This is a genomic window from Aliishimia ponticola, assembly GCF_004803475.1.
GTDB lineage: Bacteria > Pseudomonadota > Alphaproteobacteria > Rhodobacterales > Rhodobacteraceae > Aliishimia > Aliishimia ponticola.
This window is the reverse complement of record NZ_SRKY01000004.1, coordinates 228,013-341,327: the sequence shown is the minus strand read 5'-3', so window position 1 is coordinate 341,327 and position 113,315 is coordinate 228,013. Positions and strand designations below refer to the sequence as shown.

Annotated in this window: 103 protein-coding genes, 1 tRNA gene and 1 riboswitch (2 of these 105 only partly in view); of the genes, 59 read left to right on the top strand and 45 right to left on the bottom strand. The window is 61.3% G+C overall.

Annotated features, from left to right (window positions below):
• The 10 genes from E4Z66_RS15960 to E4Z66_RS15915 form a co-directional block, all read left to right on the top strand.
• Nucleotides 1-464: the 3' portion of a flagellar hook-basal body complex protein gene (locus E4Z66_RS15960; RefSeq protein WP_136464045.1), read on the top strand. Its footprint begins 250 nt before the window's first position; 464 of the gene's 714 nt are visible here — the last part of the coding sequence; its start codon lies off the left edge, out of view; its stop codon occupies nt 462-464.
• Between the two features lie 21 nt (nt 465-485).
• On the top strand, nt 486-1,271 hold the full coding sequence (flgG, locus tag E4Z66_RS15955; protein WP_136464044.1) for a flagellar basal-body rod protein FlgG: 786 nt from the start codon (nt 486-488) through the stop codon (nt 1,269-1,271).
• The gene (gene flgA / locus E4Z66_RS15950; protein ID WP_136464043.1) at nt 1,271-1,693 is read left to right on the top strand and encodes a flagellar basal body P-ring formation chaperone FlgA; all 423 of its coding nucleotides are present in this window, start codon (nt 1,271-1,273) and stop codon (nt 1,691-1,693) included. The genes flgG and flgA overlap by 1 nt, the downstream gene beginning before the upstream one ends.
• A gap of 24 nt (nt 1,694-1,717) precedes the next feature.
• On the top strand, nt 1,718-2,446 hold the full coding sequence (gene flgH, locus E4Z66_RS15945; RefSeq protein WP_136464042.1) for a flagellar basal body L-ring protein FlgH: 729 nt from the start codon (nt 1,718-1,720) through the stop codon (nt 2,444-2,446).
• A 9-nt stretch (nt 2,447-2,455) separates the two neighbouring features.
• Nucleotides 2,456-2,977, top strand: coding sequence for a flagellar basal body-associated protein FliL (locus E4Z66_RS15940; RefSeq protein ID WP_211097173.1), 522 nt, complete (start codon nt 2,456-2,458; stop codon nt 2,975-2,977).
• A gap of 141 nt (nt 2,978-3,118) precedes the next feature.
• Nucleotides 3,119-4,534, top strand: a complete 1,416-nt coding sequence (locus tag E4Z66_RS15935; protein ID WP_136464041.1) for a circularly permuted type 2 ATP-grasp protein — start codon at nt 3,119-3,121, stop codon at nt 4,532-4,534.
• 3 nt (nt 4,535-4,537) lie between these two features.
• Complete coding sequence (locus E4Z66_RS15930) at nt 4,538-5,479, top strand: alpha-E domain-containing protein (protein WP_136464040.1); 942 nt, start codon at nt 4,538-4,540, stop codon at nt 5,477-5,479.
• A 2-nt stretch (nt 5,480-5,481) separates the two neighbouring features.
• On the top strand, nt 5,482-6,285 hold the full coding sequence (locus E4Z66_RS15925; protein WP_136464039.1) for a transglutaminase family protein: 804 nt from the start codon (nt 5,482-5,484) through the stop codon (nt 6,283-6,285).
• A gap of 24 nt (nt 6,286-6,309) precedes the next feature.
• Nucleotides 6,310-7,056: a proteasome-type protease gene (locus E4Z66_RS15920; RefSeq protein ID WP_136464038.1), complete on the top strand. Its 747-nt coding sequence runs from the start codon at nt 6,310-6,312 to the stop codon at nt 7,054-7,056.
• Nucleotides 7,053-8,789 carry a sugar phosphorylase gene (locus E4Z66_RS15915; RefSeq protein ID WP_136464037.1) on the top strand — a complete coding sequence of 579 codons (1,737 nt, stop codon included), beginning with the start codon at nt 7,053-7,055 and terminating at the stop codon, nt 8,787-8,789. Before E4Z66_RS15920 ends, E4Z66_RS15915 begins: the two co-directional genes overlap by 4 nt.
• Before the next feature lie 4 nt (nt 8,790-8,793).
• Here E4Z66_RS15915 and E4Z66_RS15910 read toward each other — a convergent pair whose 3' ends face one another.
• Both E4Z66_RS15910 and E4Z66_RS15905 read right to left on the bottom strand, forming a co-directional pair.
• The gene (locus E4Z66_RS15910; RefSeq protein WP_136464036.1) at nt 8,794-10,026 is read right to left on the bottom strand and encodes a glycosyltransferase family protein; all 1,233 of its coding nucleotides are present in this window, start codon (nt 10,024-10,026) and stop codon (nt 8,794-8,796) included.
• Nucleotides 10,023-10,805: an HAD-IIB family hydrolase gene (locus E4Z66_RS15905; RefSeq protein WP_136464035.1), complete on the bottom strand. Its 783-nt coding sequence runs from the start codon at nt 10,803-10,805 to the stop codon at nt 10,023-10,025. Before E4Z66_RS15905 ends, E4Z66_RS15910 begins: the two co-directional genes overlap by 4 nt.
• Before the next feature lie 436 nt (nt 10,806-11,241).
• On the opposite strand from E4Z66_RS15905, the gene E4Z66_RS15900 reads away from it, so the two are divergent.
• Nucleotides 11,242-13,071, top strand: a complete 1,830-nt coding sequence (locus tag E4Z66_RS15900) for a calcium-binding protein (protein ID WP_168797822.1) — start codon at nt 11,242-11,244, stop codon at nt 13,069-13,071.
• Here the strand turns inward: E4Z66_RS15900 and E4Z66_RS15895 are convergent.
• The 3 genes from E4Z66_RS15895 to E4Z66_RS15885 form a co-directional block, all read right to left on the bottom strand.
• Nucleotides 13,061-14,491: a hypothetical protein gene (locus tag E4Z66_RS15895; RefSeq protein ID WP_136464033.1), complete on the bottom strand. Its 1,431-nt coding sequence runs from the start codon at nt 14,489-14,491 to the stop codon at nt 13,061-13,063. The genes E4Z66_RS15900 and E4Z66_RS15895 overlap by 11 nt on opposite strands.
• 344 nt (nt 14,492-14,835) lie before the next feature.
• Nucleotides 14,836-15,102, bottom strand: coding sequence for a hypothetical protein (locus E4Z66_RS15890; protein WP_136464032.1), 267 nt, complete (start codon nt 15,100-15,102; stop codon nt 14,836-14,838).
• A 147-nt stretch (nt 15,103-15,249) separates the two neighbouring features.
• Nucleotides 15,250-16,056, bottom strand: coding sequence for an HTD2 family dehydratase (locus E4Z66_RS15885; protein WP_136464031.1), 807 nt, complete (start codon nt 16,054-16,056; stop codon nt 15,250-15,252).
• Nucleotides 16,057-16,080: 24 nt separating this feature from the next.
• On the opposite strand from E4Z66_RS15885, the gene E4Z66_RS15880 reads away from it, so the two are divergent.
• Nucleotides 16,081-16,509: a VOC family protein gene (locus E4Z66_RS15880; RefSeq protein WP_246036047.1), complete on the top strand. Its 429-nt coding sequence runs from the start codon at nt 16,081-16,083 to the stop codon at nt 16,507-16,509.
• Between the two features lie 22 nt (nt 16,510-16,531).
• Here the strand turns inward: E4Z66_RS15880 and E4Z66_RS15875 are convergent, their stop codons facing one another.
• The 6 genes from E4Z66_RS15875 to E4Z66_RS15850 form a co-directional block, all read right to left on the bottom strand.
• Nucleotides 16,532-17,074, bottom strand: a complete 543-nt coding sequence (locus E4Z66_RS15875; protein WP_136464030.1) for an NADPH-dependent FMN reductase — start codon at nt 17,072-17,074, stop codon at nt 16,532-16,534.
• Between the two features lie 104 nt (nt 17,075-17,178).
• The gene (locus E4Z66_RS15870; RefSeq protein ID WP_136464029.1) at nt 17,179-17,844 is read right to left on the bottom strand and encodes a YiaD family glycine zipper/OmpA-like lipoprotein; all 666 of its coding nucleotides are present in this window, start codon (nt 17,842-17,844) and stop codon (nt 17,179-17,181) included.
• A 126-nt stretch (nt 17,845-17,970) separates the two neighbouring features.
• Nucleotides 17,971-18,843 (bottom strand): dimethyl sulfoxide reductase anchor subunit family protein, encoded by an 873-nt coding sequence (locus E4Z66_RS15865; RefSeq protein WP_136464028.1) that lies wholly within the window; start codon nt 18,841-18,843, stop codon nt 17,971-17,973.
• Entirely contained in the window at nt 18,843-19,589 is a 747-nt protein-coding gene (locus tag E4Z66_RS15860) for a 4Fe-4S dicluster domain-containing protein (RefSeq protein WP_136464027.1), read from the bottom strand. Before E4Z66_RS15860 ends, E4Z66_RS15865 begins: the two co-directional genes overlap by 1 nt.
• 82 nt (nt 19,590-19,671) lie before the next feature.
• A complete protein-coding gene (locus E4Z66_RS15855; RefSeq protein ID WP_136464026.1) occupies nt 19,672-22,491 on the bottom strand; it encodes a molybdopterin oxidoreductase family protein in 2,820 nt (939 codons plus the stop codon).
• An 87-nt stretch (nt 22,492-22,578) separates the two neighbouring features.
• The gene (locus tag E4Z66_RS15850) at nt 22,579-23,712 is read right to left on the bottom strand and encodes a citrate/2-methylcitrate synthase (protein WP_136464025.1); all 1,134 of its coding nucleotides are present in this window, start codon (nt 23,710-23,712) and stop codon (nt 22,579-22,581) included.
• Between the two features lie 33 nt (nt 23,713-23,745).
• Between E4Z66_RS15850 and E4Z66_RS15845 the strand changes: the two genes are divergently transcribed.
• Nucleotides 23,746-24,597, top strand: coding sequence for a phosphate acyltransferase (locus E4Z66_RS15845; protein WP_136464024.1), 852 nt, complete (start codon nt 23,746-23,748; stop codon nt 24,595-24,597).
• Between the two features lie 18 nt (nt 24,598-24,615).
• Here the strand turns inward: E4Z66_RS15845 and E4Z66_RS15840 are convergent, their stop codons facing one another.
• The 4 genes from E4Z66_RS15840 to E4Z66_RS15825 form a co-directional block, all read right to left on the bottom strand.
• Entirely contained in the window at nt 24,616-25,419 is an 804-nt protein-coding gene (locus E4Z66_RS15840; RefSeq protein WP_136464023.1) for a transglutaminase-like domain-containing protein, read from the bottom strand.
• A 16-nt stretch (nt 25,420-25,435) separates the two neighbouring features.
• Entirely contained in the window at nt 25,436-27,208 is a 1,773-nt protein-coding gene (gene xsc, locus E4Z66_RS15835) for a sulfoacetaldehyde acetyltransferase (protein WP_136464022.1), read from the bottom strand.
• A 123-nt stretch (nt 27,209-27,331) separates the two neighbouring features.
• Nucleotides 27,332-28,792, bottom strand: coding sequence for a MocR-like pyridoxine biosynthesis transcription factor PdxR (gene pdxR / locus E4Z66_RS15830; RefSeq protein WP_136464021.1), 1,461 nt, complete (start codon nt 28,790-28,792; stop codon nt 27,332-27,334).
• Nucleotides 28,793-28,852: 60 nt separating this feature from the next.
• Nucleotides 28,853-29,830 carry an oxidoreductase gene (locus E4Z66_RS15825; protein ID WP_136464020.1) on the bottom strand — a complete coding sequence of 326 codons (978 nt, stop codon included), beginning with the start codon at nt 29,828-29,830 and terminating at the stop codon, nt 28,853-28,855.
• Between the two features lie 399 nt (nt 29,831-30,229).
• Here E4Z66_RS15825 and E4Z66_RS15820 point away from each other — a divergent pair, with 399 nt between their 5' ends.
• The gene (locus E4Z66_RS15820) at nt 30,230-31,549 is read left to right on the top strand and encodes a hypothetical protein (RefSeq protein WP_136464019.1); all 1,320 of its coding nucleotides are present in this window, start codon (nt 30,230-30,232) and stop codon (nt 31,547-31,549) included.
• 66 nt (nt 31,550-31,615) lie between these two features.
• Here E4Z66_RS15820 and E4Z66_RS15815 read toward each other — a convergent pair whose 3' ends face one another.
• Nucleotides 31,616-33,007: an aminotransferase family protein gene (locus tag E4Z66_RS15815; RefSeq protein ID WP_136464018.1), complete on the bottom strand. Its 1,392-nt coding sequence runs from the start codon at nt 33,005-33,007 to the stop codon at nt 31,616-31,618.
• Nucleotides 33,008-33,377: 370 nt separating this feature from the next.
• On the opposite strand from E4Z66_RS15815, the gene E4Z66_RS15810 reads away from it, so the two are divergent.
• From E4Z66_RS15810 to E4Z66_RS15800, 3 genes are all read left to right on the top strand, one after another.
• The gene (locus E4Z66_RS15810; protein WP_136464017.1) at nt 33,378-34,373 is read left to right on the top strand and encodes a taurine ABC transporter substrate-binding protein; all 996 of its coding nucleotides are present in this window, start codon (nt 33,378-33,380) and stop codon (nt 34,371-34,373) included.
• A 63-nt stretch (nt 34,374-34,436) separates the two neighbouring features.
• Nucleotides 34,437-35,243 (top strand): ATP-binding cassette domain-containing protein, encoded by an 807-nt coding sequence (locus E4Z66_RS15805; protein WP_136464016.1) that lies wholly within the window; start codon nt 34,437-34,439, stop codon nt 35,241-35,243.
• A complete protein-coding gene (locus E4Z66_RS15800; protein WP_425456152.1) occupies nt 35,240-36,514 on the top strand; it encodes an ABC transporter permease in 1,275 nt (424 codons plus the stop codon). Before E4Z66_RS15805 ends, E4Z66_RS15800 begins: the two co-directional genes overlap by 4 nt.
• A gap of 68 nt (nt 36,515-36,582) precedes the next feature.
• Here E4Z66_RS15800 and E4Z66_RS15795 read toward each other — a convergent pair whose 3' ends face one another.
• The 4 genes from E4Z66_RS15795 to E4Z66_RS15780 form a co-directional block, all read right to left on the bottom strand.
• On the bottom strand, nt 36,583-36,927 hold the full coding sequence (locus E4Z66_RS15795) for a hypothetical protein (protein WP_246036046.1): 345 nt from the start codon (nt 36,925-36,927) through the stop codon (nt 36,583-36,585).
• Nucleotides 36,928-37,077: 150 nt separating this feature from the next.
• Nucleotides 37,078-38,010, bottom strand: a complete 933-nt coding sequence (locus tag E4Z66_RS15790; protein ID WP_136464015.1) for a formylglycine-generating enzyme family protein — start codon at nt 38,008-38,010, stop codon at nt 37,078-37,080.
• A 7-nt stretch (nt 38,011-38,017) separates the two neighbouring features.
• Entirely contained in the window at nt 38,018-38,722 is a 705-nt protein-coding gene (locus E4Z66_RS15785) for a response regulator transcription factor (RefSeq protein ID WP_136464014.1), read from the bottom strand.
• The gene (locus tag E4Z66_RS15780) at nt 38,719-40,620 is read right to left on the bottom strand and encodes a PAS-domain containing protein (protein ID WP_136464013.1); all 1,902 of its coding nucleotides are present in this window, start codon (nt 40,618-40,620) and stop codon (nt 38,719-38,721) included. Before E4Z66_RS15780 ends, E4Z66_RS15785 begins: the two co-directional genes overlap by 4 nt.
• Before the next feature lie 175 nt (nt 40,621-40,795).
• Here E4Z66_RS15780 and E4Z66_RS15775 point away from each other — a divergent pair, with 175 nt between their 5' ends.
• Nucleotides 40,796-42,766: an AMP-binding protein gene (locus tag E4Z66_RS15775; protein ID WP_136464012.1), complete on the top strand. Its 1,971-nt coding sequence runs from the start codon at nt 40,796-40,798 to the stop codon at nt 42,764-42,766.
• Between the two features lie 41 nt (nt 42,767-42,807).
• Here E4Z66_RS15775 and E4Z66_RS15770 read toward each other — a convergent pair whose 3' ends face one another.
• Nucleotides 42,808-42,993 (bottom strand): hypothetical protein, encoded by a 186-nt coding sequence (locus E4Z66_RS15770; RefSeq protein ID WP_136464011.1) that lies wholly within the window; start codon nt 42,991-42,993, stop codon nt 42,808-42,810.
• Nucleotides 42,994-43,081: 88 nt separating this feature from the next.
• Here E4Z66_RS15770 and E4Z66_RS15765 point away from each other — a divergent pair, with 88 nt between their 5' ends.
• From E4Z66_RS15765 to E4Z66_RS15760, 3 genes are read left to right on the top strand one after another with little or no spacing between them, the layout of a single operon-like run.
• Complete coding sequence (locus tag E4Z66_RS15765; RefSeq protein ID WP_136464010.1) at nt 43,082-43,900, top strand: ABC transporter ATP-binding protein; 819 nt, start codon at nt 43,082-43,084, stop codon at nt 43,898-43,900.
• Nucleotides 43,893-44,033, top strand: a complete 141-nt coding sequence (locus E4Z66_RS19695) for a hypothetical protein (RefSeq protein ID WP_168797821.1) — start codon at nt 43,893-43,895, stop codon at nt 44,031-44,033. The genes E4Z66_RS15765 and E4Z66_RS19695 overlap by 8 nt, the downstream gene beginning before the upstream one ends.
• On the top strand, nt 44,026-45,030 hold the full coding sequence (locus tag E4Z66_RS15760; RefSeq protein ID WP_136464009.1) for a branched-chain amino acid ABC transporter permease: 1,005 nt from the start codon (nt 44,026-44,028) through the stop codon (nt 45,028-45,030). Before E4Z66_RS19695 ends, E4Z66_RS15760 begins: the two co-directional genes overlap by 8 nt.
• A 33-nt stretch (nt 45,031-45,063) precedes the next feature.
• Here the strand turns inward: E4Z66_RS15760 and E4Z66_RS15755 are convergent, their stop codons facing one another.
• Entirely contained in the window at nt 45,064-45,423 is a 360-nt protein-coding gene (locus E4Z66_RS15755; RefSeq protein ID WP_136464008.1) for an SHOCT domain-containing protein, read from the bottom strand.
• Between the two features lie 102 nt (nt 45,424-45,525).
• On the opposite strand from E4Z66_RS15755, the gene E4Z66_RS15750 reads away from it, so the two are divergent.
• The 5 genes from E4Z66_RS15750 to E4Z66_RS15730 all read left to right on the top strand — a co-directional run bounded on the left by E4Z66_RS15750 (nt 45,526) and on the right by E4Z66_RS15730 (nt 50,351).
• Nucleotides 45,526-45,768, top strand: a complete 243-nt coding sequence (locus E4Z66_RS15750; RefSeq protein ID WP_136464007.1) for a hypothetical protein — start codon at nt 45,526-45,528, stop codon at nt 45,766-45,768.
• A complete protein-coding gene (locus E4Z66_RS15745; protein WP_136464006.1) occupies nt 45,769-46,845 on the top strand; it encodes a branched-chain amino acid ABC transporter permease in 1,077 nt (358 codons plus the stop codon). It begins immediately after the preceding gene.
• Between the two features lie 62 nt (nt 46,846-46,907).
• Nucleotides 46,908-48,185, top strand: a complete 1,278-nt coding sequence (locus E4Z66_RS15740; RefSeq protein WP_136464005.1) for an ABC transporter substrate-binding protein — start codon at nt 46,908-46,910, stop codon at nt 48,183-48,185.
• A 75-nt stretch (nt 48,186-48,260) separates the two neighbouring features.
• Nucleotides 48,261-49,085: an ABC transporter ATP-binding protein gene (locus E4Z66_RS15735; RefSeq protein ID WP_136464004.1), complete on the top strand. Its 825-nt coding sequence runs from the start codon at nt 48,261-48,263 to the stop codon at nt 49,083-49,085.
• Nucleotides 49,086-49,124: 39 nt separating this feature from the next.
• The gene (locus E4Z66_RS15730; protein WP_136464003.1) at nt 49,125-50,351 is read left to right on the top strand and encodes a phenylacetate--CoA ligase family protein; all 1,227 of its coding nucleotides are present in this window, start codon (nt 49,125-49,127) and stop codon (nt 50,349-50,351) included.
• 83 nt (nt 50,352-50,434) lie between these two features.
• Here the strand turns inward: E4Z66_RS15730 and E4Z66_RS15725 are convergent, their stop codons facing one another.
• Both E4Z66_RS15725 and E4Z66_RS15720 read right to left on the bottom strand, forming a co-directional pair.
• Nucleotides 50,435-51,073 (bottom strand): NADH-quinone oxidoreductase subunit E, encoded by a 639-nt coding sequence (locus tag E4Z66_RS15725; protein WP_168797820.1) that lies wholly within the window; start codon nt 51,071-51,073, stop codon nt 50,435-50,437.
• A gap of 1 nt (nt 51,074) precedes the next feature.
• Complete coding sequence (locus tag E4Z66_RS15720; RefSeq protein WP_136464002.1) at nt 51,075-53,285, bottom strand: OmpA family protein; 2,211 nt, start codon at nt 53,283-53,285, stop codon at nt 51,075-51,077.
• A 396-nt stretch (nt 53,286-53,681) separates the two neighbouring features.
• Here E4Z66_RS15720 and E4Z66_RS15715 point away from each other — a divergent pair, with 396 nt between their 5' ends.
• A complete protein-coding gene (locus E4Z66_RS15715; protein ID WP_246036057.1) occupies nt 53,682-55,268 on the top strand; it encodes an ABC transporter permease in 1,587 nt (528 codons plus the stop codon).
• An 84-nt stretch (nt 55,269-55,352) separates the two neighbouring features.
• On the opposite strand, the gene E4Z66_RS15710 is transcribed toward E4Z66_RS15715, so the two are convergent.
• The 3 genes from E4Z66_RS15710 to E4Z66_RS15700 all read right to left on the bottom strand — a co-directional run bounded on the left by E4Z66_RS15710 (nt 55,353) and on the right by E4Z66_RS15700 (nt 56,858).
• Nucleotides 55,353-56,369: an extracellular solute-binding protein gene (locus tag E4Z66_RS15710; protein ID WP_136464000.1), complete on the bottom strand. Its 1,017-nt coding sequence runs from the start codon at nt 56,367-56,369 to the stop codon at nt 55,353-55,355.
• A 193-nt stretch (nt 56,370-56,562) separates the two neighbouring features.
• On the bottom strand, nt 56,563-56,688 hold the full coding sequence (gene ykgO / locus E4Z66_RS15705) for a type B 50S ribosomal protein L36 (protein WP_068338904.1): 126 nt from the start codon (nt 56,686-56,688) through the stop codon (nt 56,563-56,565).
• A 95-nt stretch (nt 56,689-56,783) separates the two neighbouring features.
• A tRNA-Val gene (locus E4Z66_RS15700) sits at nt 56,784-56,858 on the bottom strand.
• Between the two features lie 144 nt (nt 56,859-57,002).
• On the opposite strand from E4Z66_RS15700, the gene E4Z66_RS15695 reads away from it, so the two are divergent.
• The 5 genes from E4Z66_RS15695 to E4Z66_RS15675 all read left to right on the top strand — a co-directional run bounded on the left by E4Z66_RS15695 (nt 57,003) and on the right by E4Z66_RS15675 (nt 62,390).
• The gene (locus E4Z66_RS15695) at nt 57,003-57,863 is read left to right on the top strand and encodes an N-formylglutamate amidohydrolase (RefSeq protein WP_136463999.1); all 861 of its coding nucleotides are present in this window, start codon (nt 57,003-57,005) and stop codon (nt 57,861-57,863) included.
• A 75-nt stretch (nt 57,864-57,938) separates the two neighbouring features.
• On the top strand, nt 57,939-59,450 hold the full coding sequence (gene gpmI / locus E4Z66_RS15690; protein WP_136463998.1) for a 2,3-bisphosphoglycerate-independent phosphoglycerate mutase: 1,512 nt from the start codon (nt 57,939-57,941) through the stop codon (nt 59,448-59,450).
• On the top strand, nt 59,447-60,580 hold the full coding sequence (locus E4Z66_RS15685) for a murein hydrolase activator EnvC family protein (RefSeq protein ID WP_136463997.1): 1,134 nt from the start codon (nt 59,447-59,449) through the stop codon (nt 60,578-60,580). Before gpmI ends, E4Z66_RS15685 begins: the two co-directional genes overlap by 4 nt.
• An 8-nt stretch (nt 60,581-60,588) precedes the next feature.
• A complete protein-coding gene (locus E4Z66_RS15680) occupies nt 60,589-61,932 on the top strand; it encodes a S41 family peptidase (RefSeq protein WP_136463996.1) in 1,344 nt (447 codons plus the stop codon).
• Between the two features lie 158 nt (nt 61,933-62,090).
• Nucleotides 62,091-62,390, top strand: a complete 300-nt coding sequence (locus E4Z66_RS15675) for a hypothetical protein (protein WP_136463995.1) — start codon at nt 62,091-62,093, stop codon at nt 62,388-62,390.
• Between the two features lie 18 nt (nt 62,391-62,408).
• Here the strand turns inward: E4Z66_RS15675 and E4Z66_RS15670 are convergent, their stop codons facing one another.
• Nucleotides 62,409-64,106, bottom strand: a complete 1,698-nt coding sequence (locus E4Z66_RS15670; protein WP_136463994.1) for a Y-family DNA polymerase — start codon at nt 64,104-64,106, stop codon at nt 62,409-62,411.
• 92 nt (nt 64,107-64,198) lie between these two features.
• Nucleotides 64,199-64,777: a hypothetical protein gene (locus E4Z66_RS15665; protein ID WP_136463993.1), complete on the bottom strand. Its 579-nt coding sequence runs from the start codon at nt 64,775-64,777 to the stop codon at nt 64,199-64,201.
• Nucleotides 64,778-64,943: 166 nt separating this feature from the next.
• Between E4Z66_RS15665 and E4Z66_RS15660 the strand changes: the two genes are divergently transcribed.
• The 4 genes from E4Z66_RS15660 (at nt 64,944) to E4Z66_RS15645 (ending at nt 68,768) form a co-directional block, all read left to right on the top strand.
• Nucleotides 64,944-66,056, top strand: a complete 1,113-nt coding sequence (locus E4Z66_RS15660; protein WP_136463992.1) for an S-(hydroxymethyl)glutathione dehydrogenase/class III alcohol dehydrogenase — start codon at nt 64,944-64,946, stop codon at nt 66,054-66,056.
• Nucleotides 66,056-66,541 carry a GNAT family N-acetyltransferase gene (locus E4Z66_RS15655; RefSeq protein WP_136463991.1) on the top strand — a complete coding sequence of 162 codons (486 nt, stop codon included), beginning with the start codon at nt 66,056-66,058 and terminating at the stop codon, nt 66,539-66,541. The genes E4Z66_RS15660 and E4Z66_RS15655 overlap by 1 nt, the downstream gene beginning before the upstream one ends.
• 575 nt (nt 66,542-67,116) lie before the next feature.
• Complete coding sequence (locus E4Z66_RS15650) at nt 67,117-67,767, top strand: Crp/Fnr family transcriptional regulator (RefSeq protein ID WP_136463990.1); 651 nt, start codon at nt 67,117-67,119, stop codon at nt 67,765-67,767.
• Nucleotides 67,768-67,841: 74 nt separating this feature from the next.
• Nucleotides 67,842-68,768 (top strand): AEC family transporter, encoded by a 927-nt coding sequence (locus tag E4Z66_RS15645; protein WP_136463989.1) that lies wholly within the window; start codon nt 67,842-67,844, stop codon nt 68,766-68,768.
• Here the strand turns inward: E4Z66_RS15645 and E4Z66_RS19770 are convergent.
• A complete protein-coding gene (locus E4Z66_RS19770) occupies nt 68,765-69,112 on the bottom strand; it encodes a hypothetical protein (protein ID WP_211097172.1) in 348 nt (115 codons plus the stop codon). The two genes, E4Z66_RS15645 and E4Z66_RS19770, sit on opposite strands and share 4 nt — an antisense overlap.
• Nucleotides 69,113-69,226: 114 nt before the next feature.
• Here E4Z66_RS19770 and fghA point away from each other — a divergent pair, with 114 nt between their 5' ends.
• From fghA to E4Z66_RS15625, 4 genes are read left to right on the top strand one after another with little or no spacing between them, the layout of a single operon-like run.
• The gene (fghA, locus tag E4Z66_RS15640; RefSeq protein ID WP_136464180.1) at nt 69,227-70,057 is read left to right on the top strand and encodes an S-formylglutathione hydrolase; all 831 of its coding nucleotides are present in this window, start codon (nt 69,227-69,229) and stop codon (nt 70,055-70,057) included.
• On the top strand, nt 70,054-70,497 hold the full coding sequence (locus E4Z66_RS15635; protein ID WP_136463988.1) for a YaiI/YqxD family protein: 444 nt from the start codon (nt 70,054-70,056) through the stop codon (nt 70,495-70,497). Before fghA ends, E4Z66_RS15635 begins: the two co-directional genes overlap by 4 nt.
• Complete coding sequence (locus E4Z66_RS15630) at nt 70,494-71,114, top strand: HAD family hydrolase (RefSeq protein WP_136463987.1); 621 nt, start codon at nt 70,494-70,496, stop codon at nt 71,112-71,114. The genes E4Z66_RS15635 and E4Z66_RS15630 overlap by 4 nt, the downstream gene beginning before the upstream one ends.
• On the top strand, nt 71,111-72,019 hold the full coding sequence (locus E4Z66_RS15625; RefSeq protein WP_136463986.1) for an ornithine cyclodeaminase family protein: 909 nt from the start codon (nt 71,111-71,113) through the stop codon (nt 72,017-72,019). The genes E4Z66_RS15630 and E4Z66_RS15625 overlap by 4 nt, the downstream gene beginning before the upstream one ends.
• Before the next feature lie 15 nt (nt 72,020-72,034).
• On the opposite strand, the gene E4Z66_RS15620 is transcribed toward E4Z66_RS15625, so the two are convergent.
• Nucleotides 72,035-73,273, bottom strand: coding sequence for an MFS transporter (locus tag E4Z66_RS15620; protein WP_136463985.1), 1,239 nt, complete (start codon nt 73,271-73,273; stop codon nt 72,035-72,037).
• Between the two features lie 105 nt (nt 73,274-73,378).
• Between E4Z66_RS15620 and zapE the strand changes: the two genes are divergently transcribed.
• Together zapE and E4Z66_RS15610 are read left to right on the top strand one after the other, a co-directional pair.
• Nucleotides 73,379-74,443, top strand: coding sequence for a cell division protein ZapE (gene zapE, locus E4Z66_RS15615; RefSeq protein WP_136464179.1), 1,065 nt, complete (start codon nt 73,379-73,381; stop codon nt 74,441-74,443).
• Nucleotides 74,444-74,520: 77 nt separating this feature from the next.
• Nucleotides 74,521-75,522: a formylglycine-generating enzyme family protein gene (locus E4Z66_RS15610; RefSeq protein ID WP_136463984.1), complete on the top strand. Its 1,002-nt coding sequence runs from the start codon at nt 74,521-74,523 to the stop codon at nt 75,520-75,522.
• Between the two features lie 20 nt (nt 75,523-75,542).
• Here E4Z66_RS15610 and E4Z66_RS15605 read toward each other — a convergent pair whose 3' ends face one another.
• On the bottom strand, nt 75,543-78,362 hold the full coding sequence (locus E4Z66_RS15605; protein ID WP_136463983.1) for a [protein-PII] uridylyltransferase: 2,820 nt from the start codon (nt 78,360-78,362) through the stop codon (nt 75,543-75,545).
• Entirely contained in the window at nt 78,331-79,521 is a 1,191-nt protein-coding gene (locus E4Z66_RS15600) for a penicillin-binding protein activator (RefSeq protein ID WP_211097171.1), read from the bottom strand. Before E4Z66_RS15600 ends, E4Z66_RS15605 begins: the two co-directional genes overlap by 32 nt.
• A gap of 85 nt (nt 79,522-79,606) precedes the next feature.
• Between E4Z66_RS15600 and rsmI the strand changes: the two genes are divergently transcribed.
• The 4 genes from rsmI to E4Z66_RS15580 are packed head-to-tail and all read left to right on the top strand — an operon-like array spanning nt 79,607 to nt 82,751.
• Nucleotides 79,607-80,485, top strand: a complete 879-nt coding sequence (gene rsmI, locus E4Z66_RS15595) for a 16S rRNA (cytidine(1402)-2'-O)-methyltransferase (protein WP_136463981.1) — start codon at nt 79,607-79,609, stop codon at nt 80,483-80,485.
• Nucleotides 80,482-80,862 carry a YraN family protein gene (locus E4Z66_RS15590; protein ID WP_136463980.1) on the top strand — a complete coding sequence of 127 codons (381 nt, stop codon included), beginning with the start codon at nt 80,482-80,484 and terminating at the stop codon, nt 80,860-80,862. Before rsmI ends, E4Z66_RS15590 begins: the two co-directional genes overlap by 4 nt.
• A 60-nt stretch (nt 80,863-80,922) precedes the next feature.
• Entirely contained in the window at nt 80,923-81,858 is a 936-nt protein-coding gene (gene gshB / locus E4Z66_RS15585) for a glutathione synthase (RefSeq protein WP_136463979.1), read from the top strand.
• Nucleotides 81,855-82,751: an alpha/beta hydrolase gene (locus E4Z66_RS15580; RefSeq protein ID WP_136463978.1), complete on the top strand. Its 897-nt coding sequence runs from the start codon at nt 81,855-81,857 to the stop codon at nt 82,749-82,751. Before gshB ends, E4Z66_RS15580 begins: the two co-directional genes overlap by 4 nt.
• Here the strand turns inward: E4Z66_RS15580 and E4Z66_RS15575 are convergent.
• The gene (locus E4Z66_RS15575) at nt 82,735-84,249 is read right to left on the bottom strand and encodes a YifB family Mg chelatase-like AAA ATPase (RefSeq protein ID WP_136463977.1); all 1,515 of its coding nucleotides are present in this window, start codon (nt 84,247-84,249) and stop codon (nt 82,735-82,737) included. The genes E4Z66_RS15580 and E4Z66_RS15575 overlap by 17 nt on opposite strands.
• Nucleotides 84,250-84,506: 257 nt before the next feature.
• On the opposite strand from E4Z66_RS15575, the gene E4Z66_RS15570 reads away from it, so the two are divergent.
• The 6 genes from E4Z66_RS15570 to E4Z66_RS15545 all read left to right on the top strand — a co-directional run bounded on the left by E4Z66_RS15570 (nt 84,507) and on the right by E4Z66_RS15545 (nt 90,980).
• Entirely contained in the window at nt 84,507-85,385 is an 879-nt protein-coding gene (locus E4Z66_RS15570) for an RNA polymerase factor sigma-32 (protein WP_136463976.1), read from the top strand.
• Nucleotides 85,386-85,486: 101 nt separating this feature from the next.
• Nucleotides 85,487-86,176, top strand: a complete 690-nt coding sequence (locus tag E4Z66_RS15565; RefSeq protein WP_168797818.1) for a ChaN family lipoprotein — start codon at nt 85,487-85,489, stop codon at nt 86,174-86,176.
• Between the two features lie 36 nt (nt 86,177-86,212).
• A complete protein-coding gene (gene coaBC, locus E4Z66_RS15560; protein ID WP_136463974.1) occupies nt 86,213-87,409 on the top strand; it encodes a bifunctional phosphopantothenoylcysteine decarboxylase/phosphopantothenate--cysteine ligase CoaBC in 1,197 nt (398 codons plus the stop codon).
• Nucleotides 87,406-87,864, top strand: a complete 459-nt coding sequence (dut, locus tag E4Z66_RS15555) for a dUTP diphosphatase (protein ID WP_136463973.1) — start codon at nt 87,406-87,408, stop codon at nt 87,862-87,864. Before coaBC ends, dut begins: the two co-directional genes overlap by 4 nt.
• Nucleotides 87,864-88,904 carry a HesA/MoeB/ThiF family protein gene (locus E4Z66_RS15550; protein ID WP_136463972.1) on the top strand — a complete coding sequence of 347 codons (1,041 nt, stop codon included), beginning with the start codon at nt 87,864-87,866 and terminating at the stop codon, nt 88,902-88,904. The genes dut and E4Z66_RS15550 overlap by 1 nt, the downstream gene beginning before the upstream one ends.
• Nucleotides 88,905-88,967: 63 nt before the next feature.
• Nucleotides 88,968-90,980 (top strand): M3 family metallopeptidase, encoded by a 2,013-nt coding sequence (locus E4Z66_RS15545; RefSeq protein WP_136463971.1) that lies wholly within the window; start codon nt 88,968-88,970, stop codon nt 90,978-90,980.
• Nucleotides 90,981-91,157: 177 nt separating this feature from the next.
• On the opposite strand, the gene E4Z66_RS15540 is transcribed toward E4Z66_RS15545, so the two are convergent.
• The 7 genes from E4Z66_RS15540 to E4Z66_RS15510 all read right to left on the bottom strand — a co-directional run bounded on the left by E4Z66_RS15540 (nt 91,158) and on the right by E4Z66_RS15510 (nt 99,502).
• Nucleotides 91,158-92,078 carry a 2-hydroxyacid dehydrogenase gene (locus tag E4Z66_RS15540; RefSeq protein ID WP_136463970.1) on the bottom strand — a complete coding sequence of 307 codons (921 nt, stop codon included), beginning with the start codon at nt 92,076-92,078 and terminating at the stop codon, nt 91,158-91,160.
• Nucleotides 92,078-93,217, bottom strand: a complete 1,140-nt coding sequence (gene rodA, locus E4Z66_RS15535) for a rod shape-determining protein RodA (RefSeq protein WP_136463969.1) — start codon at nt 93,215-93,217, stop codon at nt 92,078-92,080. The genes E4Z66_RS15540 and rodA overlap by 1 nt, the downstream gene beginning before the upstream one ends.
• Nucleotides 93,214-95,163: a penicillin-binding protein 2 gene (mrdA, locus tag E4Z66_RS15530; protein ID WP_136463968.1), complete on the bottom strand. Its 1,950-nt coding sequence runs from the start codon at nt 95,161-95,163 to the stop codon at nt 93,214-93,216. Before mrdA ends, rodA begins: the two co-directional genes overlap by 4 nt.
• The gene (locus tag E4Z66_RS15525) at nt 95,160-95,699 is read right to left on the bottom strand and encodes a rod shape-determining protein MreD (protein ID WP_211097170.1); all 540 of its coding nucleotides are present in this window, start codon (nt 95,697-95,699) and stop codon (nt 95,160-95,162) included. Before E4Z66_RS15525 ends, mrdA begins: the two co-directional genes overlap by 4 nt.
• Entirely contained in the window at nt 95,692-96,591 is a 900-nt protein-coding gene (gene mreC / locus E4Z66_RS15520; RefSeq protein WP_136463967.1) for a rod shape-determining protein MreC, read from the bottom strand. The genes E4Z66_RS15525 and mreC overlap by 8 nt, the downstream gene beginning before the upstream one ends.
• Nucleotides 96,592-96,658: 67 nt before the next feature.
• Nucleotides 96,659-97,705: a rod shape-determining protein gene (locus E4Z66_RS15515; RefSeq protein ID WP_136463966.1), complete on the bottom strand. Its 1,047-nt coding sequence runs from the start codon at nt 97,703-97,705 to the stop codon at nt 96,659-96,661.
• Between the two features lie 225 nt (nt 97,706-97,930).
• The gene (locus E4Z66_RS15510) at nt 97,931-99,502 is read right to left on the bottom strand and encodes a 2-isopropylmalate synthase (RefSeq protein ID WP_136463965.1); all 1,572 of its coding nucleotides are present in this window, start codon (nt 99,500-99,502) and stop codon (nt 97,931-97,933) included.
• A gap of 288 nt (nt 99,503-99,790) precedes the next feature.
• Here E4Z66_RS15510 and E4Z66_RS15505 point away from each other — a divergent pair, with 288 nt between their 5' ends.
• Nucleotides 99,791-100,453, top strand: coding sequence for an SDR family NAD(P)-dependent oxidoreductase (locus E4Z66_RS15505; RefSeq protein WP_136463964.1), 663 nt, complete (start codon nt 99,791-99,793; stop codon nt 100,451-100,453).
• The gene (locus E4Z66_RS15500; protein WP_211097169.1) at nt 100,450-101,976 is read left to right on the top strand and encodes a cryptochrome/photolyase family protein; all 1,527 of its coding nucleotides are present in this window, start codon (nt 100,450-100,452) and stop codon (nt 101,974-101,976) included. Before E4Z66_RS15505 ends, E4Z66_RS15500 begins: the two co-directional genes overlap by 4 nt.
• Nucleotides 101,977-101,989: 13 nt before the next feature.
• Here the strand turns inward: E4Z66_RS15500 and E4Z66_RS15495 are convergent, their stop codons facing one another.
• Nucleotides 101,990-103,378 carry an MORN repeat-containing protein gene (locus tag E4Z66_RS15495; protein WP_136463962.1) on the bottom strand — a complete coding sequence of 463 codons (1,389 nt, stop codon included), beginning with the start codon at nt 103,376-103,378 and terminating at the stop codon, nt 101,990-101,992.
• Between the two features lie 155 nt (nt 103,379-103,533).
• Here E4Z66_RS15495 and E4Z66_RS15490 point away from each other — a divergent pair, with 155 nt between their 5' ends.
• Nucleotides 103,534-105,192, top strand: a complete 1,659-nt coding sequence (locus E4Z66_RS15490; protein ID WP_136463961.1) for an NAD+ synthase — start codon at nt 103,534-103,536, stop codon at nt 105,190-105,192.
• A gap of 71 nt (nt 105,193-105,263) precedes the next feature.
• Here the strand turns inward: E4Z66_RS15490 and E4Z66_RS15485 are convergent, their stop codons facing one another.
• The gene (locus E4Z66_RS15485) at nt 105,264-106,199 is read right to left on the bottom strand and encodes an MBL fold metallo-hydrolase (protein ID WP_136463960.1); all 936 of its coding nucleotides are present in this window, start codon (nt 106,197-106,199) and stop codon (nt 105,264-105,266) included.
• Between the two features lie 227 nt (nt 106,200-106,426).
• Between E4Z66_RS15485 and gltX the strand changes: the two genes are divergently transcribed.
• Nucleotides 106,427-107,752, top strand: a complete 1,326-nt coding sequence (gene gltX, locus E4Z66_RS15480; protein WP_136463959.1) for a glutamate--tRNA ligase — start codon at nt 106,427-106,429, stop codon at nt 107,750-107,752.
• A 3-nt stretch (nt 107,753-107,755) separates the two neighbouring features.
• Here gltX and E4Z66_RS15475 read toward each other — a convergent pair whose 3' ends face one another.
• A complete protein-coding gene (locus E4Z66_RS15475) occupies nt 107,756-108,322 on the bottom strand; it encodes a gamma-glutamylcyclotransferase (protein WP_136463958.1) in 567 nt (188 codons plus the stop codon).
• Between the two features lie 85 nt (nt 108,323-108,407).
• A riboswitch (glycine riboswitch) is annotated at nt 108,408-108,494 on the top strand.
• 159 nt (nt 108,495-108,653) lie between these two features.
• Here E4Z66_RS15475 and gcvT point away from each other — a divergent pair.
• The 3 genes from gcvT to gcvP are packed head-to-tail and all read left to right on the top strand — an operon-like array spanning nt 108,654 to nt 113,060.
• Nucleotides 108,654-109,778, top strand: coding sequence for a glycine cleavage system aminomethyltransferase GcvT (gcvT, locus tag E4Z66_RS15470; RefSeq protein WP_136463957.1), 1,125 nt, complete (start codon nt 108,654-108,656; stop codon nt 109,776-109,778).
• Between the two features lie 25 nt (nt 109,779-109,803).
• The gene (gene gcvH / locus E4Z66_RS15465; RefSeq protein WP_136463956.1) at nt 109,804-110,163 is read left to right on the top strand and encodes a glycine cleavage system protein GcvH; all 360 of its coding nucleotides are present in this window, start codon (nt 109,804-109,806) and stop codon (nt 110,161-110,163) included.
• A gap of 47 nt (nt 110,164-110,210) precedes the next feature.
• Nucleotides 110,211-113,060 carry an aminomethyl-transferring glycine dehydrogenase gene (gene gcvP / locus E4Z66_RS15460; protein ID WP_136463955.1) on the top strand — a complete coding sequence of 950 codons (2,850 nt, stop codon included), beginning with the start codon at nt 110,211-110,213 and terminating at the stop codon, nt 113,058-113,060.
• A gap of 15 nt (nt 113,061-113,075) precedes the next feature.
• Here gcvP and E4Z66_RS15455 read toward each other — a convergent pair whose 3' ends face one another.
• A protein-coding gene (locus E4Z66_RS15455; RefSeq protein ID WP_136463954.1) for an inositol monophosphatase family protein crosses the window boundary here: on the bottom strand, nt 113,076-113,315 show its 3' portion. The gene runs 633 nt beyond the window's last position; only the last 240 of its 873 coding nucleotides appear in the window; the start codon falls outside the window, past its right edge — the gene reads right to left on this strand; its stop codon occupies nt 113,076-113,078.

The following is a 113,315-nucleotide window of genomic DNA, read 5'->3' as shown; positions in this document are numbered from 1 at the left end:
GCGAAGGCTTCTTCCTGGTGGAAACGCCGATGGGTGAGCGTTTGACCCGCGCGGGCAGCTTTTCCCCCAATGCGGAAGGCGATCTGGTGACGCATGACGGGCTGCGCGTGCTTGATATCGGCGGCGCGCCTGTCTTTGTGCCGCCGGACGCGGGCAATATTGCGGTCGCCGCTGATGGGACGATCAGCGCGGATGGTCGACTTCTGGGTCAGTTGGGCGTTGTCCGGCCGCTCGATCCCGGCGGGATGACCCGTGAGGACGGTGTCATGTTTGTCGCGGAGGCAGGGTTTGAACCGGACGATACGTCGCGCGTTCTGCAAGGCTTTGTCGAGAATTCGAACGTCGATGCCGTCACCGCTCTGGCGCGGATGATCGAGGTGCAGCGCGCCTATGAACTCGGCCAGTCATTTCTGGATAGTGAAGACCAGCGCGTTCGCAGCGCGCTGAGTTCCCTTAGCAAGTAACCCAAACGAGGAGCGAGCAGAATGCGTGCATTGAAAATCGCAGCCACCGGCATGAGCGCACAACAGATGCGGGTCGAGACGATCTCGAACAACCTCGCGAACATGTCGACGACGGGCTATAACGCCCGGCGCGCGGAATTTGCGGACCTGCATTATCAGCAACTGATCCGCCCCGGCACGGTCAACGCCTCCGATGGGACGGTACTGCCGACCGGGGTACAGCTTGGTTTGGGCGTACGGCCAGCCGCCGTGTCGATCCACCTTGAGCAGGGCTCGCTCGCCGTGACGGGCAATGACCTTGATCTGGCGATCAACGGCACCGGGTTCTTTCAGGTCACGCTGCCTTCAGGGCAGATCGCCTATACCCGCGATGGGGCGCTCAAGCGGACGGCCGAAGGGCTGATTGTCACCTCGGACGGATACCCGGTCTCTCCGGAAATCACGATCCCCGACGATGCGCGCAGCATTTCCATCAACGCCGAGGGCGAGGTCTATGCGTATTTCACGGACACGGAAGAAGCGCAGCTTCTGGGGCAGTTCGACCTTGCCTCCTTCACCAATGCCAAGGGGCTGGAGGCTATCGGGTCGAACCTGTTCGTAGAGACAGAGGCGTCAGGCGCCGCGCTTGTGTCTACGGCGGGTCTGGATGGGCTCGGCCTGCTGCGCCAAGGCTATCTTGAAAGCAGTTCGGTTGACGCGGTGCGCGAAATCACCGAGCTGATCGAAGCCCAGCGTGGTTATGAAATGAATGCCAAGGTCATCTCTGCCGCCGATCAGATGATGGGCGCAACGACGCAGGTGCGCTGATGAAATGGGCTTTGGCAGCACTGTTGGTACTGGTTGCAAGCCTGTCGCAGGCAGAAGCGATCGTGGCGATCAAGACGATCCGGCCGAATACCGTGCTGACCGAAGCCGATCTGGCGGTGAATCCCAACCTGCGCAATGTCGGGCTTTCCGATTTCGCGCAGGTGGTCGGAATGGAAACCAAGGTCGTGCTGTATCCGGGCCGGGCAATCCGCCCCGCCGATATTCGCCCCCCGGCCTTGGTGAACCGCAATCAAATTGTCCCGCTCGTTTTCAATCAGGCGGGGCTGTCGATCTCGACCGCTGGCCGCGCCCTGGATCGCGGCGCCGTGGGCGAGATGATCCGGGTCATGAACCTCTCCTCGCGGAGCACCTTGTTTGGAACGGTACTGCCCGATGGCAGCATTGATGTTTCGGGCCCCTAAGCGGGACCGATTGAAAGGAAGAAGATGAAATACGCAGTAAAGATTGGCTTTGTCGTTCTGGCAATGAGCGGGTGCGCGCGGCTTGAAAACGTCGGGAAAGCGCCGGAATTCACCCCGCCGCAGCAAGGGCAGGAATATTCCGCGATGCTGTCGCAAGATTTCCCGCAAACGCTGGAGACACGTCCGCGCGTCACGCAGGCCAGCCTTTGGAGCGGCTCGCAAAGCTCGCTTCTGGGGGATCGCCGCGCAATGCAGCGCGGGGATATCATGACGGTTGTTATTGAAATCGACGAGAGTGCGGAAATCTCCAACGCGACGGATCGGTCGCGCAGCGGCAGCGAAAGCATGAGCGTGCCGAGCCTGTTTGGCATTCCGCAGCGCCTTGACGAAGAATTGCCCGAAGGGGCGACGATGGCGGACGCCGTTTCCACCAATTCCAGCAGTTCGTCCGGTGGCGACGGGTCGGTCAGTCGCAATGAAAAGCTGACACTGCGTATCGCGGCCACTGTGACAGAGGTTCTGCCGAACGGGGTGCTGGCCATCGCCGGCACGCAAGAGGTTCGCGTGAATTTCGAACTGCGCGAATTGCTGGTGACGGGCTATGTCCGCCCGCAGGATATCTCGCGCCAGAACGAGATTACCTATGACAAAATCGCCTCTGCGCGGGTGTCCTATGGCGGCCGAGGCCAGATCACGGATGTGCAGCAACCGCGTCTTGGCCAGCAGGTTCTGGACGTCATCCTTCCATTCTGAGGCACGGCTATGATCAAGAAAATCCTTCCAATTTTGCTGCTGCTGATCGGCACCGGGGCGGGCGTTGGCGCGGGCGTCTTCCTGCGCCCGGCGCCGGAACCGGTGGAAGCGGCCGAGGGCGGTGAGGCCGCTGAGGACGGCGAACACGGCGCGCAAGAGGCCAAAGCCGACGATGGCGACAGCGCCGAGGACGGCGAGGCTGGCGAAGAGCGTGAATATGTGAAGATGAGCAACCAGTTCGTCATTCCGCTTGTCGAGGAAGGAGAAGTGACGTCCCTGGTGATGATGGCGCTGAGTGTCGAGGTCGATGCAGGCTTTCGCGACAGCATTTTCCTCAAGGAGCCGAAACTGCGGGATTCTTTCCTTCAGGTCATGTTCGATCACGCCAATATCGGCGGTTTTCGCGGCGCGTTCACCGATAACGACAACCTCGATGTTTTGCGGTCCGCCCTGAGGGAAGTTGCGGTGCGCGATGCGGGCGATCACGTCACCGACATTCTGATCCTCGAGATCGCGCGACAGGACTATTGAGTGGCGGACGCGCCAAGCGGAAGTTGCCTTAAAATTGAGCAATGAGAGCGCGGCACCGGCTTAACGGGAGCCGCGCTATTGTATTTCCCGTGATGGTGATAAGGTTTAATTTCAATGACCTCTCACCAATACAGAGCACAGATGCAATTTTTTGATGAAATGCAGGGCAACGCGGACGGCGCACGCGAGCCCTATCAAGCTTTTTCCAACTGGTTCGAGGAACAAAACGGCAAGGATCTAAGGCGCAAGGCGCGCGATGCGGAGCACTTTTTTCGCAAGATCGGAATCACTTTCAACGTTTATGGCGAGGAAGAAGCCGACGAACGGCTGATCCCCTTCGACATCGTGCCGCGAATCCTTTCTGGAAATGAGTGGTCGAAGCTGACACGCGGAATCGAACAGCGTGTCCGGGCGATGAACGCGTTTTTGCACGACATCTACCACCGGCAGGAAATCCTGAAGGCTGGCCGCATCCCTGCGCATCTTGTCGAGCGGAACGAAGCCTTCTTGCCGCAGATGATCGGTGTCACCCCGCCCGGCGGAATCTATACGCATATCGTGGGCGTAGATCTTGTCCGGACGGGCGAGGATGAGTTCTTCGTGCTGGAGGACAATGCCCGCACGCCGTCCGGCGTTTCCTACATGCTGGAGAACCGCGAAACGATGCTCCAGATGTTCCCCGAGTTGTTCAACAAGGTGAATGTCCGGCCCGTTTCGGATTACCCGCTGAAACTGCGCCGTTCGCTCGCGGCCTGTGCGCCCGAAGCGTGCCACGGCACGCCCACTGTCGGGGTGCTGACACCCGGCATCCATAACTCGGCCTATTTCGAACATTCCTTCCTTGCCGATCACATGGGCGTCGAACTGATCGAAGGGACCGATCTGCGGGTGGTCGATGGCCGCGTCGCCATGCGCACCACGCGCGGTTACAAGCCGGTCGATGTGGTCTATCGCCGTGTCGATGACGACTTTCTCGACCCGATGAACTTCAATCCCGACAGTCTTTTGGGCGTTCCGGGGATTTTCGATATCTACCGCGCGGGCGGTGTCACCATCGCCAATGCGCCCGGTGGCGGAATCGTCGATGACAAGGCGATCTACAGCTACATGCCTGAAATCGTCGAATTCTACACCGGGGAGAAGCCGCTTTTGAACAACGTGCCGACATGGCGCTGTTCCGAGCCGGATTCGCTGGCCTATGTGCTGGATCACCTCGCCGAAGTGGTCGTGAAAGAGGTTCATGGCTCTGGTGGGTACGGGATGCTGGTGGGCCCTGCGGCGTCCAAGAAGGAAATCGCGGCGTTCCGGGCAAAACTGATTGCCCGGCCCGACAATTACATCGCCCAGCCGACTCTTGCCTTGTCGACCGTTCCGATTATGACCAAGTCTGGCCTTGCGCCGCGTCACGTCGATTTGCGGCCATTCGTGCTGCTGAGTCCAAACGGGATCGAGATTGTCCCAGGCGGCCTGACGCGCGTCGCGATGAAGCAAGGCTCCTTGGTGGTGAATTCCAGCCAAGGCGGCGGGACCAAGGACACTTGGGTGTTGGAGGATTAAGCCATGCTCGGAAAAACGGCGAGTGGGCTGTATTGGATGTTCCGGTATCTGGAACGCGCGGAAAACACGGCACGGCTGATCGAGACCGGGTTTCGCATCGCATTGACCCGCGGCAAGGGCGCCGACCACGAATGGTCCAGCGTGTTGCAGACCGCGTCCGCCAATGATGCATATGAACGTCTGTATGGGGAGCCGGAGCAGGCGCGGATTGTCGATTTCCTGCTGCGCGACCCGGCCAACCCATCCTCGGTCCTGTCCTGCATCATGGCCGCGCGGCAGAACGCCCGCATGGTGCGCACGGCGCTGACCAAGGAAGTCTGGGAGGCGGTGAACGAGACCTATATCATGCTGCGCAAGCGTTTGGCGCGTCCGGTGCCGGACAAGGATATCCCAGAGGTTCTGGACCTTATTCGCAACCGCTGCGCGTTGGTGCAGGGGGCAATGCATGGCACGATGCTGCGCAACGATATGTTCGATTTCGCGCGTATCGGAACCTTCCTGGAAAGGGCGGATAGCACGGCGCGTATCCTGGACGTGAAGTATTTCGTACTGCTGCCTTCGGTCAATTTCATCGGCTCGTCGCTCGACAATGTGCAATGGGAAACGGTCCTGCGCTCTGTCGCGGGGGATCGCGCCTATTCCTGGCTGAACGAGGGCGAGCCAAGCCCGATGGGCATCGCCAGTTTCCTGATCTTTGATCGCCGGATGCCAAGATCGCTTCGTTTCTCCGTGTCGAAGGTTCGGACCAATATGGGATACCTGATGCAGCAATATGACGTGCGCCATCAAAGCCACGATTTGGCAGAGGGACTGTTCGCGCAGCTCGATAACGGGTCCATTGAACTGGTGTTCGAATATGGGTTGCACGACTTCTTGTCCGGGCTGGTCAACGATTTCGCGGCACTCAGCAAGCAGATCGAAACAGACTTCCGGTTTGAGGCGTGACCATGATCCTGAACATCAAACATGTCACCGAGTATGCCTTTGAGGATGCACACCCTTATGGGTTGCAGCAGTTGCGGCTGACGCCGAAGAACCGGCCCGGCCAGACCGTGCTGGACTGGGATCTTGAAGTGACGGGTGCCAATATCGAGACCGTGTTCACCGATCATCACGCTAACACCGTGACCCTTCTGTCATTCGAGGCAGGCACCGAAAAGATCGGGATCAACGCCCATGGCCGGGTGGAGACCGAAGACCTTGCAGGTGTGACTGGCAAGCATTCTGGCTTCGTCCCGGAATGGCTGTTCAAGCGGTCCACCAGCCTGACCCGTGCGGGGGCCAATGTGCGGTCGCTGGCCAAGGGGCTGAAGGACGAATACGAGTCCGAAGTGCCCCTGCTGCATGCCCTGTCCGAACGTATTCTGGAGGCCGTTCCCTACAAGATCGGCGCGACCGAGTCGCGCACAACGGCCGATGAGGCGATCGAGAAGGGCGAAGGCGTCTGTCAGGACCACGCGCATATCTTCGTGGCGGCTGCGCGCTCTCTCGGGTTTCCGGCGCGCTACGTGTCGGGCTATTTGCTGCTGGACGAACAGGAAAACCAGGATGCAACCCATGCGTGGGCCGAAGCGCTGGTAAGTGGCATCGGATGGATCGGTTTCGACGTTTCGAACGGAATTTGTCCGGATGCACGTTACGTCCGTGTTGCGACAGGGCTTGATTATCAGGACGCCGCGCCTGTAACCGGGTTAAGGTTTGGCACGGGGAGCGAGGCGATCAAGGTCGAGATCCAGGTGCAGCAGCAGTAACGCGTAACGGGGCGGGATCGACCAATGACATATTGCGTAGGGTTGAAGCTGGATCGCGGGTTGGTCTTCATGTCCGACACGCGCACCAATGCGGGCGTCGACAATATCAGCGTATTTCAGAAGATGTTCTTCTGGGAACGTGAGGGCGAACGCTCCATCACGTTGATGACTGCTGGTAACCTCGCGACGACACAGGCTGTGGTCAGTCTGTTGAACGAACGCGCCCTGCCTGCCGAAGAACGCGGCGAGCCGTCCATTCTGGAAGCGGCATCGATGTTTCAGGTGGCCAAGCTGGTCGGGGAAACACTGCGCGAAGTCATCAAGGAACAAGCCCGCAACGAAGGCCCGCAAGCCGAAGGGCCGTTTTCCGCGACCATCCTCGTCGGCGGACAGGTGCATGGCGGCGATCCGCGTCTGTTCCTTGTATACCCCGAAGGCAATTTCGTCGAAGCGAGCGATGACACCCCCTTCTTCCAGATCGGCGAGACAAAATACGGCAAGCCGATCCTTGTGCGGGCCTATGATCCGGCGATGAGCTTTGAAGATGCGGTCAAACTGCTGGTCGTCAGCTTCGACAGCACGATAAAGGCAAACCTTTCCGTTGGAATGCCGCTGGACCTGCATGTCTATGAAACCGGAACGCATCGCAACGGCGTGCGCCAGCGGATAGAGCCGGGCAATCCGTTCTATGAAACCATTTCCTCGGGCTGGGGGGCGGCACTGAAAGAGGCGTTCAACAGCTTGCCGACCTTCAAGTTCAAGGACAAATGACCGAGGATCTGAATACCCAACTGGTTCAGGTTCTGGGCCGGATTTATCCGGGAGAAGATCTCGACGATCTGGCCCGCCGTGTGATCGACGTGGTCTGGCCAGAAGGGCACGCACCGCGCATCACCCAACGCGCGCCCAGTAACGATCTGTGGTCGCAGGACGATTCCGTTCTGATCACCTATGGCAACTCGGTTCTGGACGGCGTTCATAAGCCGCTCGATCTGCTGTATGACTTCCTGTCGGAACGGCTGGACGGTGTCGTGAACTCTGTCCACATCCTGCCGTTCTTTCCCTACACGTCGGATGATGGCTTTGCCGTCACCGATTTCGAAAAGGTCGAACCGACCTTGGGCGATTGGCCGGACATCCAACGGATTGGTGCGCGGTTTCACCTGATGTCGGACCTGGTGCTGAACCACGTGTCCAGTCAGGGCAAATGGTTCAACGCCTATCGGCAGGGCCAACCCCCCTATGACGGTTTCTTCTTCGAGGCAGACCCGAAGGACGATCTGACCATGGTCGTGCGTCCGCGGACCACGCCACTGCTGCAAGAGGTCGAAACGGCAAACGGGCCGCGCAATGTCTGGTGTACGTTCAGTCACGATCAGGTCGATCTGAACTATGCCAACCCGGAAGTTCTGCTGGAAGTGCTGCGGATCATCCGGCTCCATGTGGATATGGGTGTGCGGATCTTGCGGCTGGATGCGGTCGCGTTTCTTTGGAAAGAGATCGGCACACCGTCGATCCACATGCCTCAGACCCATGCGGTCGTGCAGTTGCTGCGGGTTTTGACCGACTTCCTTGAAGAAACGGTCGTGCTGCTGACCGAAACGAATGTGCCCAAGGCCGAAAACCTCAGCTATTTTGGCCAGTCGAACGAAGCGCACGCGATCTACAATTTTCCGCTGCCACCGCTGATCCTGCACGCGATGCTGTCCGGCTCTGCGAAATACCTGCGCCGGTGGCAGGCGACCATGCCGCCCGCGCCCTTGGGCTGTGTGTATCTGAACTTCACCGCCAGCCATGACGGGATCGGGATGCGCCCGGCCGAGGGCTTGCTGCCCGGGACAGAAATCGCGCAGATGATCCAGACCCTGACCAATGATGGCGCGCTGGTGTCGATGCGGACGCTGCCGGATGGAACCGCCTCTGTCTATGAGCTGAACTGCGGCTATTACCCTGCGGTGGCCCGCACGTTCAAAGGGGCCGAAGAATGGCATATGGAACGGTTTCTGACGTCGCAAACCATCGTCATGTCGCTGGAAGGGGTGCCGGCCTTTTATATCCATTCGATGCTGGCAACGCCGAACGATCTGGAAGGCGTGGAACGGCGCGGCATGAACCGTGCGATCAACCGCCATCGCTGGGATTACGAGACGTTGCTGGAACGGCTCAACGACCCCGAATCCGATCAGGCCAAGGTGCTGCACGCACTGTCAGAGCGGCTCAAGCTGCGGTCCCGCCAACCCGCGTTCCATCCCAACGCCACGCAGTTCACCCTTGCGCTGGATGAACGTGTCTTTGGCATCTGGCGCCAGTCCCTTGACCGGCGGCAATCGGTTTTTGCCTTGCACAATGTCAGCGACGAAACCGTGGATGTGCCGCTGGATGCGCTGAACCTGATTGCAGATGCCCATTGGCATGACCTGCTGTCGGGCGAAGAAATCCACCCGGAGATCGAAACGGTCGCCTTGGCCCCCTATCAGTGCCGGTGGATCACCAACACACCCTGATCGATCAGAACGGGATCGCCTCGTATTCTTCCGCATCGGCGGCCACAGCCGCGCGCAACTCGCTTAGCAGGGCCGGGTCGGCAGAGTTGACGCGGCTCCAATTGGCGATGAACGGGCTTTCATGCGGATTTTCGAGGAACATCTGCCCGGCGCGCATGATGTTCTCGGAGAAGAGTTCAATCGCCTTTTCTTCGGCATGGCGGTCCAGGCTCAATCCGTTCATCACCGCGTCGTTGTGATAGACTTCCAGCAGGTCCAGAGCGCGCCGGTAATAGGTCGCCTTGAGGGTGCGGAACGTATTCTGCGTGAACACGGTGCCCTCGGTCGCCATCTTGCGGAAGATCGCCTTGCAGATATCCGTGGACATACGGTTCAGCCCGGCTTCGGCGTCCTCGGGGCTGACAGGCTGGTGCTTGTGGTCATAGGCGTCTGAAATCTCCACCTGACAGACTGCCTGACGGCCCAGATTGCGCCACGCCTCTGACAAGACGCCGATTTCCAGCCCCCAATCTGACGGAATGCGTAGATCGGGCAGCATACTGGTGCGCAGCGCAAATTCCCCCGACAGCGGATAGCGGAAAGCACGCAGATAATCGATGTAGTCGTGATCCCCTTGCACCTTCTTCAGCGCGATCAGGAGCGGGCTGACAAGCAGCCGCGACACGCGTCCGTTCATCTTCCCCTCGCCGACGCGGGCGTAATAGCCCTTGGACAGCTGATAGGAAAATCCGGGATGCACCACGGGATAGACCAGCCGCGCCAACAGGCCACGCTCATAGGTCAGGATATCGCAATCGTGGATCGCCATGACAGCGGTATCGGCACAAGAAATCAGATACCCCATCGAGGTCCAGACATTCTTGCCCTTGCCCGGCTCTTGCGAGCCAAGCCCCAGCGCGGCCAACCGGTCGTCAATCGCCTGCATCCGCGGGGAATCGTTCCAGATCACCACATGCTCTTGCGGCAGGCGCGAAAAGAAGTTCCGGGCGCGGCGGAACTCTGTCTCGTCGGCGCGGTCCAGCCCGACGATGATCCGGGACACGTAGCGAACCTTGGACAGTTCTTCGAGGATACCTTCCAGCGCCGGGCCGGTCAGTTCCGAAAAGAGCGAGGGCAGGATCAAGGACACCTTTCGCGTCTGGGCGAAAGCTTCCAACTCGTACTCCAACTCGTCCAGCGATCGGGTGCGCAGGTTGTGGAACTGCGCAATATTACCGTTCTGGTGAAAATCCGTCATTCGCGGCCTCTTGCTGTGATGTCTTCTAGGATGGCCAGCACGGCTGTGTTCCAGCCCCGTGGCCCCGGCTCTGTCGTGCGGTGGACGCGCGGGCTGCCTTCGCCCCGCAGCGGTGCCACATCAGGACCGTGATCGTTGCGGATGACCACCGCGATATCTGCGGCATCAAGCATCTCGAAATCATTGGGTGCGTCGCCAAGGGCAACAGTCAGCGTCGCGCCCAAATGCTGCGCGACCGTGGCCATCGCATCGGCTTTGGTATGCCCAAGAGACAGGGTCAGAAACCGACCGCCCTGCCGTGCCGCGATGCCGTGTTGCGCCAGACCAGCGATGAACGCGTCCTGCGTGTCTTGCGGGCCGGTCCACAGCCCCGGTTCCGAGTGGCAGCGCATCTTGGCCCGCCGCGACGCCTCTGCATCAAGGCCAGTCAGGATTTGGACCTCTTCGACCGTCATATCGGTGAAGCCAGTGAACCCCGCACGCAGCGGGCTTGGCAGTTGATCCAGCGCCGTCAGAACCTTTCGATGCGCGCCGCGATCCCCTTGCAGCCCTTCTTGCGGGTCAAAGATGCCTGCGCCGTTTTCGACAATCGCGGGCGTCGTTCCCAAATCCAGATCACGGTGCAGTTCGGCAATCTCGGCGGCGGTCTTGCTGCTTGTCAGCACCAAGGGAATGCCTCGATCCCGCAACGCGGCCAGCGCATCACGCGCCGGCGCATGGGAATACGTGTCATGGTCGAGCAATGTGCCGTCCAGATCGGTAAAGAAAACCGGTGCCATACGCATACCGTCCGCCATATCCACCCGCAGCGCAAGCAGTTCGCCGGGGCAACCGGTGCGAAAGCTTACCAGCAGGGCGGTGGGTGGTTTGAGTATAAATGTAATCTAAACATCAGTTTCCAGCCTTGGAGATTTAACGCGAGATTAAGCGCGCCGATGCATTCCTGCCGTGGGGTTATGGGAATGGAATCGGGTAATGCAGAAGGTAAGCACTTCTGTTGCATGGAATGGCTATAGCAGCAGTACAATCTCTGAATCGATGTTCGGAACGAATATGCTTTTTCACACGGACAGAACCGGTGAAGATAGCGACTTTCGAGAAGTTATCGAAAAAGTTGGCACAACTTATATTCGTTTTCCCGGCGGAACGATAACAGAGCAATATTTCGACATTACTGATCCCGATGCCACGGTGCAGAGTAACATTCTGGACATAATGTCCGGTGCCGATAAAGTCAGCACAAGGGATGTCACAACGCTGAGTGAATATCTGGCATATACGTCCGAATTGGGCGGTACGCCGACGATTGTCGTGCCTACCTATCGCTATTTCGATGCCGAAACCGGCGCGATCGACCCCGGGGCAGAGGACGATTTTCGAACCTTTCTGCGCGATGTGCTGACGGGCGCGTATGGCGATGTCAGTGAGTTGAAGATCGAAATCGGGAACGAGTTCTATCAATCCAAGTTCGATTGGACGACAGAGGAATTCGGCGCCCTTCAGGCCGATATCGCGGGTTGGCTTGATGAAGAAGCCGAAGCGCTTGGAATGCGTGAAAGTCTGGAAATCCTTGTCCAGGCGGGTCGGTCCTTGGAGGAGAACGAGACGCTTGCATCGGAGTTCACAGGTGACGATGCCCCGCAGATCGAAGGGGTTCTGACCCACTTCTACGGCGCAAATTCCAGCGGCAACCCCCTCGCCATCGGGAGCGGTGTCGCCAACCGTCTCGACGATATCAACGAGGCATGGTCGTCTGCGCTGGGTGACGATTTCCAACTGGCGGTCACGGAATGGAACGTTGGTGAGGATGGGGAGGAAACGACGCTGATCACCAGCATCATGCGGTCGGCTCCGCTTTTACGCATGTACGCAGAGATGGTTGAGGGCGGCGTCGACATGGCGATGATCTGGGCCGCCCAGACGAACTCTCCAGCGGGGCTAAGCGACAAGGAAGGCGAGGGCAGTGATCTGTCACCAACCGGTTACCTCTTTTCGATGCTCGCCGAGTCGACCGACGGGCTGCAACTGGTCGATCCGAATGGCGACTTCAAGCTGATTGGGGATTCCGGTGAAACCATTGGATATAAATACAGTTTTGGTAACGACACCCGATCTGTAACCTATTTCACGTCCGGCGTGGATGAAACCGTCAAGCTGACCGCCAACCTTGATGCCTTTGTGCGTGAGGGCGCATATGTATACGCCCGCGTATTGGGTGTGGCGTCCGGACAGGATGCGACGGATTACTGGGCCGACGCGGCGCTGACCTATCAAACGGATATCTGCCTTAGCGTCGCCGATGATTGCGACATATTCGAGATCGAATTGAACCCGTACGAAACCGTCGAACTGACCATTATCTACGATCAGGGGGTGTCGCTGGAAGGTGACAGCCAATGGGGCCTTGCCGACACGTTTGATGGGAGTGTCTTCGACGATCAGCTCGTCGGAAATGGCGGCTGGGACGTGCTGAACGGGAACGGCGGATCCGACTACCTGGATGGGGGAAATGGTCAGGATGTTCTGAATGGCGGGACCGGTTCGGATGTGCTGATCGGCGGCGGCGACGACGATGTGCTGTACGGGGCCAAAGGGGATGACAGACTTATCGGCGGCTATGGCGACGACGTACTGAAGGGCAATCGCGGCAACGATCAACTGTCCGGCGAGAATGGGATCGACAAGCTGTATGGCGGTGGCGGAAATGACGAATTGAGCGGCGGCAAACACCGGGATTACCTGCTGGGCGAAAACGGGAATGACGTCCTCGACGGTGGTGTCGATAACGACAAGATGTGGGGTGGCGACGGATCGGACATTTTCGTCTTCGCTGACGATAATTACGGGTATGACGTCGTTGCCGATTTTGAGGTCAATTTGGACTTGATCGATCTGTCCAGCTTTGCCTTCGGAAGCTATTCTGAAGTTCAAGATCGGATGGAGGAAAACGAATTCGGCACAAGGCTGAATTTCGATGATGGAAATGTCTTGATGCTTCTGAACATAGAAGCAGAAAACTTGGATCAGGATGATTTCATTCTTTGATGTCAGGCGGAATGTGAAAGCTCCAACAATTCGAGAATTGGGGGTGTTCGATTTTGTTAACGTATCGCGTTTTATCCATTCTGGAAAACGCGGTATCGGATTTCTTTAACCGGAGCATGAATTCTTGCACCACACGGCCCGCCGTATCGTCCCGCGCGGCAAGTTCCAAAAGAAGCGCGTTCGAGTTCAGCATTAAATCCGTGCCGCCGACCTGAAAACGATCCAACCCCCAGAACCCCGATTTGGTGGCCGGCGCCACGTTGGGATAGGGGCGGCCCGGCGGTAGCCCATCAAGCGCCCGTTCCGCCTCATACAGTTTGAGCGTATTGGACATGAAATAGGCGGCCGCACCGATAAGCCTTTGGTTCTCGTTGACGCCATGATCCATAAAAGTCTGAAAGGTGGATATCAGCCAGCGAGTGGGCAAAACCCCAAGCAAAACTGCAAATTCTTCGTTCCAAAGGCGTTGGAACAGGAATGTCGCATGTTCCTCATGGCCGGTTTGTCGCCGCAAGTAACTGATCGTCAGGCCAAGAATATAGCAAATCTCCGGCATGCCACGGAACCGGTAGGCCAGAATTTTCACCTGATTTTCCATGTGGTTGCGACCGCCCTCTGGGAAGGTATCCGGCGCGTCCATAGGGCGTCTGCGCAAAGCTGAGAGATCGCAGTCAAAAGGCGGCATCAGGTCCGGTTGCAATTGCCAGTTCGCCCGCGCCTCGACCCGCGACCAAAGCGGGATCAGGTCTTCTGACAACCAGTCAGGTTTGCGTTTCGCGGGCGGCCATTCCGACGGATCAGCATCCAGAAATTCCACTTTGGGCGTGGCTTCCGTCAGGAGGCTTTTCTTGGCGGCGCGGATCGCCTCCAACGACGCGCCAGAACTATTCAGAAGCTCCAGCAGTTCCACGACCTCGTCCGACGGCGCGCTGTTGCGGCGCGCGTCCTTCATATCCAGTTCTTCGGTCGCACCATCGCCAAGAATGACCTCTAGCAGGGCGCGTATGGCGGAAAAGTCACCGCCTTCCTGATAGGGGATTTCGATGAAATCAGCGCCAAGCTTGGCGCGAGGGCGCGCCAGGATGCCGTCCCAAATGCCGTCTGTATTGTTCAGAAAGCCGAGAAACCCGTCGAAGCTGCGGAATTTCTTGTGGTGTTTGAGCGATTGAACATAGGCGCTGCGCAGCCACGCATTCGCTTCCCGCGTAAAGAAATAGAACACGACACGGCCGCGAAGCCCGTTTCGCAAGGTGTTCAGGTGCCGCATAAGTTGGGGATAGATGCGCCTTTTTGCGGCGCGGCCGGGCAGATCTCCAGCGAGATCTTCGCAGGACAGCAGAAGATCGCCTTCCATCTGTGCGCAAAGATCGTTCAGTTCGGCTATATGTGCCGCGATCCCATCCGCATCATCCCGCGCCATCGCCTTGGCCAGTGACCAGATGCAGGGCGCATCAAGTGGGGTCAGCCCATGTTTGGACTGTAGATCAGCGGCAATGTGCCGGAGGCTATGCTGAATAGCAGTTGATCCGGTTTTATGAGGTCCGACATGGATATGAATTGTCCTGCCCGTGACGCCGCCTGCATCCACCTGTCGACTCCCTTCGGCAGAGGCGACCGGTATCGGCCTGTCTGCCATCGCACGGCGTCAATCTGAACGCCGCCCATTGTGACTTTGCTGCACCCGATAAAACTGCCAGAGCAGGCAAATCACAAGAGTAAGACAGAACCGAGAGAGACAGTTCCTGTCAGGTGTTTCCTGAATGCCTAAGAGGAAACGAGCGTATTTGGCCGGGTTTTAAAGCTGCTGGCGCACGACAGAAACAGCCGTTGAATGGCCCGTTCGATCCGCGGTGTCGGTTTGATCCCGGCATAGCTTTCGATCAGGGCCGTCACGTCCTGCCAATGCAGCGCCGGGCGCGAGCGCGGTTCACACATAAAGGCCTCGTCCACGATATCTGCCACCAGACCGGCCCTGCGTTTGGAGGCCCGCAGCACCAAATGGAAACTCAATCCGTTCAACTCGATCAACATCACACAGACTCATACTAACCTTCCAATAAGCTAGCTGTGCTTCGTTAGCGGCACCTGAAGGCCGGCTCGGAATCTGCTTCAAATTCAAACTACCATGGTGGCCACGCAGATCGCATCAGGCCGGCGGATCTGGATTGCGTCGCGCGATTAGGCTGCGGCTTCGGCCTCCATACACAGGCGTCCATCCGGCCCGCGAACCCACAGCTTCGACCCCGCGCGGCAGGCAGTCGCCTCTTCAAAATGCATCAGCGGAGCCGTGGCGCGGAACTGGAAGGATTTCAGCCGCCCGAACTCCGCCGTAGCCAGCAGCATCAGGTGCTGTGCAAGCAGTGGTCCGTGCACAACCAGCCCATCATAGCCTTCTACGCCCTTGGCATAGTCCAGATCATAGTGAATCCGGTGGCCGTTGAACGTGAGCGCCGAGTAGCGGAACAGCAGTGTGCTGTCGAAGCGCAGGGGGACTTCTTCCTCGGCGTCAACAGGCGCCTTGGGGGGCACATGCGTGGGGGCGTCCGGCGAAGGATCATTGCGATAGATCAGGTCGCGTTCTTCGGTCAGGCACAGCTTGCCTTTTTGCTGATAATCCAGCCGAATGCCGACAATTCCCAGCGGGCCTGTTTTGCCTTCCTTCCGCGTGGCGCTGACCAAACGGGTGGTGCAATCGGCGTTTTGCCCAAGGCGCAGGGGTTCGTAAAATGACAGACGCCCGCCTGCCCACATACGCCGGGGTAGGCCCATGTCGGGGATGACGCCCTGTCCTCGGGCCGGATGTCCGTCGCGCCCCAGCATTTGCGGCGGCAAAGGGGTCCAGAAATACAGCTGGTGAAAGAACGGCGGCAGCGGGTTCCCCGCCACGAGTGACGGCATATAGCCCAACGTGGCCTGCATCGCCTGCGCGCGCGCCGGGTCCAGCATGTCGGTTTGACGGAAGGAGGGGTTTGCGTCATCTGTCATGGGGTAGTGATAAGGCAGTCCCGCATGATGCGACAATCCAAAACGCCACGTGCCGCAACCCCCAGTGTCACGCGCATGGATCACCTTGTTTTGACGGTGTCGGATATCACCGCGACGCTCCGGTTCTATGAAGCTGTTCTTGGGATGCAGGGGGAAAGCTTCGAGGCTGCGGATGGCACAACGCGCTGGGCGTTGAAGTTCGGAATGCAGAAAATCAACCTGCACCGCGCCGGGCATGAATTTGACCCGAAGGCCGCGCAGCCCGGTCCGGGCACGGCAGACTTGTGCTTTCTGACGGATCACCCGCTGGACGCATGGAAAGCGCATCTGGCGACGCTTGGCGTGGCGATAGAGTTAGGCCCGGTTGCACGAACCGGAGCCACCGGGCCGATCCAGTCGCTCTATCTTCGTGACCCCGATGGCAATTTGATCGAAGTGGCCCATCCCGTCTGACGGGCTGGGGTATCGACTGTCGTTACTGCCCTGTCATGGCGCGCAATTGCGTCATCAGCGCGGTCAGTTCCTTGACATAGATTTCGCCCGTCAGCGTGCCTGTTTCGTCAAACTGACCCGCAGCGCCCGCCAAGTGGATTTCCGGCCCTTGCAGGATGCGGGGGCGAAACGGCACCATGAAGCCGCGCAGGATCATCTGCGCGCGCTCGCCACCGGCGCGCCCTGCGGCGGCGCTCATGACGGCAACGGGCTTGTCGAGCCATGGGTTCCCCTCGGTCCGGCTGATCCAATCCAGCGCGTTCTTCAGTACGCCCGACGGCCCCTTGTTGTATTCCGGGGTCGAGATGATGACCGCATCTGCCCGGCCGATCAGGTCGGACGCCGCCTGCACCTTGGCCGGGACGCCTTCGGATGCCTCGACGTCGCCATTATACAGGGGAAATTCGATATCCGCTTCGATGAAATCCGCACTGCCGAACAGGCGGGCGGCTTCTCGCATCAGCTTCGTGTTGACGGAATCCTCGCGCAAGGATCCGGAAATTCCGACCAGTGTAAGCGTGCTCATATCGTGCCCTTTCAAACAGCGTGTTGCGCAAAGATTTGGGCGTCACACGCGAAAGGGCAAGGGGAGAACGGGCTGCACCAGTGCACAGCCCGCCTGCATTTGCGTTAGCTCGCCGTGGGCAGGATCACGATTTCTACCCGGCGGTTCTGTGCTTTGCCCTCGGGCGTCAGGTTCGATGCCTTGGGTTGGGATTCGCCGCGACCATAGGTCTGAATGCGGCTGAACGGCACGCCCGCGTTGCGCAGCACATCCGCCACAGCATTGGCGCGGCGCTCGGACAGGCCTTGGTTATAGGACGCATCGCCATCGCTATCGGTGTGGCCGATGATCTGGATCGTGCTGTCTGGGTAGGCTTGCAAGTTGCCCGCCACCGCCTGGAGATCGCGCGTCAAATCCGGGCGAACCGCGAAACTGTCAGTCGTGAACAGGATGTCCTGCGGCAGGGTCACGATCAGCCGGTCGCCAGTGTTCTGGATTTGAACATTGTCGTTGTTGATCGACTGGCGCAGGTCCGCTTCCTGAGCATCGAGCTTGTTGCCGATGATGCCGCCCGCCGTGCCGCCGATGATCGCGCCTTTGATCGCGTTCTCGCCGCGTTTGCTGCCCGGCGCGGTGATTGCACCGACGGCCGCGCCGATACCAGCGCCCAAAAGCGCACCTTGGCGGGTTTTGTCATAATCAGGATCGTTCAACGCTCCGGGATCGGTACACGCCGAAAGTGCGAGAATGCCGCCAAAGGCGAGCGTCGCAGGAATTTTAGCTAAGGTCATCTGTACTGCCTTCCAAATTGCGTCCCTGTTCGAGCAGGGCGTCGTGATGCGCACAGAATATAGGGTCGCGCCCCCCGCGTCTAAGGGGAGAATCACGCAATCGGCGTCTATTCGCGCATTTTTTACTTAGCGTTTGCCGTAATACAGGCCGACCACATGCTCGGCTTCCGCGAAAAACAGCCAGCGCGCCACGAAGACGCCAACCAGATGCGACAGCACGGCGACGGCGGCGAATATGTGGTTGAAGGGCAGCGCCAGCGCGATGACTGGCAGCGCCACCATCAACAGCAGCGCAATCAGGCGCAGTTTGGCGCTGTGCTTGCGACCGACGACATAGACGAATTCGCGCAGAAGGTAGTTGGTCCCGGTATGAGGCGGTTCAAACGCGCGCACGGTCCCGAAACGCCCCAGCCCGGTGGCGGTGGAAAGGTCGCTCCCGGCCTCGGCAAAGCGGGTGTCGCCCACAATCCACGAGGCTACCACCACAAGACCGGCGGCGGCGATTGCCACGATGGCAATGCTCACCTCGCCGGACAGCAGCGCGCCGCCCGCGATAGAAAGCGCCAGAAACTTCACCGGCGTAATCGGTGTGTTCCAACGCGGCACGGTCCGCAGCTGCGTGTAGATCATCGACGTCGTGAACACGGTAAGCAGCGATAGTGCCGCGCCCAGCCAGCCCAGCGGGGCCAGCCGAGTGTCGTGGAACACCAGTAGAAAGCCGTAGATGGCCATGACCAGCAACGCCCCGGCCGAGGCCCACGCCTCTCGCGAAAGCCAGCTTGTCCGCCACTGGGTAAAGGCTTTGAACGCGCGCTCCGGGTGGCCAAGGTGAAAGGTCGACGCCGCAAGGCCGCCAACCGCAAGCAGATAGGCGATGGTGAAAAAGGCAAAGGCCGTCCACCCCGTGACGCCCGGCATACCAAGGCCCAAAAACGTGAGCAGCCCAAAGCCAAGCCCGGACAGGGTCGTGAAGATGATGACCGAAGGCGCTGGATGCATCAGAACTTCTCCAGCGTTTTATCAAGCCACGCCATGAAGCCCTTGGCATCCTCGGCGACGGGTTCAAGGAACGGGGCCAGCACGTCGATTTCGGCGGTTTGGTCCTTGCGGCGGGGGGGCAGGTACTTGTTGACCGGCTTGGTGCCCTGTTCGGGCATCAGGTCGATGCCGCCGCGATCCCGGTTCAGGCGAGAGACGTTGCTGTCAGGATCGGCGAAGTCCCCGAAATGCCGCGCGCCCGCCGGGCAAGTGCGCACACAGGCCGGTTCGCGATCCTCTTCCGGCAGGTTTTCGTTGTAAATCCGGTCCACACACAGGGTGCATTTCTTCATCACCCCTTCCAGCGCGTCCAGTTCGCGCGCGCCATAGGGGCAGGCCCAAGCGCACAGCCCGCAGCCAATGCAATCGCTTTCATTGACCAGAACGATACCGTCTTCGACCCGCTTATAGCTCGCCCCCGTCGGGCAAACGGTCACGCAAGGCGCGTTGTCGCAATGCAGGCAGGACTTGGGGAAATGCACCAGTTGCGCCGCCCCGGATGCGGGCTGAACTTCGTAGCTATGCACACGGTTGAGGAAGGTTCCCGAAGGTTCGGCCCCGTACGGGTCGGTATCGGACAGCGCCGCGCCGTAGTTTTCGGTGTTCCAGCCTTTGCACGAGATAACGCAGGCATGACAGCCGACACAGGTATCCAGATCGATGACCAGACCCAGCTTGCGGTCCGTCTGTTTCGGAAGACTTGTCATCTGTGGCGCTCCCCGTGACGCATCTTTCGCGTATGCCGCCCGGTGGGCACGCTTTCAAGCCGATTGGCGCGGGTCATCTGGATCATTTGCCGATCTTCCATGCCAGCGTCTCAGGTGCCTGTGGGACGGGCGATTTAAGAGGCGCGAATTGCGGTTGCGATTGCTGCGGAGCGTCCACTTTTTCGATTTGCACGCGCAGATCGAACCACGCGGCTTGCCCGGTGATCGGGTCCGAATTGGCCCAACGCAGGCCATCGCCTTTGGGCGGCAGAAGTTCGTGGATCAGGTGATTGAGCAGAAAGCCCTTCGTCGCCTCGGGGGCGTCATCGTCCAAGGCCCACGCACCCTTGCGCTTGCCGATCGCGTTCCATGTCCAGACCGTGTTCTCGTTCAGGGCGGCCATTTCCATTACCGGAACGGTTATCTCACCATGGGGCGACGTTACACGCGCCCAATCCCCATCGGCCAGCCCGTGCTGCTGCATCAACTTGGTCGGCACGTAAAGCGGGTTCACCCCGTGCAATTGCCGCAGCCACGCATTCTGGCTGCCCCAGCTGTGATACATGGCCATCGGGCGTTGCGTCAGTGCAGTGATCGGGTAGCCGTCCTGGCCACGGTCATCCGCTGGATACCAGATCGGCAGCGGGTCCATCACCTGCTTGAGCCGCGCGCGAAGGTGTTCAGGTGGTTGATGCGGCCCGACCCCTTCGGCGGCGCGCTGGAACTTGCGCAGCGGTTCCGCATAAAGCGAGAACAGGTAGGGTTGCGGGCTGTCGTAAAAGCCCATGTCGACCGCCCATTTCTGATAGCTCGTGTTCCACGGTTTGTAATATTGCGCGTCGTCCGGCACGTGTTCGACAAAGAACCCGCCATTGGCGATATAATTGTCGATCTGCCCGTCATTCACACCACCCCGCCCAGAGGTCAGCCCGTTCGGCCCCAGCCGATACCCGGCCAGCGGCCCGATCCCCGGCTTACGTTCGTGATTGACCATGTAATCGGCATAGTCGCTATATTTGGCAGAGCCGTCCGCGTTCACGAAACCGGGCAGATTCAGCCGCGCGCCAAGCTCGCATAGAACGGACTGGAACCCGCGCACATCGCGGTCCGGTTCTACCACCGGCCAACGGATTGCATCGGCGGCAGCATCGGCTTCACTGATCGGGCGGTCCAGCAAAGAGATACAGTCGAACCTTTCCAGATAGGTGGTATCCGGCAAGACCAGATCGGCATAGGCGACCATTTCAGAACTATACGCATCCGAATAGATAATCCGCGGAATGATGTAATCGCCGGTCACGTCCGTGTCGGTCAGCATCTCGATCACGCCAGACGTGTTCATCGAGGAATTCCACGACATATTCGCCATATACATCATCAGCGTGTCGATCTTATAAGGATCGCCCGCATGAGCGTTGGAGATGACCATGTGCATCAGCCCATGTGCCGACAACGGGTTTTCCCAAGAAAACGCCTTGTCGATCCGAACCGCCGTACCATCCGGCTTCAGGGCCAAATCCTCTGGCCCTTGCACAAAGCCCAGATGCGGCCCGTCCAGCGGTGCATTGGGGGTCACGCCCGAATGGGGCTTGGGATGCGCGGTGGCGGGTTTGGGGTAGGGCGGTTTGAACCGGAAGCCGCCGGGAACTTCGACAGTGCCCAGAAGAATTTGCAGCAGGTGCAGGGCCCGGCAGGTTTGAAAGCCATTAGCATGTGCCGAAATCCCGCGCATCGCGTGGAAGGACACCGGACGCCCCCGCATGGTTTCGTGCCGTTCGCCCCGGAAATCCGTCCAAGGCTGCGCGATCTCGAAGGACTGGTCAAACGCCGTCTTCGCAAGCTCGCTGGCGATGGCGCGAATACGCTCCGCCGGGATGCCGCACTGTTCGGCCACCGCTTCGGGTGCATATTGCGGGTCGAGGTATTTCTCGACCATCAGGTTCATCACCGTCTTATGTGTGTAACCGCCATGCCGCCATTGCGCGGACAGGTCCGGTTGCACGCCCTTGCGGTCAAATGGTGCGGGTTTGCCAGTCCGCCGGTCGATCACCAACTCCTTGCCGGCCTGATCCCGCATCAGCATCCCATGATCGCCGCTGTCGGTGTTGGCATTGACGAGCACCGGCGCGTTGGTGAAACGCGCCAGATAGTCCAGGTCGATCTTGCCGGATTTAAGCAGCACATGGATCATCGACAGGATGAACAGCCCGTCCGTTCCGGGCGTGATGCCGACCCAGTCATCCGCAACCGCGTTATACCCGGTGCGGATCGGGTTCACCGCAATCACCCGCCCGCCGCGCGACTTGAGCTTGCCGATGCCGATCTTGATTGGATTGCTGTCGTGATCTTCGGCCACGCCGAAAATCATGAACAGCTTGGTGTGATCCCAGTCCGGCTGACCGAATTCCCAGAACGCTCCGCCCATCGTGTAGATGCCCGCGGTCGCCATATTCACCGAACAAAAGCCGCCATGCGCCGCATAATTCGGAGTGCCGAAGTTCTGCGCCCAGTAAGAGGTGAAGCTTTGCGACTGGTCGCGCCCGGTGAAGAAGGCCAGCTTTTCCGGCTGTTTCTCGCGCAGCGGGCCCAGCCAGTCTGTGGCAATGCTCAGCGCTTCGTCCCAGGTGATTTCCTCGAACTCACCCGATCCGCGCGGCCCGACCCGTTTAAGCGGTGCGCGCAGGCGGGATGGCGCGTTGTGCTGCATGATCCCGGCGCTGCCTTTGGCGCACAGCACGCCCTTGTTCACAGGGTGATCGCGGTTGCCTTCGATATAAGCGACCTTGCCATCCTTCATGTGCACGTTCAGGCCGCAGCGGCAGGCGCACATGTAGCAGGTGGTTTTGCGCACCTCGTCGGACACTTTCGGAGACAGGTCTAGTGTCGGTTGAGCGCGTGCCATTCAAATCCTCCTGGGAAGCTCACAGATGTTTCCTGATTTTTTCCAAAATGAAAACAGTGTTTTGCTTTTGCTCGTATTGGTGGAAACTTATCGGTCTTCGATAGGAACCCAGTTCCGCATATCCGGCCCGTTATAGAGAGTGAGTGGCCGGATCAGAATGTTCTGCCGCTGCTGTTCGACGCATTGGATCACCCAGCCCGGCATCCGCCCAATGGCAAAGATCGGCACGTAAAGGTCCATCGGAATGCCGTGCAACTGGTAGATGACGCCGGAATAGAAATCGACATTCACGTTGAGCCCGTGGCGGGCATAGGGCGACATCGCCTCGACCACACCTTGCAGGATCTCATACCATTCCGGCGCGCCCATCTCTTCGCCCAGCTTGCGCACGCCTTCGCGCATATGCCGCGCGCGCGGGTCTTCGGCGCGGTAGACACGGTGGCCGAAACCTGTGACCGGCTCGCGGTTCTTGCGCTTGGCTTTGACATAGGCGGCGGCATTGTCGGGGGTGCCGATCTCCTGCACCATTTTCATCACGTCCTCGGCTGCGCCGCCATGAGCCGGACCGGCAAGGGTGGACAGCGCCGTGACGATAGCGCCGTGCAGGTTCGCTTCCGTTCCGACGGTGACGCGGGCCGCAAAGCTGGAGGCGTTGCTGCCGTGCTCTGCGTGCAGAATGAAATCGACATCCGCCAGCCGCGCCGCATCTTCCGAGGGTTTCTCACCCTTGAGCATCCACAGCCAGTTGCCCGCATGGGACAGGTCCGCATGCGGCTGTACCGGCGCGCGCCCGTTGCGAATGGCCTCATGCGCCGCGATCAGTGTCGGGACTTGCGCGGTCAGTTTGATCCCGTTCTCGATGAACGCATCTTCGCCCACCTTCTGGCTGTCCGCGTCCAGGGCCGCCAGCGCGGATACCGCTGTGCGCAGCACGTCCATCGGATGCCCATCCTTGCAGGCGGCGATGATGTCCAGAACGGCGTCGGGCACCGACCGGTTCGCCTTCAGCTTGGCGTCGAACGTGGCCAGTTCATCGGCGGACGGAAGCTCGCCACGCAGCAGCAGGTAGCAGACCTCTTCGAACGTGCCGTGGGTCGCAAGGTCATGGATCGAATATCCACGGTAGCTCAGTTCGCCTTTGGCTCCATCAATATGGCTGACACCGGAGCGGTCGAAATAGATGCCCATAAGGCCACGGTTGATCTTGACGTCATCAGTCATGACTGGCTCCTTTGCTGAAACTCGGAGGGGAAAATGGCGGCAATTGAACGTGCCTTTGAAACGGCGCGCGCACGGAATGCGCGGATCGTGATGCCGGAAATGTCAGAGGCCCGTGTGGCCGAAGCAGCCGCGCGTATCGAACGTGAAGGATTGGGGCGTCCGGTCGATCTGGCCGAAACAACGCAGGCGCAGGTGGCCGCCCTTGTCGACGCGCGCGGCATGAAAGAGGCGATGGCCCGGCGCTTGCTGTCCAAGCCGCTATACAAGGCGGCGGCGATGGTGGCGGCTGGCGAGGCGGATGTGATGGTTGCCGGCGCTGACAGCCCGACACGCCGCGTGATCGAAGCCGCGTCAATGGCGATCGGCCTGGCGGAGGGCGTCTCCGTCCCGTCCTCGTTCTTTTTGATGGCGTTTCCCGATGGGCGCGAACTCATCTTCGCCGATTGCGGCGTGACCACCGACCCGGACGCATCGGACCTTGCGGCCATTGCGCGCGCATCCTCCGCCACGGGCGCTGCGCTTTTGGGGCAAAGCACCGTCGCGATGCTGTCCTTTTCCACCGGATCAAGCGGCAGCGGGCCGTCGGTCGACAAGGTGCGCGAGGCTGCCGAGGCAACCGGGTTCACCGGCCCGATCCAAGGCGATGCGGCGCTCAATCCGCGGGTTGCGGCGCTGAAAGGGCTGGGGCAGGGCGATGCCAATGTGCTGATCTTCCCATCGCTCGACGCAGGGAATATCGCGTACAAGCTGGCGCAGGAACTGGCCGGTGCGCAGGCGCTTGGTCCCATTCTGCAAGGGTTCCGCCGCCCGGTTTGCGACCTGTCACGCGGCGCGACGGTCGATGATATCGTTGCGGCGACCATGGTCACCATCGCCCTGTCCTGAGGGCCGTGCGGGGCAAGGTCACGGGGCAAAGCGGATCGAGACCTCCGCATCGGTCAGCCGGCCTTGAGATACCCACATGGGTTCCGCGATCAGCTTGATATCGCTAAGTGCCAATTCGGGAAAGCTTAGCCCCATCGAATGGGCCACGGCAAAGCGCCGACCGGGCTTGGGGTTCAACGCCGGGGCGATTGTGTCCAGCCCGGCCTTCATGTGATGGGCAATGTCCCATTCCCGGATACCTTGCGCGTCGCGGGTCACAACCCAGCAATGCATATCATTGCACCACGCCGCGCCGTCCGGGTCCGTCTTTTCCGCAGGAAAGAAATACCCGGTCACATACCCGGCATCGACCCCGGCTGCACGCAGGCTAGCAATGAAATAGGCGTTGATGTCCACACATGATCCCACCGTCAGGCTGCAAAGCTGCGGCAGGGTATCCTGATCATCGTAATAGCGGGTATCGGGGTGCCCATAGGAAAACAGGCTGGCCACATGCTGGGCGACGGCATGGGCCGGATCGGGCGCGGCGGCCAGCGCTGTGGCATCGTCGATCAGGGCCTGCGCGGCCCGAGTGAATCGGCTGTCGCGGGTCTGGAACATCGCGTCGGGATAAGGGGCCGCCGTAGGCGCGACCTCATATCGCAACTCCACCGCGCCGCCATTGGTTTCAATGGCGGCGGCAGTTTGTCCGCAGGTGGTTTCCTCGACCTGCCGCACCGTGCCGCCTGTTACCGCTAGACCGGCAGTGGTGCCATTCGGTGTCGCCATCCCCCGAGGGGCCAGCAGCACACCGGGGCCATGCCGGTCCGGAACAGTCAGCACGATGCACGGCACCGGCTTATGCCTCGGTGCGCATGTCTGCCTTGTCGATCCCGGCCACACGCACAGGCTTCTTCATCGCGTCACGACGGAAGGGTTCGCCCAGTTCCTGATTGATCATCGCCTCGATCAGGGTGGTCTTGCCCGCCTTCTGATCCGCAATCGCCGTGTTCAGCGCGTCGGTCAGTTCTTCCATCGTGCGCGCAACGACACCTTTGAGCCCGCACGCCTGCGCGATCCCGGCATAGGACACTTGCTGGTCCAGCTCGGTCCCGACGAAGTTGTCATCGAACCAAAGGGTGGAGTTCCGTTTCTCTGCGCCCCATTGGTAGTTGCGGAACACGACCTGCGTGACGGCGGGCCATTCGCTCCGGCCAATCGCGGTCAATTCGTTCACGGCAATCCCGAACGCCCCATCGCCAGAGAACCCGACAACCGGCACATCCGGGCAGCCGATTTTCGCACCAACGACCGACGGCAGGCCATAGCCGCAAGGCCCGAACAGGCCCGGCGCCAGATATTTGCGGCCCTCGTCAAAGGACGGATAGGCATTCCCGATCGCGCAGTTATTGCCGATATCCGAGGAAATGATCGCCTCTTTCGGCAGCGCGGCTTGGATCGCGCGCCACGCCATGCGGGGGCTCATCCAATCGGGTTTGTCGGCACGGGCGCGCTCGTTCCATGTGGTGCCGGGATCGTCATCCTCATGGTCCATCGAGGACAGTTGCTGCGCCCAACGCGATTTCGTTTCTGCCACCAGCGCCTTGCGGTCGTCGCGGCCCGCATCGCCCGCGGTGTCCGACAATTGGGCCAGAATTCCGCGCGCCACCTTGGCCGCGTCACCGATGATGCCGGTTTCGATCTTTTTCGTCAGGCCGATCCGGTCAGGGTTGATGTCCACCTGAATGACCTTCGCGTCAGCGGGCCAGTATTCCATGCCATAGCCGGGCAGGGTCGAGAACGGGTTCAGCCGGGTGCCAAGCGCCAGTACGACATCAGCGTTCTTGATCAAATCCATCGCGGCCTTGGAGCCGTTATACCCAAGCGGCCCGGCAAACAGCGGGTGCGAACCGGGGAAGGCGTCATTGTGCTGATAGCCAACGCAGACCGGGGCATCGAGCCGTTCAGCCAGATCCATCGACGCCTTGATGCCGCCTTCGGACAGGACCACACCCGCGCCGTTCAGGATCACGGGGAACTTCGCCTTGGACAGCAGGGCCGCCGCCGCTGCGACAGAATTTTCGCCGCCGGGGGACATTTCGAATTCGGTCGGTTCGGGCAGTTCGATATCGATGACCTGCGTCCAGTAATCCCGCGGGATGTTCAATTGCGCCGGGGCCGACAGACGCTTGGCCTGCGCGATAACGCGAGTAAGAACCTCGGCAACCCGGCTTGGGTCGCGCACCTCCTCCTGATACGCGACCATGTCTTCAAAAAGTTTCATCTGTTCGACTTCTTGGAACCCACCCTGACCGATGGTCTTGTTCGCGGCTTGCGGCGTGACCAGCAGCAGCGGCGTGTGGTTCCAATATGCGGTTTTCACGGCGGTGACGAAGTTGGTGATCCCCGGACCGTTTTGCGCGATCATCATCGACATCTTGCCAGTCGCGCGGGTATAGCCATCGGCCATCATCCCGGCGCTGCCTTCATGCGCACAATCCCAGAACGTGATGCCCGCCTGCGGGAACAGGTCAGAGATCGGCATCATGGCCGATCCGATGATCCCGAATGCGTGTTGAATGCCGTGTCGTTGCAGAACTTTGACGAAGGCTTCTTCGGTGGTCATTTTCATGGGGGATCCTCCTGATCGCATGTCGAAGAGAGGGACTCGCGGCCCCGATCTGGCTTTTTTGTTGTCCTATCGGACAGGCAGGGCTGTCTATAGGGCCAGATTGACCTTGCGGCTAGAGCCAGATCACCAGGCAGCCAGTGTTTGGGCGATGCGGGCGATGCCTTCGGGGATGCGCGCATCGGGAATGGACGAATAGGCCAGACGATAGAACTGTGTCGGGCGGTCCGGTCCGGCGAAGAACGGCGCTCCCGGTTCGATCAGCACCGATTGCTCTGCCAGGCGGCGCGCCAGATCGGCGGTGTTCACACCATCGGGCGCACGCATCCAGATGGACGAGCCGCCAAACGCGCCCAATCCGGCGACGGACAGCTCATGCTTGGCGATGGCGGTTTCGATCACGGTGCGCCGGTTATGCAGCGCCTGCGACATCCGCCGGATCAGCGCATCATAGTGGCCCAGAGACAGGAAATAGGCCGCCGTCCGCTGGATATGTCCGGGCGGGTGGCGCAGCACCGAGGCGCGCAGGGCGCGAGCTTCGCGGATGAACGGCTCTGACCCGACCAGATAGCCAAGGCGCAGGCCGGGAAACAGGCTTTTGGAGAAGCTGCCGACATAGATCACGCGCCCATCCCGGTCGAGGCTTTTAAGCGCAGGCGACGGCGGGCGCAGGAAGGACATTTCGAACTCGTAATCATCCTCGACGATCAGCGCGTTTACCTCGCGGGCACGGTCCAACAGCTGTCTGCGGCGCTCCATCGGCATGGTCGCGGTGGTCGGGCATTGGTGGGATGGGGTGGTGAAAATGACGTCTGTGTCTTCAGGGATCAGCCCCGGCGGCAAGCCGTCGCGGTCAACCGGCACCGGCGACACGTGGCAGCGCGATTGCGCAAGAATGTCGCGCAACGCGTGATAGCACGGGTCTTCCAGCGCGGCGGTCCGTCGCTGCGTCAGCAAAACCTGCGCGGTCAGCCACAGTGCATTCTGCGCGCCAAGCGTGATCAGGATTTGATCGGGCGTCGCGGAAATCCCGCGCCGGGGCAGAGTGTGACGCAGAATGAATTCGATCAGTTGCGGATCGTCATGGTCGTAGTAGTCCATCGTCAGCGATGAAAAATCCCGCTGACCCAGCGCTTGTACTGCGCAATGCCGCCAATTGGTGTGATCAAACAGCGACGGGTCCGCCTGACCGTAAATGAATGGATATTTGAAGCGCGACCAATCCTGCGGTTTGTGAGGCGTGTCGCCACCGGTAAAGCGCTGCCCGATCGCGCGCGACCAATCCACGGTCTCTTGCACCGGATCGGGTGCGCGAAAGTTGGGCGGCGTCGGCGCGGTTTCCGACACGTAATACCCCGACCGCCCCTGCGAAGTCAGGTAATCGTTTGATAGAAGCTCCGTGTACGACAACGTGACCGTAATCCGGCTGACGCCCAGATGCTGCGCCAACTTGCGGGTGGAGGGAAGTTTCTCGCCCGGTTTGAAACGGCCCGACAGAATGCCTTCGGCGATCATCTGTTGAATCTGCGCCTGCAAGGTGCCTTGGGCGTCGGGTTTCAGAAAGAAGGTTTCAACAGGAAGCGCCATGCGCTGGGACGATAATCTGGTCTTATCCGCGCGTCAAACTGGTCTGATCGGCGCCGTCGGTCACGCGGACGAAAGCAGCGCCTCGCTTAGGTCCCAAAGCCGCTCGGCCGCGGCGTCATCCGCTGCATGGGCATTCACGCCGAAATACCGCTCAGTCGGGCTGCCTTCGGCGGTGTTTGCCGCAATATCGCAGTCTTCGCAGTAAACGCCGGGCTTACCATCCAGCGCGGGCGCTGTCGCGGCCCAAAGCGTGGTGGCGCAGCCTTGCTCCGGCGTTTTGAACCCGTCTTTGGCCAACTGAGAAGGCGCGCCTGTTTCGTCCAGCCACCCCAGCGCGACCATCTCTTCTTTCGGCAGGTGCCGCTGCAACGGGGTGAAAATCCCACCCGGATGCACGGAAAAGGCAAGACCGCCGCCTTCCTTCAATCGGCGGGACAGGGCATTTGCGAACAGCGCATTCGCCGTCTTCGCCTGCCCATAAGCCTGCCATTTGTCATAGTCCGTCTGGGTGTATTGGATATCGTCCCAACGTATACCGCTTAGCTTGTGCCCGGTGGACGACAGGCTGACAACGCGGGCGCCGGGCGTCTTTTGCAAAAGCGGCATCAGCGCCTTGGTCAGCGCGAAATGACCCATGTGATTGACGCCGAACTGTGCTTCCCAACCGGGGCCTACGCGGGTTTCAGGGCAGGCCATGATCCCGGCATTGTTGATCAGCAGGTCAAGCTGACCCAGGCCATTCACCACCGACGCGGCAAACGCCTGGACCGAGGCCAGATCGGCAAGGTCCATCGGGGCCGACTCCACGGCGTCGCCGAGCGGGGCGAGCGCATCTCGTGCCTTCTTAGGGGAGCGGACAGGCACGATGACCCGCACGCCTTTGGCGGTGAGCGCGCGCACGGTTTCCAGTCCGATACCGCTATACCCGCCCGTCACAATCGCGGTCTTGCCGTTAAGGTCGATCTTGCCGAGAACCTCCGTCCCGGTGGATTTTGCGGTGAAATCTGACCCGGTGGGAATTTGATCCGATTGTGCCATTGCGGTCTCCTGTCGTTGCGCGCCGAGAATGGGCGCAGGGCCAGTTCGCTTCAACGCACTGCTTTGGGGTTGGCGCACTTCGTCACTTAAATGGCGCGTTCTGCATCATCTTCGGACGTCCGTCCACGTGGCTGACCACGCTGCCGATGCATAATAAAGCACCGCAAAGCACCACGCATCCGGGCGCAACGGGCCGTCAATCATCGCCAACACGGCAATTCCGGCGGATTCTCGCCGCTCTGCGCAGCTGATCCCAGAATCCCGCGTCAATGTAGTTTTTCGGTCACCACTATAGCGATTAACTCCGCTATTTTAGGGGCTTGTGAGCGGAAGTTACCAGTTTTTGCATCCGCGACAGCACAAACCCCAGGTTGTGTCGTCGCCTAGGAATCGGAGGTCATGACCTTGCAGGAAACGTCAGTTAGCGGGAACAAAAAGACCGTCGCCGGTCGTGCCAAGCCCATGCAGACCCGGATCGTCCAGAACAAGACGTGGGAACAAAGGCTCGAAGAAGCGCGGCGCGAACGGAAGCTCATTCTGGATTCGCGCAAGGCCGGGCAGAAACTGCGGGCCGAGCGGGATGCGAACGCGCCTGCGCGCCTTGGCACGGCACCTTTGCCCGCATCCATGGCTGCGCCGATCATTCGCGCAAACCAGCCCGAACCACAGGCAAAGGCGCAACCGCCAAAGCGGGCGAAGCTGAAACAGACAAAGACGCAGCCGGGCGTGGGTATTGGGACACCTACCGCGACTCTGGCCGCAGCATTGGCCGGGGCGTCATCTGAACAGCCCAGCACCCGCAAATCCGTTCTGACCCGCACCTTGTCGTCCACACCGCTGCTGGTGTTCATGTTCGCGGTGGGACTTGGCCTTGGCATCAAGCTTGGCCTGTGGTTGCACGGCGGGTCGTCGCCGGACGTGGCAGAGGCCGTCACAGTCCCGCCTGCGCCTGACGTGGACCCGGTGCAGCCTGTCCCGGTAACCGCGCCTGCACCGCAAGTAATCGAGGCGCAGCCCCTGGACGAACGGTCAACGCCCGTCCAGCCGGTCATTCGGCTGACGATGCCAGCACAGACTCAGGCGGCTGCACTGACCCGCGTGCAACCCTTCCCAACCGCCGCACAGGCTGAGGCCACGCCCCCGCAGCAAAGCCCCGAGGTCGTACCGAGTTTCGCGGCGCTACCGGACGCACTGCAAGCCCCAGCGATTGCGAAGGTCGACGAGGTGTTCAGCGCCATGCAGATCGCCGCTATGATGCCGGTAGAGCGGCCCGAGCCGCCTCAGTTCCACATTCTGGAAGACACGGGCGACGTGCTGCCCGGCCAGACCCGGACCGAAACCCCAAGCCAAGTCTTCATGCATGTCTCCAACAATGTCACCAACGCGAAGCAGACGGCGTTCATGTCGCAACTGGATCGCGCCGGGCTTGAGATTGCCAATGTCGATCAGGAATCGTTCCTGATCTCAACCACGCACTTGCGATTCTACAGCGAAGGCTTGGCAGAGGCGGCGCAGGAAGTGGCGCAAAAGCTTGGGGTCGAAGCGCGCGATTTTTCGCATCTTGAAGGGCCGGACAAAGGCCGGATCGAGCTTTGGCTGGCCGGTCCTGCCGTTGCCAAGCCGCCGGTTCGTCAGCCCGTGGCAGCCGCCCCGATCAAGAAGGCCAAGCGGTTCGCGTCAAAGCAGCCGCTTTACAGCCCCTCGATCGCGAGCCGCTAAATAAAAACCGCCCGCCAGTCACAAGAGACAAGCGGGCGGTCCATGCGCAGTGCCAAGGCGCGTGTGTTAGCCGAAGACGCGGGTCAAAGCCTGATCGACCGCGTCGGTCATTTGGTCGATATTGTCCGCTGTCGCGATCAGCGCGGGAGAGAAACACAAAGTGTTGTTCTTGCCCGGTACCGACCGGTTCGTGGCCCCGATGATGACGCCTTGCCCCATGCAATCGGCCACGACCTTCTGCACAAGTGCTTCATCCACCGCCTCGCGCGTTTCGCGGTCCTTCACCAGTTCCGCGCCGCAGAACAGGCCCTTGCCGCGCACATCGCCAATGACCGCATGCTTGTCTGCCAGTGCCGCGAGGTTGTCCATCAGGCGGGCGCCCATCGCATTGGTGTTATCCAGCAGGTTTTCCTCTTCGATGATGGCAAGGTTTTCCAGCGCTGCCGCCGGCCCTGCCGTGCATCCGCCAAAGGTGGAGATGTCGCGGAAGTAATTCATCGGGTCAGAAGCGTCGTCCTTGAACATGTCGAACACTTCTTCGGTGGTCACAAGGCAGGCAATCGCCGCGTAACCGGAGGCCACGCCCTTGGCCATCGTGACCATGTCGGGCTGGATGCCGTATTGCTGGTATCCGAACCATGTTCCGGTCCGGCCAACGCCGCAGACGACCTCGTCGATATGCAGAAGGATATCGTATTTTTTGCAGATCTCTTGAACGCGCTGCCAATACCCTTCGGGCGGGGTGATCACGCCGCCCCCTGCGGTGACAGGCTCAAGGCACAGCGCACCGACGGTCTCCGGGCCTTCGCGCAGGATGACCTCTTCGATCTGGTCTGCGGCCCATTCGCCGTAGTTTTCGACCGGGGCGCCGTCTTGTTCGTGGCGGCGATACTCAAGGCAATGCGGCACGCGCACGAAGCCGGGCGCGAAGGGACCGTATTGCGCGTTGCGCTCATCCTGACCACCGGCGCTGAGGCATCCGATCGTGGTGCCGTGGTAATCGCGGTCGCGGTACAGGATCTTGTGCTTCTTGCCGCCATAGCGCTTGTGCGCAATCTGGCGCACCATCTTGAACGCCTTCTCATTCGCCTCGGAACCGCTGTTCATATAGTAAACACGGCTCAACCCGGGCATTTTGGCGATCAGGCGCTCGGCGAACATGGCACCGGGGATGGAACCGGCGCTGCCCGCGAAGTAATTCATTTTGACAAGCTGGTTATAGACCGCCTTGGCAATCCGTTCGCGGCCGTAGCCGACATTCACCGTCCAGACGCCACCGGACACGCAATCCAGATGCTCTTTGCCCTTCTGGTCCCAAACGTGAATGCCCTTGCCCTCGACGATGATGCGCGGGTCCGTCGACTCGAACGGCTTATGTTGGATCAGGTGATGCCAGATATGGGCGCGATCGGCTTCGACCACGCGGGAGAGATCGTTTTCGTTGAAAGTGCCGTCCATCTTCCTGAACCCCGTGTTGTTTGCGAAATGGCTATGGCCCGCTCGCCCTTGGCAGCAGGTCTGCCCAAGACTTAGGCGCGATTCCGGCGTCATTGTTTAGGGCCAGAATGCCGATAGCTATATAGCCAATTTGGGCGCGCCGCCCCGCGAATTTGACACCCGAAAAGAAATTTAGGTCATTATAGCAATGTTTTGCGATTTTCCGAAGCCCCCCGAACGGGCCGAGATCACCGCCGGTTGCGGGCAGCTTAGAAAAAAACATTGAACGCGTGTGCTTAATCGTCGTTCACTTTCCCCGGATTTGCAGCGTAGGTTGCAATCTGAAAATTGCCGCGCGTCAAGATGCGGTGCCAACACGGGAGAATTACGCATGAGCTTGAAATCCAAACTTATGAGCGCGGTCGCAGGGTGCGCCATGCTGGCCGGCGCACAGGCCGCCGCAGAAGAAATCACGGTGGCTTACTTCCTCGAATGGCCGATGCCGTTCCAATACGCAAAAGCCATGGGCATGTATGAAGAAGCGCTTGGCATGGACATCAACTGGGTCAGCTTCGAATCCGGCGTGAAAATGTCCGCCGCGATGGCGTCTGGCGACGTGCAGCTGTCCGTCAGCCAAGGTGTGCCGCCCTTCGTGGTCGCGACATCCGCGGGTCAGGATTTGCAGATCCTCGACGTGGCCGTGTCCTATGCTGAAAACGACAACTGCGTCGTGGCCGAAGCGCTGGAGATCGACAAAACCTCCGCCGGGGAACTCGCCGGCAAGAAGGTCGCTGTACCGCTCGGAACCGCCGCGCATTACGGCTTCCTGAAGCAAATGAGCCATTTCGGCGTTGATGTTGCGTCGATGGAAGTCGTCGACATGGATCCGCCGGATGGTGCTGCCGCGATTGCGCAAGGCGCGATCGACATGTTCTGTGGCTGGGGCGGGTCGCTGCGCCGCGCGAAAGAGCATGGCAACGTCCTGTTGACCGGCGACGAAAAGACCGAACTGGGCATTCTGGTGTTCGACGTGACCTCCGGTCCGGCGGCATGGGTTGCGGAAAACTCCGACACCGTGGCGAAGTTCCTCAAAGTGACGGCAGACGCCAACGCGATGTGGGCGGACGAAGCGAACCAGGCGAAAATGCTGCCGGTTATCGCCAAGGACGCGGGCATGGACGAAGACGCGACGATGGAGACCATCTCGACCTTCACATTCCCGACCGTGGAAGAGCAGCTTTCCGGGAAGTGGCTGGGCGGCAACGCGCAAAGCTTCATGAAGGGCGTGGCGGACGTGTTCGTCGAAGCCAAGTCGATCGACCAGGCGCTCGATTCCTATGAGAACGCAGTCAACGTCGCGCCGCTGCAATCTGCACAAGGCATGTAACTGACCAACAAGGGCCGGGGTCGCATTGCGCGGTCCCGGCCTTTCTACATCTTGAGGGACGTGATGAGCGGACTGGCGTTAAACAACATTTCAATGAGGTTCGATCTGCCCAATGGCGGATCGGTGCAGGCCCTCAAGGACGTGACGCTGAACTTGGCACCCGGAGAACTGATGAGCGTGCTTGGCCCGTCCGGTTGCGGCAAGACCACGCTTCTGAATATCGTGGCCGGGTTTCTTGCCCCGACCGAGGGCGAGATCACGCTGAACGGTCACCGGGTCCTGGGCCCTGACGCGGAACGCGGAATGGTGTTCCAGCAAGGTGCGCTGTTCGAATGGATGAGCGTGCGCGACAATGTCAGCTTCGGCCCCCGCATGAAGGGCCAGCGCGAATCCAAGTGGGCGGGCAATGTGGACCACTTGCTGGACGTTGTCGGCCTGCAGGATTTCAAGGAAAAGGCGATCTATGAACTGTCGGGGGGGATGCAGCAGCGTGTGGCTTTGGCCCGCTGCCTTGCCAACGATCCCGACGTGATCCTGATGGACGAACCCTTGGGTGCGCTTGACGCGCTGACACGGGAAAAGATGCAAAGCCTCGTTCTCAAACTCTGGAAAGAGACCGGCAAGACGATCATCCTGATCACGCACTCCGTCGAAGAAGCGCTGCTTCTGGGTGAACGGTTGCTGGTCATGGCACCGCGTCCGGGCCGCATCCACAAGGAATACCGCCTTCCCTTCGCGGATATGGGCGTGAACGCAGACCTGCGCGAAATCAAGAAGCATCCCGATTACGCCAGCACGCGCGAAGAAATCCTTGGGATGATCTGGGACATGGAAGAAGAAATCATGGGCCGCACGGAGGCCGCGCAATGACCGGATTGATTATTCTAGCCGTCTATATCGCGATCTTCGCCGGGTCTTACTTCATCATCATGCGCCTGCTGTCAGGGCGGCGATCCGATTTCACCTCGCTGAAAACGGTGACCTTTGGCGACGAAAGCGCGGTGGTATCCAACCGGGCAGCGTCCGTGATCTCTATCGTGACGATCTTCCTGATCTGGGGCGCGTTCACCGGATCGAAATGGGTGCCGGGCTTCCTGCACGCACCGGGGCCTTTCGTGGGCGAGGCGCAGTTCGAATACACCGCCCGTGCCGATGACGGGACAGAGGATTCCGCGACCGTCACCGTGCTGGTGCACCCGATCTCCGAAGAGGCGACAGCGCCCGAAGTGGATCCCGGCGATGGCTGGGCCAAGAACGACAGCGATACGGTCGGCGCGTGGCGCTCTGGCCTGATCCGCGTGGACAGAAACGATGAAAAGGGCCGCGACCAAGGCCATACCGTGATCGCAGTCAATGGGGAGCCCATCGCACCGGGCGGTGAGGTGAATACGAGATTCGGCCGCGTCGGCATGAGCCAAAAAGGCACGCTGAACTTTGTTCCGGCCAAGGGTCTCCAGATGGAAGCGATCTGGCTGCCGCCCCCGGAAGCCGTTGTAAAACGCTTGGTGGATATCGCGTCCGAAGGGTATCGCGGCTTTACCCTGTGGGAGCATCTGGGCATGTCGCTCTACCGTGTTCTGCTTGGCTTCTTCTTCGGTGCGCTGGTCGGTGTCCCACTGGGATATGCGATGGGGCTAAGCGACTGGTTCCGCGGCTGGTTTGACCCCATCGTGGAATTCATGCGCCCGGTGCCGCCGCTGGCCTTGATTCCGCTGGTAATCATCTGGGCGGGCATCGGCGAGAACGGCAAGATCATCCTGCTCTTCCTCGCGGCGCTATGGATCATGGCGATTGCCGCCCGCTCCGGCGTGTCCGGGGTGCGGATATCTAAGGTCCATGCCGCTTACTCGCTGGGGGCCAGCAAATGGCAGATCATGCGTCATGTGATCGTGCCGAACTCCCTCCCGGACATCTTCACCGGGGCGCGGGTCGCGATGGGCGTTTGTTGGGGCACAGTCGTTGCGGCGGAACTTGTCGCCGCCGAAGTCGGGGCCGGTATGATGATCATGGCCGCGTCGAAGTTCCAGCAAACGGATATCGTTCTGATGGGCATCATCCTGATCGGGATCATCGGCTTTGGTATCGATATGCTGATGCGCTGGGCCGAACGGGTTCTGGTGCCGTGGAAAGGCAAAGGCTGATCGGCGACACGCCAATCCGCTAAGGATCAAACGAAGGCGGGCGCACCCAGTGCGCCCGCTTTGTCGTTCTACTGATTGCTATCGATCCAGCGGCTCATCAGTTTGCGATCCTTGAAGCACTCATTGGGCACCGACCGGCGCTTGATCCGGGCGATCCGTTCGGCAAAGGCCACCTGTTTGGAAGACGGGTAATTCGCAAAGCGTGACGGCGCCTGATCCTTGTTCTTGTCGATCCAGCGGGACAGCCGCGCGCGATCCACAAGCGCCGCATCCGGAACCGCGATCTTCTTTCGGGCCGCGATCTGATGTGCAAAGCGCAGTTGCTTCTCGGACACCGGAAGGCGGTGGTAATCATTGCTGTCCGCCACATCCGTCACTGGGCGTGGATTAGAAAAATCAAACGTCATCTGCATATCTCGCCCTCCTTCTGGGGTTCATTAACAATATAGAACAAAATAAGAACATTGCAAGTTGATGTAGAAGGTCGCGCCTTCACCACAAGATGTGGGGTGAATTCGTTAACCTTCAAGATTATCCACAAGGGGTTGTGATCGGCGCTTCAGCTAGCGCGCATCCCAGACGACGCGAAATCCGTGATGCGGCGCAGCGCTATCCGGCGAATTTCCCGAACGCGCGGCGATCCGGTAACGGAAGCAATAGGACCGGTGGCAAAGAAAGCTGCCGCCCTTCGACAGCTTATAGCCTTTCATCCCTGCAAGCCGTTGTTTCACATGAGCTTTAAGGGATTTGACCCGATAGGGTTCGCTCGTCCATTCCCAGACATTCCCGACCATGTTGTAAAGGCCATAGCCATTGGGCGCGAAAGAGCGCGCAGGCGCGGTGTTGTGCCAGCCATCCGCATCCGTGTTCCGCGTCGGAAACTGGCCTTGCCAAATGTTACAAGGAAAGTGGTCCGTGTCGTTCGGCGGCGCATCGCCCCAAGGATATGGCACATCGCCCAATCCGCCCCGGGCGGCATGTTCCCACTCTGCCTCTGTCGGCAAACGCCCGCCCGCCCAGGTCGCAAAGGCCCGGGCATCGGCCCAGCTGACCTGCGTGACCGGATGATCGTCGGGCGCGTTGGTGCCGGGGCCATTCGGGCACCGCCAATCCGCGCCGTCGACCCGCCGCCACCATTCCAGCCCATCGATGCCAAGGGTCGGTCCGGTCCCGTCCGGCACATCCGTATGAAACACGAAAGACCAGCCGAACCTCTCTGCTTCCGTCACATATCCTGTGGCCGTGACGAAGGCTTGGAATTCGGCCCGCGTGACGCTGGTGCGCCCGATTTCGAACGGTTTCACCCGCACGTGACGCGGCGGGGATTCGCCATCGTCCGGTATTCCCGGCGTCGCCGTGCCGACAAGTGCTTTGCCGCCGGGAATGGGCACCTTGTCGAAGCTCAGCCTGCAGGGCGCGTCCTGCACAGGTGCGGTATCGGGCGCGGGGTCGGGCGCGGAGTCTTCGCGGTTCGGTCCGCAGCAGGTCTGACTCATTGCGCGCCTACCCCCACACCACATCGCCCAAGAAGATATACCCCGCGCCATAGATCGTCTTGATCAGCCGCGGATTCTTCGGGTCTTCGCCCAACTTCGTCCGCAGGCGCGAAATCCGCACATCCATCGCACGGTCAAAGCTTTCGCCTGCAGTGCCGCCAAGCGCGTCAAGCATCTGCGCCCGGCTGATCAGACGTTTGGGGCTGGTCAGGAACAGACGAAGCACTTCTGCCTCCGCATGGGACAGCGTCTTTTCCTCGCCCGCATTACTGGTCAGGGCGTAGCTGTCGAAATTCGCGGTCCAGCCGTTGAACCGTGCATGATCTCCGGTTTCAGACGCCGCATTGGGACGACGCAGGCGCGCGCGGATGCGGGCCACGACCTCTGCCGGATCGAAGGGCTTGGTGATGTAGTCGTCCGCGCCAAGTTCCAACCCGGCGATCCTGTCCTGCACTTGCGCACGGCCAGAGACGATGATGACGATCGCCCCTTCCTCCAATGCAAGGCGATGCACCACCGCAAGCCCATCCGTGTCGGGAAGGGACAGATCGACAAGGCACACATCGGGACGGTGACTTCTTAGCGCGGCCTCGAAATCGCGGGCGCGGCCATGGGTCTGGGTGCGAAAGCCCGCCTCGCGCAGTGTTTCCGCCAGCAACGTCCGAATCTCTGGCTCGTCATCGAGGATTGAAATCAGCGGGGCGGTATTCATGCCGGAACGTCCAGTGCCAACAAATCTGCAAGGTCCTGCGCAGAAAATGGCTTTTGCAGCACGGGCGCAAGCGTGCTGGCGTCCTGATGCAGCGGATCGTCAGCAGGAAGGGAGGTCATCAGGATCATCACCGGCCCCGTCACGGCGGTGGAGCGGGCCAGATCGACCCCGGTCGCTTCGCCCGCCAGTTTAAGATCGGACAGGATCAGCGCGATATCCGGCACGGCCTCCAGCAATGAGGCGGCTTCTTCGACCGACGTGGCCTCGATCACCGCATGGCCGAGGCTGGTCAGCATCTCGCGTGTGCCAGAGCGAAGATCGGCGTCGTCCTCTACCAGCAGCACCAACCCACCAGAGACCGAAGGCGCCTCGCGCAGCGGCAGGCGCAGGGTGACGCGGGCGCCCGTGGGTTCGACGTTGTGAAGCTCCAGCGTTCCCCCGGCAAGTTGCGTCATGTCATAGACCATGGGCAGCCCCAGCCCGGACCCATCGCTGCCCTTCGTGGTGTAAAACGGCTCCAACGCGCGTTCGATCACGGTTGGCGAGAATCCCGGCCCGTCATCGGTGACCGAAAGCTCGACCCAGGACTGCCCGACAAGTTTGGCATTCAGCTGGATATGGCCGGGCGTTCCACAGGCGTCGCGCGCGTTCAGGATCAGATTCAAAACCGCGTCCTGCAGCATCCCCGGATCAAGCAGCAGGGGCGTCTTGGGCAGGTCGAGGTCCAGATCAAGACGCAGACCATCCGGCAGGGTCGAGCGCGCCAGCATCGCAATATCCAGCAACACGCGGTCCAGTTGCGTCGCGCGGGGGCGGTAGGGCCGGGCGGCGGTCATATCGCCAATCCGGTCCAGCAGCGCGCCGCCCCGCTTGGTCGCGGCAAGCGTGCCATCCACCAATGCCGCGGCCCCTTCGGGCAAGTTCTCCATCCGTTTCAGACGCCCCTGCAGCCCAAGAATGATGGTCAAAAGGTTGGAAAAATCATGGGCAAGGCCGGACGTCATCTGCGCCGCCAGATTCCGTCGGCGGGTTTGCTGCAATGCGGCCCGCGCTTGGGTTTCTTCGGTGATATCCATCGACAGGATATAAAAACCGCCATGCCCATCGGGGGTAAACGCCACGCGGATGCGCCGGGCCGACGGGGTATAGGTAAATTCGAACACCGAACGCTCTCCTCGATAGGCCGCTTCCATATGGGGCGCAATATGCAGATACGCCCCTTCTCCCAGCGCGTCGCGCAAGGTCAGCCCGATGATATGGGAGGGCCGCCCCGGCATGATCGACGACAAACGACGGTTGGAATAGGTGTAAATCCCGCTACGATCGACATGGGCAATATGGGCGGGCATCATCTCTGCCGTCAGCCGGATCTGCGCTTCGGAGCGGGTCAATTGCCGCTTCGTTTCTTCCAGCGCGGTGATGGTCGCCGCCAGTTTTCGGTTGGTGCTGGCCAGTTCTTCGGCCCGCGACAGTAGCTCGCCGCTCAATTCCTCGGACCGGGTGCGCAACAGCGTTTCCTGCGCCTTGGACTGCGAAATATCGGTATAGACCGTCACCCACCCACCTTGGGGCAAGGGCGATCCCTCCACCGAAATCGTACGGCCATTGGCACGGGTGCGCTCCATGTAATGCGGCTCGAACGCGCTGGCTTGCTCGACGCGCTCGGCCACGAAGCTTTCGACATCGTCGATTGGCCCGTACTCGCCCGTCACCACCAAATGCCGGATCGTTTCATCGAACCGCGCGCCGGGCGTGACCAACGCATCGGGCAGATTGAACATCTGCTGAAACGGCGCGTTGCACACGGAAAGGCGCAAACGGTCGTCATAAATCGACAGGGCCTGCGCGATCAGATTCAGCCCGGCGGTCGTTACTTCCATGCGGCGTTTGTCGTCCATAAGCCGCTTGATGCACCCCGCGCGCAGGCTCGGCAAGGGGGCGGGGGCTTGTAACAATTCGTTGGGATTTGGAAATCATGCGGAAAAAGTTGACGTACAGCGTGCTTTCATCGTCTTCTTTCGGGAAGAAGAACCGCTTTGGCGGTCGACGCCAAAAGGCGATGGGAGGAAAATTGTGGGAACGCCGACATCTGGCGCGGAAGGGCTTCGGTCCATTCCGGCGCTGTTGCATCGCAACGCCAAGACACTTGCTGACAAGCCAGCATATCGCGAAAAGGAATTCGGGATATGGCAAAGCTGGACATGGTCCGAAGCCGAAACCGAGATTGAGAACCTCGCACTTGGGCTTCTGAACCTTGGCGTGGCCGAAGGCGATTTCATCGCCATTATCGGGCGTAACCGTCCCTATATGTATTGGGGTATGGTCGCCGCGCAGATGGTCGGGGCCATTCCGGTACCGCTGTACAACGACGCTGTCGCCGAAGAGATGGCCTATGTTCTGGACCATTGCGGCGCGCGCTTTGTCATCGTCAGCGATCAGGAACAGGTCGACAAGGTGATCGAGGTGCAAGAGAACCTGCACCAGTTCGAACACCTGATCTATCTCGACCCGCGCGGGCTGCGCAAATACGACCACACGCGCCTGCACCAGTATTCGCACATTCAGGAACAGGGCCACGCCGCGCGCGACGAACTCACGCCAGAGCTGCGCCGCCGCGAGGCCAAGCTGGACTATGACAGCACCTGCGTGATGCTCTACACATCGGGCACGACGGGGAAACCCAAAGGCGTGGTGCTGTCGAACCGCAATGTGATCGAAAGCGCGAAATCCTCGTCCGAGTTCGATGATCTGCGTCAGACCGATGACATCCTCGCCTATCTGCCTATGGCATGGGTCGGCGATTTCATCTTCTCTGTCGGGCAATCCTATTGGACTGGATTCTGCACGAACTGCCCCGAAAGCGGCGAGACGATGCAGACAGACCTGCGCGAGATCGGCCCGACCTATTTCTTTGCACCGCCGCGCGTGTTTGAAACGCAATTGACCCAGGTGATGATCCGGATGGAGGACGCGGGCAACTTCAAGCGGCGCATGTTCCACTACTTCATGGATCACGCCAAACGGGTCGGTCCCGCGCTTCTGGATGGTAAGTCTGTCGGGCTTTGGGATCGCCTCAAGTACAATCTTGGTGAGGTTCTGGTCTATGGCCCGCTGAAAAACACGCTGGGTTTCAGCCGTGTCCGTGTCGGATATACCGCCGGTGAAGCGATCGGGCCGGAGATTTTCGAATTCTACCGCTCTCTCGGGATTAACCTGAAACAGCTTTACGGCCAGACCGAAGCCACCGTTTTCATTACGGCGCAGCCCGATGGGCAGGTGCGTTCTGACACCGTTGGGGTGCCTTCGCCCGGTGTAGAAATCCGTATCGCCGAGAACGGAGAGGTCTTCTACCGCTCCCCCGGTGTGTTTGTGGAGTATTACAAGAACGCCGAAAGCACGGCGGATACCAAGGACGCGGAAGGCTGGGTCGCGACCGGGGACGCCGGGTTCATCGAACCTGATACCGGACATTTGCGGATCATCGACCGCGCCAAGGATGTGGGCAAAATGGCCGATGGGTCGATGTTCGCGCCGAAATACGTGGAAAATAAGCTCAAGTTCTATCCCAACATCCTCGAAGCCGTGGTCTTTGGGAATGGTCGGGATGAATGTACCGCCTTCATCAACATCGATCTCAGCGCGGTAGGCAACTGGGCCGAGCGGAACAACATCGCCTACGCCTCCTATCAGGAACTGGCCGGGCATCCGCAGGTGCTGGCAACGATCCAGGCCCATGTCGAAGAGGTCAACCGATCTGTCGCGCAGGACGAAATGCTGTCCGGCTGTCAGGTGCATCGCTTTGTCGTGCTGCACAAGGAACTGGATGCGGATGATGGCGAACTGACCCGCACCCGCAAAGTGCGCCGCCGTATCATCGAAGAAAAATACGACGATATCATCGCCGCGCTTTATGACGGTTCGGACAAGGTCAGCACCGTGACCGAAGTGACGTATGAGGATGGCCGCAAGGGGTCTATCTCGGCAACACTGGAAGTGCGGTCAGCCGAAACGCGCGTTGCAGCGCAGAAAATGGCGGCGGAATGAACATGTTCCGTCCGTCTGAAGTCTGGTCCCGCAGGGTCTGGTCAGACCAGATCCGGCTGGGGATTGGGCGAAAAAGCCGTGTTTACCGCTTGACCGATTCGGAACGGCGAGGAGAACCCGCACAGTTCTGTTTCGATGCTGCGTATCGCTTCCGCCCGCGTCATGCCGCGCTGCTTGCAGGCCTTCGCCATTTGCAAGAGGCAGCTATGTTCGCATTCGCTGAACATGACTGCGGTCCTTCTGCTGCTCGATACAATACACCATCGCATAGAATGGTTAACGAAATGCTGCGTCTGCACAAGGAAAATGCTGCACATGCTTGATCAAAGTGATGGATATGTGACTGAGGATGGCCGCAAGATCGGTTCCGTCGTGATGGAAATGAAGAACATCACGCTGCGGTTCGGCGGTGTGGAAGCCATCAAGAATATCTCTTTCGACATCCGCGAGGGCGAGATTCGCGCCATTATCGGCCCCAACGGTGCCGGCAAATCCTCCATGCTGAACGTGATCTCGGGCTTCTATGTCCCACAAGATGGCGAGGTCTGGTATCGCGGTGAGCGCCGCGCGCCGATGCGCCCTTACGAAGTGGCGCGGCAGGGCATCGCCCGGACCTTCCAGAATATCGCCCTGTTCGAAGGCATGAGCGTTCTCGACAACGTCATGACAGGTCGCCTGACCAAGATGAAATCGGGTCTGTTCGGGCAGGCGATCTGGAAGGGCAAGGCAGAGGCCGAAGAGGTCGCCAACCGCGAAGTGGCAGAGAAGATCATCGACTTCCTCGAGATTCAGAGCATCCGGAAAACCCCGGTTGCCCGCCTGCCTTACGGTTTGAAAAAGCGGGTCGAACTGGCGCGGGCGCTGGCATCGCAGCCGAAAATCCTGCTGCTGGACGAACCCATGGCCGGGATGAATGTCGAGGAAAAAGAGGACATGAGCCGCTTTATCCTCGATGTGAATGACGAATTCGGCACGACCATCGCGCTTATCGAACACGATATGGGCGTTGTGATGGACCTGTCCGACCGCGTTGTCGTGATGGATTACGGCAAGAAGATCGGTGACGGCACGCCGGACGAGGTCCGCGCCAACCAAGACGTGATCGACGCCTATCTGGGGGTGTCGCATGACTGACGCGATTTTCGCTGTGCTGGTATCGGCCGGGCTTGGCCTGTGCCTGCAACTCGCCGCGCAACGCACGCAGCGCCAACCTGCGCAGAACCGCCAAGCACGAAAAGCCACGGCATGGAGGACATGGAATGCCTGAACAACTCGTATTCGCGATGGAAGTGTTCCTGAACGGGCTGATGGCCGGGGTTCTGTACGCTTTGGTCGCGCTTGGCTTCGTGCTGATCTACAAGGCGTCGGGCATCTTCAACTACGCGCAGGGCGTTATGGCGCTGTTCGCAGCGATGACGCTGGTCGGCATCCAGAAAGGGCAGGTGCCCTTTGCCCACCTGATCAACGCGCTGTTCGGCGCGGACCTGCATTACTTCGGCTGGTCGGTCAATTCAGTGGTCGCCATCTGCTTTACCGTGGTCGTGATGATCGGGCTGGCGTGGATGGTGCAACGCTTCGTGTTCAGGCACCTGGTCGGGCAAGAGCCGATCATCCTGTTCATGGCGACCATCGGCCTGGCCTATTTCCTTGAGGGTGTGGCCGACCTGATGTGGGGGTCGGAGATCAAGACGCTCAATGTCTGCCTTGCCGGCGAGCTTTGCCTGCCGCAGGGGATCAATACGTGGATCGATGAAACCACCTTCAACATTTTCGACTACGGGTTCTTCATCGACAATCTGGATATCACCGCGACCATCGTGGCGATCCTGCTGGTGGCGGCGCTGATCGCGTTCAGCCAATACACCAAACAAGGCCGCGCCATGCGCGCTGTGGCCGATGACCACCAGGCGGCGCTGTCCGTTGGGGTATCGCTCAACTTCATCTGGGTTCTGGTCTGGTCCGTCGCGGGCTTTGTCGCCCTTGTTGCCGGCATCATGTGGGGCGCGAAATCGGGGGTTCAGTTCTCGCTGAGCCTGATCGCCCTTAAGGCGCTGCCGGTGCTGATGCTGGGCGGCTTCACGTCGATCCCCGGCGCGATTGTGGGTGGTCTGATCATCGGCGTGGGCGAAAAGCTGTTTGAATTCGCGATTGGTCCGATGATCGGCGGCGCGACAGAGAACTGGTTCGCCTATGTGCTGGCGCTGATCTTCCTTGTGTTCCGTCCACAAGGCCTGTTCGGGGAGAAGATCATTGAACGCGTCTGACTCCACCATCGCGCGCAACACGCGCTTTGGGGATCAGTCCTCAAGGTTCTTGAACGCCGCGACGATCACAGCCGCCGACAGCGTTGCGGTCAGCGTGAGCGCCAGCGTCAGATCGCCCAGCAGCCACGCGCCGAGCAGCGTCGTTGCGCCCGCCGCCAAAAGGCAGATCGGCAAAGCAAGCCAGATCGCGCCCTGCGCGCCTGCCCCCGGCCCGGCATCCCTGCGGATCGGCCGAGTCCTGGGCCGCGCTTCGGGCCGCGGCGCGACTTCAACGGTCGCATCCTCGACCGCCTCCAGCAAACGCGCCTTGGCATGTATGTATTCCATCTCGTCCAGCTCACCCCGCCTACGCGCGGCATCGAGCTGGCGAATTTCTCGCAACATCGCGGTCATCGCACCCACTCTCTCACCCGCGTCCGGGTATGGCAGGCAGATTTGGGCAAAATGTGGCGATCGGGAATTACCGCAAAAGCTGGTTAACGCACGAGGCGCAACATGCCCAAACTGATCGCCATCCTGAACGTCATCGCATGGTCCGGGTTCTGGGCCTTTGGATACCTGGCCCTGTCGGCGCATGTGGAACAGACCAGCCAGATGGTCACCGCTGTGCTGCTTGCCGCGCTGGGCGCGGGGGCCGGTATGTTTTGCTGGATGTGGCTGGTCCGGCACTCGGAAGCGACCGGATACGCAAAACCCGCGAACCGGGTGGAAAAGCTCTTGGAAGAGGAGACGCTGTAAATGTTTTACCGTGAGGCAGGGGATTTCAAGACCACCTATGTGGAGGACAGCCAGACCTTCCCGATCCGGTTCGACCGTTACCGGTACTATTTCGTTCTGCTCGTCGGCTTCGCCGTGCTGCCGTTCATCGTCAACGACTATTGGGTCAACGCGATCCTTGTGCCGTTCCTGATCTATTCCATCGCAGCCATCGGGCTGAACATCCTGACGGGATATTGCGGACAGGTGTCGCTGGGCACGGGTGGGTTCATGGCCGTAGGGGCCTATGCCTGCTACAAGCTGATGACAGCTTTTCCAGACATATCCATCGTGATCCACATCCTGCTTGCGGGCGGTGTGACGGCGGCGGTGGGTACGCTGTTCGGCCTGCCATCGCTGCGCATCAAGGGTTTTTACCTTGCCGTGGCCACACTGGCGGCGCAGTTCTTCCTTGTCTGGTTGTTCAACCGCGTGCCGTGGTTCTACAACTATTCCGCTTCCGGCCAGATCAACGCGCCCGAGCGCACCGTCTTTGGCGTGCCGGTGACGGGCGCCAGTGTCGAGCCTTGGGCGATGTATATGATCTGCCTTGTCTTCGTCTTCGTCTGCGGGGTGCTGGCGCGGAACCTGACGCGTGGTTCCATCGGGCGCGAGTGGATGGCGATCCGCGACATGGACATCGCGGCAGAGATCATCGGGGTGAACCCCCTGCGGGCCAAACTGACGGCCTTCGCGGTCAGTTCGTTCTTTGTCGGGATTTCCGGGGCGCTGTTCTTTTCCGTCTATCTTGGCGCGGTCGAGGTTGGTGAAGCCTTCGGCATCCAGAAATCCTTTATCGTGCTCTTCATGATCATCATTGGCGGTCTGGGGTCCATCTTCGGCTCCTTCGCCGGTGCGGCGTTCCTTGTCGTGCTGCCGGTGGTGCTGAAGCTGATCGGCGTGGACCTGCTCGGATGGCCGACAGACATCGTCGCACATTTCCAACTCGTGATCGTCGGCGGGCTGATCATCATGTTCCTGATCCTGGAACCGCACGGCCTGGCGCAATTGTGGCGGGTGGCCAAAGAGAAACTACGGCTCTGGCCATTCCCGCACTGAATGTGCGGGGCGCATCAAAGCGCCCTGCGCGACATCGGATAAACCAAGGGAGGAGAGACCCGATGAAGAAGCTAGCAACCTATACGGTGGCCACCATGATGGCAGCCGCCCCCGCGATGGCGGATCTTGTGTTCCCGTCGCTCAGCTATCGGACGGGGCCCTATGCGGCGGGTGGTATCCCGTTCGCGGATGGCTATGCGGATTATTTCACTCTGCTGAACGAACGCGATGGCGGCATCGGCGGTGTGATGACGCGCGTTGTGGAATGCGAAACTGGCTACAACACCGAAAAGGGTGTGGAATGCTATGAATCGACCAAGGGCGAAGGCGCGCTGGTCTATCAACCGCTGTCCACCGGCATCACCTATCAGCTGATCCCGAAAACCACCGCCGACAATATCCCGATGCACACGCTGGGTTATGGCCGGACCTCTGCCAAGAATGGCGGCGTCTTCAGCCACACCTTCAACTTCCCGGCAAACTACTGGGATGGCGCGTCGGGGGCGATCAACTACCTGCTCGAGATCAATAACGGCGACATCAACGGCAAGAAGATCGCGCTGGTCTATCACAACTCCGCCTATGGCAAGGAGCCGATCCGCACACTCGAAGGTCTGGCTGAAAAGCACGGCTTCGAGTTGCTGCTGCTGCCGGTCGATCACCCCGGTCAGGAACAGAAGTCGCAATGGCTGCAAATCCGCCGTGAGCGTCCGGACAATGTGATCATGTACGGCTGGGGCGTGATGAACCAAGTCGCGATTCAGGAAGCCGCGAACATCCGTTTCCCGATGGAAAACTTCATCGGCATCTGGTGGTCCGGTGGCGAGCATGACGTGATGCCCGCGGGCGCTGCGGCCGATGGTTACAAGGCGCTGACCTTCCACAATGTCGGCAAGGACTTCCCGGTATTCGACGACCTCCAGAAATACGTCGTGGATGCGGGCAAAGCCGCTGGCGCGGGCGATCAGGTCGGGAACGTCCTGTATAACCGTGGCATGTACGCCGCGATGCTGGCGGCCGAAGCGACCAAGGAAGCACAGAAAATCCATGGTGTCGCGGATATCACCCCGGCGATGATGCGTGACGGTCTGGAAGCCCTGGAAATGACAGCCGAGCGTATGGAAAGCATCGGTTTGCCGAACTTTGGACCGACCTTCAAAGCGTCCTGTGAAAACCACGGCGGTGACGGCCTTGTGGGCGTTGTCGAATGGGATGCGGACAGCAAGTCCTGGTCGCTGATTTCGGACTTCAAACCGACAGATGCCGACATCATCGCGCCGCTGATCGAAGAAGACAGTGCGTCCTATGCCTCCGAAGCGGGCATCGAGCCGCGCTGCTGATCGAACACATCCCGGCGGCGGGGCGTATCCTGCCGCCGGACCCAAGACGAGTTTCCAACGAGAGGCGTGACACCCATGCTGGATGCGACCGACACAAAACAGGCCGTACTTGAGGTCAACAATATCGAGGTGATCTACAATCACGTGATCCTCGTGCTGAAAGGCGTGTCCTTGACGGTTCCGAAGGGCGGGATCACCGCGCTTTTGGGCGGCAACGGCGCGGGCAAGACCACCACGCTCAAGGCGATTTCGGGGCTGCTGGCCAGCGAACGCGGCGAGGTCACCAAAGGGTCGATCCATTATGGCGGCAAGCCGACCACGGATATGGATCCGGCGGATCTGGTGAAGCTTGGCGTCGTGCAGGTCATGGAAGGGCGCCACTGCTTTGAACACCTGACGGTAGAGGAAAACCTGCTGACCGGGGCCTACACCCGGACGGACGGGGCCGCCGCCATCGCCCAGGACCTTGAGATGGTCTACAACTATTTTCCGCGTCTGCGAGAGCGGCGCAAAAGCCAGGCGGGCTATACCTCCGGCGGCGAACAACAGATGTGCGCCATTGGCCGCGCGCTCATGAGCCGCCCCGAAACGATCCTGCTGGACGAGCCGTCGATGGGCCTTGCCCCGCAGCTGGTCGAGCAGATTTTCGAGATCGTCAAATCCGTGAACGAGAACGAAGGCGTGACCTTCCTGCTGGCCGAACAGAATACGAATGTGGCGCTACGCTTTGCGCATCATGGCTACATTCTGGAATCGGGTCGCGTTGTGATGGAAGGCCCGGCAGCAGAGTTGCGTGAGAACCCCGACGTCAAGGAATTCTATCTTGGCATGTCGGATGAGGGCCGCAAATCGTTCCGCGACGTGCGCTCTTATCGCCGCCGCAAGCGTTGGCTCAGCTAACGGCGCGACAATGACTTCAGGAATAGTGGAACAGGGCAGATGCAGGACGTTTCCTTTTACGATGACTTAGAAACCCGCAGTGCCGACCAGCGCGCGAAGGATCTGCGAACCGCCTTGCCCGATCAGATCGGGCGTGCGCGGGCCATGGCGGGCTATGCGGCGACGCTGCAAGATGTCGATCCGATGGCAATCCGCACGCCAGAGGATCTGGCAAGCCTTCCGGTTCTGCGCAAATCCGACCTTGGCGCAGCGCAGAAGGCCGCGCCGCCCTTCGGCGGGTTCACCTCAGGTGTCAGCCAGTTCAGCCACATCTTCCAAAGCCCCGGCCCGATCTATGAGCCGGGCAGCCACGACAGCAAGGATTGGTGGCGATTTGCCCGCTTTCTGCATGCGGCGGGGTTCACCTCCAGCGACGTGGTGCAGAACTGCTTTTCCTATCACCTGACCCCTGCGGGCATCATGTTCGAGAACGGCGCCATCGCTCTTGGGGCCGGGGTGCTTCCGGCGGGTACGGGCCAGACGGAACTGCAAGTGCGCGCCGCTGCGGATATCGGCTGCACCGCCTATGCGGGCACGCCCGACTATCTGAAGATCATTCTCGACAAGGCCGACGAGATGGGAGAGCGGCTGCGGTTCACCAAGGCGGCAGTGGGCGGCGGGGCGCTTTTCCCAAGCCTGCGGCAGGAATATGCGGATCGCGGCATCTCGTGCCTGCAATGCTATGGCACCGCCGATCTGGGCAACATCGCTTATGAAAGCGCCGCGCAAGAAGGCATGATCGTGGACGAAGGGGTGATCATCGAAATCGTCACGCCCGGCACCGGGGATCCCGTGGCCGAAGGCGAGGTCGGCGAGGTGCTGGTCACGACGCTGAACCCCGATTATCCGCTGATCCGGTTCGCCACAGGCGATCTGAGCGCGATCATGCCGGGCAAAAGCCCCTGCGGGCGTACGAATATGCGCATCAAGGGCTGGATGGGCCGTGCCGATCAGACGACCAAGATCAAGGGCATGTTCGTCCGGCCCGAACAGGTCGCCGCCCTCGTCGCCAAGCACGATGAAATCGTCAAGGCGCGGGTCATTGCGGGCCGCGCTGGCGAACAGGACACGATGACCGTGCAGATCGAAGCGACTGGCGGCGATGCCGAGGTCTTTGGAAAAACGGTGCAAGAGGTTTTGAAACTGCGCGGCGCGGTCGAAATCGTCGCGCCGGGGGCGCTGCCCAAAGATGGGCTCGTGATCGAGGATACCCGCAGCTACGATTAAGACGCGGCGGCACGGCTAAAAGACAAAGGGCGGGGAAAATCCCCGCCCTTTTTCATGCCCGAAAGGGCCGGATCACGTCACGCTTAGTAGACGTTGCCCTTATCGACTTTCTGCGAAAACTCGGTTTCGCCGCCAGCAGCCAGCAATGCCGCCTGCTCAACCCAGTTGTCGCGGGTCACGCGGCCATTGAAACCTTCGAGGTTCGCATCGACCCACGCCACTTCGGCATCAGTCCATTTCGCGATCTGATCGAAGTGCCAGAAGCCCAGCTTGTTGCACAGCGCCTCCATCTTCGGACCAATCCCCTTGATCCGCTTCAGATCGTCTGCGGTCCCGCCGCGCGGTGCGTCCAGCGTTTCCGGCTTCACCCCTTCGGCAAGGCCTTCGACGACGCCATCGCCGTCATAGTCGCCTTCCAGTGCCTCGGGCCGTGTTCCGGTGTCGGCCACAACCGGCTCTGCCACTTCGGTGACTGCAGCGCTCGCCGCCGGAGCGGAAGCCGCAGCCAGTTTGGCGCGCAGATCCGCGATTTCGCCATCCTTATCGGCGTGTTTGGCACGGCAGGCGTCAAGATCGGCCCGCAGGCGGTCTGCCTCGCCATTATCGATGTTCACCTCGGACCGGCGGCCCCAAATGATCCAGCCCGCGATAAGTCCGATGAGGGCCGCCAACGCAAGCAGTACCCAGATTTCGGTCAACAAGAATCCCCATTCACGAAACATGTTACTCTCCTGCGTTCGTGGTGTTGTCTTTATCGGCTGCCGCGTCTGCGCCAGCCTCTGGCTCTGCCGCAGCTTCTTCTGCTTCTGCGACAGGTTCATACCAAGTGATTGTGGTCCGGCGGTTCGCGGCACGCCCTTCGGCGGTTTCGTTATCCGCGATGGGCTGATCTTCCCCATAGCCGGTTGCGGTGATGTCGGCCTCGGCAACGCCGCGGGCGATCAGGGCCGCGCGGACGGCTTCAGCCCGCGATTGCGACAGTTGCCGGTTCAGATCATCGCCGCCCTGGCTATCGGTGTGCCCACCGATTTCGACATTCAAATCCGTCTCGGCAAGGCACTTGCGGACGATTGCGGCAACGGCATTGACCGCGCGCACCGACTGCGCATCCAGTTGGGCAGAGCCCGACACGAAGTTGATCTTGTCATCTTGCAGGGCTGCTGTGGACTGTGCCTCGCAGGTTTCCGCATCCGACACGAAATCAAGCACCGGAAGCCAGAAGCCATTGGTGAACCGTTCCGCCCGTCCGGTCGCCCGATTGGTGCGTGTCGCGCCATCGTCGGGCAGGTCGGTCATCGCCGTCACGGTCACGGAGGCATTGGCACCCAGCGCCTCGGTCAATCCCGCAGTAACCAAGCCTTCATCGACGCCAGGAGCCGCCGACGCGGTCACGGTGACGACATCGTCATTGCTGTTGAAGGTCATCGTTTCGAGTTCCGGCAACCAGCCTGATACGGCGTTCAGTTGCTCTGTCGCTTGCGTGGCTTCACCGATCAGGCCCTGCACCGGCTCGCCCGACACATCGGCCAGACCAAGCGCGCCCGCAATGCCCGAAAGCTCCAGCCCGGCGGGCAGTTTGCCGGATACCGACGCACCTTGATCTGCAAGATAGGTCACATCGAAATTCGGCGGCGTGCCATCATCGCGCGTCGCAATGTCGAACGTGGCCGCATACCCTTCCGGCAGATCGCCAAGCAGCGCCATTGCAGCGTCTGCTTCGGTCGGTGTTTTCGCGGTGCCGGTCAGTGTTACCTCGGTGCCAACCACGGTCAGCTTGCCGTTCTCCAGTTGCGACAAGGCTTCGGCGCCATTCGATGCCACGGTTGCGAAGCTGCCTGTCTCATCCGAAACGAAAGCGTTGCGGATACCGGTCGCGGGGCGCGTGCCAATAATCTCTGCGGCGGGTAAATCCGCCGGGAACTTGCCGGTCGGCGCAGCGCTGTCGTCACCTTTTGCCATTTCCAGCGAGAAGGGCGCACCATCATCATAGAGCGCGATATCGCTCGACGCGGAAATACCGGCTGGCAGGCCCGCCAGAAGCGCCTCGGCCTCGGCCTTGGCGTCGGGTGTGGCCGCGCCTGTCAGCGTCAGGCTGTCTTCTGTCATACGCAAAGCGCCGGAATGCAGCTTGCCAAGCGCTTCTGCACCGATCTTGGAGGCATCCGCCCACCCGTCGGTCGCAGGCGGCAGCACGGACTGCGCCAATTCGCCGTCAAAATCCCGTGCGAGAGCTTCTGTCAACGCGGAACGTTCCAACGCGGCGGGAACCTTGCCAGTCGCCGTCACTGCGCCGTCCTCGGCCAGATCCATCGCCAACCGCAGCGGGGTGCCGTCATCCAGAACGGTCACGTCGATTGACGTGTCATAGCCGTCCGGCAGATCGCTGAGCGCCGCGCGGGCGGCAGCGTCTTCGGCAGGTGTTCTGGCTGTGCCTGTCAAGGACACGGTCCGGTCGGACACATCCATAGTCCCGTCTTGAAGGGGGGCGAGCCCATCCAGACCCTGCATCACAACGCCGGTCCACGCGCTGTCCGGCGCGCCTGCCATCAGGTCCAGATCATCGGCGGCGGCACCGATACGTGCGGCCAATGTCGCGCGATCCACCTCGGTCGGGATGACGCCGGCATAGGTTACGCCGTCGGCGGTCTTGCTTGCATTGAGCGCGAAGGGGCTTGCGGTCTCCAGCACGCGCAATTCGTCGCGGACAACCCGGCGTCCCGTCACATCATTCATGGCGGCGAGGATTTGATCCCGCTCGGCCTCGCCATTGGCGACGCCGGACACAACGATGTCCCGCCCCGAAACACGGGTCATGACCGGATGAACGGTCCCTTCAGCGGCAGCGCGCGCCGCCTCTGTGACCTCGGCCTCCATTGTCTTGGCATTGTTGGTCGACCCGTACCAACCCAGCGCCCCAACGCCGAGTACGAGCACAACACCCCCTAAAATTCCTCGCACTTATCCACTCCTTACGGTCCGTGATGCGTCACCTTTATGAGAGGAGGAGAGGCCGGGTCATCAGGGAAAAGGCAACAAGTTTCCCCCTGTTTCCAGTCTGCCGCAATAAAGCGCGCCGGCCCTGTCGGAAATTCAGGCAGCCTGCGGGCAAACCGGGCATCCCGGCGCAGGGCGATCGGTCCGAGGGGGGGAAACCGCGTGCTGGCGCAGTTCGCACCGCGCCTGCGACGATATTCACAGGCAGATTGCATCCGGCGGCCTCTGGAAAACCGGAGAAAAATAGTCGAGATGTGGGCAATGGTTGAGACGACACTCACGACGCCGCGTAAATCGACGCAAAACCCGACGCCGCGCATCCTTTGGATCACCGCGATGTGCACCGCGGCGATCTGCCTGTTGCCGATGGTCGCCGTCGTGATTGCGGCGCTGACCGGCGGGACGGAGACGATCACTCATTTGGCCCAGACGGTGCTGGGGCGGTACACGGCGGCGACGGCCTCTCTTGTGGTGCTGGTGGCGCTGGGAACCTTCGCGCTGGGTGTGGGGGCCGCGTGGCTGGTCACCATGACGCGGTTCCCCGGCGCGCGCCTGCTGGAGGTGCTGTTGGTCCTGCCGCTTGCATTCCCCGCCTATGTTCTGGCCTATGCCTATACCCATGTGTTGGACCATCCCGGCATCGTGCAAACGACCCTGCGCGACCTGACCGGGTGGGGCCCACGGGACTATTGGTTCCCGGAAATTCGCAGCCTTGGCGGGGCCGCGCTCATGCTGGTGCTGGTGCTGTATCCTTACGTATATCTGCTGGCGCGCGCGGCGTTCCTGCAGCAATCGGGCGCCACTTTCCTTGCGGCGCGCGCGCTGGGGCAATCGCCTTGGGGCGCGTTCTGGCGCGTGTCGCTGCCCTTGGCCCGTCCGGCAATCGCGGCCGGTGTCCTACTCGCGGTGATGGAGACGATCGCGGATTTCGGCACTACCGCCTATTTCGGTGTGCAGACCTTTGCGACCGGCATCTATACCGCGTGGTTCTCGCTTGCCGATCGATCCGGCGCGGCGCAACTGGCGCTGTGCCTGCTGTCCTTCGCCCTGCTTTTGGCCGTGCTGGAACGCTGGCAGCGCGGGCGCGCGCGCTATCACGAAGCCTCGCGCACCGCCCAACCGATGGAGCCGATGGAACTGCGCGGGCGATGGGGCTGGCTTGCCACCATCCTGTGCGCGACGCCGGTTCTTCTAGGGGCGATCCTGCCGATCTTCATCCTGCTGGCCATGGGGATAGGGTCAGAACAAGACCTGTTGAGCCGCCGGTATCAAGGGTTCATCCAGAATTCGCTGACCGTTGCAGCGATTGCTGCCGTGGTGACGCTGGCAGCGGCGATCTGCCTGGGCTTTCTCAAACGGCTGCGCCCGGGGCGGACCAGCAGCATCGCGATTTATATCGCACGGCTGGGCTATGCGGTGCCGGGCGGGGTCATCGCCGTGGGCTTGCTGGTGCCGTTCGCCGCGTTCGACAATGCGCTGGATGCGTTCATGCGCGCCCGGTTCGATATGTCCACGGGACTGCTGATCACCGGGTCGATCTGGCTGCTGGTCGCGGCCTATATGGTGCGCTTCCTTGCCGCCGCGCTGGGCGCATATGAGGGCGGGCAGGCCATGGTGCACGGCAATATGGACGCGGCCGCCCGTTCGCTTGGGCAGGGGCCATTGGGCACATTGCGCCGGGTGCATCTGCCGATCCTGACGCCGAGCTTGCTGACAGCGCTGCTGATCGTGTTCGTGGACGTGATGAAGGAACTGCCCGCGACGCTGATCCTGCGGCCCTTCAATTTCGACACACTCGCTGTTCAGGCGTACCGCCTGGCCAGTGACGAGCGGCTTGAGGGCGCGGCTGTGCCGAGCTTAGTGATCGTGGCGATCGGGCTGCTGCCCGTCATCCTGATTTGCCGGCAAGTCCGCCGATCCTGAGACTGCAACGAAAAAGGCCGCCCCGAAGGGCGGCCAGTCTGAGGGAGGTAGGCTGAAGCCTACCCTACTCCGGGTCGGTCCAGGTCACTCCCAGCCGACCTCGTTGAAGATTTTCTGCGCGGTGGGCACATTCCCGGCGACTTCGGACAGGTCAACCGCATCGGGACGGAACAGGCCCAGCGCCGCGACGGAGGCGCTCAGCCCCACACCCGGAACCGCTGGATACTCGTCGTTCCCGGCAGAGAAGTATTTCTGCGCCTGATCCGAGGCGAGGTATTCAAGGAACGCGATTGCGTTTTCACGGTTCGGTGCATGCGCCGCGACGCCGCCACCGGACAGGTTCATATGTGCGCCTTCGGCATTCTGCGCCGGGAAGACCCAGCCGATATTCTCCATCGCTCCCTTGTCCAGCCCCTTCACATCGGTACGGATCGCGCGCGCGAAGTAATAGGTGTTGGAGATGGAGATGTCGCACTCGCCGGAAACCAGCCCGCGCAGCTGATCGGTATCGCCGCCCTGCGGTGCCCGTGCGAAGTTATCGACAACGCCCTGCGCCCACGCCTTGGCGGCCTCTTCGCCGTGGTTTTCGATCACGGCAGACAAAAGCGTCTGGGAATACACGTTGGAGGACGAGCGGTGGCAAACCATCCCCTTATAGGCCGGGTCCGCAAGCGACAGGTAATCCATCGGCGGGTTTTCGACGTCGGTCTTGTCATAGAAGATGATCCGCGCCCGCTGCGAGAAACCAAACCACTGGTTGTCATCGTCTTGCAGGAAGTCGGGGATACGCGCTTCCAGAACATCGCTGTCCACGGATTGCAGCACGCCCGCCGCCTTGGCACGGGCAAGGCGCGACGTGTCCACTGTCAGCAGAATGTCCGCCGGAGAGTTCGCGCCCTCGGCCTGCATCCGCGTGATCAACTCATCGGCGTTGCCTTCGATCCGGTTGATCGTGATCCCGGTGGCGTCCTCGAAATCGGAATACAGACGCTCATCCGTGTCATAGTGGCGCGAGGAATAAAGGTTCAGCTCGCCCTCGGCATAGGCGGCGGTGGTCAGCGCGCTTGTCAGTGTCAGCGCGGCGGTGATTGCGATCCGCATGGGGGTCTCCCTAAATAATCTGATCGATTTTGTAGGAAACATAAGCGCGAGGCGATTGCAACTCTTTCCGACAAAATTTGTCATGATTGGGGGCGCAATCGGAAGGGGGCCGCAGCAGTGCGGATCGCAACGCCATCAGGCAAAAGAAAAGGCCGCCCCGAAGGACGGCCTGTTCAATACAGCTTTGCGCGGTTCAGCCTTGGCGGGCTTTGAACTTGCGCTGAGTCTTGTTGATCACATACACGCGGCCCTTGCGGCGCACCACGCGACAATCGCGGTGGCGGTTCTTGAGCGAGCGGAGTGAGTTGCGAACCTTCATGGCTGTCTCCTCTGCCTTGTGTGGCGCCAGAACTGGCGGGGCCACGGGGTTGATACGGGGCTTTCAGCATAGTGCCGAAAGCGGCGAAAAAGTCATGGTGGGCGGTACTGGGATCGAACCAGTGACCCCTTCGATGTCAACGAAGTGCTCTACCGCTGAGCTAACCGCCCATGCCAACACAAGTCGTGCCCCAAACAAATGGGGCGCGGAAGCCCGCGCCGGTTCGAAGGCCTATAAAAGGAGTCGTGATCGGGATCAAGGGCTTTTGGCAAATCATATTTTCAGTCTATGTTTTTTCCAAGCAAGAGGTTTCGATGACTCAGAAGGCCTATGACGTCCTGTTCCCTGAACGGCGCACATCCTGTGTCGTGTTCGCGTCGCCCCATAGCGGTCGACGCTACGCGCCGTCTTTCCTGAAATCCAGCGTACTGGACGATCACACGATCCGATCTTCGGAAGACGCCTTTGTTGATCTGTTGATCGACTCCGCGCCGCAGTTCGGTGCTGTTTTCCTGCGCGCAGAGGCCCCGCGCGCCTTCGTCGACCTGAACCGGGCGGCCGCGGAACTGGACCCGGCGTTAATCGAAGGGCTGCGGCCTCAGGCGCATAACCCGCGCGTGGCATCCGGGCTGGGCGTCGTGCCGCGCGTTGTGGCGAATGGGCGCGCGATCTATCGCGGCAAGATCCCCCTGCAAGAGGCGCAGCGGCGAATCGACAGGTTCTGGCATCCCTATCACAACCAGCTTCAAGTCCTGCTGGACGAGGCGCGCGCGCGCTGCGGTCAGGCGTTGTTGATCGACTGCCATTCCATGCCGCACGAGGCCATGGATGGCATCGCTCGCGGCGCGACTCGCCGTCCGGATGTGGTTCTGGGGGACCGCTTCGGCGCCGCCGCCCATGGCGAAATCGTGGATCGCATCGAAACCGCATTTCGCGCCGAAGGCTTCACCGTCACACGAAATTCCCCCTTCGCGGGGGCCTATATCACGCAGGCCTATGGCCGCCCGGCGCGCAAACAGCACGCGGTTCAGGTGGAAATCGACCGCTCCATCTATATGGATGAGCGCAGGATCGTGCCGAACGCCCATTTTGACGAGGTGCGCGCGCGGATTGCGCGCGTAATTGCCGAGATTGCCACAATCGGGCAGGAGCGGGTGCCACTGGCCGCGGAATAGGGGCTGAATAGGGCTTGGGATCGGCAGGCTGCGGGGGTAAACCCCGTGATGCAGGACAAGAACAGGACCGAACCCATGGGTAAGCCCGTCATATTGTGCATTCTGGATGGTTGGGGGCTGAGTGATCGGCGCGAGGGAAACGCGCCGCTGCTGGCCGACACCCCGGTCATGGATCACCTGATGGCGACCTGCCCCAACGCGACGCTGATCACGCACGGCCCGGATGTGGGTCTTCCGTCCGGGCAGATGGGCAACTCCGAAGTAGGGCATACGAATATCGGCGCGGGCCGGGTCGTGGCAATGGACCTTGGACAGATCGACCTGGCGATCGAAGACGGATCGTTCTTCGACAAACCCGCGCTGCAGGAATTCGCCGCCAAGGTCAAAGCCGCAGGTGGGCGGGCGCATATCGCTGGCCTAGCCTCGCCCGGCGGGGTGCATTCGCACCAGTCGCATATCATCGCCGCTGCCCGCGCGTTGACGGATGCGGGGCTTGAGGTCTGCGTTCATGCCATCACCGATGGCCGCGACGTGGCCCCGCAATCGGCGGCGGACCAGATCGCCGATCTGGCCGAGGATCTTCCCAAAGGCGCGCGGATCGTCACCGTCTGCGGACGGTACTTCGCGATGGATCGGGACAACCGGTGGGAACGGGTGCAACGCGCCTATGACGTGATCGTTTCCGGCAAAGCCGACAGCGCGCCGACCGCGCTGGACGGGGTCAAAGCATCCTACGCGGCGAATGTGACCGACGAGTTCATCGACCCCTTTGTGGTGGGGGACTACGCCGGGATGCAGGACAAGGATGGCCTGTTCTTCATCAACTTCCGCGCCGACCGGGCGCGCGAAATCCTCAGCGCGATCGGCGACCCCGCCTTCGACGCCTTCGACATTTCGGGCCGCCCGCAGCTGTCTGGCCTGCTGGGAATGGTGGATTACTCGGACAAGCACGACGCCTACATGACGACGGTGTTCCCCAAGCAGGATATCGTGAACACCTTGGGCGAATGGGTCGCCAAGCAGGGCAAGACCCAGTTCCGGCTGGCCGAGACAGAGAAATATCCCCACGTGACCTTCTTTCTGAATGGCGGCGAGGAAACCCCGAATGAGGGCGAGGACCGGTTCATGCCGAAATCGCCCAAGGTCGCGACCTATGATTTGCAGCCGGAGATGTCGGCGGGCGAGGTTACGGACCAGTTCGTTGCCGCAATCGAAAAGGGCTATGACCTGATTGTCACCAACTACGCCAACCCTGACATGGTGGGCCATACCGGCGATATCGATGCGGCCATGGCGGCTTGCACGGCGGTGGATCAGGGGCTGGGCCGTGTGGTCGATGCCTTGACCAAGGCGGGCGGTACGATGATCGTCACCGCCGATCACGGCAATTGCGAAACCATGATCGACCCCGAAACCGGTGGCCCGCATACGGCGCATACGCTGAACCCGGTGCCGGTGATTCTGGTCAACGGGCCCAAGGGCGCGGCGCTGCGCGACGGGCGGCTTGCCGATCTGGCGCCAACGCTGCTGGCCTTGATGGGGCTGCCCCAGCCCGATGAAATGACCGGGGAGAGCTTGCTCAAATGATCCGGCGGGCAAGCCTGCTTTTCGCGGCCTTTCTGATGGCAACGCCGTTAAGCGCGCAATCCGACATGGTCGCCGTGGCGGAGGCCGCCTTGGCGCGCCTTGAGGCCGCGACCGATCAGCTGGGCACGGCGGAAAAAGCACGCGACCGCGTTGCCGCCCTGACAGATACGATTTTGGCCTTCGAAGACGGTCTGGCCGCCATCCGCGAAGGGTTGCGCCGCGTTGCCGTGCGCGAGCGCGTTCTGTCAGAGCGTTTGCGCACGCAGGACGCTGAAATCGCGGCGCTGATGGGAGTCTTGCAGAGCCTTGGGCGCGAGAACAGTCCGACGGTTCTGTTGCACCCCGCCGGAGCTTTGGGCACCGCGCGGGCAAGTATGTTGCTGGCAGAGATGGGACCAGCCATGAACGCCCGTGCTGCGACCTTGCGCAGTGACCTGACCGAAGCCCGCAGCCTGCGCGCGCTGCAACAGGCGGCTTCTGGCCGTATCGAAGAGGGGCTTCAGCAACTTCAGGAGGCCCGCGCCGCGCTCAACACCGCGATTGCAGAACGCCAGCCGCTGCCGCAGCGCTTTACCGCCGATCCCACGCGCACCGCCATCCTGATCGCCAGCACCGAAACGCTGGAGGGATTCGCCAGCGGACTAAGCCAGATCACCGAAGACGACCCCGGCGCGGCGCTCACCATGCCCGATCCGGACGGAAATCTGCCGCTGCCGGTCAATGGCGTTCTGCTGCATGGCGCGGGCGAGGCGGACGCGGCGGGGGTCGTGCGCGAAGGCATCCTGCTGGCCACGCGGCCGCAGGCCCTGGTCACGGCGCCAACCGCCGCAACGATCCGATTTATCGGCGATCTTCTTGATCTGGGGCAGGTCGTGGTGCTTGAGCCGCGGGCCGATAGCCTGATCATCCTCGCCGGTCTGGGCCGCACCTATGGCAAGGCCGGGTTGGTGATTCCCGAAGGCGAGCCAATCGGAATGATGGGGGTTCCGGCAACGGATCGCGACGAATTGCTCTCACCAAGTAGTGAGGGGGCTGGAACTGACCGCACAGAAACGCTCTATATAGAGGTAAGACAGGATAACCGCCCTGTGGATCCAACGACGTGGTTCCGCCTTGGGCCAACGAATTAGGACAAAGCATGAAGAAATTCCTCATGGCAGCCGGTGGCGGTACGCTGGCAGGGATCATCGCCACCACGCAGATCGCCGGACCGCTTCTGGCGCAGCAAGCCGATGCCAACGCGAGTGTCTATGAACAGCTGGACCTGTTCGGCGATATTTTCGAACGTATCCGCGCTCAATATGTGGAAGAGGTCGATCCCGGTGAACTGATCGAAGCGGCAATCGACGGGATGCTGACCTCTCTCGATCCGCATTCCAGTTACCTGTCGCCCGACGATGCCAAGCAGATGCAGGTGCAGACGCGCGGCGAGTTTGGCGGCCTTGGGATCGAAGTGACGCAGGAAGAAGGCTTTGTGAAAGTCGTCTCTCCCATCGATGGCACCCCGGCGGAAGAGGCGGGCATCGAGGCCGGCGATTTCATCACCCATGTGGATAATGAAAGCGTTCTGGGCCTGTCGCTGGACGAAGCCGTCGATTTGATGCGTGGCCCCGTCGGGTCCGAGATCGTGATCACCGTCGTGCGCGAGGGCGAAAGCGAGCCGTTCGATATCTCCATCGTGCGTGACACCATCAAGCTGACGGCCGTGCGGTCGCGGACGCAGGGTGAAACCGTGGTGATGCGGATCACGACCTTTAACGATCAGACCTATCCGAACCTGAAAGAGGGGATGGAGAAAGAGATCGAAGAGGCCGGTGGCATCGATAACGTCAACGGTTTCGTCATCGATCTGCGCAACAACCCCGGCGGTTTGCTGACACAGGCGATCCGGGTGTCCGACGCTTTCCTCAACGAGGGTGAGATCGTGTCGACCCGTGGCCGCAAGCTGGAAGACGGCGAACGCTATAATGCGACGCCGGGCGATCTGGCCGAAGGCAAACCGATCGTGGTTCTGATCAATGGTGGCTCTGCCTCCGCATCGGAAATCGTCGCCGGTGCGTTGCAAGACCATCGCCGCGCCATCGTCGTGGGCACCAAGAGCTTCGGCAAAGGGTCGGTCCAGACGGTTATGCGGTTGCGGCAGGAAGGGGCCATGCGCCTGACCACCGCGCGGTATTACACGCCGTCGGGTCGGTCGATCCAGTCGCTTGGCATCAGCCCGGATATCGTCGTGGCCCAGCCGCGCCGCAACCCGGATGCCGAAGACGAGGAAGAAACGACAAACCGCTTCCAGCGCTCCGAAGCGGATTTGCGCGGCAGCCTGAAAAACGACTCGCTCAGCGAAGACGAAATTCGCCAGATCGAGGAAGATCGCGCCAAAGCCGAAGAAGCAGCGAAGCTGCGCGAGGAGGATTATCAACTGGCCTATGCCATCGACATCCTCAAAGGGCTGAGCGCGATCGGCGACGAGTTCGACAATTAATCGAAACAGTGCAAGGTTTTGCACCAAGGGCGGCCCTGAACGGGGCCGCCTTTTTTCGTCGGGGCCCGGTGTGGCGCAGACAGTTTTAGAAAATTGCCGCGTTTCATTTTCTTGGGTGAACCCTGCCTTGCCGGTATCTTCGATGGTGAGGTGCGACAATGGTCAAAGATTACGTTGTTTATAGTTCTGTCGCGGTTGGTGTCACATCGACCGTGATTGTCGCATTCTCCCTCCCCGCCTTGACGGATGTGACGGGTGAGAACGCGCCAACAGTCGCGGTGCAAGAAGCGGTCGCGGCGCAAAAGTCCTTTTGCGAACAACGCTTGGACGGGGTCAATTGCGTCTGTTTTGCGCGCCGGGCCGGGCAGGTCCTGGCGCATGACAGCCCGCGTGCGATGGGATTCGCCTATGCCGATCCGAACGATCTGGCCCGCGATCAAGGCTCCGATGGTTGCTAGGCCGGGCGGGCCGCGCGGTCAGGCGAACATGCCCTGACAGAACCACCCGGCAGACAGTGCGCCGCCATGCGCAAAATAAAGCCACAGCTCCTCCCCGCTTTCGACAGTCACGCGCCAGTAATCGCGGGTTCCGGTCCGCCATTCCGGCGCGTCCAGCCACCATTCCGGCGCGATCCGTTCCGGGCCACTGCCGCGCACCAATTGGTGCGTCCGCCCGCGCCAGCGAAACGTAGCAGGCAGCGCGGGCGTTTCCGGGGCTTGCACGATCTCTGGCGGCCAAAGCAGTACGGGGCGTGGGCCGGGCGGGGCTGGCCACGCGCCGTCATGGGGTTTGGACCACGCGGCGGCCATCACTTTGCTGGTCTTCTCCGGGATATGGCTGGATGCGGGGTGTAGGCGCGTGATCGCCTCCATGCCGACGCGGGCCCCCAATCGGCCGAGCAGGTCGTCCAGCAGGGTGGTCTTGGCCAACCTGTCCGCCACGGCCTTGCCCGCATCCAGATGTCCAACCGCGCGGGTCTGATAAACCGGTTCGGTCTGGAGCGCCTCAAGACGCAGCATGTCGATCCCGAAACCCGCATCAATCTGGTCCAGCTTCAGTTCCAGCAACGGGCGGATATGCGGCGGGTCGGTCGAAGGGCGGGCCAGCGCGATCTCAATCGCTTCCACCCCGTGATCGGTGCGGTGGGCTTCCAACCGTAAGCGGCGGATGGCGCGGGACTTTGCGTCAAGCCGGGCGCATAGCGGCGGCAACAATCGGTCGATCCCGGCCAGCATGTCTTCGGCCAACCCGATAGGGTCCGGCAGGGTCAGGCGCGTGGCGAAATGATCGGCGGGCTTTGCCGGGGACACAGGTTCCGGCGCGCTGCCAAGAGCCTGATCCATGCGATAGACCAGCCCCCGCCCGAAACGGCGGGCCAGTGCGGCGCGCGGTTGCCCGACCAGATCGCCCACTTGGCGCAATCCCAGACGGGCCAACTGCGCCGTGGTATCTGCTTCCAGACGCAGTGCGGCGATGGGCAGGGGGGCCAGCGCGGCATAGGTCCGGCCGGGCGGTGCGATGCGCAAACCGGGGGCAGGCCCGTCCACCGGCATCTCTGGCGCGGCACCGCCACGTGTCCAGTGCCGCTTGCCCGCGCGGGACCGGGTGGCGCGCGCCTCTTGGTCGATGGCATCGCCGTTGCGCGGCAGGGCGGCGTCCTTCCCGGCATAGCGCGCAAGCGCCCAGGCCGCACCGCGCGTGTCGGCCAGCCCCATCTGCACCGCCAGCCCCATATCGTGACAATCCTGCTGCACCACCTGCATCAAGGGCGCTTCGCCACCAAACAGATGGGCGCAACCGGTGAGGTCCACGACCAGCCCTGCCTGCCCTTCCTCCGCGACCCAGGGGGAAAACTTCCCGGCCCAGCGGCGCAACACGGCCAGAAACCGCGCTTCGGCCAGCGGCGCGCGGGCACGGGTGATCAGCCGATCACACATGGCATGAGCGTCGCGCACGGGCTGGCCGGGATACAGCCCCTTGTGCTGCGCCTCTATCGAGAGAGAGGAGATGACCTGCGCGTTGCCAATGGTGTCCACAATCGCCAACGGCTCCCCCGCAAGCTGCGGATCCTGACGCACGACCCGGTCAGCCCCCAAACGAGGAAACCAGAGCGACAGGATACGGCGCTTTGCGGGCGGCTTTGCAGGGGCCTTTTGCGTATCGGCGGGGGGCATGAGATCACATTTGTTCTTCTTATGTTCTCATACACGCCCCGCCCCCGCGGAGTCGAGTCCCGGCCGGTCTTGTGCCGATCTTGCACCGGGGCTCAGCTATCCTGAAGTGCGATGATGCGGCGCAATTCCGGCAAAGACAGCGGAAAGTCGGCTTTCAACCGATCCTCGATGGCGACCAGCGCATTGCGGTCCCGTTCCACCGTCGTTTCCCAGAACTTGATCCGGGCCTTGAGGTCCGCAGCGGTATCGAAATCGGCACCGCGCGAGCTTCGGCGCAAGTTGTGCAACTGCCCTTCCGAGCGCGACAGCGCCTCTGCCCGGTGTTGGAGTTGCAGGATATCATGCAGGCATTGCCGGTAGTCCGACAGCACCCTGCGACGTTCCCCGAACATCGAAATCTCTGACAGGGTCGCGTCGAGATTGCGCGGATTGCCCATGCGGGCCAGATTCGGTTGTTCGAGTTTGCGCAATTCATTGCTGAGAATGTCGATCTCTTGCCGCGTGACCGGCCCGGTCCGGGCCAGCAGAAGCGTTTTGACATCCTTGATCCGCCCGCGGACCACATCCGCAGCGAACTGTGCGATCAACTCTTCCGGGGTTTGACCCGGATGATGGTGATGTTGTGTCGTGTGGGCGCGATTCTCTGCCCGGGAGTATTGGAAATTTGCCATTCTGACTCCGCCCAAAGGATTCTACCTTTACGGGCAGTTTTTGCGAAAAGTCTTACCAAACCCTGAACAAGAGCCCTGCGGGAAAAGAAATTTACGTCTTTGATTTCCGGTTGAAAAAAACTGCGCCGTCCATGATGGTTCGGCAGCCAAAAAAGAGGATCCGATCATGCGTACCCGCGCCGCCGTCGCCATCGAGGCTGGAAAGCCCCTGGAAGTCATGGAAGTGAACCTTGAGGGCCCCAAAGCCGGTGAGGTTCTTGTTGAAATCAAGGCTACCGGCATCTGTCACACGGATGAATTTACACTGTCGGGCGCCGATCCTGAGGGCCTGTTCCCCGCCATTCTTGGCCATGAGGGTGCGGGCGTCGTGCTGGAAGTCGGCCCCGGCGTGACCAGCCTGAAGCCCGGGGATCATGTCATCCCGCTTTACACGCCCGAATGCCGCGAATGTGAGTATTGCCTGAACCCGAAAACCAACCTGTGCCAAGCGATCCGCGAAACACAGGGGCAGGGGCTGATGCCTGATGGCACCTCGCGGTTCTCGATGCTGGATGGCACGCCGATCCTGCATTACATGGGCTGTTCCACCTTCGCCAATCACACGGTCATGCCGGAAATCGCGCTGGCGAAAATCCGGCCCGACGCGCCGTTCGACAAGGTCTGTTATATCGGGTGCGGCGTGACGACAGGGGTCGGTGCGGTGATCAACACGGCCAAGGTCGAAATCGGCTCGCGCGCGATTGTGTTCGGGCTGGGCGGCATTGGTTTGAACGTGATCCAAGGGCTGCGCCTTGCCGGAGCCGACCAGATTGTCGGCGTCGACCTGAATGACAGCAAGCGCGAGATGGCCGAACGCTTCGGCATGACCGATTTCGTGAACCCGAAGAATGTCGAAGGCCCGATCGTGCCGCATCTTGTCGAATTGACCAAGGGCGGGGCGGATTACACGTTTGATGCCACAGGCAATGTCGGCGTGATGCGCGATGCGCTGGAAGCGGCGCACAAAGGCTGGGGGGAATCGATCATCATCGGTGTTGCGCCCGCCGGGGCCGAGATTTCGACCCGCCCGTTCCAGTTGGTCACAGGCCGAAGCTGGCGCGGCACGGCCTTTGGTGGCGCGCGCGGTCGGACCGATGTGCCCAAGATCGTGGACTGGTACATGGACGGCAAGATCGAGATCGACCCCATGATCACCCACACGCTCAGCCTGGAGGACATCAACAAGGGCTTCGACCTGATGCACGCGGGTGAATCCATCCGCGCGGTCGTGGTTTATTGATGGAGATCCGTCTGGCGCAGCCGGGGGATGACGACGCAATCTGGAACATCCTCTGCCCGGTTTTCCGGGCCGGGGATACGTATACGATCGATCCCGACATTTCGCGCGAGGACGCCTTGGCCTATTGGCTTGGCGCTTCGCATGGAACCTTCGTCGCTGAAGAGAACGGTTCTGTTCTGGGCACCTACTACCTGAAGCGCAATCAAGCCGGGGGCGGCAGCCATGTCTGTAACTGCGGCTATGTCACCGCGCCCGAAGCCCGCGGTCGCGGCGTGGCACGGGCCATGCTGGAACATTCGCTGCAAGCTGCACCCAAGGCCGGCTTTCGCGCGATGCAGTACAATTTCGTCGTGTCCACCAATACCCGCGCCATAGACACATGGACTCGCGCAGGGTTCGAAACCGTCGGTCGGTTGCCCGGCGCGTTTCATCATCCGACCGATGGTTATGTCGATGCACTGGTCATGTACCGGTCCTTTGTCTGAACCGCTTCCGGCTCATCAATGATATATTATTTCGTAACTTTTCCGAAACGGTGATCTGGATCACAGAAACCTTAACGCGAATCGGTTAACTTTGATTCAGGTGAGATTGATGCTCGAACGAAGCGCATCGAAGGTCGGGGGAAGTCCAGGCATTGTATTATAATGTCCCTTCCGACGTCGGTGTGACGAACTCGGGTTACTTTGCATCGGTTCTCTGCGGACACACGTCGATGTCGATCCCTGATGTGTGTGAAGCGATGAAAGGGTCAATCGGGAATTGCACCTGCCGGAGTGTCGATTTTCATATCGTCCGGGCAAATTGATAGATCCAGGGGAACGGTCCAAGGCAGAAGTGAGCTGCTTTGATCTGACCGTCCCCCGGGGGTAACAAGTGTGGTAGTGGAAATGCGGTGCCGGCTCGACCGGGGCCGCATTTTCTCTTTCGGGATGGGGTTTGCAGACCGTCGTGTGACGGGCGCGACGTGTCTCAGGACGGCGTATCGCAATGTGACCACGCGTTTTTCTTGATTTTTCACGCGCTTGCCGTCTGACTGTGGTCAGCAATAGGGATTGGCATGATGCGCGACAACGCGGACCGCAGTAATGCGTTGCAAATTTTACGGCAGCACGGACGAGAGCGGAAATATAAGTCTCGTGAAACGATCTTTGCGCGCGGTGATACCGGCGATTCCATGGCCATCATCGAAAGCGGCGTCGTGCGCATCTGTGTCTTCGGGCCGGACGGGAAGGAATTCGTCTTGGCTCTTTTGGGGCCGGGCGATGTCATCGGCGAGCTGTCCGTCATCGATAAACGGGAACGCGCCGCCGATGTGATCGCAGCGGGCCGGGTCACGCTGACAGTGCTGTCCGCGCAGGACATGCGCGAGCTGCTTTATTCGGATCGTGCGGTTCTGGACTATTTCCTCAACCTGCTGTGCAGCCGTGTGCGATCGGCCAATGCAAGCGCCGAAACCTATGCGCTCAACTCGCTGGCCGGGCGGCTGGTCATCTTTTTCATGAACCACGGGCAGGAGAACGAGGATGGCACCTTGTCGCTTCCCAACCTGCCTTCGCAGTCGGAAATCGCGCGGCTTGTCGGTGTCGCACGGGAAAGCGTGAACCGGCAATTGCGAGCGTGGCGCAACGATGGCCTGCTTGAACCCCTCGGCTCGGGCTACCGCGTCACCGATCCGGTGAAATTGCAGGAAAGCGCCTTGACCGAGTGACCCCGCCAGCGCGCCCAAGGGCCAGAACGCCCGCTTTGCTTGTGGCGGCCTGCCCGTAAGGATATGCCAAAGACATGCTTGCGATATTCCTGAAAACGCTCCCTTTCTTTGCATTGATCGGCTTGGGCTACTGGGCAGGTCGGACGCGCTTTTTCAGTGAAGAGGCGACAGCCTACCTGACCAAGTTCGTCTTCTATTTCGCCTTGTCCGCGATGATCTTCCGCTTTGCCGCCAACCTCGAATTGGCAGAGGTCTGGGACACGGATTTGCTGTTCGGCTATCTATGGGGCACCGCTTTCGTCTATGGAATCGCAACGGCAGTCGCGTTCCTGCGCGGGCTGTCCGTCGAAGAGGCGGCCATCGAAGCGCAATGCGCGGCCATCGGGAATATCGGGTTTCTGGGTCTGCCGATGATGAGTCTGCTGATGGGGGAACGCGCCGTCGGGGTCATCATGGTGATGCTGGCGGTCGATCTTGTCGTGTTCTCGTCGCTGATCGTGATCCTCATCACCGGGTCGCGGGACGGGCGGATGAACCTGAGCATTCTGCGCACGATCGGGCGCGGATTGATCGCGAACCCGATGATCGTGGCGATTGTGCTGGGCTTTACCTGGTCCTCGCTGGATTTGCCGATACCGGACCCGATGAACGAATTTCTGGCGATCCTTGGCGGGGCGGCGACGCCCGGCGCATTGTTCGCGATTGGGGCCTCTCTCGCGTCGAAATCGGCGGAACGTCTGGTGATCGCCGGATGGCTCAGCTTTTGCAAACTGGCGCTGCACCCGGCGCTGGTCGCGATTGGCTTGCTCTACCTCTTTCCGGTCGATCCTTATATCGCGGCTGTCGCGATTTCATCGGCCGCGCTGCCGGTGGCGGGCAATGTCTATATGCTTGCGCAGCATTACGGCGTCGCGCCGCAGCGCGTTTCGGCCTCTATCCTTGTTTCGACGGTCATCAGCATCGTGACGGTCAGTGCCGTCATCGCGTGGGTGCAGGTTTAGCTTTCGGCGCAGAAATCCTGCCCCAAGGCCTGCGACACGATTGCAGCCGGATCGAACCCCTGATCGCTGCCCGTCCCGGTGGTCTGAGCGCGGATTGATGCGCAAATGTCCGATGACAGCGCGGCACCGCGCAGACGGTCCCAACTTGTCGGCACGCCAGACAGCAGAATCGGCGCAACGCCCGATATCCGCGCAGGTGCCTGAACCGACGCGATGCCAACGGACCGAATTTCGGGGGGTCGTCCAGCAGGACAAGGTCCAGCGAGCAATACGCTCAGAGCCAGAAGGGCGCAGCGAAGCATAAGGATATCCAGTTTGTTGTGGTCCCCGATGTGGTCGCTCAACAATACAGCAAACCACGGCCAGCATTACGGCGATAAATTGAAAGTTGGTTAAACTTGACGCGAACCGGCGGGTGAGGGATCACGATGCCAACGCAATTCTGGAAAGGCCGACAGATGGAAACGCAATCGGAGAACGCCTGCTTTGGCGGAGTGCAAGGGGTCTACACGCATCGCTCGTCGGCCTGCGCCTGTGACATGACCTTTGGCCTGTTCCTGCCTGAAGAAGCCCGCGACGGCCCGGTGCCGGTCCTGTGGTATCTGTCGGGTCTGACCTGCACGCATGAGAACGCGATGGTGAAGGCCGGTGCGCAGGCATGGGCCGCTGAACAGGGCATCGCGCTGGTCTTTCCCGATACCTCGCCGCGCGGTGACGATGTGGCCGATGACGAGGCTTATGACCTTGGCAAAGGCGCAGGATTTTACGTCAACGCAATACAAACGCCATGGGCGCCGCATTTCCGCATGTGGGACTATGTGACCGACGAATTGCCATCTCTCTTGGGGGATACATTCGCCGTGGATCTGGACCGGCAAGCCATCACCGGCCATTCGATGGGCGGGCATGGTGCATTGACGATGGCCATGGGGCTGAAGGGGCGGTTCCGCTCTGTTTCTGCCTTTGCGCCGATCTCCAACCCGACGGGCAGCGATTGGGGCCGTAAGCAGCTGCGCGCCTATCTGGGCGAGGACGAGGCCGCATGGGCACCGCATGACGCAAGCCTGTGTATGCGTGCCGAAGGGTTCGATGGCCCCATGCTGATCGACACCGGCACCAATGACCAGTTCCTTGATCTGCTCAAACCAGAGGTACTGGCCGAAGCCGTCGCCGCGCGCCGCCAGCAGGCCACCCTGCGTCTGCAACCGGGCTATGATCACAGCTATTTCTTCGTATCGACCTTCATGGAGGACCACGTCGCCTTCCACGCCGAGGCGCTGTACGCGTGACGGTCTATGTCGACGCGGATGCCTGTCCGGTCAAAGCCGAGGCAGAGAAAGTCGCGACGCGTCACGGGGTCAAACTGTTCCTCGTCTCGAATGGCGGGCTGCGCCTGTCGCAGAACCCGCTGGTGGAGGTCGTGATCGTGCCCGAAGGCCCGGATGTTGCCGATATCTGGATCGCGGACCGCGCCGGGCCGGGTGACGTGGTTGTGACCGGGGATATTCCGCTCGCCGCGCGCTGTGTTGAGACCGGCGCAAGGGTTCTCAAACATAACGGCGAACGTCTGACCGAAGCGAATGTCAGAGAGGCGTTGGCCATGCGCGACCTGATGGCGGATCTGCGCAGCGCCGATCCGTTCCGGCAGGGCGGCGGCAAGGGCTTTACAAAGGCGGATCGCTCGCGCTTTCTGGACGCACTGGAACGGGAATTGAGGTTGGCCAAATGACCATTAAAGCGGTGATCTTCGACATCGGTAACGTGTTGATCGAATGGCAGCCCGAACGCTTCTATGATGCGCAAATCGGCGAGGACCGCCGCCGCGCCATGTTCGCCGAAGCCGACCTGCACGGCATGAACGAACTTGTCGATCAGGGGCACCCCTTCACCGAAACGATCTATGCCCACGCCGAAAAGCACCCCGAATGGCGCGACGAAATCCGCATGTGGCATGACCGCTGGCTGGACCTTGCCACGCCGGTCATCGATCATTCGGTGCGGCTGATGCGGGCCTTGCAGGCGCGTGGCATTCCGGTGTTCTCGCTGACGAATTTCGGTATCGAAAGCTATGACTACGCGGCGCAGCATTTTCCGTTCCTGCGCGAGTTCGACCGGGATTTCATCTCGGGTCATATGAAAGTGACCAAGCCGGATGCGCGGATTTATCAGATGGTCGAAGAAGGCGCGGGCCTGAGCGGGCCGGAACTGTTGTTCACCGATGACCGCCCCGACAACATCTTCGCCGCGTCCGAGCGCGGGTGGCATACGCACCAATTCACCGGCCCAGAGGGCTGGGCAAAGCGGCTGGTCGGCGAAGGGCTGCTGCCAGAGGAGGACGCGCGATGATCCCGTTTATCTCGTTCGAGGACGGCGACAAACTGCTCGACTGGCTGCCCCTGACCGACGCATTGGCGGCAGGGCATGACCAGCCCAAAGCCGATATCGGTGACACGTTCCTGTACCGCGCAGAGGATACCCTGCTCAGCCGGTCTGCCTTCATCGACGGGCTTGGCGCGGCGGTCAAATCGGCCACCGTGTTTCCGGGCAATCCGGCCAAGGGCAAGCCGATGATCCATGGGGCGGTAACGCTGTTTTCCGACACGGACGGCACGCCCGAAGCGCTTCTGGACTTCCACCTTGTGACCAAGTGGAAAACAGCGGGCGACAGTCTGCTGGCGGCGCGCCGTCTTGCCCGGCCCGATAGTGAAAACATCCTGATTGTCGGGGCTGGCACGGTGGGGCGGAACCTGTTCGCCGCCTATTCCTCCCTGTTTCCGAAAGCGCGCTTTCAGGTCTGGAACCGGACCCGCGCCAATGCCGAAGAGATGTGCGCCGATTGCCCCGGTCTGGCCGTGGCCGACGATCTGGAAACGGCGGTACGGGGCGCGGACATCGTGACCTCTGCCACCATGTCCACGACCCCTGTGCTGCGTGGGGAATGGCTGCAACCGGGAACCCATCTGGATCTGATTGGGGCCTATCGTCCCGACATGCGCGAGGTCGACGATACCGCGCTGACCCGGTCGCGAATTTTCGTGGATAGCCGCGATACCACCATCGGCCATATCGGAGAGATCGAGATCCCGCTTGCCGCCGGGACCATCCAGCACAGCGACATTCTGGCCGATTACTATGAGCTTGGCGCGTTCACCCGCGCCCCCGAGGATATCACCCTGTTCAAGAACGGGGGCGGCGCGCATCTGGATCTGATGACCGCACGCTATATCCTCGATCGCTGGAAAGCGGCCTAAGAGCGGCCCGGCGCGTCACGCGGCTTGGGCCTGCCCCTGCGGCTCTTCGCGGATCGGCAGATGGACGATGGCTGAAAACGCGCCCACGGCCACGCCAACCCACCAAACGGCGGTATAATCACCATAGGCATCGTATAGCCGTCCCCCCAGCCACACGCCAAGGAACGAGCCAAGCTGATGGGACAGAAAGACAAACCCGTAGAGCGTGCCCATATAGCGCAGCCCGTAGATATGCGCGACGAGGCCAGAGGTCAGCGGCACCGTGGCCAGCCACAGCGACCCCATACCCACGGAAAAGAGCAGCACGCTCAGCGGTGTGATCGGGAACATGATGAAGGCCGCGGCAAACAGCGTGCGCCCGGTATAAATGCCCGCCAGCAGGTACTTTTTCGGCCAGTATTTGCCCGCCCAGCCGGCCAGCAGCGTCCCGGCGATATTCGCCAGACCAATCAGCGAAATCGCCACCGCACCAAGGGCGGAGGTCGTGGTGATCCCGATATTGTGCAGCACGCCGCCCGGCAGGATCGGCCCGCACATTTCGGTCACCATCGCGGGGAAATGCGCGGTCACGAATGCCAGTTGGTAGCCGCAGGAAAAGAACCCGAGGAAGATAAAGATATAGGACGGGTCGCGAAAGGCGCGCAGCAAGGTCTGGCCCAAGCTCGCCTCCAGCTCGGTCCGGGTGGCCATTTGCGGCGCGCGCATCATCGGCAAGGTGAAAATCAGCGCTAGGATCGCGGCGGCAAAGACCATGAACACGTTCTGCCAGCTCATCATCGTCAGCAGATACTCCGCCACCGGCGCTCCAAAGACCTGCCCGGCGGACCCGGCCGCGGTGGCAATGGCGAGCGAGATCGACCTGTTCTCGTCCGAGGCCGCGCGGCCCACCACCGCAAGGATGACGCCAAACCCCGTCCCGGCAATGCCAAAGCCCACAAGCCACGCATAAAGCTGGTGTTCGATCGGTGTTGTCGATCCGGCAGACAGCACCATCCCCGCGGCGAAGGTCAGTGCGCCCAGCACGATTGCCTTGCGATCCCCGATCTTCTCGGCCACCGCACCAAAGATCGGCTGCCCGATCCCCCAGGCAAGGTTCTGGATCGCAATCGCCAGCGAAAACTCACTGCGCAGCCAGCCGAATTCCTCTGCAATCGGTATCTGGAACACACCGAAGGAGGCACGCACTGCGAAGCTGACCATGATGATGATGCAGCCGACCATCAGGACGGGGGTGAAGAGAGGCGTTTTTGTCATGCGACACTGTTTCGCCAACTTCGCGATGCCGTCAATTCAGGAGTTTTTATGTCTCGCATCAAAATCTCTTGCGCCCCCGGCAAGCCCGTTGGATATCTCCCCTCCATGAGCATGATCGACCAGATTTACGCCCGCAAACTCGAAGAGGGTCATTTGCGCCCCGATCCGGCACAGCAGGCTGTCCTGCCGGAGTTTGAACGCATCCGCGCCGCCTTGGCGCAGCCGGTAAAGCGCGGGCTGTTCCGCAAGGCGCCCGAAGCGCCCAAGGGGCTTTACCTGTGGGGCGGTGTCGGTCGCGGCAAGTCGATGCTGATGGACCTGTTCGTAGAGACGGTCGATGTTCCCGCGCGGCGCGTGCATTTCCATGCCTTCATGCAGGAAATCCACGCCGCCATGCACGAGGCGCGCAAGACCGGCGTCGATGACGCGCTGGCCCCGGTCGCGGCCTCGGTGGCGCAAAGCGTGCGTCTGCTGGCCTTTGACGAGATGCAGATCACCGACATCACCGATGCGATGATCGTCGGCCGCCTGTTCGAGGCGCTCTTTGCCGCCGGGGTCGTCATTGTGACCACGTCGAACCGGGTGCCGGACGATCTTTATAAAGACGGTCTCAACCGCCAACTTTTCCTGCCCTTCATCGAACTGATCGAAGACAAGATGGTGGTTCGGGAACTGGTCTCCGACACGGATTACCGGCAAGATCGCCTATCGGGCGGAGAGGTCTATTTCACGCCCTTGGGCAGCACTGCGCGCGCGGCGCTCGATCAGGTCTGGGACGATCTGGCCGGAGGGCCGGGCGAGCCGCTGAACCTTGCCGTCAAAGGCCGGACCGTCACGCTGCCCGCCTTCCGCAACGGGGTGGCCCGGGCGCGCTTCTTCGATCTGTGCGGCGTGCCACTTGGGCCCGCCGATTACCTTGCCGTGGCCGAGGCGGTGCGCGTGCTGATCCTCGACGATATCCCTTGCCTTGGCCGGTCGAATTTCAACGAGGCAAAACGCTTCGTCACCCTGATCGACACGCTCTATGAGGCCGGAACGCGCCTTGTTGCCAGCGCCGCCGCCGCGCCCGAGATGCTGTATCTTGAAGGGGATGGGGCATTTGAATTCGAACGCACGGCCAGCCGATTGCGCGAAATGCAGTCCGAAGACTGGTGGTCTGACCCGTCCTGACCCTGCCTGCGGCCAAATTGTCGCCACATGGGGGCGATAACCCGTGCCGAAGGTGAAATTGGCAGGGCTTCGCAGCAATGTTCCGATTTTGGACAGCGCTTATATGCGGTCTGGCCGGTCTTTGGTCCGGGCCGAAACCGGCAATGGCCGAGCCGCACTATACGATAACGACCGGTCAGGTGGTCGCCCCGCTGGGGCGGTTCCGCGAATGTGATCAATGCCCCGAAATGATCGTGCTGCCACTTGGCCAGTTCACCCTTGGAAGCACGGCGGAACAGACGCTGACGGCGTCGCGAAGGGATTACGAGAATACCGGCCTGCCCGCTCCTTTCGATTCGTCCAATCCCAGGCACCTGCGGTATCAAAATGAGCAACCGCTTGTCGATGTGACCATCGACCTCGCGATTGCCATGGGGCGGACGGAAGTCAGCCGACAAGATTGGGCCGCCTGCGTCGATGCCGGGCGGTGCACGGCCAAGTATGATGAGCGCATTCGCTTTCGCGCACCAGATGCACCGCGACAGGAACACCCACATAGCCCTATCGTGGCAGTCACGTTCCAGGAAGTACAGGAATATACCGATTGGCTGAATGATCACGTCGGCGCAAAGGTCTATCGGTTGACGACCGAAGCCGAATGGGAATACGCGGCGCGGGCGGGGACGCGAACGGCCTTTGCGCAGGGCGAAACCGTCACGCAAGCGCAGGTCAATTACGCGGAGTTTTGGCGGCGCTGGTCAGACGGCGCCGATGAATGGGTATATGGCGACGGTAATTCACGTATGCCTTTGCCGTCAGAAGATCTGGACGCTGCAAATGCGTGGGGGCTGCGCCATATGTCGGGGAATGTCTCGGAGCTGACCAGATCATGCTATCGCAAGCGGCACAGCGCCTTTCAGACATCAGGTCGACGCCTTGCGGCCACATACCAGCCTTTGGGGTGCAAGCGCGTGACCAAGGGCGGCTTTTATTTAAACCCCATGCAGGGGGTACGCCCGGCTCGCCGCTCCATGCGCGGCGAGGGCAGCTGGTCCTACTGGGTTGGTTTTCGCGTCGTCCGGGAGATGACCGCAGACTGAGCCGGGGACGCGGCGCCGGATTATTCCGCCGCGCGTTTACGCCCCGCGTCAATGGCTTCGCGCAGACGCTTCTCCAGCGTCTTTTGCTTGCTTTCGGTGTAGTATTTCAGCCCGAACATGTCTTTCACATAGAAGGTATCGACCACCTGTTCCCCATAGGTCGCGATCACTGCATTGGCGACATAGACATTCGAATCCGCAAGTGTCTTGGCCAGATCGAAAAGCAGGCCGGGACGGTCACGCGTATCGACTTCGATGATGGTATAGATGTCCGATCCATCGTTATCGAAGGTGATATGGGTCGGCACGGTAAAGGCGCGTTCCCGTTTCTTGATCTTGTCGCGATCCTTGAAGGCCTCGCGGGCCACGACCTCGCCATTCAGGGTCTTGCGGATCATGTTCTTCAGACGCGGCAGCCGCGACGCCTCATAGGGGTGCCCTTCGGAATCCTGAATCCAGAAGGCGTCCGTCACATAGCCGTCCTTGGTCGTATAGCTGCGGGCATCGACCACATTGGCCCCGACCAGCGCCAGCGCCCCGGCGAGCCGTGCGAAGATGCCGGGATGATCTGCCATGACAAAACAGGCCCGCGTCGCATCGCGATCCTCGTCCGGGTGCAGGTCGATGCGGATTTCGTCGTCGGTAATGTCGCGCAACAATTCGGCAAAGACCTGATGCGCCGTCAGATGCAGACCCTGCCAATAGGGCGCATAGTGCCGCGCGATCTCTGTCTGGATATCCTGACGCGGCCAGTCTTCCAGCGCCTCGCGCAGCGCTTTCTTGGCCTCGGTCCCCCGGTTCTCGCGCGTCAGCGCCTCCATCCCGTCTTCCAGCGCGGTTTTAGTCTGCCGATAGAGCGCGCGGATCAGGACCGCCTTCCAGTTGTTCCAAACATCCGGGCCAACGCCGCGAATATCACAGACGGTCAGCACACAAAGCAGATCAAGCCGCTTGACCGTCTTCACCGCCTTGGCGAAATCGCGCACGGTACGCGGGTCGGCGATATCGCGCTTTTGCGCAGTGTCCGACATCAGCAGGTGATACCGCACCAGCCATTCGACCGTGTCGACCTCTGACGGTTTGAGCCCCAGACGCGGCGCAACCGTGCGAGCGATGCGCGCCCCGAGGATCGAATGATCCTCGTCCTGGCCCTTGCCGATATCGTGCAACAGCAGCGCCACATACAGCACCTTGCGGTTGATGCCGCCACGCTGAAGGATGCGGGACGCGATGGGCAGGTCTTCTTCAAGCTCGCCCTTTTCGATCATCGCCAATTGGGCAACGCATTGGATGGTATGCTCGTCCACCGTATAGCTATGATACATGTTGAACTGCATCATCGCGACGATGGGTTCGAATTCTGGGATGAACGCGGCCAGCACGCCCAATTCATTCATGCGGCGCAAGGACCGTTCCGGGTTCCCGTGTTTGAGCAGCAGATCAAGGAATATGCGCCGCGCTTCGAGCGAGCTGCGCATATTCGTATCGATCAGGTCCAGATTGTTCTTCACCAGCCGCATCGCGTCGGGGTGCAGCAACATTCCGGTGCGCAGGGCCTCTTCGAAAATACGCAGCAGGTTGAGCTTGTCTGACAGAAACTCGTCGTCGTCCTTGACCGCAAGACGGCCATGGATGACCTCATACCCCTTTTTCACGCGGGGTTTGCGCTTGAAGATACGTTCGATCAGCGGCTCTGCCTTGACGTGCTGCGCTTCCAGCTTGGTCAGGAAGATCCGCGTCAGATCGCCGACTTCGGTGGCGTGCAGGAAGTAGTCCTGCATAAAGACCTCGACCGCACGGCGGCCCGCGCGCGGCTCATAGCCCATCGCCTCGGCGACCTGCACCTGCATGTCGAAGGTCAAAAGTTCGGTCGCGCGCCGAGACGCCAGATGCAGATGGCACCGCACCGCCCACAGAAAGTCCTCTGCCTCGACAAAGGCTTTGAATTCTTCGGGCAGGAAGACGCCCAGATCGACAAGCTCCGCCGCGTCCTGAACCCCATGTACGTATTTGCCGATCCAGAACAGCGATTGCAGATCGCGCAGACCGCCCTTGCCTTCCTTCACATTCGGTTCGACCACATAGCGTTGGAAATGCTTGTTATGGCGGGCGTCGCGTTCTTCCAGTTTGGCTTCGACGAATTCGCGGGCGGTGCCTTGAAACAAATCGCTGCGCAGCGCCTCGTCGAACCGGCCGGCCAATTCCGCGTCACCGGTCAGAAAGCGATGTTCCAGCATGGCGGTGCGGATCGTGAAATCCTCTTTGCCAAGGCGGATGCAGTCCTTGATGGTCCGGCTGGAATGGCCGACCTTCATCTTCAGATCCCACAGCAGATACAGCATGGTTTCGATCACGCTCTCGGCCCAGGGCGTGATCTTGTACGGGGTCAGGAACAGCAGATCGACATCGGAAAACGGGGCCATCTCTCCACGGCCATAGCCGCCCACCGCGATCACTGCGAGCCGCTCCGCCTCGGTCTGGTGCGAGGACGGATGCCGGTGCGTTTTCGCGTAGTAGAACACGATCCGAATGATCTGATCGGTCAACCACGTATAGGCCCGTGTCGTCTTGCGAGAGGCGAAAGGATCGGCCTGAAATGCAGTCGCAATGGCGTCGCGGCCCGTGCGGTTGGCGTCCTTCAGCATCTGGACGAGTTCGGCACGGGTCGCGTCACCGGCGCCCTCCGACCGAACTTTCTCATCAAGCGCCGCGATGATCGCGTCCGTGTCGATGATGTCGGTCGGGGGGCAAATCAGGTCGGGCGGGGTCGCTTCCGCTGCGGACGGGTCTAGCGGCACGCGCGACTCCTCAGAAACCCGAGAAGCTGCGCGGGGCGGCATCCACGATCACCGCTTGCCCGTTTTGCACCGTCGCCACGGCCACGGCCCGTTGGTTGCTTCCGTCCGGCAGCAGGCGGAACGCACCGGTGGCCCCTTGGAAACCGCTCGACTGGGTCAGGGAACTGCGCGACAGGGCGTCACGATTTCCCCGTGCGACCAACGCTCCGACAGCGGCGACAGCGTCAAATGCGATGCCTGCGATCGGGTGCGGCGCAGAGCCATAGGCCGCCTGATACCGACCGTTGAAGGCTGCCGTGCGCGATGGATCGGGCAGCACGAACAAACCGCCTTGAAGGCCGGGCAGGGACAGGCTTTGCGCGGGAATGTCCCAGCGCGACAGGCCCAGATATTGTGTGGTGGCCGGATTGATACCGGCTTCGGGCAGCATCGTTGCGAACAGGGGCAACGCGCCGGAGGTCGTGGCGTCAAGGAACACGGCGTCGGCAGACCCATTGCTGACAGCAGCCTTGATGCGCGGCACCGATTGCGCAACGCCCTGTTGCGACAGCGCGTAATCCACCGTGCCGACAATGCGCGCACCGCTGCTCGCCGCCGCTTTTTGCACTGCGTTCCGGGCGGCAGTCCCGCCCACGTCGTTGGAATGGACAAGCACGATATTGCCGTGCCCCTTGGACGCCGCATAGCCCATCAGGCGACCGGCGGTATTCTCGAAGGTGGAGCCCAGCACAAAGACGTTGCCGCCCGCGATGGAAGTATTGTTGGAAAAGGCCAGAACATTGACGCCGTCATCCGCGACGGCGACACCAGCCGCATTGGCGGATTCAGCGCGCAGCGGGCCAAGGATGATCTTTGCGCCTTCGTCCACGGCTTTTTGCGCCTGCGCGGCGGCGGTCTGCGCGTTGCCGCCTGTGGCATAGACCCGCAGTTCAATCTGCGCTCCGTTCAATTCCGCAGCCGCAAGCCGCGCTGCGTTTTCAAGGTTCTGCGAGATCAGATCGTCGCCGGAGTTGCCACCACCACGGGGCAGAAGCAATGCGACCGGGACCGCCTTGCCTGGATCGATCTGTTGACCACCACCGCCAAGACCGCCAAGGTCAATCGGCTCACAGGCTGCAAGCGCGACAAACGCAAGACAAGCAAGTGGACGGGAAAACGCGCGCGCCATCATCTTGCGGGCGGAACTTAAAACAGCAAACATAGGTCTCAACTCCTCGTCGTGGTGGCCTTGTTTTCGGCCGATACCTGCGCCGCGATCATAGTCACAAGCATAGGTGAATCCAGCTTTGAATTTTCAACGGCAAAGCCTTCCGCCAGGGCTGTATCTTGTTGGCGTTCCGATTGGAACCGCCCGTGATATCACGCTGCGCGCGCTCGACGTGCTGGCATCGGCTGAAATCCTCGCTGCCGAAGACACCCGCAGCTTGCGCAAGCTTATGGATATACACGGAATCCCGCTGGAAGGTCGCCGCATTCTGGCGCTGCATGACCATTCGGGACAGGGGGTGCAGGAACGTCTGATCGAGGCCGCCAAATCCGGGCAAAGCGTCGCCTATGCGTCCGAAGCGGGTATGCCGTTGATTGCCGATCCGGGCTTTGAGCTGGTGCGCGCCGCGTCCTCGGCGGGCGTCAAGGTGACCAGCGCGCCCGGTCCTTCCGCGGTTCCCACCGCGCTTGCGATTGGTGGATTGCCGACGGACGCCTTCCATTTTGCCGGCTTCCTGCCCCAGTCGAAAGCGGCCCGGCGCAAGGCGCTTGCGGGGCTGGCGGACATCGCCGCGACGCTGGTGCTGTTCGAATCGCCCAAGCGGCTGGCCTCTTGCCTGGCCGACGCGGCAGAGATGCTGGGCACGGACCGCCAAGCCGCGATCTGCCGTGAACTGACCAAGAAGTTCGAAGAAACCCAGCGCGGCACGCTCGCCGAACTTGCCGAACGGATCGCCGCACATCCCGTCAAGGGCGAGATCGTCCTGCTGATCGACCGGGCCAGTGACACGGGCGTCGTTAACGAAGACTTGGTGGACAGCCTGTTAAACACGGCGTTGGAAAGCATGTCCTTGAAGGATGCGGTGGCGCAAGTGATGGCTCAAACAGGGTTGAAACGTAGGGAAATTTATCAGCGCGCGCTGGATATCCAATCCGCGCAAAGCGGGGATGACACATGACCCTGCGCGCCGCGCGCCGGGATCGTGGCGCGATGAGCCATGAAAAGGGCCGCGCGGCAGAAGACCAGGTCGCGCGTGACTATGAACGGCGCGGGGCAGTTTGCCTTGAACGGCGGTGGCGCGGGGCGGCGGGCGAAATGGACCTGATCTTTCGCATGGGCGAGGATGTCGTCTTTGTCGAAGTGAAGTCGAGCAAATCCCACGCCCGCGCCGCGCAGTTGCTGTCGCAGCGCCAGATCGCCAGACTTCTTGCCACGGCAGAGGAATTTCTTGGCACGCAACCCGAGGGCAGCCTGACGCCGATGCGGATGGATGTCGCGCTTGTGAATGGCGAAGGACGGATTGCCATCGTCGAAAATGCGCTGGCAGACGGCTGACCCATTGAACCCCGCCCGTGGCTGGGCCATGTAATGCGGACAGAATAACAGGGGGTGCCCGTGAAAGTTGCTTTCCAGATGGACCCGATCGGGGCGGTCGATATCAATGCCGACAGCTCCTTTCGATTGGCGGAAGAAGCGCAGGCGCGCGGACACTTGCTCTTTTTCTACACGCCCGACCACCTTGCCTATCAAGAGGGGCGGATCACGGCGCGCGGCCATGACATGACCGTGCAGCGGGTTCAGGGCGATCACGTCACGCTTGGACCCGAACGCGAAGTGGATTTAAGCGATTTCGACGTCGTCTGGCTACGCCAGGACCCGCCTTTCGACATGCATTACATCACCACGACACATTTGCTGGACCGGCTTGCGCCCGGCACGTTGGTGGTGAACGACCCGTTCTGGGTGCGGAATTATCCCGAAAAGCTGCTGGTTCTGGAATTTCCGGACCTCACACCGCCGACGACGATTGCCCGCGATCTGTCCACCATCAAGGCATTCAAGGAAAAGCATGGGGATGTGATCCTCAAGCCGCTTTACGGCAATGGTGGCGCCGGGGTGTTCAAACTGACCACCGATGATCGCAACCTGTCATCGCTGCACGAACTCTTTACCGGGTTCTCGCGCGAGCCGCTGATCGTGCAGAAGTTCCTGCCGGCGGTTTCGAAGGGCGACAAGCGGGTGATCCTTGTCGATGGTGCCCCGGTCGGGGCGATCAACCGGGTGCCCGCCGCGGGCGAGACACGGTCCAACATGCATGTGGGCGGACGCCCCGAGAAAATCGGGCTGACCGAACGTGACCGGGAAATCTGTGACCGGATCGGCCCGCTTTTGCGGGACAAGGGGCAGGTATTTGTCGGGATCGACGTGATCGGCGACTACCTGACAGAGATCAACGTGACCTCACCCACCGGTATTCAGGAACTTGAGCGGTTTGACGGGATCAACGTGGCCGAAACGATCTGGCAGGCGATTGAAGCCAAACGCGCATGAGCCTGATCCGGCCAGTCCTGAACGCATGGCTGCGCCTGACCGAAAAGCCGTACCTGTCCCGGGTTGAAGACCCGGACGCCATCCGCCGCGGTTTTGAGCGCAAGGCGCGGTTTTACTTCCGCGCCCCGTCCGGCACGATACGCGACTGGGAGACGCTGGGCGGGCGGCCTAGCTTGTCGGTCTCGCGGCGTGGGGCGCAGCCGGGGCCGCTGATCCTTTATTTCCATGGCGGCGCGTATATCTTCGGCAGTCCGCGCACCCATCAGGCGATGCTTGCCCGGTTGCTGCTGGAAAGCGGCGGGCGGGCGATTTTGCCCGAGTATCGCAAAGCGCCCGAAAACCCGTTCCCCGCCGCTGTCGAAGATGCCGTCAATGTCTGGATGGCGCTCTTGGAACGGGGCGAAACCCCTGGCCGCATCTTTATCGGCGGGGATAGTGCGGGCGGCGGCTTGGCGCTGGCGCTTCTGGGTGAGTTGCTGCGCAAGGGGCTGCCGCTTCCCGCCGGCGTATTTGCCCTGTCACCGTTGACCGACCTGACCTTCGCCGGGGCCAGCATGGCCGCAAATGAAGAGGCCGATCCCATGCTGCCTGCCCACCGGGTCGAAGACATGGCCGCGTTCTACCTTCAGGGTCAGGATGGTACCGATCCCCGCGCCAGCCCGCTCTTTGCAGATTTCACCGGGGCGCCGCCGGTCTTTCTGGCGGTGGGAGACACCGAAATCCTGCGCGACGACACGCTGCGCATTGCGAAAAAGTTGGAACAAGCGGGCGCGAGCGTTGATTTGAAGGTCGAACAGGACTTGCCCCATGTCTGGCCGATTTTCCACAACACTCTGCCGGAAGCCCGCGCCACATTGCGGCAAATCGGGCTTTGGATCAGGCAGCGGACATAGAGGTCAGGCGAAAGCTCACCGCTTCGGCGACGTGAGGCTTGCGCACCTGGTCCGCGCCTTCCAGATCGGCAATCGTCCGGGCCACGCGCAACACGCGGTGATAACCGCGCGCCGACAGTCCAAACCGCTCTGCCACCCGCGTCAGCAACTCACGCCCTTCGGTGTCGGGCGTCGCGATCTCCTCCAGTATCGCGCCGGAGGCATCGGCATTGCTGCGCTGTTCCCCCAACCCGTCGAAGCGCGCCGTCTGGATGTCACGTGCTGCAAGCACGCGCGCGGCGACATCGGCCGAAGAGTCCCCGTCCGGCGGCAGGTCCAGATCGCGGAAGGAGACGGGCGGCACCTCCACCCGAAGATCGAAGCGATCCATGAGCGGCCCTGAAATGCGGCCCAGGTAATCCTCGCCACATTGTGGCACGCGTGCACAGGCCCGGGCCGGGTCGGGCAGATACCCGCACCGACAGGGATTGGCCGCAGCCACCAGCATGAACTGGCAGGGATATTTGATATGGGCATTGGCGCGGGCGACCATGACCTCGCCCGTCTCAATGGGTTGCCTCAGCGTTTCCAGAACCGTGCGTGGAAATTCGGGGAACTCGTCCATGAACAACACGCCATTATGTGCCAAGGACACTTCCCCCGGTTTGGCACCACGCCCGCCGCCGATGATCGCCGCCATGGATGCGGTGTGATGCGGCTCTCGGAAGGGCCGCGTGCGGGAAATGCCGCCTTCGTCCAGCAAGCCGGACAGCGAATGGATCATGGAAGTTTCCAACGCTTCTTGCGGGGTAAGCGGCGGCAGGATCGACGGCAGACGCGCGGCCAGCATCGATTTGCCGGACCCGGGCGTGCCCACGAACATCACGTGATGGCGACCTGCGGCGGCGATCTCCAACGCGCGCTTCGCCCGTTCCTGCCCCTTCACGTCGCGCAGGTCCTTGGACCCTGTGTCGGTGCGAACCTCGCCCGGCTCGGCAGGCTCCAACGGGCGCAGGCCCGTGAAGTGATGGATCACCTCTTGCAGACTGGCGGCTCCGATCACTTGTGCATTGCCGACCCAGGCGGCCTCTGCCCCCGAAGCAGCGGGGCAGACCATGCCGCGATCTTCCTCGGCCGCGGCCATGGCGGCAGGCAACGCGCCCTGAACGGCGACAAGCGAGCCATCAAGCGACAATTCCCCAAGCGCGACAGTGCCTTCGACTGAATCCCGCGGCACGATGTCCAACGCTGCCAGTAGGGCCATCGCGATGGGCAGATCGAAATGCGACCCTTCCTTGGGCATATCGGCGGGCGAGAGATTGATCGTGATCCGTTTGGTCGGAAGCGCAATGCCCATCGCCCCCAGCGCGCTGCGCACCCGGTCGCGCGCTTCGGAAACAGCCTTGTCCGGCAACCCCACGATGGAGAAAGCGGGCATTCCCGGCGATACCGCGCATTGCACTTCCACGATGCGCGCCTCTACCCCCTCGAATGCGACCGTATATGCCCGCGCGACCATTTTCTTTGATTTCCCGTTCTGGTGACGGGAAAACCTAGGCGGATCATGGTTAGCGGCTGGTTAACGCTTGTTCGGAAAGGTTATTTTCCACCTCTGGTGCGGCAAGGTTGCCCGGTCGCAGCGCAAGAATGTGAGGGTGCGGGTAAGCCGTGCGCAATGATTATCAAGAAAAATATGAACCAATTGGCGTTGTCGCGCGTAGTCAACATACAAGCGCGAGATAAGCGCGCACTGATGACGACTTTTGGAGACGACACATGGCGCTTGATGGTTTTAGAGATAACACCCTGTCCCGGATCGCAATGAAAGCGGAATTGCTGGACGCAGAGACAGAACTGAAGCTTGCCTATGCGTGGCGGGACAACCGCGACGAACAGGCTCTGCACCGCCTGATCCACGCATACATGCGGTTGGCGATTTCCATGGCGGCAAAGTTCAAACGCTACGGCGCGCCGATGAATGACCTGATCCAAGAGGCGGGTGTGGGCTTGATGAAGGCCGCTGACAAATTCGACCCGGATCGCGGCGTGCGGTTCTCCACCTATGCGGTGTGGTGGATCAAGGCGTCGATTCAGGATTATGTGATGCGCAATTGGTCCATGGTGCGGACCGGATCGACCTCTTCCCAGAAATCCCTGTTCTTCAACATGCGCCGCGTTCAGGCCCGTCTGGAGCGCGAAGCCGCCGCGCGGGGCGAGCAGCTTGAAGGCCACACGCTGCGCAAGATGATCGCCGAAGAAATTGGCGTGCCGCTGCATGATGTCGAGATGATGGAAGGCCGCCTGTCCGGCAGTGATTTTTCGCTGAACGCGACGCAGGCCGCTGATGATGAAGGGCGTGAATGGATCGACGCGCTGGAAGACGACAGCGCGCAAGCGTCGGAAACGGTCGAAAACGATCTCGACAATGCGCAATTGCGCGAATGGTTGGTGATGGCCCTCAACGGCTTGAACGAGCGCGAAAGGTTCATCGTCCGCGAGCGCAAATTGCGTGACGACCCGCGCACGCTGGAATCGCTGGGGTCGGAGTTGAACCTGTCCAAAGAGCGGATTCGCCAGCTGGAAGCCGCCGCCTTCATCAAGATGCGCAAGTCGCTTGAAGGCCAAAGCAAAGAGGTCCACAACTTCTTCCTATGAGGAAATTCGCGTCCGGCCTGTCGTTAGCTATTGTTTTTTCGGCCTGTTTTTCGGCTGCGGCATCAAGTCTCGACTGGGCGGACGTTTCTCAAGACGTCGTTGTGATTGGCGAGTTTCACGACAACCCGCACCACCATGATGTGCAGGCCGAAGCGCTGCGCCAGATGTCTCCAAAGGCCGTCGTGTACGAGATGCTGACACCGCAAGAAGCGCAGCATCTGGGCGGTGTTGCGCGCACGCCGCAGGCTATGCGGGTCGCCGTGGATGGGCAGGTTCAGTGGAGCAATATCGAAGATTACGCAGAGGTGCTGGCCGAAAGCCCTGTGATGATGGGCGCAGCCTTACCGCGCGATACGGTCAGGGCCGCGTTCCACGCGGGCGCGGCGCAGGTGTTTGGCGAAGATGCCGCTGCCTTCGGGCTGGACGGACCGCTGCTACAGTCTGAACTGGACAGGCGCAAGCAATTGCAGTTCGAGGCCCATTGCCAAGCGATGCCGCTTGAGATGATGGGCGGCATGGTCGAGGCGCAGCGTCTGCGCGATGCGGCCTTTGCCCGAACGGTTCTGGAGGCGGTCGACAATTACGGCACGCCGGTCGTGCTGATCACGGGCAATGGCCACGCGCGCTCCGATTGGGGCGTGCCTGCGGCGCTTGCGATGGCGCGTCCGGGGTTGACGGTCCTAAGCGTCGCGCAAGGCGAAGAAGGCCGCCCGCCGCAGGGTGAATTCGATACCATCCTTACCAGTCCGCCTGCTGTGCGCAGTGGCGATCCCTGTGCCGCGTTCGATTAGCTTGCGGGCACTCCGCCCCGCGCCTAGGTTTGCGGCATGAATACTGGCAGACATATCCTACTTATCATCGGCGGCGGTATTGCGGCGTATAAGACGCTCGACCTGATCCGCCGCCTGCGCGAACGCGGTTTCACCGTGACGCCCGTTTTAACCCGTGCGGCAGAAGAGTTCGTCACCCCGCTTTCGGTCAGCGCGCTGGCCGGGACAAAAGTGTATCGCGACCTTTTTGACCTGACCGACGAGGCGGAGATGGGGCATATCCAGCTTTCGCGCTCGGCTGATCTGATCGTTGTGGCCCCGGCGACAGCCGACCTGATGGCGAAGATGGCGCAGGGGCTGGCGGGCGATCTGGCCTCTACCTTGTTGCTTGCGACCGACACGCCGGTGCTGATCGCGCCCGCAATGAATGTGCGGATGTGGTCCCATCCCGCGGCCCAGCGCAACATTGAAACGCTGCGCACCGATGGCGTGTCATTCGTTGGGCCAAATGACGGTGATATGGCCTGCGGTGAGTATGGGCCGGGCCGGATGGCTGAGCCCTTGGAAATCGTCGATGCGGTCAATCTGGCGCTGGGCTCCGGCCCGCTGAAGGGCAAGCGTATCCTCGTCACCTCCGGTCCGACGCATGAGCCGATCGACCCGGTGCGCTATATCGCCAACCGGTCCTCTGGCACACAAGGCACCGCGATTGCGAAGGCGCTGGTCAAACTCGGCGCAGAGGTCATCTTTGTCACCGGCCCAGCCGATGCGCCGCGCCCTGCTGGCGCGCAGGTGATCGAGGTCCAGACCGCCCGTGAGATGCTGGAGGTTGCCACGTCCGCCTTGCCGGTGGATGTCGCCATTTGCGCCGCCGCTGTCGCCGATTGGCACATAGTTGGCGCGAAGGATCGCAAGTTGAAGAAATCCAAGGACGGCACGCCCGCGCTGGAATTCGGCGAGAACCCGGACATCCTGAAAACCCTGTCGGCTCCGGGCGAGGCACGGCCAAGCCTTGTGGTCGGATTTGCGGCAGAAACCAATGACGTCATTGAAAACGCTACCGCGAAGCGCGCGCGCAAGGGCTGTGACTGGATCGTTGCCAATGATGTCAGCCCGGAAACCGGGATCATGGGCGGAACCGAAAACGCGGTCACACTGATCACCGATGCCGGGGCAGAGCCGTGGCCGCGCCTGTCCAAGGCGGATACCGCAACCCGGCTGGCCGAACGCGTGAAAGAGGCGCTTTTGACATGAGCCCGACGATTACTTTCGTATGGGACAGCGGGGCGGATACCGCGCTTGGCCTGCCAAGTTATGAAACAGCGGGCGCAGCGGGGGCGGATCTGCGGGCCAACTTCCCCGATCGGGCGGGGATCACCCTGCAACCGGGCGCACGGGCCTTGGTGCCGACGGGGTTGCGGCTGACCATCCCGCACGGGTTCGAGGTTCAAATCCGCCCGCGTTCCGGCCTTGCCCTCAAGCATGGGATCACCTTGCCCAACAGCCCCGGAACGATCGACAGTGACTATCGCGGACCGCTGGGCGTTATCGTCCAGAACACAGGCGATGCGGCGTTCGAGGTCACACATGCTATGCGCATCGCGCAGATGATCGTCGCGCCCGTTGTGCAGGCCGCTTTCGTTCTTGCCGAGGAACTGGATGACACGGCACGGGGCGCGGGCGGTTTCGGCTCCACCGGGACGGGCTGATGCTGCTGGTTTTCGTCCTTGCTGCCGCGCTTTGGGGAATTGGCGCGTTGATGAAGGCGCCCTTTCAAGCGCGTGCCTTGATGGTTGGCCTTCTCTATGTCGGCGTGCTGGCGCTGCATGTCATTCTTCCCGAAGGGCACCCGCTGCGCGACGCCACGGGGGGAAGCCCGGCGCTTTGGCTGCTGATTGGCGGCGTCGTGGCGGTGTTGCTGGCCTATCGTGAGGGGCTGAAACGCCTGCGCGCCCGCGCCGATGCGCGGACCGAAGAGGCGGAGCCGCGCGCTTCCCGCAGCTTTTCCGATGCCGAACTCAACCGTTATGCCCGCCATATTGTCCTGCGGGAGGTCGGCGGGGCGGGTCAGAAGGCGCTGCGAAACGCCTCTGTGCTTGTGGTGGGGGCGGGCGGATTGGGCGCGCCGGCCCTTCAGTATCTTGCCGCGGCGGGCATTGGCACGATCGGTGTCGTCGATGACGATGTGGTGGACAGTGCGAATTTGCACCGCCAAGTGATCCACAAGGACGCCAGCATCGATATGCCCAAGGTCTTTTCCGCACAGGCAGAAATGGTGGCGCAGAACCCGTTCGTCACGGTCAAACCTTATCACCGCCGCCTTGATGCCGACACGGCAGAGGCGCTCTTTGCCGAATATGACATCATCCTTGATGGCACGGACAATTTCGAAACGCGCTATCTGGTCAATCGGGCCGCCGTTCTTGCGCGAAAGCCGCTGATCTCCGGCGCGTTGACGCAGTGGGAAGGGCAGCTGTCCGTCTTTGACCCTGCCAGCGGCGGTCCCTGTTACCAATGCATTTTCCCTCAAGCGCCCGATCCGTCGCTTGCGCCGCCCTGCGCCGAAGCGGGGGTGATCGGCCCCTTGCCCGGCGTGATCGGCACCATGATGGCGCTTGAAGCGGTCAAGCTGATCACCGGGGCGGGGACATCCTTGCAGGGTGAAATGCTGATCTATGATGGCCTCTATGGTGAGACTCGCAAGATCGCCCTGAAGCGGCGCGAAGGTTGCCCTGCCTGCGGCGCGTGACGCGTTAACCCTTGGCGTAGGCCCGGTAACGGCTTACCTGTTCAGCCAAAGGAGACTTTCTTCATGCAAAATACGTTCCTCGCGCATTGGGACACCCCCTTCGGTCTGCCGCCTTTCGACCAGATCGATGATGAAATGTTTGCCCCTGCGCTGGACAAGGCGCTGGCCTTGCACACTGCTGAAATCGCGGCGATTTCCGCTGATCGGGATGCACCGACATTCGAAAATGTCATTGGGGCGCTCGAAGCCGCCGGGAGCGAGCTTGACCGCGTTCTGGGCGTGTTCTTCAACGTCGCAGGGGCCGACAGCAATCCCAAGAGGGAAGAGTTGCAGCGGACGTTTTCGCCGAAACTGGCCGTCCATTTCGCCGAAGTTTCGTCGAACAAGAAGCTTTTCGCGCGGATTGCCGCCGTTTGGGACGCCCGCGACAGCCTTGATCTGACCGACGAACAGGCGCGCGTGCTGATGCTGACCCATCGCGGTTTCGTCCGCGCTGGCGCGGCGCTGGAAGGCGAAGACGAAGACCGGATGAAGGCGATCAAATCCCGTCTGGCGGAACTGGGCACCGCGTTCACTCAGAACCTGCTCGCCGATGAGCGTAGCTGGTACATGAAGCTGGCCGATGACGATCTGGAAGGGTTGCCCGAATTCGTCGTGTCTGCGGCACGTGCGGCAGGAGCAGAGAAAAACGCAGGCGGCCCGGTTGTGACGCTGAGCCGATCCTTGATCGTGCCATTCCTGCAATTTTCACCGCGCCGCGACCTGCGCGAGACGGCGTACAAGGCCTGGGCCGCCCGTGGGGCGAATGGGGGTGAAACGGATAACCGCGAGATCGCGGCAGAGATCCTCAAGCTGCGGGAAGAGCGCGCCAAGCTTCTCGGTTATCCCGATTTCGCGTCCTATAAGCTGGAAACGGAAATGGCCGGCACTCCGGAGAAGGTCCGTGAGCTCTTGATGGCCGTGTGGAAACCCGCACGCCAGCGCGCGGAGGAAGACGGCGCGGTTCTGGCGAACATGATGAAAGAGGATGGCATCAATGGCGACCTGGAGCCGTGGGATTGGCGCTATTACTCCGAAAAGCGCCGCGCGGCGGAGCATGATTTGGACGAGGCCGAGATCAAGCCGTATTTCCAGCTCGACCGGATGATCGAGGCGGCTTTTGACTGTGCCTCGAAACTCTTTGGGTTGCAGTTCCGGCCACTGGATGTGCCGCTGTACCATGAGGATTGCCGTGCATGGGAAGTCACTCGCGACGGGGAGCATGTCGCCGTCTTCATCGGGGATTACTTCGCGCGGGGCAGCAAACGCTCGGGCGCGTGGTGCTCGGCCATCCGCAGTCAGGCGAACTGGCCCGATCCGCAGCGGCCCATCGTCGTCAATGTCTGCAACTTCGCGAAGGGCGACCCCGCGCTTCTGAGCTATGACGACGCGCGGACCTTGTTCCATGAATTTGGCCACGCGCTGCACCAGATGCTGTCGAACGTGACCTATGAAAGCGTATCGGGAACATCGGTGGCGCGGGACTTTGTCGAACTGCCATCGCAGCTTTACGAACACTGGCTGGAAGTGCCGGAAGTTCTGCGCGAATTCGCGACCCATGCGGAAACCGGCGCGCCCATGCCCGAAGACCTGTTGAACCGCGTTCTGGCTGCGGCGACCTATGACATGGGGTTCCAGACTGTGGAATATGTGGCCTCGGCGCTGGTCGATCTGGCCTTTCACGAAGGCGCGGCCCCGGCTGATCCGATGGCCAAACAGGCAGAGGTGCTGGAGGCGCTGGGTATGCCGCACGCCATCGGGATGCGCCATGCGACACCGCATTTCGCCCATGTCTTCGCGGGCGACGGGTATTCGTCGGGCTACTATTCCTACATGTGGTCGGAAGTGATGGATGCGGATGCTTTCGCGGCGTTCGAAGAGGCGGGAAGCGCCTTTGATCCGGAGCGGGCCAAGGCGTTGGAGGAACATATCCTCTCTACGGGTGGCAGCGTCGAAGCTGCGGACCTTTATGTCGCCTTCCGCGGGCGTCTTCCGGGTGTCGAAGCGCTTCTCAAAGGGCGCGGTCTGGCGGCTTGACCCCTTTGCTTGTGGCCTTGCGGCCTGCCATCGCAGAGTGGCGGGCCGGAGAGGTCGCACGCAATTCCGGGCGCTGAGCCGTGAGTATTTTTAGAACGCTGAAGGCAGGCGCGCGCGGCGGGCGGATATGTTGCGACCTATGAGCGCCATGTAGGGTACGGCTTCAGCCTAGCTTGGTCAGTAGCCCCGTGACCGATCCACGAGGTGGAGCAGGGGGGCACCGGATTCGTTGCGGCGGATATTGTCGGCGATGGTCCGGGCCGACCATTTTGGCCGGGTTTCCGAGGCGATATGCGGGGTGACCGTGATGCCGGCATGGTGCCAGAAGGGGTGACCTTGCGGCAGGGGTTCGGTGCGGAAGGTGTCGAGCGTTGCATGGCTTAACTGGCCGGAGTTCAGCGCATCCAATAGTGCGTCATCGTCAATCAGCGGGCCGCGGCCGGGATTAAGCAGGAAGGCACCAGGCGCCAGCTTGGCGAAGGTTCCGGCATTCATGATCTGCGTTGTTGCCGGCGTGTCGGGGAGAAGCAGGACGACGCCGCCAGCCCCGGTGAGGGCTTCGGACAGGTCGGTGTGGCACGTGACGCCTTCCACGGTTTTTTCAGACCGCGCCCAGCCATGGGTGTCGAAGCCAATGCGTGCCAGAGACTGTGCGCAAGCCGTGCCCAGTTCCCCCAACCCCAGCACTGTCACTTTGCGGTCCCAGGCCACGGGGGGCGCTTTGGGGGCCCATTCTCCGGGTTGGGCGAGGATATGGGCATCCATGCCAAGGTGGTGGCGCAGGACGTGGCCTGTGACCCATTCGACCATGCCTTGTGTGAGCGCCATATCCACCATCCGGCAAAGCGGTATATGCAGTGTCGGATTGTTCACGATCCCTTCCACCCCGGCCCAGAGGTTCAGCACGGCCTTGGCGCGTGTATAGGGGGTGAAATCCTGAAGGGGGGAGTTCGGGGCGTAGATGATGTAGTCCACCATCTCTGCGGGGATGTCGGTCGCCAGATGGACCTGCAGACCGGCTTCGGCAAAGGCTTCGGTCAGCGGAGTTTCGTAGAGCGGCCAGCGTTCGGGACGGGCGGCGAAGAGGACGTTGATCATTAACGAGGCCTATGGACATGAGCCGATTGCACCAGACCGAAGGCCAGCATGAGGACGAGCATCGCCGATCCCCCGTAGCTGACCAGCGGTAACGGCACGCCGACGACCGGGGCAAGCCCCATGACCATCGACATGTTCACGGCGAAGAAGAGGAAGAAGTTCAGTGCGATGCCGAGGATCAGAAGGTTTGAAAACCGGTCTCGGTTCATCAGCGCCGAGGTGACACAGAACAGGATGATCAGCGCGTACAGCGCAAGCAGGGTGAAGCCGCCGACAAAGCCGAACTCTTCGGCTAGTGTCGTAAAGATGAAGTCCGTGTGCTTTTCCGGCAGGAAGTTGAGCCGCGATTGCGTCCCTTGCATGAAGCCGCGCCCGGTCCACCCGCCAGAGCCAAGCGCGATCTTCGATTGGGTGATGTGATAGCCAGCGCCCAGCGGATCCTGACTGGGGTCCAGAAACGTGTCGATGCGCCGATACTGGTAGTCTTTCAGCAGTTGCCATGGCGTTCCGCGCGACTGGAATACCGCCGTGACAAGTCCGACGGCCGCTGTCACCACCGCTGCGAAATAGGCCCAATGCACCCCGGCGACGAACATCAGCCCGCCACCGGCGGTCAATAGCAGGATCGCCGTGCCAAGGTCCGGCTGGCGCAGCACCAGGGCCGTCGGCAAGAAGATCAGAATGAGCGGCAGGATGACCCAAAGCGGCCGAGAGGTCCGTTTCTGGGGCAGGGCGTCGTAATAGGCGGCCAAGGCCATAACCAGCGTGATCTTCATCAGCTCTGACGGTTGCAGCCGCATGAACCCAAGGTCGATCCAGCGCTGCGCTCCCATCCCGACAGAGCCGAAGAACTCCACCGCCAGCAAAAGCAGGACCGAAACGCCATAGGCGACACCGGCCATGGACCGCCAGAACCAGATCGGCACCATGGCGACGAGTATCATCAGCAGAAACCCGACGGCAAAGCGTTTCGCCTGCGGTTCGGCCCATGTGGAAAATGTCCCGCCCGCGACGGAGTAGAGCATCAGAAAGCCGATCCCGGCGACGCTGGCCAGCAGCAAGGCAAGCGGCCAGTTCAGGAACAGAATCTTGCGTGCGCCGCTTGGGACATGTTTGACCGTGTACTCTAGATAGCTCACGCCTGTTCCTCCGGGCTGCCCACGCCGCGCGCAATCGGGCGGACTTCGCGAAGGCGTTCCTGCTGCGCGCTGATGCGTCCGCGATCCTTGCGCGGATAGGCGTCCAGCGGCGGTTCGCCCCCGTAGAGCGCTTGCAGTGTGACGTCCCGCGCGATCGGCGCCGCAGCGGTCGAGCCGCCGCCGCCATGTTCGACCACGACGCAGACCGCATAGCGGGGATTGTCGAACGGCGCGAAGTTCACGAACAAGGCGTGGTCGCGCCGCTCCCAAGGCAGATCTTCGTTGCGCGTCACTCCGCGCGCGCGTTCCTCGGCGGTGATGTTGCGGACTTGGCTGGTGCCGGTCTTGCCCGCAATCCGCATCCCCTCGGCGATGCTGCGCGAGCCATAGGCTGTGCCGCGCCGATCATTCACCACCTCGTACATGGCGCGGCGCACCTGGGCCAGATGCCCCTGGTTCAGCCCCATGGCTTCGCCCGCGCCGGAGGGCGTCTCGACCCCGTCGATTGTCTTGATCAAACGCGGGGACACCGACCGCCCCGTGGCAATCCGCGCCGCCATGACCGCCAGTTGGATCGGAGAGGCCAGCATATAGCCCTGCCCGATAGAGGCGTTGACCGTGTCGCCGATCCGCCAGTCCTGCTGATAGGTCGATTGCTTCCACGCCTTGGTCGGGGTCAGCCCTTGAGCGACGGCGGACATGGGCAGATCGTGCCGGACGCCCAGACCAAACCGATTGGCCATGGCCGAGATTTTTTCGATCCCGACTTTCAGCGCGAGGTCATAGTAGTAGACGTCGCAGCTTTGCTTGAGCGAATTGGCAAGGTCCATCCAGCCATGGCCCACACGTTTCCAGCAGTGAAAGCGGCGGCCCGCGACCTCCAGATGGCCGGGACAATAGACCGTGTCATCGGCATCGATCAGCCCGTCTTCCAACGCGGCCATGGCGGTAATCATCTTGAAGGTCGAACCGGGCGGATAGGTGCCCTGCACGGATTTGGACGCCAGCGGACGGAAGGTATTTTGCGTCAGGGCCCGGTAATCGGCAACGGAAATGCCCTGCACAAAGAGGTTTGGATCGAATGTCGGCGAGGACGCGATTGCCATGAGGTCGCCATTTTGCACATCGATCACGATGGCCGAGGCGCTTTCCTCGCCCAGACGGGCCTGCACATAGCTTTGCAGGTTCGCGTCGATGGTGAGCTGCAAGTCTTGCCCAGCGGTGCCTTGCTTGCGTGACAACTCGCGCATGACCCGGCCCGTTGCGTTCACTTCGACACGTTTGGCCCCTGCCTTGCCGCGCAACCGTTCTTCGTATTTCGCCTCGACGCCGACCTTGCCGATCTGGAAACGAGGAATGCGGAGCAACTGATCCGGGTTTTCGATCTTTTCCAGATCGTAATCCGACACCGGGCCGACATATCCCAGCACATGCGCATAGTCCGACCCCATGGGGTAATAGCGGGTCAGACCGACCTCTGGCGTGATGCCCGGCAGTGCTGGCGCGTTGACCGACACTTTCGACACCGTATCCCAACTGACGTTCTCGGCGATGGTCACGGGCAGAAACGGGGCGGAACGGCGCATTTCTTCCAGCGCGGCGTCAAGTTCCTCCGGGTCGAGTTCGACCAGCTTTTGCAGGCGCTGGATCACGGTTTTCACATCGCCCGCATTCTCGCGCACGATGACGATCCGGTAGGACGGCACATTGCGCGCAAGCTGCACGCCGTTGCGGTCGAAAATCTCGCCCCGTTCCGGCGGGATCAGGCGGATATTGATGCGGTTTTCTTCGGCCAGCAGGCGGTATTCATCCGCTTGTTCCAGCTGGAGATATTGCATCCGTGCGGCCAGACCGGTGACGAACATCAACTGCATGCCGCCCAGCAGCGTTGCGCGGCGGGTCAGGTTCTTATGGGCGGCTTCGAGGTCTGCGCGGGGGCGTCTCATAGGCGGTGTCCCAACTTGTCGATATCGCCGGGGGCGGACAGGCGCACGCCGAATACAAGGGCCGATACACCGACGATCAGCGGATAGACAGCGGCAGTGGCTATGGTCTGGAACGTGGCTAGGATCAGCGACGGCGCGGGCACGAAGAAGATCGCCAGCGCCACGCGGTTGGCGACGGCGGTCGCAATGATCAGCACGGCGGCGCGGCCCCATTCGGCAGCAAAACCCGCATCGCGCAGGCGCAGCATTCGGGTCTGCAGATCAAAGCACGCCATCAGCATCAGCGCTGCGCCAAGGCCCGGTGGGCGCGACAGCAGCAGATCGGCCAGAAAGAAAACGGCGGCCAGCAGCGGCACAGGCACGTATTCCGGGCGCCGTACCGACCAAGCCAGCGCAAAGCCGAACAGCAGGTCCGGGCCCGCCCATCCGCGCGTCAATGTTTGCAGCGGCAAGAGGTTCCCCAGCAGGATCACAAGGGCAAGGGCGACGAATACCGCCCGCATGGTCCAAAGGCTGAGAGGCGCGACGTTATTCACTGTCGGCCACCTGTTCCGGATCCGGCAGGGGCTGCCCCTCGCGGATCACGGTGCCTTCGTCGGACACGGTGGGCGTGCCGTTGTGGCGCAGTACCCGCAAGAATTCGAGCCGTTCATAATCGGCGGCAAGGCGCACGCGCAGACCGCCATTCCGATCCACCTCAAGCGAGCCGATGAGCAGCCCGGCCGGGAACACGCCCCCATCGCCGGAACTTACGACCCGGTCGCCCGGACGCACCGCATCGCGGCTTTCGATGAAATCCACCGGCGGACGTCCGGTATTGTCACCCGCAACAATGGCACGCTGGCCCGAAGGCTGGATGACCGCCGGAACCCGGCTGTTCGCATCCGTCAGCAGCAATACGCGCGAGGTGTTCTTTGCCACGCCCGAAATCCGCCCGACCAGCCCGATCCCATCCATCGCTGCCCAGCCGTCCACGATGCCGTCGCGGGCGCCGATATTCAGCAGGACCGACTGCCGGAATGGCGAGCCGCTATCGGCCAGCACGACCCCGGTGATATAGGTCAGGCGCGGATCAAGCTGCACATTGTTGAGGTCCAGGAGGCGGGCGTTTTCCTGTTCAAGCTGCAGCGCCGCTTCTTTCCACGCGCGCATCTGGCGCAACTCCCGGCGCAGTTCGGCGTTTTGTTCGGCCAGCCGGTGATAGCTTTGGAAATCGCGGGCCAGATTGACGGTGCCGGTGACCGGGGCCATCGCCCAATCCATATTCGGCACCAGCCGGTCGGTGATCTGCGCGCGCAGCTTTTCGACGCGGGGGCTGTCGATGCGCCACACGATGAAGACGCCGACAAGGAACAGAATGGCAATACCAAGCAGAAGCCGCTGAAGCGGCGCGACATAATCTGCGCTGTTCGTCCGATCTTTGGCCAAGGTCCGTACGTCCTTCCCCCGATGGGCCGGGGTTGTCGTCAACTATAGCCCGAGTTTATCAGGCGCGTCAGCTATCGTAATCGATAGCGTGGCGCAGTTGTTTTTCGTATTCCAACGCCTTGCCGGTGCCCAATGCCACGCAGTTGAGCGATTCATCCGCAATCGACACGGCCAGCCCGGTCTGTTCACGCAGGGCAAGGTCGAGATCACCCAGCAGCGCGCCGCCGCCGGTCAGCATCACGCCGCGATCCACGATGTCGGCGGCCAGGTCGGGCGGGGTTGTTTCAAGCGCGGTCATCACCGCTTCGCAAATTTGCTGCACCGGTTCTGCAAGCGCTTCGGCGATTTGCGCCGCAGTCACTTCGATTTCCTTCGGGACACCATTCAGCAGGTCGCGCCCGCGGATTTGCATGGCGCTGCCACGGCCATCATCGGGCATCCGTGCGGTCCCGATAGAGGTCTTGATCCGCTCTGCGGTGGTTTCGCCCACCAGAAGGTTCTGCTGGCGGCGCAGATAGGAAATGATCGCCTCGTCCATCCGGTCGCCCCCGACGCGGACAGAACGGGCATACACGATGTCGCCCAGCGACAGAACGGCCACTTCGGTTGTCCCACCGCCGATATCCACGACCATGTTCCCGGTCGGGTCGGTGATCGGCATACCGGCGCCAATGGCAGCGGCAATCGGTTCCGCGATCAGGCCCGCGCGGCGGGCACCCGCCGACAGAACGGATTGGCGAATGGCGCGCTTTTCAACGGGCGTGGCGCCATGCGGAACACAAACGATGATTTTGGGCTTGGAGAAAGTCGAACGTTTGTGAACCTTGCGGATGAAGTGCTTGATCATCTCTTCGGCCACGTCGAAATCGGCAATCACGCCTTCGCGCATCGGGCGGATCGCCTCGATCGAGCCGGGCGTCCGGCCCAGCATCAGCTTGGCATCCTCACCCACGGCGAGGACTTTCTTGACGCCATCCTTGACGTGATACGCAACGACGGAGGGTTCGGACAAGATCACGCCCCGGCCTTTCACATAGACCAGCGTGTTTGCCGTGCCCAAATCAATCGCCATATCAGACGAGAAAAGCCCGCCCAGTCCGTCAAAAATCGCCATGATGCTCCGCGCGTCCCGCCCATAAGATTCGCAAATCGGCCCGCGACTCTGTCAGACCGCAGACCGCTCGGCTTATAAGGTCACGCGCCGTCAGACGAAAGGGGCCATGCAGGACAAATCAGCGCGATTTCGCTACATGGCCCAATCACCGGCCGCCTTGCGCCACTGCGATGAGCGCCTGAATTGGCGCCGCAGCTTTCACCGCGGCGCATAACTGGCAGGGTGTTATCCAGCGTCTTTGTAGCTGACCGTCTTGGTGTCATAGCCCACTTCGGTCGTCTCGCGGCGGATCAGCAGGCGGTTAAGCGCGTTGACATAGGCCTTGGCCGAGGCAACGACCGTATCGGTATCCGCCGATTGACCCGTTGCCGTCTTGCCGTCCTCTTCCATCCGCACAGACACGGTGGCCTGCGCGTCGGTGCCTTCGGTCACGGCATGTACCTGATACAGTTGCAGCCGGGCGGAGTGGTCGAACAGGGCCTTCACGGCGTTGAAAGTCGCATCCACCGGACCGTCGCCCGTCGCCGTGGTGCTGACGTCCTTGCCGTCGATTTCCATCACGAGGTCGGCGGTCTGCGGACCCTCGGTGCCACAGACGACACGCAGCGACTTGATCTTGAGGCGGTCGGATTGTTCCGACGCAGCCGCGTCGCGCATCAGGGCGATCAGATCGTCGTCAAAGACCTCTTTCTTGCGATCGGCCAGTTCCTTGAACCGCACGAACACATCCTTGAGCTGGTTGTCGCCCATTTCGAAGCCGAGATCGTTCAGCTTGGCCCGCAGCGCGGCGCGTCCCGAATGCTTGCCCAGCGGCAAGGACGTACCGGCAAGACCGACATCTTCGGGGCGCATGATCTCGAACGTTTCGGCGTTTTTGAGCATCCCGTCCTGGTGGATGCCGCTTTCATGCGCGAAGGCGTTCTTGCCGACGATGGCCTTGTTGAACTGCACCGGGAAGCCCGACACCGTGGAGACACGGCGCGAGATATGCATGATCTTCTTGGTGTCGATCTGCGTGTGGAACGGCATGATGTCGTTGCGCACTTTCAGGGCCATCACGACCTCTTCCAGCGCGGTGTTGCCCGCCCGTTCGCCAAGCCCGTTGATCGTGCATTCGATCTGGCGCGCGCCGGCTTCGACCGCAGCGAGGCTGTTGGCAGTCGCCATGCCCAGATCATTGTGACAGTGGGTGGCCCAGATCACGTCATGCCCGCCTTCGACCTCGTCAATCAGGCGGCGGATCAGTTCGGCGCTTTCGCGCGGCGCGGTGTAGCCCACCGTATCGGGGATGTTGATCGTCGTCGCCCCCGACTTGATCGCGATTTCGCACACCCGCTTGAGGTAGTCCCATTCGGTCCGGGTCGCATCCATCGGCGACCATTGCACGTTGTCGCACAGGTTCCGGGCATGGGTGACGGTCTGTTCGATCCGTTCGGCCATCTCATCCTGCGTGAGGTTCGGGATCGCCCGGTGCAGCGGCGAGGTGCCGATAAAGGTGTGGATACGTGGCGATTTCGCGTGCTTTACCGCTTCCCAGCAGCGGTCGATATCGGGAAGCTGCGCGCGGGCCAGCCCGCAGATCGTGGCGTTCTTGGATTGGCGCGCGATTTCGGAGACCGCCTGAAAATCGCCTTCGGACGCGATGGGAAACCCGGCTTCGATAATGTCCACGCCCATATCGTCAAGCAGCCCGGCAATTTCGAGCTTTTCAGCATGGGTCATGGTCGCGCCGGGAGATTGCTCGCCATCGCGCAGGGTTGTGTCGAAGATCAACACGCGGTTTTTGTCTGTGGTCATTTTGATATCTCTCTTGATCCTAAATCCTTGGGCGCGATCACCTGACCTCTGAGCGGACGCAGCCCTAAGGCACGCTCAGAGGCGGATTAGGAGGAGCAGGCCAAGCGGAGCCGCGCCGAAAAGGCGGGCGCGTGCGATATGTTGGCCGTGTGTCATGGGGCAAGGTTATACCCGGTGATCGGAAAATGGAAAGGGGCTTTCTTGCGATGGGCGGCGGAAGCCTCCGGCGGGAGTATTTCGCGAACAATGAAGGCTGGACCTGCGCCCGGCGACCTCTAGGTCCGGGGTATGGAACAGATTCTTGTCATAGGGGCGTCGGGCGGAATTGGGCGCGCGCTTTGTGCGGCTTTGGAGGGCCAGGGTTTTGCTGTGATCCGGCGTTCGCGGTCTGTCGATGGGTTTGACGTGACGGATGAGGGTGCCGTTCGAGATGGGTTGGCGGGGCTTGAGGGCTTGGCGGGGGTGATCGTCGCCTCGGGCGCGCTGGAGATTGACGGCGCGGAGCCTGAAAAGACGATCAAGGCGATCCGGGCGCAGGCGATGGCGGACCAGTTTGCGTTGAACGCGATTGGCCCGGCGCTGGTCCTGCGTCATGCGCCGCGCCTGTTGCGAAGGGAAGGGCGCAGCGTTTTTGCGGTGTTGACTGCGCGGGTAGGGTCGATTGGGGACAATCGGCTGGGCGGCTGGGTCAGCTACCGGGCCGCGAAGGCCGCAGCGAACCAGATCGTGCGGACCGGGGCCATCGAGTTGGCACGCACGCACCCGGACGCGGTTTGTGTGGCGTTGCATCCCGGCACGGTACGCACGGCTTTTACAGAGAAATATCTGGGGCGGCATCCCGCGGTTGCGCCGGACGAGGCGGCAGGCAATGTGCTGCGGGTTCTTGAGGGGCTGACCCCTGCGCAGACGGGAGGATTTTACGATTGGGCCGGGAAGGAGGTGCCGTGGTGAGCCGGCTTGTTCTTGTGTTGGGCGACCAGTTATCGCCGGAACTGGCGGGATTGCAGGCGGCGGACCGGGCGGCCGACATCGTGGTGATGGCGGAAGTCGCGGAAGAGGCCTCTTACGTGGGGCATCATCCCAAGAAGATCGCTTTCATCTTTGCCTCCATGCGCAAGTTCGCGGCGTCTTTGCGGGCCGCGGGCTGGCAGGTTGCCTATTCGGAATTCGACGATTCCGAGAATTCGGGATCGATCGCGGGCGAGCTGCTGCGCCGTGCCGACCAGTATGAGGCGTCCGATGTCGTGGTCACGGAGCCGGGTGAATGGCGGCTGATCGAGGCGCTGCGCGACGTGCCGTTAAAGGTTGAGATGTTGGAGGATGACCGGTTCCTTGCCTCTCATGCCGAGTTTGAGCGTTGGGCCGAGGGTCGCAAGGCGCTGCGGATGGAGTATTTCTATCGTGAGATGCGGCGCAAGACCGGGCTTCTGATGGACGGCGATAACCCGGCGGAGGGAAAGTGGAACTTCGATCATGAGAACCGCAAGCCCGCCCCCGATGAGGTCAGCTTTGGCGGGCCGATGCAGTTCACACCGGACGAGGTGGTGCAGGAGGTTCTGGACCTTGTCGAAGCGCGGTTTGGCGACAATTTCGGCGACCTGCGCCCTTTCTGGTTCGCCACGGATCGCAGCCAAGCGCGGCGAGCGCTGTCGAAGTTCATCCGCGAGGCGCTTCCCAAGTTCGGGGATTTTCAGGACGCGATGCTGATGGAGAACAGGTTTCTCTATCATGCGGTGATCTCCATGTATCTGAACGCGGGTCTTTTGACCGTGATGGAGATTTGCGAGGCGGCGCAGGATGCGTGGCAGGCGGGCGATGTGCCGATCAACGCGGCGGAAGGGTTCATCCGCCAGATCATCGGCTGGCGCGAGTATGTGCGCGGGATCTACTTTCTTGAGGGGCCGGACTACACGCGGCGCAATGCGCTGACGCATGACCGCGATTTGCCATGGCTGTACTGGGGCGGTGAGACGAAGATGCAGTGCATGGCGCGCGCGGTCGAACAGACCCGCGAGGAGGCTTATGCCCACCATATCCAGCGCCTGATGGTGACGGGCAATTTCGCGCTGCTGGCGGGGATCGACCCTGCGCAGGTGCATGAATGGTATCTGGCGGTCTATGCCGATGCGTTCGAATGGGTCGAGGCACCGAACACCATCGGGATGAGCCAGTACGCCGATGGGGGGATCATCGCCTCAAAGCCTTATGTAAGCTCTGGCGCCTATATCAACCGCATGTCGAACTACTGCAAATCCTGCGCCTATTCAGTAACGACGAAAACCGGCGAGGGCGCGTGCCCGTTCAATTTGCTGTATTGGCATTTTCTGGACCGGCACCGGGATCGGTTCGAGGGCAATGCCCGGATGGGAAACATGTATCGCACATGGGATCGCATGGATGCCGAACGGCGCAAAACGGTGCTGTCAGATGCACAGGCGTGGCTGGCGCGTATGGAGGCCGGAGAGGTCGTCTGACCGCCCCCGACCTTTAGCCGTCATCCTTGAAGGCGCCGTTCTCCCATTCGCCGCTTTCTTCCTGCCCGGAGGCATAGCGCATCGTGCCGGAGCCTGACCGTTTACCATCGACGAAGGCACCTTCATACACGTCACCATTGGCATAGGTCGCGCGGCCCTGTCCCGTGATCTGCCCGCGCTGCCATTCGCCATCATATTTGAAACCGGTGGGCAGTTCGATCGTGCCTTGGCCGTGGCGTTGGCCGTCCTCGAATTCACCGGTGTAGATCGTGCCATCGGGATAGACCGCGCGCCCGACGCCGTGACGTTTGCCTTCGCGCCATTCGCCCTCGTACCGGTAGCCATCCTCGTAGGTCATGATGCCCTGACCGTCATTGCGGGCATTTTTGAAGCCGCCAGTATAAGTGATGCCATTTGGATAGGTCGCGGTGCCTTCGCCTTCGATCACGCCCGCGACCCAATTGCCGTCATAGGTCGCGCCATCGGGATAGACGATCTTGCCCTGACCCTCGGCAAGGTCATCGCGGAATTGCCCCTCATAGACGGAACCATCGGGATAGGTGACGGTGCCCAGGCCTTCGATCTTGCCGGCCACCCAGTTGCCTTCGTAGATATAGCCGTCGGTGCCAATGAACTTGCCTTGGCCATGGCGGCGATCCTCGGCGAAGTCGCCCTCATAGATATCGCCATTGGCATAGGTCACCTTGCCTTTGCCCTCGCGCCGCCCAGCGACGAGCGCGCCTTCATAGACGTCGCCATTCGGCTGGGTCAGCACACCCGTGCCGTCCATCTGGTTGTCACGCCACGACCCGGTATAGATCAGCCCGTCGGGCAGGGTCAGCTTGCCTTGTCCGTGACGGGCGCCGTCTTTGACCTCACCATCATAGATGGAGCCGTCCGGATAGGTGATGACGCCGCTGCCATCCTTGACGCCGTCGATCCAGTCGCCTTTGTACTCGTAGCCTCCGGGGCTTTGCATCACGCCCTTGCCGTGGTGCTTGGCCGCGCGAAACCCGCCTTCGAAGCGCACGCCATTTGCGTATAGCGCGATGCCCTGGCCGGTGATCTTGCCGTCGACCCAGTCGCCTTCATAGGTGCCGCCATCGGCAAAGGTGATCTTGCCGAACCCGTGCGGTTTTCCTTTTTCGAAATTGCCCTCATATACCGATCCGTTCTGGAACCGGGCCACGCCCGCCCCGCGGATTTCGCCATCCACCCATGCGCCGGAATACTCATAGCCGTCGGGCTGTTTGTAGGTGCCTTGCCCATGCTGCAAACCGCCGCGGAACTCACCTTCGTAGATGCCGCCATTGTCGTATTGCTTGGTTTGAACAGTGCCATCCTGCGCGGAGGCGGCGGTCGTCAGCAATGCAAAGCAGAGCGAGAGGCCGAGGCGGGTCATGCGAGTCCTGTCAGCTTGTTCAATACAGTCAAAGACTAGGCGAAGGTTAACCCGGTCGCAACGTGTTTTGGACCTTCTGTACCTACCAGCGGTTGCGTCGCCTTTTCACTGGCGTCCGATCTGCTATTTGAGGCGAAAATCAAGGAGTCGCGCAAATGGCCGATCGGTTTCGCATCACATTGGGGCAGTTGAACCCGACCGTCGGGGATATCGACGGGAACGCCGCCAAAGTGTTTGAGCTTTGGCAGGCTGGCCGTGATGCCGGGGCCGATCTTGTGGCCCTGCCCGAGATGTTCATCACCGGCTACAACGCGCAGGATCTGGTGAAGAAGCCGGTGTTCCACCGCACCGCGATGGAAGCCGTGACCGCCTTGGCCGAGAAATGCGCCGATGGTCCGGCTTTGGCCATTGGGGGTCCATGGGCCGAGGACGGCAAGCTTTATAACGCCTATCTCATTTGCCGCGGCGGGCAGATCGTATCCAAGGTGTTCAAGCACGAATTGCCCAACGAGACCGTCTTTGACGAGGTGCGCATTTTTGATGCGGGCGCGCTGGGCGGCCCCTATGCCGTGGGCAATACCCGGATCGGCAGCCCGATCTGCGAGGATGCGTGGCACCTGGATGTGGCCGAAACGCTGGCCGAAACGGGGGCGGAGTTCCTGCTGGTGCCCAATGGTTCGCCTTATTACCGGAACAAGTTCGAAACCCGGCTCAACCATATGGTTGCCCGCGTGGTCGAAACCGGCCTGCCACTGATCTATCTCAACATGGTTGGCGGGCAGGACGATCAGGTGTTCGATGGCGGCAGTTTCGGCCTGAACGCCCATGGCGAGATCGCCTTCCGCCTTAATGTCTTCGATGAAGAGGTTTATCACGTCGATCTGGAGCGCGGTGCAGACGGTTGGCGCATCCTGCCGGGCGAAGAAGCGCCGCTTCCCGATGATTGGGAGCAAGACTACCGCGTGATGGTCACGGCGCTGCGCGACTATTGCGGCAAGACCGGGTTCGGCAAGGTGCTTCTGGGCATGTCGGGGGGCATCGACTCCGCGCTGGTCGCAACCATCGCTGCCGACGCGCTGGGGCCGGAAAACGTGCGCTGCGTGATGCTGCCTTCGGAATACACGTCTTCCGACAGTCTTGAGGATGCCGAAGCCTGCGCCAAGGCGCTGGGCTGCCGCTATGACTATGTGCCGATCAGCGGGCCGCGCGCGGCCGTGACCGAAGCGCTTGCGCCGCTGTTCGAAGGCACGCAACCGGGCCTGACAGAAGAGAACATCCAGTCACGCCTGCGCGGCCTGCTGCTGATGGCGCTGTCCAACAAGTTCGGGGATATGCTGCTGACCACCGGCAACAAATCCGAGGTCGCCGTGGGCTATGCCACGATCTATGGCGATATGTCCGGCGGCTATAATCCGATCAAGGATCTGTACAAAACGCGGGTGTTCGAAACCTGCCGTTGGCGCAACGCCAATCATCGTGACTGGATGATGGGGCCGGACGGGGCTGTGATCCCCGAACGGATCATCACCAAGCCGCCCTCAGCCGAACTGCGCGAGGACCAGAAGGACAGCGACAGCCTGCCCGATTACCCGGAACTCGATGCGATGCTGCACATCCTTGTGGATGAGGACGGATCCATCGCGGATTGCGTCGCAGCAGGCTTTGATGCGGATGTGGCGCGCAAGGTCGAAAAGCTGATTTACATCAGCGAATACAAGCGGTTCCAGTCTGCGCCCGGCGCCCGCCTGACAAAGGGGGCCTTCTGGCTTGACCGGCGGTATCCGATTGTGAACCGGTGGCGCGATCCAAGCTGATCCTGCGTCTGGATGACAAAAGACCCCGGCAATGACCGGGGTCTTCTGAAATTTCGCCGCTGTGTGACCGATCAGCTTTCGGTCATCAAAAGCTGATATGTGTGCGGCACGTAGTGGTAACCTTCGCCATGCGTGTCCACATATCCGAACGCCGGGAACGGCATGTGGTAGCTGGAGAACGGGATCTTGTCCGCGCTCAGCATGTCCAGAACCGTCTTGCGCGTGTCGGCGGCGGCCTGCTTGTCCATGTCGAATTTCACTTCCCATGTGGGATGCGCCAGTGACCAGACATAGTGGTTCGCGAAATCCGCGCCCAGCAGCATCTGCTTGCCATCGCTTTCCAGCATGTAGACCGTGTGGCCCGGCGTATGACCGAACGCGCTCATCGCGGTGATGCCCGATGCGACCGTGCCACCATCTTCGAGGAAGGTCATCTGTTCGGCCAGCGGACGCACCTTTGCTTCGAAGTTCTCATTGTCCATCTTCGCCCAAGCGTCGTATTCCGTCCGGCCGGTGATGTAGCTGGCATTCGGGAATGTCGGCGCACCATCTGTCATCAGGCCGCCAATGTGGTCGCCATGCATGTGGGTCAGCACGACGATATCGACTTGATCGGCGGTGTAACCCGCAGCTTCAAGCGCGGCGACGGTTGCCGGACCTTGCAGGCCGGTATCGAACAGGATCAGTTGCTCACCAGTGTTGACGACAGGCGGATGGAAGAAGAACTGCGCCGCCTCGGTCGAGATATTCGCATCGGCGGAGACTTGGGCAAACGTGTCATCATCGACATTCAGACCGAAGATGTTCTTCGGGCCCGGCACAGTGCGGGTCCCGGCAAGAATGTTGGTCACATCAAATGCGCCGACTTTCACGCGCATGAATTGGGGGGCAGAGGCACCCGCGACGGGGGCAGCGGCCTGCGCGCCGCGACTCGCGGCAGCGGCCAATGGCAGCGCGGCGGCGCCAGCAAGCGCAGTACGGCGGGAAATTTTGGGCGAAGCAGTCATTTTGGTCGTCCTTGTTGGTCAGGATGCTAAGCATGGTAGTGCGAAAGCGTGCCGTGTCACCAGTTTCGGCGCGATTTTTACATCACTTCTGCGCGACAGTCGGATTTCACCGGTCATCAGGGGCCGGGCCTGCGAAATTCGGCCGTCCGCGCGGGCAGAGTTGGTGCCCGGAACTGGACAATTCAGCGCCCCTGTGACAAGTGGCCTGCGTCCAGCCGGAGTCCCTTATGACAACCACGCGTTTCGCCCCTTCGCCCACCGGGTACATCCATGTCGGCAACCTGCGCACGGCGCTGATGAACTATCTCATCGCGCGCAAAGCGGGTGGCACCTTCATCCTGCGGATCGACGACACCGATCCGGAGCGGTCGAAGGAAGAATATGTCGACGCGATCAAACAGGATCTCGAATGGCTTGGTCTGCATTGGGACCGCGTCGAACGGCAGTCCGAACGGCTGGACCGTTACGCTGACGCGGCGGACCGCCTGCGCGAAATGGGCCGCTTCTATGAGGCGTTCGAGACGCCGACGGAACTGGATCTCAAGCGCAAGAAGCAGCTGAATATGGGCAAGCCGCCGGTCTATGACCGTGCCGCGCTGAACCTGACCGACGACGAAAAAGCCGCCCTTCGCGCCGAACGCGGCGATGGCGTGTGGCGTTTCAAGCTGGATCAAGAACGCATCATCTGGACGGACGGCATTCTTGGCGACGTGTCGATCGATGCGGCCAGTGTCTCGGACCCGGTGCTGATCCGCGCGGATGGGCAGGTTCTCTACACCATCGCTTCGGTGGTGGACGATACGGAAATGGGCGTGACCCATGTTGTGCGCGGCTCTGACCATGTGACGAATACCGCGACGCAGATCCAGATCATCAAGGCGCTTGGTGGTACGGTTCCGACCTTTGCGCACCACTCTCTTCTGACCGGTCCGCAGGGCGAGGCGCTGTCCAAACGTCTGGGCACGCTGGCGCTGCGCGATCTGCGCGAAGCCGGGGTTCAGCCGATGGCCTTGCTGAGCATGATGGCGCGGCTTGGATCGTCTGACACGGTGGAGCTTTCCACCGATATGTCCGAACTGGTCGATGGCTTCGAGTTGAGCAAATTCGGCACCGCGCCCACGAAATTCGATGTGCAGGACCTTTACCCGCTAACGGGCAGGTATCTGCAAACGCTGCCGCTTTCGGCTGTGGCGGGTGATGTTGCCGCGCTGGGTGTGCCGGACGATTTGGCAGAGCCGTTCTGGCTGGTCTGCCGCGACAATATCGAGACGCTGAATGATCTGAAGGGTTGGTGGGAGCTGTGCCGCGATGGCGCCGACCCGGTGATCGAAGAAGACGATGCCGAGTTCGTTGCGCAGGCCTTGGCGATGCTGCCCGACGGCCCCTACGACGATACGACGTGGAAATCGTGGACATCGGCGGTCAAGGACGCCACCGGGCGCAAGGGGCGCGGGCTTTTCATGCCGCTGCGCAAGGCGCTGACCGGTATGGCACATGGCCCCGACATGGCCGCTCTGCTGCCATTGCTTCAGGTCATCCGCGCGAAGGGCTGACGATCAAAGGGTCTGGCGCATCGCGCCGACCCCCGCCAGGTAGTCATCGACCAGCAGCATTTCATCCAATGTCAGCTTCTGCGACCGCGGATAAATCGGCGCGGCCCTGTCGTCGAGGATCGGGGCCGTCCAACCATCGGTGCTGTCCATGAAGGCTATCGCGCCGGTTTCGCCAAAGGCGCGCAGATATCCCTGCACCACGACATCGACGTAACTCAGCAAGATCGGATGCTCTTGCGTGGCTGGCCCCTTGGACTGGCTTTCAATCGCGTAGATCGCAATCTCAGGACCATCCGTCCGCGTATGGGTAATGTTCGCCGTGTCCAGGATTCGGTCGTAGGCCATTTCCCGCAGGTCGAGTTCCGCCCAATCCCCGGCAGGCACGCGGGCAATCATGCCGTCGATACTGTGCCCCGGGGCGCGGGACGCCGTCAGGAACGCGAATTGTCGTGCGTCCGTATGCACCCATGCGCGCCGCCAGCCGCGCGCGGTCGCCGGGCTGGCATCCGGGTAATCGTGCGTATCGAGGTTGACGAGGCTGCCATAGCCAAAGAAGCACGGGGTGGACATGCGCCGATTGATCGCCGCGCGCCCTCGATAGGTCAAGTCGAATTGGGGGATTGACCTGCGCGCCCTCCGCCGCATACCTATAGGCACGCTAAACGTGGGAGAACCGGCCTCGCCGGTGCCGAAGGAGCAACCGCCCCGGAAACTCTCAGGCCCAAGGGACCGCGTCTTGGCGATAAAACTCTGGAGAGAGCCCGTAGCAGGGACGCCGAAGGGATAACGATCTCAGGCAAAAGAACAGAGGGGGCACCAAGTGACCGCGCGATTTCCGCGCGGCAATGGTGCCCGACGGATGCATCTTATCGCACCCCCGACGGCCACAAGGGGAGAACACATGAGCGATCTGGCCGTCACGCCGCTCTATGATCTGCATTTGGAACTTGGCGCCAAGATGGTGCCCTTCGCAGGCTATTCGATGCCAGTGCAATACCCGCTTGGGGTGATGAAGGAACACCTGCATTGCCGCGCGGATGCGGGCCTGTTCGACGTTAGCCATATGGGCCAAGTCTGGGTCGATGGTCCGGATTGGGACGCGGTCGCACTGGGTTTCGAACGCTTGGTGCCGCAGAACGTCCTGGGTTTGGCGGATGGTCGCCAGCGCTATGGGTTTTTCACGAATGACGCGGGCGGGATCGAAGACGATCTGATGTTCGCACGCCGTGGTGAACGGTTGTTCGTCGTCGTCAACGCGGCCTGCAAGGCCGAGGACATCGCGCGCATGATCCAGGCGCTTGGGCCGTCGCTAACGGTCACGCCGGTCGAAGATCGTGCCCTCATCGCGGTGCAAGGGCCCGCCGCCGAGGCGGTGCTTGCCGCGCAGGTGCCCGATATCTCAACAATGAAATTCATGGACGTGCGCAATTGCACCGTCGACGGCGTGGAGCTTTGGATTTCGCGCTCTGGCTATACGGGGGAGGATGGTTTTGAAATCTCTATCCCCGAAGCGGAGGCAGAGCGTGTGTGCCGGGCGCTGTTGGAAGATCCCCGTGTCCAGCCCATCGGGCTTGGTGCGCGCGACAGCCTGCGTTTGGAGGCGGGTCTTTGCCTTTACGGACATGACATTGACGCCGGGACCAGCCCGGTGGACGCGCAGCTGACATGGGCCATCCAAGCCGTCCGCAAAACAGGCGGCGCGCGTGCGGGGGGATTCCCCGGCGCGGCGGCGATCCTTGACCAACTGGCGCATGGCAGTGACCGCAAAAGAGTGGGCCTGCTGCCGCAAGGACGTGCGCCGATGCGCGAAGCTGTTCCGCTTTTCGACAGTGAAACCGCAACGGACCCGGTTGGCATCGTCACGTCCGGTGGGTTTGGCCCGACAGTCCAGGCGCCGGTGGCGATGGGGTATGTGCCGACGAACCTGTCCGCGCCTGATACTGAACTTTGGGGCGAAGTCCGGGGCAAACGCCTGCCCGTGCGGGTTGCGTCGCTGCCCTTTGTTCCCGCAAACTTCAAACGCTGATCCAATCCAACAGAGAGTCCTACAGATGAAATTCACCGAAGAACACGAATGGTTGCTTGTCGAAGGCGATACGGTCACCGTCGGGATCACCGAGCACGCGGCAGAGCAACTGGGCGATATCGTTTTCGTCGAACTCCCCGAAGCTGGCACCGAAGTCAGCAAGGATGAAGAGATCGTCGTGATCGAAAGCGTCAAGGCGGCGTCCGACATCCTCGCCCCGCTGGATGGCGAAATCATAGAGATCAACGACACGCTGACCGACGCGCCGGGCCGTATCAACGAAGACCCGCAGGGCGAGGCATGGTTCTTCAAGATGAAGCCTGCCGATATGTCCGAACTGGACAGCTTCATGAGCGAAGCCGAGTATAAGAGTTTTATCAGCTAAGCTCGGCCAAACAATTCGCATCCGTATGTAATCTGGGAGTGCAGCGCATGACTTTCACGCCGACCGACTACCTGCCTTACGACTTCGCCAATAGACGACATATCGGGCCATCTCCGTCAGAAATGTCCGATATGCTGCAGGCCCTTGGGGTCGCATCGCTGGATGAGTTGATCGACCAGACCGTGCCTGAAGGTATTCGCCAGGGCAGCGCGCTTGGTTGGGGCAAGGCGATGTCGGAACGCGAAGTGCTGCACCACATGCGGGAGGTCGCGGGCAAGAACAAGGTGCTGACCTCGTTGATCGGTCAGGGCTATTACGGCACGGTCACGCCGCCCGCGATCCAGCGCAACATCCTGGAAAACCCTGCTTGGTATACCGCCTATACCCCGTACCAGCCGGAAATCTCGCAGGGGCGGCTCGAGGCGTTGTTGAACTTCCAGACGATGGTTTGCGACCTGACCGGGCTGGATGTTGCCAATGCCTCGCTTCTGGATGAGGCCACGGCCTGCGCCGAAGCGATGACGATGGCGCAGCGTGTCGCCAAATCGAAGGCCAAGGCGTTCTTCGTGGATCAGGACTGTCATCCGCAAAACATCGCGGTCGTGCAGACCCGGGCCGCGCCTCTCGGGATCGAGGTGATCGTCGGTGATCCCAAGGACATGGATGCAGAGACCGTCTTTGGCGCGCTTTTCCAGTATCCCGGCACATATGGCCATGTGCGTGACTTCACGCCCCAGATCGAAGCGCTTCATGCGGCCAAAGCAATCGGCGTCGTCAGTGCAGACCCGCTGTCACTGACCCTTCTGAAAGAGCCGGGCGCGATGGGCGCGGATATCGCGGTGGGGTCGACCCAACGCTTTGGTGTGCCGGTCGGGTTCGGCGGACCCCACGCCGCCTATATGGCCTGCCGCGACGCCTATAAGCGTTCCATGCCAGGGCGTATTGTTGGCGTCTCCGTGGACAGCCACGGGAACAAGGCATATCGTCTGTCGCTGCAAACGCGCGAACAGCATATCCGGCGCGAGAAAGCGACTTCCAATGTGTGTACCGCGCAAGCGCTGCTGGCGGTGATGGCAGGGTTCTATGCCGTCTTCCACGGACCTGATGGGCTCAAGGCCGTGGCGCAGCGTATCCACCGCAAGACGGCGCGTCTGGCCGAAGGTCTGAAACAAGCCGGTTTTGCCGTGCAGCCCGCGGCCTTCTTTGACACGATCACGGTCGAGGTCGGACCACTGCAAGCGGCGGTGATGAAATCCGCCGTGGACGAGGGGATCAACCTGCGTGCCGTTGGCACCGACCGGATTGGGATTTCGCTGGATGAACGCACCCGCCCGGCCACGACCGAAGCAGTCTGGCGCGCCTTTGGCATTACCCGCGAGGACAAGGATTACACGCCACATTACCACATGCCGGAAAAGCTGATCCGCGAGAGCAGCTACCTCACCCATCCGATTTTCCACATGAACCGGGCCGAAACAGAGATGATGCGCTATATGCGGCGTCTGGCGGACCGTGATCTGGCGCTGGACCGGGCGATGATCCCGCTTGGTTCCTGCACGATGAAGCTGAACTCCGCCGCAGAGATGATGCCGGTCAGCTGGCCAGAATTTTCGCTGCCGCATCCGTTCATTCCGGCGGATCAGGCCGCCGGTTTCCACGAGATGATCGACGATCTCAGTGCCAAACTGTGCCAGATCACCGGGTATGATCAAATCTCCATGCAGCCCAATTCCGGCGCTCAGGGCGAATATGCGGGGTTGCTGACCATCGCCGCCTGGCACAAGGCGCAGGGGCAAGGGCACCGCAATGTCTGCCTGATCCCGATGTCCGCGCATGGAACCAATCCGGCGTCGGCGCAAATGGTCGGCTGGAAAGTGGTGCCGGTGAAATCGGCAGAGAACGGCGATATCGACCTGGAGGATTTCAAGGCCAAGGCCGAAGCCCATGCCGACACGCTGGCGGGCTGCATGATCACCTATCCGTCCACCCATGGCGTGTTCGAGGAAACCGTGACCGAGGTGTGCCGGATCACGCATGAACATGGCGGGCAGGTCTATATCGACGGGGCCAACATGAACGCGATGGTGGGCATCAGCCGTCCCGGCGATCTGGGCGGGGACGTCAGCCACCTCAACCTGCACAAGACGTTCTGCATCCCTCATGGCGGCGGTGGTCCGGGCATGGGGCCGATTGGTGTGAAATCGCACCTGATGCCGCACCTGCCGGGCCATCCGCATACAGGGGGGCAAGAAGGCCCGGTCAGTGCCGCGCCCTATGGCTCCCCCAGCTTGTTGCCGATCTCCTGGGCGTATTGCCTGATGATGGGCGGCGAGGGGCTGACGCAGGCGACCAAGGTGGCCATCCTCAACGCCAATTACATCGCGAAACGGTTGGAGGGCGCTTATGATGTGCTTTTCACTGGGCGAAACGGGCGGATTGCGCATGAATGTATCATCGATACGCGCCCGCTGGATGACGTCGCCGGAGTAACCGTGGAAGATATTGCCAAGCGTCTGATGGATTGTGGCTTTCACGCCCCGACCATGAGCTGGCCGGTCGCGGGCACGTTGATGATCGAACCGACGGAGAGCGAGACAAAGGCCGAACTGGATCGGTTCTGCGATGCCATGCTGGCGATCCGGCAAGAAGTGCGCGATATCGAAGAAGGCCGCATGCCGCGCGACGTCAACCCGTTGAAGATGGCACCGCACACGATGGAAGACCTCGTGCGCGAATGGGACCGCCCCTACAGCCGGGAGCAGGCCTGCTTCCCGCCCGGTGCCTTCCGCGTGGATAAATACTGGCCGCCGGTCAACCGTGTCGACAACGTGCATGGCGACCGTAATCTGGTCTGCATCTGCCCGCCGATGGAGGATTATGCCGAAGCGGCGGAGTGATCCGCCGCGTTCCGCTTATTCCGCCGGTTCAAGCAAGGCGCTGAAATGTGCGGCGAGGCGTTTCCACGTCGCCTCGTCCGCAGCGCTAAGCAAGTAGCCCGATGTGATGGAGGTCGTATAGGCCGTGCCGTCCAGCATCGCAGAATAACCGCCCGCCTGTTGGCACAGCATTACGCCCGCCGCGTGGTCCCATGGTGCCAGCTTTGACGCCATCACGAAGTCAACCGCGCCTTCGGCCAACAGCCGGTAGTGATG

What these genes read in the sequence shown, in the direction of transcription:
- flgG (WP_136464044.1), top strand. Translation starts at nt 486, where the DNA reads ATGCGTGCATTGAAAATCGCAGCCACCGGCATGAGCGCACAACAGATG.
- flgA (WP_136464043.1), top strand. Translation starts at nt 1,271, where the DNA reads ATGAAATGGGCTTTGGCAGCACTGTTGGTACTGGTTGCAAGCCTGTCG.
- flgH (WP_136464042.1), top strand. Translation starts at nt 1,718, where the DNA reads ATGAAATACGCAGTAAAGATTGGCTTTGTCGTTCTGGCAATGAGCGGG.
- E4Z66_RS15940 (WP_211097173.1), top strand. Translation starts at nt 2,456, where the DNA reads ATGATCAAGAAAATCCTTCCAATTTTGCTGCTGCTGATCGGCACCGGG.
- E4Z66_RS15935 (WP_136464041.1), top strand. Translation starts at nt 3,119, where the DNA reads ATGCAATTTTTTGATGAAATGCAGGGCAACGCGGACGGCGCACGCGAG.
- E4Z66_RS15930 (WP_136464040.1), top strand. Translation starts at nt 4,538, where the DNA reads ATGCTCGGAAAAACGGCGAGTGGGCTGTATTGGATGTTCCGGTATCTG.
- E4Z66_RS15925 (WP_136464039.1), top strand. Translation starts at nt 5,482, where the DNA reads ATGATCCTGAACATCAAACATGTCACCGAGTATGCCTTTGAGGATGCA.
- E4Z66_RS15920 (WP_136464038.1), top strand. Translation starts at nt 6,310, where the DNA reads ATGACATATTGCGTAGGGTTGAAGCTGGATCGCGGGTTGGTCTTCATG.
- E4Z66_RS15915 (WP_136464037.1), top strand. Translation starts at nt 7,053, where the DNA reads ATGACCGAGGATCTGAATACCCAACTGGTTCAGGTTCTGGGCCGGATT.
- E4Z66_RS15910 (WP_136464036.1), bottom strand. Translation starts at nt 10,026, where the DNA reads ATGACGGATTTTCACCAGAACGGTAATATTGCGCAGTTCCACAACCTG.
- E4Z66_RS15905 (WP_136464035.1), bottom strand. Translation starts at nt 10,805, where the DNA reads ATGGCACCGGTTTTCTTTACCGATCTGGACGGCACATTGCTCGACCAT.
- E4Z66_RS15900 (WP_168797822.1), top strand. Translation starts at nt 11,242, where the DNA reads ATGTCCGGTGCCGATAAAGTCAGCACAAGGGATGTCACAACGCTGAGT.
- E4Z66_RS15895 (WP_136464033.1), bottom strand. Translation starts at nt 14,491, where the DNA reads ATGGCGCGGGATGATGCGGATGGGATCGCGGCACATATAGCCGAACTG.
- E4Z66_RS15890 (WP_136464032.1), bottom strand. Translation starts at nt 15,102, where the DNA reads ATGTTGATCGAGTTGAACGGATTGAGTTTCCATTTGGTGCTGCGGGCC.
- E4Z66_RS15885 (WP_136464031.1), bottom strand. Translation starts at nt 16,056, where the DNA reads ATGACAGATGACGCAAACCCCTCCTTCCGTCAAACCGACATGCTGGAC.
- E4Z66_RS15880 (WP_246036047.1), top strand. Translation starts at nt 16,081, where the DNA reads ATGATGCGACAATCCAAAACGCCACGTGCCGCAACCCCCAGTGTCACG.
- E4Z66_RS15875 (WP_136464030.1), bottom strand. Translation starts at nt 17,074, where the DNA reads ATGAGCACGCTTACACTGGTCGGAATTTCCGGATCCTTGCGCGAGGAT.
- E4Z66_RS15870 (WP_136464029.1), bottom strand. Translation starts at nt 17,844, where the DNA reads ATGACCTTAGCTAAAATTCCTGCGACGCTCGCCTTTGGCGGCATTCTC.
- E4Z66_RS15865 (WP_136464028.1), bottom strand. Translation starts at nt 18,843, where the DNA reads ATGCATCCAGCGCCTTCGGTCATCATCTTCACGACCCTGTCCGGGCTT.
- E4Z66_RS15860 (WP_136464027.1), bottom strand. Translation starts at nt 19,589, where the DNA reads ATGACAAGTCTTCCGAAACAGACGGACCGCAAGCTGGGTCTGGTCATC.
- E4Z66_RS15855 (WP_136464026.1), bottom strand. Translation starts at nt 22,491, where the DNA reads ATGGCACGCGCTCAACCGACACTAGACCTGTCTCCGAAAGTGTCCGAC.
- E4Z66_RS15850 (WP_136464025.1), bottom strand. Translation starts at nt 23,712, where the DNA reads ATGACTGATGACGTCAAGATCAACCGTGGCCTTATGGGCATCTATTTC.
- E4Z66_RS15845 (WP_136464024.1), top strand. Translation starts at nt 23,746, where the DNA reads ATGGCGGCAATTGAACGTGCCTTTGAAACGGCGCGCGCACGGAATGCG.
- xsc (WP_136464022.1), bottom strand. Translation starts at nt 27,208, where the DNA reads ATGAAAATGACCACCGAAGAAGCCTTCGTCAAAGTTCTGCAACGACAC.
- pdxR (WP_136464021.1), bottom strand. Translation starts at nt 28,792, where the DNA reads ATGGCGCTTCCTGTTGAAACCTTCTTTCTGAAACCCGACGCCCAAGGC.
- E4Z66_RS15825 (WP_136464020.1), bottom strand. Translation starts at nt 29,830, where the DNA reads ATGGCACAATCGGATCAAATTCCCACCGGGTCAGATTTCACCGCAAAA.
- E4Z66_RS15820 (WP_136464019.1), top strand. Translation starts at nt 30,230, where the DNA reads ATGACCTTGCAGGAAACGTCAGTTAGCGGGAACAAAAAGACCGTCGCC.
- E4Z66_RS15815 (WP_136464018.1), bottom strand. Translation starts at nt 33,007, where the DNA reads ATGGACGGCACTTTCAACGAAAACGATCTCTCCCGCGTGGTCGAAGCC.
- E4Z66_RS15810 (WP_136464017.1), top strand. Translation starts at nt 33,378, where the DNA reads ATGAGCTTGAAATCCAAACTTATGAGCGCGGTCGCAGGGTGCGCCATG.
- E4Z66_RS15805 (WP_136464016.1), top strand. Translation starts at nt 34,437, where the DNA reads ATGAGCGGACTGGCGTTAAACAACATTTCAATGAGGTTCGATCTGCCC.
- E4Z66_RS15800 (WP_425456152.1), top strand. Translation starts at nt 35,240, where the DNA reads ATGACCGGATTGATTATTCTAGCCGTCTATATCGCGATCTTCGCCGGG.
- E4Z66_RS15795 (WP_246036046.1), bottom strand. Translation starts at nt 36,927, where the DNA reads ATGCAGATGACGTTTGATTTTTCTAATCCACGCCCAGTGACGGATGTG.
- E4Z66_RS15790 (WP_136464015.1), bottom strand. Translation starts at nt 38,010, where the DNA reads ATGAGTCAGACCTGCTGCGGACCGAACCGCGAAGACTCCGCGCCCGAC.
- E4Z66_RS15785 (WP_136464014.1), bottom strand. Translation starts at nt 38,722, where the DNA reads ATGAATACCGCCCCGCTGATTTCAATCCTCGATGACGAGCCAGAGATT.
- E4Z66_RS15780 (WP_136464013.1), bottom strand. Translation starts at nt 40,620, where the DNA reads ATGGACGACAAACGCCGCATGGAAGTAACGACCGCCGGGCTGAATCTG.
- E4Z66_RS15770 (WP_136464011.1), bottom strand. Translation starts at nt 42,993, where the DNA reads ATGTTCAGCGAATGCGAACATAGCTGCCTCTTGCAAATGGCGAAGGCC.
- E4Z66_RS15765 (WP_136464010.1), top strand. Translation starts at nt 43,082, where the DNA reads ATGCTTGATCAAAGTGATGGATATGTGACTGAGGATGGCCGCAAGATC.
- E4Z66_RS19695 (WP_168797821.1), top strand. Translation starts at nt 43,893, where the DNA reads ATGACTGACGCGATTTTCGCTGTGCTGGTATCGGCCGGGCTTGGCCTG.
- E4Z66_RS15760 (WP_136464009.1), top strand. Translation starts at nt 44,026, where the DNA reads ATGCCTGAACAACTCGTATTCGCGATGGAAGTGTTCCTGAACGGGCTG.
- E4Z66_RS15755 (WP_136464008.1), bottom strand. Translation starts at nt 45,423, where the DNA reads ATGACCGCGATGTTGCGAGAAATTCGCCAGCTCGATGCCGCGCGTAGG.
- E4Z66_RS15750 (WP_136464007.1), top strand. Translation starts at nt 45,526, where the DNA reads ATGCCCAAACTGATCGCCATCCTGAACGTCATCGCATGGTCCGGGTTC.
- E4Z66_RS15745 (WP_136464006.1), top strand. Translation starts at nt 45,769, where the DNA reads ATGTTTTACCGTGAGGCAGGGGATTTCAAGACCACCTATGTGGAGGAC.
- E4Z66_RS15740 (WP_136464005.1), top strand. Translation starts at nt 46,908, where the DNA reads ATGAAGAAGCTAGCAACCTATACGGTGGCCACCATGATGGCAGCCGCC.
- E4Z66_RS15735 (WP_136464004.1), top strand. Translation starts at nt 48,261, where the DNA reads ATGCTGGATGCGACCGACACAAAACAGGCCGTACTTGAGGTCAACAAT.
- E4Z66_RS15730 (WP_136464003.1), top strand. Translation starts at nt 49,125, where the DNA reads ATGCAGGACGTTTCCTTTTACGATGACTTAGAAACCCGCAGTGCCGAC.
- E4Z66_RS15725 (WP_168797820.1), bottom strand. Translation starts at nt 51,073, where the DNA reads ATGTTTCGTGAATGGGGATTCTTGTTGACCGAAATCTGGGTACTGCTT.
- E4Z66_RS15715 (WP_246036057.1), top strand. Translation starts at nt 53,682, where the DNA reads ATGTGCACCGCGGCGATCTGCCTGTTGCCGATGGTCGCCGTCGTGATT.
- E4Z66_RS15710 (WP_136464000.1), bottom strand. Translation starts at nt 56,369, where the DNA reads ATGCGGATCGCAATCACCGCCGCGCTGACACTGACAAGCGCGCTGACC.
- ykgO (WP_068338904.1), bottom strand. Translation starts at nt 56,688, where the DNA reads ATGAAGGTTCGCAACTCACTCCGCTCGCTCAAGAACCGCCACCGCGAT.
- E4Z66_RS15695 (WP_136463999.1), top strand. Translation starts at nt 57,003, where the DNA reads ATGACTCAGAAGGCCTATGACGTCCTGTTCCCTGAACGGCGCACATCC.
- gpmI (WP_136463998.1), top strand. Translation starts at nt 57,939, where the DNA reads ATGGGTAAGCCCGTCATATTGTGCATTCTGGATGGTTGGGGGCTGAGT.
- E4Z66_RS15685 (WP_136463997.1), top strand. Translation starts at nt 59,447, where the DNA reads ATGATCCGGCGGGCAAGCCTGCTTTTCGCGGCCTTTCTGATGGCAACG.
- E4Z66_RS15680 (WP_136463996.1), top strand. Translation starts at nt 60,589, where the DNA reads ATGAAGAAATTCCTCATGGCAGCCGGTGGCGGTACGCTGGCAGGGATC.
- E4Z66_RS15675 (WP_136463995.1), top strand. Translation starts at nt 62,091, where the DNA reads ATGGTCAAAGATTACGTTGTTTATAGTTCTGTCGCGGTTGGTGTCACA.
- E4Z66_RS15670 (WP_136463994.1), bottom strand. Translation starts at nt 64,106, where the DNA reads ATGCCCCCCGCCGATACGCAAAAGGCCCCTGCAAAGCCGCCCGCAAAG.
- E4Z66_RS15665 (WP_136463993.1), bottom strand. Translation starts at nt 64,777, where the DNA reads ATGGCAAATTTCCAATACTCCCGGGCAGAGAATCGCGCCCACACGACA.
- E4Z66_RS15660 (WP_136463992.1), top strand. Translation starts at nt 64,944, where the DNA reads ATGCGTACCCGCGCCGCCGTCGCCATCGAGGCTGGAAAGCCCCTGGAA.
- E4Z66_RS15655 (WP_136463991.1), top strand. Translation starts at nt 66,056, where the DNA reads ATGGAGATCCGTCTGGCGCAGCCGGGGGATGACGACGCAATCTGGAAC.
- E4Z66_RS15650 (WP_136463990.1), top strand. Translation starts at nt 67,117, where the DNA reads ATGATGCGCGACAACGCGGACCGCAGTAATGCGTTGCAAATTTTACGG.
- E4Z66_RS15645 (WP_136463989.1), top strand. Translation starts at nt 67,842, where the DNA reads ATGCTTGCGATATTCCTGAAAACGCTCCCTTTCTTTGCATTGATCGGC.
- fghA (WP_136464180.1), top strand. Translation starts at nt 69,227, where the DNA reads ATGGAAACGCAATCGGAGAACGCCTGCTTTGGCGGAGTGCAAGGGGTC.
- E4Z66_RS15630 (WP_136463987.1), top strand. Translation starts at nt 70,494, where the DNA reads ATGACCATTAAAGCGGTGATCTTCGACATCGGTAACGTGTTGATCGAA.
- E4Z66_RS15625 (WP_136463986.1), top strand. Translation starts at nt 71,111, where the DNA reads ATGATCCCGTTTATCTCGTTCGAGGACGGCGACAAACTGCTCGACTGG.
- E4Z66_RS15620 (WP_136463985.1), bottom strand. Translation starts at nt 73,273, where the DNA reads ATGACAAAAACGCCTCTCTTCACCCCCGTCCTGATGGTCGGCTGCATC.
- zapE (WP_136464179.1), top strand. Translation starts at nt 73,379, where the DNA reads ATGAGCATGATCGACCAGATTTACGCCCGCAAACTCGAAGAGGGTCAT.
- E4Z66_RS15610 (WP_136463984.1), top strand. Translation starts at nt 74,521, where the DNA reads ATGTTCCGATTTTGGACAGCGCTTATATGCGGTCTGGCCGGTCTTTGG.
- E4Z66_RS15605 (WP_136463983.1), bottom strand. Translation starts at nt 78,362, where the DNA reads ATGCCGCCCCGCGCAGCTTCTCGGGTTTCTGAGGAGTCGCGCGTGCCG.
- E4Z66_RS15600 (WP_211097171.1), bottom strand. Translation starts at nt 79,521, where the DNA reads ATGTTTGCTGTTTTAAGTTCCGCCCGCAAGATGATGGCGCGCGCGTTT.
- E4Z66_RS15590 (WP_136463980.1), top strand. Translation starts at nt 80,482, where the DNA reads ATGACCCTGCGCGCCGCGCGCCGGGATCGTGGCGCGATGAGCCATGAA.
- E4Z66_RS15580 (WP_136463978.1), top strand. Translation starts at nt 81,855, where the DNA reads ATGAGCCTGATCCGGCCAGTCCTGAACGCATGGCTGCGCCTGACCGAA.
- E4Z66_RS15575 (WP_136463977.1), bottom strand. Translation starts at nt 84,249, where the DNA reads ATGGTCGCGCGGGCATATACGGTCGCATTCGAGGGGGTAGAGGCGCGC.
- E4Z66_RS15570 (WP_136463976.1), top strand. Translation starts at nt 84,507, where the DNA reads ATGGCGCTTGATGGTTTTAGAGATAACACCCTGTCCCGGATCGCAATG.
- coaBC (WP_136463974.1), top strand. Translation starts at nt 86,213, where the DNA reads ATGAATACTGGCAGACATATCCTACTTATCATCGGCGGCGGTATTGCG.
- dut (WP_136463973.1), top strand. Translation starts at nt 87,406, where the DNA reads ATGAGCCCGACGATTACTTTCGTATGGGACAGCGGGGCGGATACCGCG.
- E4Z66_RS15550 (WP_136463972.1), top strand. Translation starts at nt 87,864, where the DNA reads ATGCTGCTGGTTTTCGTCCTTGCTGCCGCGCTTTGGGGAATTGGCGCG.
- E4Z66_RS15545 (WP_136463971.1), top strand. Translation starts at nt 88,968, where the DNA reads ATGCAAAATACGTTCCTCGCGCATTGGGACACCCCCTTCGGTCTGCCG.
- E4Z66_RS15540 (WP_136463970.1), bottom strand. Translation starts at nt 92,078, where the DNA reads ATGATCAACGTCCTCTTCGCCGCCCGTCCCGAACGCTGGCCGCTCTAC.
- mrdA (WP_136463968.1), bottom strand. Translation starts at nt 95,163, where the DNA reads ATGAGACGCCCCCGCGCAGACCTCGAAGCCGCCCATAAGAACCTGACC.
- E4Z66_RS15515 (WP_136463966.1), bottom strand. Translation starts at nt 97,705, where the DNA reads ATGGCGATTTTTGACGGACTGGGCGGGCTTTTCTCGTCTGATATGGCG.
- E4Z66_RS15510 (WP_136463965.1), bottom strand. Translation starts at nt 99,502, where the DNA reads ATGACCACAGACAAAAACCGCGTGTTGATCTTCGACACAACCCTGCGC.
- E4Z66_RS15505 (WP_136463964.1), top strand. Translation starts at nt 99,791, where the DNA reads ATGGAACAGATTCTTGTCATAGGGGCGTCGGGCGGAATTGGGCGCGCG.
- E4Z66_RS15495 (WP_136463962.1), bottom strand. Translation starts at nt 103,378, where the DNA reads ATGACCCGCCTCGGCCTCTCGCTCTGCTTTGCATTGCTGACGACCGCC.
- E4Z66_RS15490 (WP_136463961.1), top strand. Translation starts at nt 103,534, where the DNA reads ATGGCCGATCGGTTTCGCATCACATTGGGGCAGTTGAACCCGACCGTC.
- E4Z66_RS15485 (WP_136463960.1), bottom strand. Translation starts at nt 106,199, where the DNA reads ATGACTGCTTCGCCCAAAATTTCCCGCCGTACTGCGCTTGCTGGCGCC.
- gltX (WP_136463959.1), top strand. Translation starts at nt 106,427, where the DNA reads ATGACAACCACGCGTTTCGCCCCTTCGCCCACCGGGTACATCCATGTC.
- E4Z66_RS15475 (WP_136463958.1), bottom strand. Translation starts at nt 108,322, where the DNA reads ATGTCCACCCCGTGCTTCTTTGGCTATGGCAGCCTCGTCAACCTCGAT.
- gcvT (WP_136463957.1), top strand. Translation starts at nt 108,654, where the DNA reads ATGAGCGATCTGGCCGTCACGCCGCTCTATGATCTGCATTTGGAACTT.
- gcvH (WP_136463956.1), top strand. Translation starts at nt 109,804, where the DNA reads ATGAAATTCACCGAAGAACACGAATGGTTGCTTGTCGAAGGCGATACG.
- gcvP (WP_136463955.1), top strand. Translation starts at nt 110,211, where the DNA reads ATGACTTTCACGCCGACCGACTACCTGCCTTACGACTTCGCCAATAGA.